Source organism: Rahnella inusitata (genome assembly GCF_003263515.1).
Lineage (GTDB): Bacteria > Pseudomonadota > Gammaproteobacteria > Enterobacterales > Enterobacteriaceae > Rahnella > Rahnella inusitata.
The window spans coordinates 1-115,343 of record NZ_JYDE01000004.1; the positions used below are offsets into that span (position 1 = coordinate 1).

103 protein-coding genes, 1 tRNA gene, 1 pseudogene and 1 other annotated feature are annotated in these 115,343 nt (G+C 51.9%); of the genes and pseudogenes, 44 read left to right on the plus strand and 61 right to left on the minus strand.

The genetic code is table 11. The annotated features are described in order from the left end of the window. Positions 1–265: 265 nt before the first annotated feature. Positions 266–874: a thymidine kinase gene (locus TU92_RS02225; protein WP_112164345.1), complete on the minus strand. Its 609-nt coding sequence runs from the start codon at positions 872–874 to the stop codon at positions 266–268. A gap of 620 nt (positions 875–1,494) precedes the next feature. Here TU92_RS02225 and hns point away from each other — a divergent pair. Continuing rightward, positions 1,495–1,902 (plus strand): histone-like nucleoid-structuring protein H-NS, encoded by a 408-nt coding sequence (gene hns, locus TU92_RS02230; RefSeq protein WP_056780802.1) that lies wholly within the window; start codon positions 1,495–1,497, stop codon positions 1,900–1,902. A 197-nt stretch (positions 1,903–2,099) separates the two neighbouring features. On the opposite strand, the gene TU92_RS02235 is transcribed toward hns, so the two are convergent. The 4 genes from TU92_RS02235 to rssA all read right to left on the minus strand — a co-directional run bounded on the left by TU92_RS02235 (position 2,100) and on the right by rssA (position 6,708). Continuing rightward, the gene (locus TU92_RS02235; RefSeq protein ID WP_112164346.1) at positions 2,100–3,107 is read right to left on the minus strand and encodes an NAD-dependent epimerase; all 1,008 of its coding nucleotides are present in this window, start codon (positions 3,105–3,107) and stop codon (positions 2,100–2,102) included. A 9-nt stretch (positions 3,108–3,116) separates the two neighbouring features. Then, positions 3,117–4,460 carry a UDP-glucose dehydrogenase family protein gene (locus TU92_RS02240; protein WP_112164347.1) on the minus strand — a complete coding sequence of 448 codons (1,344 nt, stop codon included), beginning with the start codon at positions 4,458–4,460 and terminating at the stop codon, positions 3,117–3,119. A 226-nt stretch (positions 4,461–4,686) separates the two neighbouring features. Continuing rightward, positions 4,687–5,700 carry a two-component system response regulator RssB gene (gene rssB, locus TU92_RS02245; protein ID WP_112164348.1) on the minus strand — a complete coding sequence of 338 codons (1,014 nt, stop codon included), beginning with the start codon at positions 5,698–5,700 and terminating at the stop codon, positions 4,687–4,689. 96 nt (positions 5,701–5,796) lie between these two features. Then, entirely contained in the window at positions 5,797–6,708 is a 912-nt protein-coding gene (rssA, locus tag TU92_RS02250) for a patatin-like phospholipase RssA (protein ID WP_112164349.1), read from the minus strand. A 147-nt stretch (positions 6,709–6,855) separates the two neighbouring features. Between rssA and TU92_RS02255 the strand changes: the two genes are divergently transcribed. The 3 genes from TU92_RS02255 (at position 6,856) to TU92_RS02265 (ending at position 8,523) form a co-directional block, all read left to right on the plus strand. After that, positions 6,856–7,320, plus strand: coding sequence for a YchJ family protein (locus TU92_RS02255; protein WP_112164350.1), 465 nt, complete (start codon positions 6,856–6,858; stop codon positions 7,318–7,320). 54 nt (positions 7,321–7,374) lie between these two features. Then, positions 7,375–8,223, plus strand: coding sequence for a formyltetrahydrofolate deformylase (gene purU / locus TU92_RS02260; protein WP_112164351.1), 849 nt, complete (start codon positions 7,375–7,377; stop codon positions 8,221–8,223). A gap of 215 nt (positions 8,224–8,438) precedes the next feature. Then, a tRNA-Tyr gene (locus TU92_RS02265) sits at positions 8,439–8,523 on the plus strand. A gap of 58 nt (positions 8,524–8,581) precedes the next feature. Here the strand turns inward: TU92_RS02265 and TU92_RS02270 are convergent. The 3 genes and pseudogenes from TU92_RS02270 to TU92_RS02280 form a co-directional block, all read right to left on the minus strand. Further along, positions 8,582–10,402 (minus strand): ABC transporter ATP-binding protein, encoded by a 1,821-nt coding sequence (locus TU92_RS02270; RefSeq protein ID WP_112164352.1) that lies wholly within the window; start codon positions 10,400–10,402, stop codon positions 8,582–8,584. Position 10,403: 1 nt separating this feature from the next. Further along, a pseudogene (locus TU92_RS02275) lies at positions 10,404–11,836 on the minus strand (M81 family metallopeptidase). A 12-nt stretch (positions 11,837–11,848) separates the two neighbouring features. After that, entirely contained in the window at positions 11,849–12,988 is a 1,140-nt protein-coding gene (locus TU92_RS02280; RefSeq protein WP_112164353.1) for an ROK family transcriptional regulator, read from the minus strand. Positions 12,989–13,211: 223 nt separating this feature from the next. On the opposite strand from TU92_RS02280, the gene TU92_RS02285 reads away from it, so the two are divergent. The 12 genes from TU92_RS02285 (at position 13,212) to TU92_RS02340 (ending at position 25,801) form a co-directional block, all read left to right on the plus strand. Then, a complete protein-coding gene (locus TU92_RS02285; RefSeq protein WP_112164354.1) occupies positions 13,212–14,756 on the plus strand; it encodes an ABC transporter substrate-binding protein in 1,545 nt (514 codons plus the stop codon). Between the two features lie 27 nt (positions 14,757–14,783). After that, positions 14,784–15,704: an ABC transporter permease gene (locus TU92_RS02290; RefSeq protein WP_112164355.1), complete on the plus strand. Its 921-nt coding sequence runs from the start codon at positions 14,784–14,786 to the stop codon at positions 15,702–15,704. Further along, entirely contained in the window at positions 15,704–16,570 is an 867-nt protein-coding gene (locus TU92_RS02295) for an ABC transporter permease (protein WP_112164356.1), read from the plus strand. The genes TU92_RS02290 and TU92_RS02295 overlap by 1 nt, the downstream gene beginning before the upstream one ends. After that, positions 16,567–17,496 carry an ROK family protein gene (locus TU92_RS02300; protein WP_112164357.1) on the plus strand — a complete coding sequence of 310 codons (930 nt, stop codon included), beginning with the start codon at positions 16,567–16,569 and terminating at the stop codon, positions 17,494–17,496. Before TU92_RS02295 ends, TU92_RS02300 begins: the two co-directional genes overlap by 4 nt. 225 nt (positions 17,497–17,721) lie before the next feature. After that, entirely contained in the window at positions 17,722–18,732 is a 1,011-nt protein-coding gene (locus TU92_RS02305) for a 3-oxoacyl-[acyl-carrier-protein] synthase III C-terminal domain-containing protein (RefSeq protein WP_244207747.1), read from the plus strand. Then, positions 18,729–19,745 carry an NAD-dependent epimerase/dehydratase family protein gene (locus tag TU92_RS02310; RefSeq protein WP_112164358.1) on the plus strand — a complete coding sequence of 339 codons (1,017 nt, stop codon included), beginning with the start codon at positions 18,729–18,731 and terminating at the stop codon, positions 19,743–19,745. The genes TU92_RS02305 and TU92_RS02310 overlap by 4 nt, the downstream gene beginning before the upstream one ends. Beyond that, positions 19,738–20,541, plus strand: coding sequence for an MBL fold metallo-hydrolase (locus tag TU92_RS02315; RefSeq protein ID WP_112164359.1), 804 nt, complete (start codon positions 19,738–19,740; stop codon positions 20,539–20,541). The genes TU92_RS02310 and TU92_RS02315 overlap by 8 nt, the downstream gene beginning before the upstream one ends. Then, positions 20,538–21,830, plus strand: a complete 1,293-nt coding sequence (locus tag TU92_RS02320) for a F390 synthetase-related protein (protein ID WP_112164360.1) — start codon at positions 20,538–20,540, stop codon at positions 21,828–21,830. Before TU92_RS02315 ends, TU92_RS02320 begins: the two co-directional genes overlap by 4 nt. Beyond that, positions 21,814–22,428, plus strand: coding sequence for a phosphatase PAP2 family protein (locus TU92_RS02325; protein ID WP_112164361.1), 615 nt, complete (start codon positions 21,814–21,816; stop codon positions 22,426–22,428). The genes TU92_RS02320 and TU92_RS02325 overlap by 17 nt, the downstream gene beginning before the upstream one ends. Beyond that, positions 22,421–23,545 (plus strand): sterol desaturase family protein, encoded by a 1,125-nt coding sequence (locus TU92_RS02330; protein WP_112164362.1) that lies wholly within the window; start codon positions 22,421–22,423, stop codon positions 23,543–23,545. The genes TU92_RS02325 and TU92_RS02330 overlap by 8 nt, the downstream gene beginning before the upstream one ends. A 10-nt stretch (positions 23,546–23,555) precedes the next feature. Next, on the plus strand, positions 23,556–24,671 hold the full coding sequence (locus TU92_RS02335; protein ID WP_112164502.1) for a fatty acid desaturase family protein: 1,116 nt from the start codon (positions 23,556–23,558) through the stop codon (positions 24,669–24,671). Continuing rightward, the gene (locus TU92_RS02340; protein WP_112164363.1) at positions 24,668–25,801 is read left to right on the plus strand and encodes a fatty acid desaturase family protein; all 1,134 of its coding nucleotides are present in this window, start codon (positions 24,668–24,670) and stop codon (positions 25,799–25,801) included. Before TU92_RS02335 ends, TU92_RS02340 begins: the two co-directional genes overlap by 4 nt. Here TU92_RS02340 and TU92_RS02345 read toward each other — a convergent pair. From TU92_RS02345 to TU92_RS02395, 11 genes are all read right to left on the minus strand, one after another. Next, positions 25,770–26,186: a flagellar protein FlhE gene (locus TU92_RS02345; RefSeq protein ID WP_112164364.1), complete on the minus strand. Its 417-nt coding sequence runs from the start codon at positions 26,184–26,186 to the stop codon at positions 25,770–25,772. The two genes, TU92_RS02340 and TU92_RS02345, sit on opposite strands and share 32 nt — an antisense overlap. 4 nt (positions 26,187–26,190) lie before the next feature. After that, positions 26,191–28,272, minus strand: coding sequence for a flagellar biosynthesis protein FlhA (gene flhA / locus TU92_RS02350; RefSeq protein ID WP_112164365.1), 2,082 nt, complete (start codon positions 28,270–28,272; stop codon positions 26,191–26,193). After that, positions 28,265–29,416: a flagellar biosynthesis protein FlhB gene (gene flhB / locus TU92_RS02355; RefSeq protein ID WP_112164366.1), complete on the minus strand. Its 1,152-nt coding sequence runs from the start codon at positions 29,414–29,416 to the stop codon at positions 28,265–28,267. The genes flhA and flhB overlap by 8 nt, the downstream gene beginning before the upstream one ends. 334 nt (positions 29,417–29,750) lie before the next feature. After that, on the minus strand, positions 29,751–30,395 hold the full coding sequence (cheZ, locus tag TU92_RS02360) for a protein phosphatase CheZ (protein ID WP_112164367.1): 645 nt from the start codon (positions 30,393–30,395) through the stop codon (positions 29,751–29,753). Positions 30,396–30,403: 8 nt separating this feature from the next. Further along, entirely contained in the window at positions 30,404–30,793 is a 390-nt protein-coding gene (gene cheY, locus TU92_RS02365) for a chemotaxis response regulator CheY (RefSeq protein ID WP_056769710.1), read from the minus strand. A 46-nt stretch (positions 30,794–30,839) separates the two neighbouring features. Continuing rightward, on the minus strand, positions 30,840–31,889 hold the full coding sequence (locus tag TU92_RS02370) for a protein-glutamate methylesterase/protein-glutamine glutaminase (RefSeq protein WP_112164368.1): 1,050 nt from the start codon (positions 31,887–31,889) through the stop codon (positions 30,840–30,842). Continuing rightward, positions 31,889–32,761 (minus strand): protein-glutamate O-methyltransferase CheR, encoded by an 873-nt coding sequence (cheR, locus tag TU92_RS02375; RefSeq protein ID WP_112164369.1) that lies wholly within the window; start codon positions 32,759–32,761, stop codon positions 31,889–31,891. Before cheR ends, TU92_RS02370 begins: the two co-directional genes overlap by 1 nt. A gap of 69 nt (positions 32,762–32,830) precedes the next feature. After that, positions 32,831–34,501 (minus strand): methyl-accepting chemotaxis protein, encoded by a 1,671-nt coding sequence (locus TU92_RS02380; protein WP_112164370.1) that lies wholly within the window; start codon positions 34,499–34,501, stop codon positions 32,831–32,833. A 68-nt stretch (positions 34,502–34,569) separates the two neighbouring features. Then, positions 34,570–36,264: a methyl-accepting chemotaxis protein gene (locus tag TU92_RS02385; RefSeq protein WP_112164371.1), complete on the minus strand. Its 1,695-nt coding sequence runs from the start codon at positions 36,262–36,264 to the stop codon at positions 34,570–34,572. A gap of 276 nt (positions 36,265–36,540) precedes the next feature. After that, positions 36,541–36,933 carry a hypothetical protein gene (locus TU92_RS22415; RefSeq protein WP_244207736.1) on the minus strand — a complete coding sequence of 131 codons (393 nt, stop codon included), beginning with the start codon at positions 36,931–36,933 and terminating at the stop codon, positions 36,541–36,543. Between the two features lie 461 nt (positions 36,934–37,394). Next, positions 37,395–38,879 (minus strand): MFS transporter, encoded by a 1,485-nt coding sequence (locus TU92_RS02395; RefSeq protein ID WP_112164372.1) that lies wholly within the window; start codon positions 38,877–38,879, stop codon positions 37,395–37,397. Between the two features lie 117 nt (positions 38,880–38,996). Between TU92_RS02395 and ftrA the strand changes: the two genes are divergently transcribed. After that, the gene (gene ftrA / locus TU92_RS02400; RefSeq protein WP_112164504.1) at positions 38,997–39,998 is read left to right on the plus strand and encodes a transcriptional regulator FtrA; all 1,002 of its coding nucleotides are present in this window, start codon (positions 38,997–38,999) and stop codon (positions 39,996–39,998) included. A gap of 98 nt (positions 39,999–40,096) precedes the next feature. Here ftrA and cheW read toward each other — a convergent pair whose 3' ends face one another. The 7 genes from cheW to TU92_RS02435 all read right to left on the minus strand — a co-directional run bounded on the left by cheW (position 40,097) and on the right by TU92_RS02435 (position 48,075). Next, on the minus strand, positions 40,097–40,594 hold the full coding sequence (cheW, locus tag TU92_RS02405; protein ID WP_112164373.1) for a chemotaxis protein CheW: 498 nt from the start codon (positions 40,592–40,594) through the stop codon (positions 40,097–40,099). Between the two features lie 99 nt (positions 40,595–40,693). Beyond that, entirely contained in the window at positions 40,694–42,718 is a 2,025-nt protein-coding gene (cheA, locus tag TU92_RS02410) for a chemotaxis protein CheA (RefSeq protein ID WP_112164374.1), read from the minus strand. 4 nt (positions 42,719–42,722) lie between these two features. After that, on the minus strand, positions 42,723–43,928 hold the full coding sequence (gene motB, locus TU92_RS02415) for a flagellar motor protein MotB (protein WP_112164375.1): 1,206 nt from the start codon (positions 43,926–43,928) through the stop codon (positions 42,723–42,725). Next, positions 43,925–44,812, minus strand: coding sequence for a flagellar motor stator protein MotA (motA, locus tag TU92_RS02420; RefSeq protein WP_112164376.1), 888 nt, complete (start codon positions 44,810–44,812; stop codon positions 43,925–43,927). The genes motB and motA overlap by 4 nt, the downstream gene beginning before the upstream one ends. Positions 44,813–44,992: 180 nt before the next feature. Further along, on the minus strand, positions 44,993–45,601 hold the full coding sequence (flhC, locus tag TU92_RS02425) for a flagellar transcriptional regulator FlhC (RefSeq protein WP_112164377.1): 609 nt from the start codon (positions 45,599–45,601) through the stop codon (positions 44,993–44,995). A 22-nt stretch (positions 45,602–45,623) separates the two neighbouring features. Continuing rightward, positions 45,624–45,968: a flagellar transcriptional regulator FlhD gene (gene flhD, locus TU92_RS02430; RefSeq protein WP_056769592.1), complete on the minus strand. Its 345-nt coding sequence runs from the start codon at positions 45,966–45,968 to the stop codon at positions 45,624–45,626. Between the two features lie 1,282 nt (positions 45,969–47,250). Continuing rightward, positions 47,251–48,075 (minus strand): SDR family oxidoreductase, encoded by an 825-nt coding sequence (locus tag TU92_RS02435; protein WP_112164378.1) that lies wholly within the window; start codon positions 48,073–48,075, stop codon positions 47,251–47,253. 327 nt (positions 48,076–48,402) lie between these two features. Continuing rightward, positions 48,403–48,524 (plus strand) — a sequence feature (His leader region). 92 nt (positions 48,525–48,616) lie between these two features. On the opposite strand from TU92_RS02435, the gene hisG reads away from it, so the two are divergent. Genes hisG through hisIE form a run of 8 tightly spaced genes read left to right on the plus strand, consistent with a single transcriptional unit; the run spans position 48,617 to position 55,766 of the window. After that, complete coding sequence (hisG, locus tag TU92_RS02440) at positions 48,617–49,516, plus strand: ATP phosphoribosyltransferase (protein WP_056769589.1); 900 nt, start codon at positions 48,617–48,619, stop codon at positions 49,514–49,516. A gap of 4 nt (positions 49,517–49,520) precedes the next feature. Continuing rightward, positions 49,521–50,837, plus strand: a complete 1,317-nt coding sequence (gene hisD, locus TU92_RS02445; RefSeq protein WP_112164379.1) for a histidinol dehydrogenase — start codon at positions 49,521–49,523, stop codon at positions 50,835–50,837. Further along, a complete protein-coding gene (gene hisC / locus TU92_RS02450; RefSeq protein WP_112164380.1) occupies positions 50,834–51,961 on the plus strand; it encodes a histidinol-phosphate transaminase in 1,128 nt (375 codons plus the stop codon). Before hisD ends, hisC begins: the two co-directional genes overlap by 4 nt. A gap of 11 nt (positions 51,962–51,972) precedes the next feature. Next, positions 51,973–53,040, plus strand: a complete 1,068-nt coding sequence (gene hisB / locus TU92_RS02455; RefSeq protein WP_112164505.1) for a bifunctional histidinol-phosphatase/imidazoleglycerol-phosphate dehydratase HisB — start codon at positions 51,973–51,975, stop codon at positions 53,038–53,040. Beyond that, the gene (gene hisH, locus TU92_RS02460) at positions 53,040–53,630 is read left to right on the plus strand and encodes an imidazole glycerol phosphate synthase subunit HisH (protein ID WP_112164381.1); all 591 of its coding nucleotides are present in this window, start codon (positions 53,040–53,042) and stop codon (positions 53,628–53,630) included. The genes hisB and hisH overlap by 1 nt, the downstream gene beginning before the upstream one ends. A 5-nt stretch (positions 53,631–53,635) precedes the next feature. Then, on the plus strand, positions 53,636–54,373 hold the full coding sequence (gene hisA / locus TU92_RS02465) for a 1-(5-phosphoribosyl)-5-[(5-phosphoribosylamino)methylideneamino]imidazole-4-carboxamide isomerase (protein WP_112164382.1): 738 nt from the start codon (positions 53,636–53,638) through the stop codon (positions 54,371–54,373). Next, positions 54,355–55,128: an imidazole glycerol phosphate synthase subunit HisF gene (gene hisF / locus TU92_RS02470; RefSeq protein ID WP_112164383.1), complete on the plus strand. Its 774-nt coding sequence runs from the start codon at positions 54,355–54,357 to the stop codon at positions 55,126–55,128. Before hisA ends, hisF begins: the two co-directional genes overlap by 19 nt. Positions 55,129–55,151: 23 nt before the next feature. Beyond that, positions 55,152–55,766 (plus strand): bifunctional phosphoribosyl-AMP cyclohydrolase/phosphoribosyl-ATP diphosphatase HisIE, encoded by a 615-nt coding sequence (hisIE, locus tag TU92_RS02475; RefSeq protein WP_112164506.1) that lies wholly within the window; start codon positions 55,152–55,154, stop codon positions 55,764–55,766. A gap of 77 nt (positions 55,767–55,843) precedes the next feature. On the opposite strand, the gene wzzB is transcribed toward hisIE, so the two are convergent. From wzzB to galU, 15 genes are all read right to left on the minus strand, one after another. Then, a complete protein-coding gene (gene wzzB / locus TU92_RS02480) occupies positions 55,844–56,833 on the minus strand; it encodes an LPS O-antigen chain length determinant protein WzzB (protein WP_112164384.1) in 990 nt (329 codons plus the stop codon). A gap of 238 nt (positions 56,834–57,071) precedes the next feature. Continuing rightward, positions 57,072–58,481: an NADP-dependent phosphogluconate dehydrogenase gene (gene gndA, locus TU92_RS02485; protein ID WP_112164385.1), complete on the minus strand. Its 1,410-nt coding sequence runs from the start codon at positions 58,479–58,481 to the stop codon at positions 57,072–57,074. A 187-nt stretch (positions 58,482–58,668) separates the two neighbouring features. Beyond that, on the minus strand, positions 58,669–60,288 hold the full coding sequence (locus tag TU92_RS02490; protein WP_112164386.1) for an LTA synthase family protein: 1,620 nt from the start codon (positions 60,286–60,288) through the stop codon (positions 58,669–58,671). Positions 60,289–60,333: 45 nt separating this feature from the next. Beyond that, positions 60,334–61,425 carry a glycosyltransferase family 4 protein gene (locus tag TU92_RS02495; protein ID WP_112164387.1) on the minus strand — a complete coding sequence of 364 codons (1,092 nt, stop codon included), beginning with the start codon at positions 61,423–61,425 and terminating at the stop codon, positions 60,334–60,336. Positions 61,426–61,455: 30 nt separating this feature from the next. Beyond that, positions 61,456–62,196 (minus strand): glycosyltransferase, encoded by a 741-nt coding sequence (locus tag TU92_RS02500; protein ID WP_112164388.1) that lies wholly within the window; start codon positions 62,194–62,196, stop codon positions 61,456–61,458. Beyond that, positions 62,193–63,044, minus strand: coding sequence for a glycosyltransferase (locus TU92_RS02505; protein ID WP_112164389.1), 852 nt, complete (start codon positions 63,042–63,044; stop codon positions 62,193–62,195). The genes TU92_RS02500 and TU92_RS02505 overlap by 4 nt, the downstream gene beginning before the upstream one ends. Continuing rightward, the gene (locus TU92_RS02510) at positions 63,045–64,082 is read right to left on the minus strand and encodes an EpsG family protein (protein ID WP_112164390.1); all 1,038 of its coding nucleotides are present in this window, start codon (positions 64,080–64,082) and stop codon (positions 63,045–63,047) included. Between the two features lie 10 nt (positions 64,083–64,092). Further along, entirely contained in the window at positions 64,093–64,956 is an 864-nt protein-coding gene (locus tag TU92_RS02515) for a glycosyltransferase (protein ID WP_112164391.1), read from the minus strand. Between the two features lies 1 nt (position 64,957). Next, positions 64,958–66,466 carry an MATE family efflux transporter gene (locus tag TU92_RS02520; protein WP_112164392.1) on the minus strand — a complete coding sequence of 503 codons (1,509 nt, stop codon included), beginning with the start codon at positions 66,464–66,466 and terminating at the stop codon, positions 64,958–64,960. 97 nt (positions 66,467–66,563) lie between these two features. After that, positions 66,564–67,103, minus strand: a complete 540-nt coding sequence (gene rfbC, locus TU92_RS02525) for a dTDP-4-dehydrorhamnose 3,5-epimerase (RefSeq protein WP_112164393.1) — start codon at positions 67,101–67,103, stop codon at positions 66,564–66,566. 5 nt (positions 67,104–67,108) lie between these two features. Continuing rightward, a complete protein-coding gene (rfbA, locus tag TU92_RS02530) occupies positions 67,109–67,987 on the minus strand; it encodes a glucose-1-phosphate thymidylyltransferase RfbA (RefSeq protein WP_112164394.1) in 879 nt (292 codons plus the stop codon). Between the two features lie 60 nt (positions 67,988–68,047). Next, positions 68,048–68,947, minus strand: a complete 900-nt coding sequence (gene rfbD, locus TU92_RS02535) for a dTDP-4-dehydrorhamnose reductase (protein WP_112164395.1) — start codon at positions 68,945–68,947, stop codon at positions 68,048–68,050. Further along, positions 68,947–70,032 (minus strand): dTDP-glucose 4,6-dehydratase, encoded by a 1,086-nt coding sequence (gene rfbB / locus TU92_RS02540; protein ID WP_112164396.1) that lies wholly within the window; start codon positions 70,030–70,032, stop codon positions 68,947–68,949. Before rfbB ends, rfbD begins: the two co-directional genes overlap by 1 nt. Positions 70,033–70,086: 54 nt before the next feature. Next, complete coding sequence (gene wecA / locus TU92_RS02545) at positions 70,087–71,124, minus strand: UDP-N-acetylglucosamine--undecaprenyl-phosphate N-acetylglucosaminephosphotransferase (protein WP_112164397.1); 1,038 nt, start codon at positions 71,122–71,124, stop codon at positions 70,087–70,089. Between the two features lie 950 nt (positions 71,125–72,074). Beyond that, entirely contained in the window at positions 72,075–72,962 is an 888-nt protein-coding gene (galU, locus tag TU92_RS02550) for a UTP--glucose-1-phosphate uridylyltransferase GalU (protein ID WP_112164398.1), read from the minus strand. Between the two features lie 464 nt (positions 72,963–73,426). On the opposite strand from galU, the gene TU92_RS02555 reads away from it, so the two are divergent. Then, positions 73,427–75,016: a TerC family protein gene (locus TU92_RS02555; RefSeq protein ID WP_112164399.1), complete on the plus strand. Its 1,590-nt coding sequence runs from the start codon at positions 73,427–73,429 to the stop codon at positions 75,014–75,016. A gap of 71 nt (positions 75,017–75,087) precedes the next feature. On the opposite strand, the gene asmA is transcribed toward TU92_RS02555, so the two are convergent. From asmA to apbC, 4 genes are all read right to left on the minus strand, one after another. Next, complete coding sequence (gene asmA / locus TU92_RS02560; RefSeq protein ID WP_112164400.1) at positions 75,088–76,938, minus strand: outer membrane assembly protein AsmA; 1,851 nt, start codon at positions 76,936–76,938, stop codon at positions 75,088–75,090. Positions 76,939–76,982: 44 nt separating this feature from the next. Then, the gene (gene dcd / locus TU92_RS02565) at positions 76,983–77,564 is read right to left on the minus strand and encodes a dCTP deaminase (RefSeq protein WP_056769537.1); all 582 of its coding nucleotides are present in this window, start codon (positions 77,562–77,564) and stop codon (positions 76,983–76,985) included. 33 nt (positions 77,565–77,597) lie between these two features. Beyond that, positions 77,598–78,239, minus strand: coding sequence for a uridine kinase (udk, locus tag TU92_RS02570; RefSeq protein WP_056769536.1), 642 nt, complete (start codon positions 78,237–78,239; stop codon positions 77,598–77,600). Between the two features lie 146 nt (positions 78,240–78,385). Continuing rightward, entirely contained in the window at positions 78,386–79,498 is a 1,113-nt protein-coding gene (apbC, locus tag TU92_RS02575) for an iron-sulfur cluster carrier protein ApbC (protein WP_112164401.1), read from the minus strand. Positions 79,499–79,661: 163 nt separating this feature from the next. Here apbC and metG point away from each other — a divergent pair, with 163 nt between their 5' ends. Continuing rightward, the gene (metG, locus tag TU92_RS02580; protein ID WP_112164402.1) at positions 79,662–81,695 is read left to right on the plus strand and encodes a methionine--tRNA ligase; all 2,034 of its coding nucleotides are present in this window, start codon (positions 79,662–79,664) and stop codon (positions 81,693–81,695) included. Positions 81,696–81,740: 45 nt separating this feature from the next. Here metG and TU92_RS02585 read toward each other — a convergent pair whose 3' ends face one another. Then, positions 81,741–82,028: a DUF1127 domain-containing protein gene (locus TU92_RS02585; protein ID WP_112164403.1), complete on the minus strand. Its 288-nt coding sequence runs from the start codon at positions 82,026–82,028 to the stop codon at positions 81,741–81,743. Between the two features lie 168 nt (positions 82,029–82,196). Here TU92_RS02585 and TU92_RS02590 point away from each other — a divergent pair, with 168 nt between their 5' ends. Then, on the plus strand, positions 82,197–83,615 hold the full coding sequence (locus TU92_RS02590) for an aminotransferase-like domain-containing protein (RefSeq protein ID WP_112164404.1): 1,419 nt from the start codon (positions 82,197–82,199) through the stop codon (positions 83,613–83,615). 24 nt (positions 83,616–83,639) lie between these two features. Further along, a complete protein-coding gene (locus tag TU92_RS02595; protein ID WP_112164405.1) occupies positions 83,640–84,530 on the plus strand; it encodes a LysR substrate-binding domain-containing protein in 891 nt (296 codons plus the stop codon). Positions 84,531–84,589: 59 nt separating this feature from the next. On the opposite strand, the gene TU92_RS02600 is transcribed toward TU92_RS02595, so the two are convergent. After that, entirely contained in the window at positions 84,590–84,865 is a 276-nt protein-coding gene (locus TU92_RS02600) for a CBU_0592 family membrane protein (RefSeq protein WP_112164507.1), read from the minus strand. A 218-nt stretch (positions 84,866–85,083) separates the two neighbouring features. Between TU92_RS02600 and TU92_RS02605 the strand changes: the two genes are divergently transcribed. The 6 genes from TU92_RS02605 to TU92_RS02630 all read left to right on the plus strand — a co-directional run bounded on the left by TU92_RS02605 (position 85,084) and on the right by TU92_RS02630 (position 93,193). Further along, entirely contained in the window at positions 85,084–86,667 is a 1,584-nt protein-coding gene (locus TU92_RS02605) for an ABC transporter substrate-binding protein (RefSeq protein WP_112164406.1), read from the plus strand. Continuing rightward, entirely contained in the window at positions 86,667–87,614 is a 948-nt protein-coding gene (locus tag TU92_RS02610; RefSeq protein ID WP_112164407.1) for an ABC transporter permease, read from the plus strand. Before TU92_RS02605 ends, TU92_RS02610 begins: the two co-directional genes overlap by 1 nt. Positions 87,615–87,627: 13 nt before the next feature. After that, the gene (locus TU92_RS02615; RefSeq protein ID WP_112164408.1) at positions 87,628–88,455 is read left to right on the plus strand and encodes an ABC transporter permease; all 828 of its coding nucleotides are present in this window, start codon (positions 87,628–87,630) and stop codon (positions 88,453–88,455) included. Continuing rightward, complete coding sequence (locus TU92_RS02620; RefSeq protein ID WP_112164409.1) at positions 88,452–90,095, plus strand: ABC transporter ATP-binding protein; 1,644 nt, start codon at positions 88,452–88,454, stop codon at positions 90,093–90,095. The genes TU92_RS02615 and TU92_RS02620 overlap by 4 nt, the downstream gene beginning before the upstream one ends. Then, complete coding sequence (locus TU92_RS02625) at positions 90,092–92,119, plus strand: CocE/NonD family hydrolase (protein WP_112164410.1); 2,028 nt, start codon at positions 90,092–90,094, stop codon at positions 92,117–92,119. The genes TU92_RS02620 and TU92_RS02625 overlap by 4 nt, the downstream gene beginning before the upstream one ends. Before the next feature lie 126 nt (positions 92,120–92,245). Continuing rightward, entirely contained in the window at positions 92,246–93,193 is a 948-nt protein-coding gene (locus TU92_RS02630; protein ID WP_112164411.1) for a hypothetical protein, read from the plus strand. 69 nt (positions 93,194–93,262) lie between these two features. Here the strand turns inward: TU92_RS02630 and TU92_RS02635 are convergent, their stop codons facing one another. Further along, positions 93,263–93,709: a winged helix-turn-helix transcriptional regulator gene (locus TU92_RS02635; RefSeq protein ID WP_112164508.1), complete on the minus strand. Its 447-nt coding sequence runs from the start codon at positions 93,707–93,709 to the stop codon at positions 93,263–93,265. A gap of 112 nt (positions 93,710–93,821) precedes the next feature. Here TU92_RS02635 and TU92_RS02640 point away from each other — a divergent pair, with 112 nt between their 5' ends. Continuing rightward, positions 93,822–94,616 carry an SDR family NAD(P)-dependent oxidoreductase gene (locus TU92_RS02640; RefSeq protein WP_112164412.1) on the plus strand — a complete coding sequence of 265 codons (795 nt, stop codon included), beginning with the start codon at positions 93,822–93,824 and terminating at the stop codon, positions 94,614–94,616. 92 nt (positions 94,617–94,708) lie between these two features. Further along, positions 94,709–95,398 carry a fumarylacetoacetate hydrolase family protein gene (locus TU92_RS02645; protein WP_112164413.1) on the plus strand — a complete coding sequence of 230 codons (690 nt, stop codon included), beginning with the start codon at positions 94,709–94,711 and terminating at the stop codon, positions 95,396–95,398. Between the two features lie 22 nt (positions 95,399–95,420). On the opposite strand, the gene TU92_RS02650 is transcribed toward TU92_RS02645, so the two are convergent. The 7 genes from TU92_RS02650 to bglF all read right to left on the minus strand — a co-directional run bounded on the left by TU92_RS02650 (position 95,421) and on the right by bglF (position 104,203). Then, complete coding sequence (locus TU92_RS02650; protein WP_112164414.1) at positions 95,421–96,227, minus strand: hypothetical protein; 807 nt, start codon at positions 96,225–96,227, stop codon at positions 95,421–95,423. After that, on the minus strand, positions 96,227–96,424 hold the full coding sequence (locus TU92_RS02655; RefSeq protein ID WP_112164415.1) for a hypothetical protein: 198 nt from the start codon (positions 96,422–96,424) through the stop codon (positions 96,227–96,229). The genes TU92_RS02650 and TU92_RS02655 overlap by 1 nt, the downstream gene beginning before the upstream one ends. 166 nt (positions 96,425–96,590) lie before the next feature. Next, on the minus strand, positions 96,591–98,072 hold the full coding sequence (gene ansP, locus TU92_RS02660; protein WP_112164416.1) for an L-asparagine permease: 1,482 nt from the start codon (positions 98,070–98,072) through the stop codon (positions 96,591–96,593). Between the two features lie 231 nt (positions 98,073–98,303). Then, complete coding sequence (gene bglG / locus TU92_RS02665) at positions 98,304–99,152, minus strand: transcriptional antiterminator BglG (RefSeq protein ID WP_112164417.1); 849 nt, start codon at positions 99,150–99,152, stop codon at positions 98,304–98,306. Between the two features lie 168 nt (positions 99,153–99,320). Then, positions 99,321–100,676 carry a carbohydrate porin gene (locus tag TU92_RS02670; RefSeq protein WP_425272532.1) on the minus strand — a complete coding sequence of 452 codons (1,356 nt, stop codon included), beginning with the start codon at positions 100,674–100,676 and terminating at the stop codon, positions 99,321–99,323. Positions 100,677–100,908: 232 nt separating this feature from the next. Next, entirely contained in the window at positions 100,909–102,306 is a 1,398-nt protein-coding gene (locus TU92_RS02675; protein WP_112164418.1) for a glycoside hydrolase family 1 protein, read from the minus strand. Positions 102,307–102,328: 22 nt separating this feature from the next. After that, on the minus strand, positions 102,329–104,203 hold the full coding sequence (gene bglF / locus TU92_RS02680; RefSeq protein ID WP_112164419.1) for a PTS beta-glucoside transporter subunit IIABC: 1,875 nt from the start codon (positions 104,201–104,203) through the stop codon (positions 102,329–102,331). A 739-nt stretch (positions 104,204–104,942) separates the two neighbouring features. Between bglF and TU92_RS02685 the strand changes: the two genes are divergently transcribed. Beyond that, positions 104,943–105,209, plus strand: coding sequence for a helix-turn-helix domain-containing protein (locus tag TU92_RS02685; protein ID WP_112164420.1), 267 nt, complete (start codon positions 104,943–104,945; stop codon positions 105,207–105,209). 130 nt (positions 105,210–105,339) lie between these two features. Here TU92_RS02685 and ruvB read toward each other — a convergent pair whose 3' ends face one another. From ruvB to aspS, 6 genes are all read right to left on the minus strand, one after another. Continuing rightward, positions 105,340–106,350 carry a Holliday junction branch migration DNA helicase RuvB gene (gene ruvB / locus TU92_RS02690; RefSeq protein ID WP_112164421.1) on the minus strand — a complete coding sequence of 337 codons (1,011 nt, stop codon included), beginning with the start codon at positions 106,348–106,350 and terminating at the stop codon, positions 105,340–105,342. An 8-nt stretch (positions 106,351–106,358) separates the two neighbouring features. Further along, positions 106,359–106,973, minus strand: a complete 615-nt coding sequence (ruvA, locus tag TU92_RS02695; RefSeq protein WP_112164510.1) for a Holliday junction branch migration protein RuvA — start codon at positions 106,971–106,973, stop codon at positions 106,359–106,361. A gap of 87 nt (positions 106,974–107,060) precedes the next feature. Beyond that, the gene (gene ruvC / locus TU92_RS02700; protein WP_056769506.1) at positions 107,061–107,582 is read right to left on the minus strand and encodes a crossover junction endodeoxyribonuclease RuvC; all 522 of its coding nucleotides are present in this window, start codon (positions 107,580–107,582) and stop codon (positions 107,061–107,063) included. Positions 107,583–107,690: 108 nt separating this feature from the next. Further along, positions 107,691–108,434, minus strand: a complete 744-nt coding sequence (locus TU92_RS02705; RefSeq protein ID WP_112164422.1) for a YebC/PmpR family DNA-binding transcriptional regulator — start codon at positions 108,432–108,434, stop codon at positions 107,691–107,693. Between the two features lie 26 nt (positions 108,435–108,460). Then, positions 108,461–108,907: a dihydroneopterin triphosphate diphosphatase gene (gene nudB / locus TU92_RS02710; protein WP_112164423.1), complete on the minus strand. Its 447-nt coding sequence runs from the start codon at positions 108,905–108,907 to the stop codon at positions 108,461–108,463. Beyond that, a complete protein-coding gene (aspS, locus tag TU92_RS02715) occupies positions 108,907–110,703 on the minus strand; it encodes an aspartate--tRNA ligase (RefSeq protein ID WP_112164424.1) in 1,797 nt (598 codons plus the stop codon). The genes nudB and aspS overlap by 1 nt, the downstream gene beginning before the upstream one ends. Positions 110,704–111,052: 349 nt before the next feature. Between aspS and TU92_RS02720 the strand changes: the two genes are divergently transcribed. The 6 genes from TU92_RS02720 (at position 111,053) to TU92_RS02745 (ending at position 115,239) form a co-directional block, all read left to right on the plus strand. Continuing rightward, entirely contained in the window at positions 111,053–111,628 is a 576-nt protein-coding gene (locus tag TU92_RS02720) for a hydrolase (RefSeq protein ID WP_112164425.1), read from the plus strand. 88 nt (positions 111,629–111,716) lie between these two features. Next, the gene (locus TU92_RS02725) at positions 111,717–112,535 is read left to right on the plus strand and encodes a DUF72 domain-containing protein (protein WP_112164426.1); all 819 of its coding nucleotides are present in this window, start codon (positions 111,717–111,719) and stop codon (positions 112,533–112,535) included. A 109-nt stretch (positions 112,536–112,644) separates the two neighbouring features. Continuing rightward, positions 112,645–113,040, plus strand: a complete 396-nt coding sequence (locus tag TU92_RS02730) for an MAPEG family protein (RefSeq protein ID WP_112164427.1) — start codon at positions 112,645–112,647, stop codon at positions 113,038–113,040. A gap of 122 nt (positions 113,041–113,162) precedes the next feature. After that, positions 113,163–113,906 (plus strand): carboxy-S-adenosyl-L-methionine synthase CmoA, encoded by a 744-nt coding sequence (gene cmoA / locus TU92_RS02735; protein WP_112164428.1) that lies wholly within the window; start codon positions 113,163–113,165, stop codon positions 113,904–113,906. Further along, positions 113,903–114,874: a tRNA 5-methoxyuridine(34)/uridine 5-oxyacetic acid(34) synthase CmoB gene (gene cmoB, locus TU92_RS02740; protein WP_112164429.1), complete on the plus strand. Its 972-nt coding sequence runs from the start codon at positions 113,903–113,905 to the stop codon at positions 114,872–114,874. Before cmoA ends, cmoB begins: the two co-directional genes overlap by 4 nt. Positions 114,875–115,035: 161 nt before the next feature. Then, a complete protein-coding gene (locus TU92_RS02745) occupies positions 115,036–115,239 on the plus strand; it encodes a hypothetical protein (protein WP_112164430.1) in 204 nt (67 codons plus the stop codon). Positions 115,240–115,343: the final 104 nt, after the last annotated feature.

Here is a 115,343-nt window from a genome sequence, read left to right on the forward strand (position 1 = left end):
TTGCTGAGCTGAAACAAATTCTGATGGATACCTTCTACGGCCGCGAATATAACGAAGACGTTGCTGATGAAGTTGCAGTTGCTGCACCAGTACCAAAAGCTGATAAAAAAACCAGCAAAAAATAACGTGCTGAGTTTCCTGTAAGCAAAAAACCCGCCAATTGGCGGGTTTTTTTATTTGCGTCTCACTAAGCGTGGAGGGCTCTTACGCTAAAATCTGAGGGTGTCGCATGCGCGGATGGCGCGTTTCCTAACCTTGACGTAGCTTACTGAGCTTTTATTGCATCGTTATCATCGATAGCAGCCATCGCTTCTTTGTAATGCTTACGACAGACCGACACATAGCTCTCGTCTCCGCCTATTACGACCTGTGCGCCATCGTGCAGCGCGTGCCCTTTCTCATCCAACCTGAGGTTACGATTGGCTTTACGACCGCAGTGACAGATGGTTTTCAACTCCACCAATTTATCCGCCCACGCCAGAAGGTATTCACTGCCCTCAAAAAGCTCGCCACGGAAGTCCGTACGCAATCCATAACACAGGACAGGCACATCAAGGTCATCTACGACGTCTGTGAGCTGCGACACCTGCGCCTTCGTCAGGAACTGACACTCATCAATCAGAACGCAGTTAAGGCGCTGTGGGCCGCTCTCCTGAGCAATAAGAGTAAACAGGTCAGTCTCATTATTATAAAGCTCTGCAGGCGACGACAGCCCGATACGTGAGCTGACTTTCCCGACACCAAACCGGTGATCCAACTCAGCGGTTAACACCAGCGTGCGCATGCCACGTTCTTGATAATTATATGAAGACTGCAACAGAGACGTAGACTTACCGGCATTCATAGCCGAATAATAAAAATAAAGCTGAGCCATGAAGCGGCGACCCCGTAACGTATTGGAAGGCGGAATTTTTCGGCTGAGATTGTACCACAAACCCTCTCACTGATAACAACGCGTTACGGATATCCATATGATCCCGGAATAACCATTCCGGACATTTTGAAAATCACAGAAACTTACAATCAGAAATTATAATCCTGCGTGAGAGTAAGAGTTATGGTTACGGCTTATTACCTTACGTGGCGGGCAGTTATATGTAATTTTAGGGATGATATTGGTTTGTCTATACATTAAAGAACCGATCAGCGGAGTCCTAAAAAGGCAGCAATGATGCGGCTTATTGTGGCGTTAATGCCCTGCCTGGCCATATCCTTACAATTGATCCTAAGGTTAAAGGTTTAATTGTCCGGACGCGCATACGGTTATACTGCACAGAGTTCAACATGAGAATACACCTGCGGAATGTATTGGAAATAGGGTTATAACCGCCCGGTAAATAGCGGTGCCAGACTCAACTATATTTTAACAGCGTCATCAATATTTGCTTTAAATGCGTAAATTAGAGTCAGTAATACAAATTGTCTATTGCAGAACAGGGAAGAGCAATCTATTATTACACAAACGCCCCCCACCATATAATTGAGACTAGTATAATGAGCGAAGCATTAAAGATTCTGAACAACATCCGTACTCTGCGTGCGCAAGCAAGAGAATGCACTCTGGAAACTCTGGAAGAGATGCTGGAAAAATTAGAAGTTGTTGTTAACGAACGTCGCGAAGAAGATTCTCAGGCGGCTGCTGAAATTGAAGAACGCACCCGTAAACTGCAACAATACCGTGAAATGCTGATTGCTGACGGTATTGATCCTAACGAATTGCTGCAAACGATGGCTGCCACCAAATCTGCTGGTAAAGCTAAACGTGCTGCACGCCCTGCTAAATACAAATACATCGACGAAAACGGCGAAAACAAAACCTGGACCGGCCAGGGTCGTACTCCGGCTGTGATCAAAAAAGCAATCGAAGAGCAAGGCAAATCACTGGACGATTTCCTGCTGTAATTGCCCTTATTGACACAAGTATGAGTCATGATAAAACCCATCCATCGCGATGGGTTTTTTGTTTTGGTATTTCAATTGAACTTAACCGTCTGCGTCGATAAATGAAAATTTCATTTATGGATAAACGACTATAAGATTTAACTGAATAATCAGAAACAAAAAAGGCTGCCTGAGCAGCCTTTGTTCACCACGCCAGTTTATACATGGTAGAAATCGCGATACCAGTCCACGAAGTTTTGTACGCCCTGCTCCACTGTCGTTTCAGGCTTAAAGTTGATGGCCTCATAAAGCGGCTGTGTATCAGCACTGGTTTCATGCACGTCACCAGGCTGCATAGGCAGCAGGTTCTTGCTGGCTTCAGTCCCCAGCGCCTTCTCAAGCGCACTGATGTAGGCCGTCAGTTTCACCGGGCTGTTATTACCAATATTATAAACACTGTAAGGTGCAGAGCTGCTGGCAGGTGAACCATTCTCCACCGTCCAGTCCGGCTGCGCCTGCGGAATAACATCCTGTAAACGTACAATGGCTTCCGCAATATCATCAATATAGGTAAAGTCGCGACGCATTTCCCCACGGTTATAAACATCAATACTCTGGCCCGCGATGATGGCTTTTGTAAATTTAAACAATGCCATATCAGGACGCCCCCACGGACCGTAGACGGTAAAGAAACGCAATCCGGTGGTAGGGAGGCTATAAAGATGTGAATAAGTGTGAGCCATTAATTCATTGGCTTTTTTGGTCGCGGCATACAGTGAAACAGGATGATCAACAGAATCATCCGTCGAGAAAGGTTGTTTCTTGTTCAGGCCATAAACCGAACTGGAAGAAGCATAAAGCAAGTGGCCAACTTTATTATAACGACACCCTTCCAGAACATTAACGAATCCTATGAGATTAGAATCTGCATATGCCAAAGGATTTTCGATGGAATACCGGACACCGGCTTGCGCAGCCAAATGAATAACACGGTCAAAACGCTGCTCCGCAAACAATGCGGCCATACCCTCGCGATCGGCTAAATCCAGCTTAATGAACGAAAAGCCGTCTTTATTTTCGAGCTGCGCCAGACGCGCGAGTTTCAGATTGACGTCGTAATAATCATTCAGATTATCAATCCCGACAACGGTATGACCTGCCGCCAGCAAACGTTGGGATACGTAAAAACCAATAAAACCCGCAGCGCCGGTAACCAGATATTTCATGAATACTCCTTACAGAACCGGATTGACTGATGCACCACGGCCAATGCCGTAGTAAGTAAACCCGCGTTTTTCCAAACGTTCAGGATCGAATAAATTACGACCATCAAAGATGACCGGCTCTTTTAATGCATTTTTGATGACATCGAAATCTGGCGCACGGAAATTCTGCCATTCGGTACAAATAATCAGCGCATCGGCGTTCTGTAATGCGGATTCTTTGGTACCCATCAGTTCAAGATCTTCGCGATGACCGTAGATCCGCTGAGTTTCATTCATCGCTTCAGGATCGTAGGCTTTGATTTTCGCACCTGCGGCCCAGAGTTGCTCCATTAATACACGGCTGGAGGCTTCACGCATGTCATCGGTATTAGGTTTGAATGAAAGGCCCCACAGCGCAAAGGTTTTGCCTTTGAGGTCTTCACCGAAATGACGCTGAATAAATGTCGGCAATTTATATTTTTGCTGATAATTCACCTGTTCAACGGCCTGTAATAATTTCGGCTGATAACCAATATGTTCTGCTGTACGGATCAGCGCCTGTACGTCTTTCGGGAAGCACGAACCGCCGTAGCCGCAGCCTGGATAGATAAAGTGATAACCGATACGGGAGTCTGAGCCGATACCCTGACGAACTTTCTCGATATCTGCACCCAGCATTTCAGCCAGATTAGACATCTCATTCATAAAGCTGATTTTGGTGGCCAGCATGCAGTTCGCCGCGTATTTGGTCAGCTCTGCGCTGCGGATATCCATCAGGATCATGCGGTCGTGATTACGGTTGAAGGGTTCGTACAGTTCACGGATTGGGTCGATAGCGTCAGGATTGTCGGTACCAATGACGATGCGTTCAGGACGCATACAGTCGGCGACAGCAGCCCCTTCTTTAAGGAATTCAGGGTTTGAAACCACATTGAAATCGATATCCACACCGCGCTTTTTCAGCACTTCGGTCATCACTGCACGGACTTTATCCGCCGTGCCGACGGGAACGGTAGACTTATCAATCACGACTTTAGGTTCAGTCATGTGTTCGGCGATGGTACGGGCTACGGCAGTCACATATTTCAGATCTGCGGAGCCATCTTCATCCGGCGGTGTCCCCACTGCAATAAACTGGACAGTTGCATGCGCCACGCCTTCAGCCGCATCGGTGCTGAACAACAGACGCCCTGCTTCATAGTTCTGTTTAACTAACGGGGTTAAACCCGGTTCAAAAATGGGTATCTGTCCATTTTTCAGATTTTCTACTTTTTTTGCATCCACATCGATGCACAGTACTTCATGCCCGACTTCAGCAAGAACCGCCGCCTGAACAAGTCCGACGTAACCGATACCAAAAACTGTTACTTTCATCAGCGAATTCCTATTATATATTTTTAAACATCATTTTTAGACTACGTGAAATTGAGACCTAAAATTCTGGGCGCATTATACCAGTTTCAAACGTAAGTGCCTCTGCAATGGCATATTTTGCATAAGATAGGTCTTAGAATAATGTGATGAATCATGAAGACGAAAAGTCGTGCGGAAGAAATGCTCAATATTATTAAGGCATTATTCTACGCGATAAGAAATGTGCTCACTCAGTAGACAACATTAATCTCAGACGCCCACCCGATCCCCACACCTGACATTGCCACGCCTCGCAGCGCTGGCTTATCTGATTGGAATAGGTTGCGCCTGTCGTGCCCAGCGGCACGCCGTTACTCAGCTGAATGGTATTGGTGCCGGTATTGAGATTGGCGTGCAGACCTGCCGAGACCAGGATGAGATTTTTTTGCTCGGCATGATAATAACCGAGTAAAAGCGGAAACTGGCCTTTCAGGTTTGCTTGTTTGAATAAATGATTCACCTGCTTAAGCAGCGTCGACATCTGCGGTAACCGCTGATGCTGGTCGCTCAAATGCTCGTGCAGCAGGCTGTTAAAAATGGCGCGCAGCAACAACGCAGCCAGTACGCCATTTTCATTAGCGCGGGTCACATCCAGACAATAGAAACCCAAATCTTTCGATGACAGCGCCGCAATATCCAGCACCAGTCCCGGATGATCCGTCGTCGTCAGCTGCCGGTAGTTAATGCGGCAATTAGCCAGCGTTTGCTGTACCGGTGGTTGTAATTCCTTGAGCAGCCGTTGCGCTTCATTCGGATTACGGCACAACGCCTCCCAGTCCTGCACCAGCGAACTTTCCTCCATCGCCTGAGAAGAAAACAGCTTCGGATAGAGGCAGGTCAGCAGCGCGTCGCGTAACCGCTGGAGATCGTTTATCGGTTTAAGCAGCACATCCTCGACACCAAGGCGCAGCATCGTCGCGACATCGGTCATCTTATCTGTGGCAGAAATCACCAGAACGGGAATTTTGTTCCCCTGCAGCCGCAAGTTTTCGACAAACTCGATACCGCCCATTTCGGGCATCGCTAAATCGCAGAGGATCAAATCAGGAGGAAAGTCTTCGATCAGAGATAAGGCCTGCAGACCGTTTTCTGCTTCTGTGAAGGTGGCGCCGAGAGAACTCACATAGCCAGCGAGCACAGATCGGAAAACGGCTTCGTCTTCAACGATAAGTATGTGCTTACTTGTAAGTGGTTTATCCATTACGGCCCCCAGATTTTCTTATTCTAATAGTGGCTCATAAAGCCTGTTTTTGCTTGTCAGAATTTTCAGATTCCGCCAATACACACATTAAGCCACTCAGAACTGCTTGTTTTTTATCAGGGGTAACAATTGTTCTCTTTGCTTTTCGACGGCCAGACGCCCCGCTTCAATCGCCTCCGCTGCGCGATGAAAATCCAGCGTCGAGATTTGCGGGCAATAAGGCTGGATAACCACGTCCGGGGGATCGCCCGCCATACGATTACGCTTAAGCCGGTTCTCCAAAACCTGGATGGAAGTCGACATGATTTCCATCGCCGAAGGGCTCACATTCGGCTTGCGGGCGTTCGGGCGGGTTAAGCGCTGGCGGATTCTGTCACGCCAGCTCAGGTCTTTCTCAGTAATGAGTGCTTCGCCCGTCGGTTGTACGGTCAGTAAATCTTGCTGCATCAGGTGCGCGTCATGCTGAAGATCGACCGCTATCACAATATCAGCCCCTAAGGCACGGGTCAGAGAGACCGGGACGGGGTTCACCACCGCACCATCCACCAGCCAGTACCCGTTATGCCAGACCGGTGCCAGCAGGCCGGGCATGCTGCAGGAGGCGCGAATGGCTTCATGCAAATCCCCTTTGGTCAGCCACAGCTCGCGGCCGGTACTCAGGTTCGTTGCCACGGCGCCGAATTTTTTCGAGCACTCCTCAATCTCGTTGATGCGGATAATCTGTCCGACGGCGTTGAACACCCGCTCCCCGCGCAGCAATCCCCCGCGTTTCCACGAGAAATCCATCAGGCGCAGCACGTCCCAATAACTGAACGAACGCACCCAGCTCTCCATCGCCGGCAACCGATTGCTCACATACGCCGCGCCGACCAGCGCACCAACTGAACATCCGGCGACCACATCCACCTCGATATCCATATCTTTCAGGGCATTAATCACGCCGATATGCGCCCAGCCTTTTGCTGCTCCCGAGCCAAGGGCCAGACCGATGGTGACTTTTCTGCTCATGTAAAACCTTAATGCTATCTGTAGATAAGAGTGAACCGGGAAGCGCGTTGCCACACGACGAGGATGTTAGGTAACATAACACTTTGATGCATTCAATAGCGCAACCTGCGTGCAACATATGCAAGACAGGCTGATTCAGGAGTTTACGTGTCCCTACTTTGCCCTTGCGGCAGCAACATTTTGTTCGACGAGTGCTGCCAACCATACATCGCCGGAGATAAACCGGCACCGACACCGTCTGCGCTGATGCGGTCCCGCTATACCGCCTATACATTGAAAAATGCGAGTTATCTGATCAGCACCTGGCACCCTGACTGTCAACCCGAGGACTGGCGCGAAAGTTTACAGGAAGGTTTTGCGACCACGCACTGGCAGGGATTGCAGGTGATCTCCCAGCAGGGCGGTCGCGACCAGGATGAAGGATTCGTGGAATTCGCCGCGCGTTTTACCGAAGCCGGTCAGGAGCAAATTCATCTGATCCACGAGCGTTCGCGATTTCTTCGTTTGAAAGAACGCTGGTACTATATAGACGGAATTAAACCGCAGACAGGCCGCAATGATGCCTGCCCGTGCGGATCGGGTAAAAAATATAAGAAGTGCTGCGGTAAATAATTCAATCGCATTGTTAATTTGTTATTACCAGTCTTGGACAGGATCCACACCCTCATGTCGCAACAGAATGTACAAACCAAGGTATTACGCACCATTTGCCCTGATGCAAAAGGTCTGATCGCCAAAATTACGAATATTTGCTACAAGCACGAACTGAATATCGTGCAGAACAATGAATTCGTGGATCACCGCACCGGACGCTTCTTTATGCGTACCGAACTCGAAGGGATCTTCAACGACACCACGCTGCTCGCCGATCTGGACAGCGCGCTGCCTGCCGGTTCCGTACGCGAATTGCACAGCACAGGCCGTCGTCGCATCGTCATTCTGGTGACCAAAGAAGCACATTGCCTTGGCGACCTGCTGATGAAAGCCGTTTACGGCGGTTTAGATGTGGAAATCGCCGCCGTCATCGGTAACCACGACACGCTGCAGACGCTGGTGGAACGCTTCGACATCCCGTTCCATCTGGTCAGCCACGAAGGCCTGACCCGCGAACAGCATGACAGCGCGATGATTGCCCAGATTGACCAGTATCAGCCGGATTACGTCGTTCTGGCCAAATACATGCGCGTTCTGACGCCGGGCTTCGTGCAGCATTATCCGCACCAGGTCATCAACATTCACCACTCGTTTCTTCCGGCCTTTATCGGCGCACGCCCGTATCATCAGGCGTACGAACGTGGCGTGAAGCTGATTGGTGCCACGGCGCACTACGTCAATGACAGTTTAGACGAAGGCCCGATCATCATGCAGGACGTGATTAACGTCGATCACACCTATACCGCTGAAGATATGATGCGTGCCGGTCGTGACGTCGAGAAAAACGTGCTCAGCCGTGCGCTGTATCGTGTTCTGGCACAGCGCGTATTCGTTTACGGAAACCGCACGGTTATCCTGTAAAAGGCTCTTCTGACGATGCTTTTCGCGCAGAGAAGCATCGTTAAGAACAAAAAAACCGCAAACGAACTTTATTACCGCTTTCAGCGCTTTACACATTCGTTTCATTTGGTATTATGCGCCCCGTTCGCAGCGTTAACCGCTGTAACGTGAAATCATCCATGTAGCGCATGATGATTTAAGGCCAAGAAGTATGTAGTAAATGCCACAAAAGTTGTGGTGGGGTTCCCGAGCGGCCAAAGGGAGCAGACTGTAAATCTGCCGTCATCGACTTCGAAGGTTCGAATCCTTCCCCCACCACCATCTTCCTGACTCTTCCGCTGAGTCGCTGCTACAGAAATCCCCCCCTTCAAGTTAGCTATCAAACCTGTACAAAATGTCCTGATGATACTTCCTGATACTGCCTGACTGGCGGTACAAAGCCGTTCTCACGCACCGGACTTTTCAGCTCATCGACCTGCATCTGACGCTTGAGCATTCTGCGTGACGGATCAGGCACCGGCACTGAGGCCATCAGTTTTCGAGTGTACGCATGCTGCGGATTATCGAATATCGCCGCGCGCGGGCCGATCTCCACAATTTCCCCCAGATACATCACTGCCACGCGGTGACTCACCCGCTCGACCACTGCCATATCGTGCGAAATAAACAGATACGACAAATTCATGCTTTCCTGCAAATCGAGCAGCAGATTCACCACCTGCGCTTTCACCGACACATCCAGCGCGGACACCGACTCATCGGCAACGATGACTTTCGGGTCGAGCGTCAGTGCGCGGGCGATGCAGATTCGCTGACGCTGACCGCCGGAAAACTCATGCGGGAAACGGCGTAACATGTCCGGCGACAACCCAACTTTTTGCAACAGCGACGCGGCTTTCTCTTTAGCATCTCTGCGGTTATGCAGTTTGTGTTGCAGCATCGGTTCGATCAGCGCGTCGCCGATGCGCATACGCGGATTCAGGCTGGCAAACGGATCCTGAAATATCATCTGGATGCGCTGACGCATTTGCAAAATGTCGCGCTTGCCCAAATTCATGACGTCAAATCCGTCAAAGTCGATTGCGCCACTGTGCGGTTTCAGTAATCGCGTCACCGCGCGGCCTGTGGTGGATTTACCACAGCCGGATTCGCCGACCAGCGAGAGCGTTTCACCCTGGAATAAATCAAAGCTGATATTTTCCACTGCATGCACCGCCCCTACCTGGCGGCTGAACACACCGCCGTAGACCGGAAAACGGGCGCTGAGATTCTTCACTGAAAGCAACGGCGTCAGGCCATTATCCACCGTCCCCGCGACTTCCGCTGGCGTACTGGCTTCACCGGTTTGCAGATTGATCTGCGGGAAACGCAACGGCCATTCGCGCCCCTGCATCGACCCTAATTTCGGCACCGCCGCCAGCAGTGCGCGCGTGTAAGGATGCTGCGGGCGATGAAAAATATCTTCCGTCGCGCCGCTTTCCACTGCTTCACCGCGATACATCACCAGCGTGCGGTCAGCAATTTCTGCCACCACCCCCATATCATGGGTGATGAACAGCACCGCCATCCCCTCTTCTTCCTGTAACGTCTTGATCAAATCCAGAATCTGGCCCTGAATGGTCACATCCAGGGCCGTTGTCGGTTCGTCAGCGATCAGCAGTTTCGGTTTCAGCGCCAGCGCCATGGCAATCATCACCCGCTGACGCATACCGCCGGAAAACTGGTGCGGATATTCATCAAAGCGCGCGCTGGCGTTGGGAATGCGTACTTTCTCCAGCAGCTTCAGCGTTTCTGCCCGCGCTTCGGCGGACGACATCCCCCGGTGGCGCTTAAGGCTTTCGGCGATTTGTCTGCCGATGCTGAACGTCGGGTTCAGCGACGTCATCGGCTCCTGAAAAATCATTGCCATTTCATTGCCGCGAATATCGCGCATTTGCTTATCGGAGAGCCCGAGTAAACTGCGCTGGTTCAGCCGGATTTCACCTTCAATTTTGCTGCTTTGCGCTTTCAGCAGACGCATTACCGACAGCGACGTCACACTTTTACCCGAACCGGATTCCCCGACGATTGCCAGGGTTTCGCCCGGATAGACATCAAACGACAAATCCCGCACCACCGGCAGCCAGTCGTCTTCACCGCGAAATGAGGTGGTGAGATGTTTTACGCTCAGCACCGGCTGACGGTTTTGCGGTTCGCTCATCTTATTTGCTCCTTGCCGACAATTGCACCTGCGGCACATAGCTGAAATCACGGTCAAACGGGAAGGTTTTGCGCGCCTTACGGTTGCGCGGCAGACGTTCGACGAACTGGTCGACCACGCCGTTCGACAGCGCCATCAGATTCGGGCTGGCAATCGGGGCCAGCTCAGGCGAGAGATAACCAGATTTTACTACCACAATATCGGCGGTGAGCGGATCGAGTTGCAGCACGGTGAAGTCGCTGATGTTGTGATACGGACGACGGCGCGCGAGACCACCACGTCAATGCCGCCGGTGCGTAACACCGCCTGACGATCGGCAGCCGTCAGCGCATCGAGCAGGAAGACGACCTCAAACTCGCCTTTCACCTGCGGGCTGGAGTGATCCAACGACGCACCGAGCGTCAGCGTCAGTTGAGAACCGACACCGGCGTTAAAGGCCGCGTCCGTCGCCGCTGCATCGGTGATGCCCGCCACAATCACATTTTCAGCATACTGTTTGATAAGTTCTTCCAGCACGTCCGCGCGGTCTCCGACGCCGCCGCCGGTCGGATTATCCCCGGAATCTGCCAGCACCACAGGCCGGGTTTCAGAGTGAATCGCCTTGCGCACGCAGGCTTCCACGGTATCGGTCTCACAGCCGAAGACGAAATCCTCACGCGCGTCCCAGTAGGCCTGGGCCAGCTGCGTCGCCTGCTGTTCGAGCGCAGGGCGATCGGTGCCGGTCATGATCACCGCAGCCGTCGCCCGGGGTTCGTCCGCCCACACGTAACCGACCATCAGCGAGCTGTCCCACACGCCTTCCACCTCGTCCATTTCCGGCAGACGGGCGTACAAACTTTTTGCAGGTTCATCCTCGGTGCTGGTGCGCTCCCCCGGAAGCACTACCGGCACCGGCACCCACAGCAGCATTGGCTTCACACCGGTTTGCAGATGTTTCACCAGCATCGCCACTGAACGGCGCATAGTTTCTTCGACATCTATATGCGGCGCGGTGCGGTAAGTGGAAAACATATCGATGGCGTCAATGATCCGCTGCGAGACATTGCCGTGCAGATCGTAACTGACGCTGATCGGACAATCCGGCCCGACGACTTTACGCGCAGCGGCGATCCAGTCACCTTCAGCATCTTCCAGTCCTTCGACGTACATTGCGCCGTGCATCGCCAGATACAGGCCATCGAACGGTTTTTGCGCCTCCAGCCCGGCGATCATTTCCGCTTTAAATTTATCGTACGTTGTGCGGGCAACGGGCCCTCCGGCAATCGCACGGGCGTGGATAGTGGGTAAAAACGTCGCCGGATAATCTTGTAAAAAACGAAAACGCGGCGAGGCCAGAAGCTGCCCGTCGCGCACCACGGTGAAATCTTTCTCTTCGTTCAGTACCGGGTTGTAGGTACTGCATTCAATATGGATACCGCTGACCCCTATACGCATGTTGATGATTCCTCAGACTGGCTTCAGACCGACAAGAAAGCGATGTGCAGCAATACTTGCCGCCGCGCGCGCCCAGGTGTCGTCGTTTAGTGTAAAAGTGCGAACCGGCGTTTTACCGGCATTGCCCGGCAGCACGTTGGCTTCGATAGACTGATGTACCACGGTGCCGAATAGCCCGGAAAAATCCGCGTCCTGATGCGCAATGAGGATCAGATCCGGGTCGTTAATTTGAATGAGAAGTGAAACTGCCAGCCCCAGTGCAGAACCGGCGCGATGCAAAATGCGGATCGCCGCTGTCTGCCCCTGCATCGCCTGTTGCTCCAGCGCGCCGATGGTGGTCGCCTCCAGCCCTTCGGCTTTGGCCATTTCCGCGATGGCATTCAGTGAGGCCAGCGTATCCAGACAGCCGCGCTTACCGCAGCGGCACGGAGAACCATTGAGCTCCAGCGTACAATGGGCGATTTCCCCGGCACCGCCGTGCAAACCACGATGCAGCTGCCCGGCGATAAAGTGTGCGCTGCCGATCCCTGCGCCGTGGCTGACCAGCGTAAAGCTGCTCAGATCCCGCGCCTGTCCGAAACTCTTCTCGCTCACCGCCAGCGCTTTGGCATCGTTTTCAATCGCCACATCCATGCCGGTGGCCTGCGAAATCAGCTTCGCCAGCGGCACGTCGCGCCAGCCGAGCAGCGCCGACTGCACGCAAGTGGACTGGTGTTCGTCAATCAGACCGGACAATGTCACGCCCATCCCGACCAGTTTCTTCGCCGCTTCAGGATGCGGTTCGAGCAACGCCGGTAATGCTCTGGCGATATTTTCCGCCAGCCGCTGTGGATCAGAGTCTGCCGCAAAAGAGACGCGCGAGAGGATTTCGCCGTGCAGGTTGATAAGCACCATCTGCGCCGGATTTTGCAGCAGCGAGACACCGGCAAACCATGCACCGTCCGGATGTACCACCAGCCGCACCGACGGTCGCCCCTGTCCGTTCCCCTGCACCGTTTCCGCCTCGTGCAGGAATCCGGCCTCAAGCATTTCGCGCACCACACCGCCGATTGCCGCTTTGCTCATCCCGACCAACTGAGCCAATTCCGTCCGGCTTAAACCGCCTGACGCATTAATCGCACCTAATATCTGACGCTGCAAAATTGTTAACATATTCGTTCAGGCGCTCTCAGTTTTCGTTCATCTGCATTGACATTAAACGGAAGAAATGGATATATCAATGCCAATTAGTTCACAAATTAAACTAAATATCGCGACATAAGTATTTCATATGAACTATTTGTTAAAAAATGTCATGTAATGAATACCGCTGTTTTATTCATCAGGCTGACATCACCAGAGCCACTTAATCCGATTTCCACGCAGAGGGCAGAACATGAAGATTACCCGTTACATCCGGCGTCCCGTGCAGTTATCGTTGCTGAGCAGCGCCCTTCTCGCCGCGTTTTCGCTGCCGGTTTTCGCCGCCACGCTGAACGTGATGCAAAACGAAGCGCCGCGCAGCATGGATCCGGGCAACCAAACCGCCACCTTCACCGGCACGGTATTGGATCCGATGTACGAAGGCCTGCTGCGCATGTCGCCGCAACTGAAACCGGAAGCGGCGCTGGCGACCTCATGGAGCAGCGATGAAAGCGGTCTGGTGTGGACATTCAAATTGCGCAGCGGCGTCACCTTCCATGATGGCACCCCGTTTAACGCCGACGCCGTGGTCGCCAACTTTGCCCGCCACCTCGATACCAAACGTGGTCTGGCGGCCAGCGGACGTCTGCGAACTTTCCTGGAGAGCGTCACCAAAACCGACGACTCGACCGTCGTCTTCAAATTAAAAAAACCGTACCCGGCCTTCCTGAATTTACTCACTACCGGCGCTTGTCTGATGGTCAGCCCGGCGGCGGATAAAACCGGCACGCTCGACAGCAAGGCGGTCGGCACCGGTCCTTACAAAATGGTGCAGTACAAAACCGGCGAATTCGTGTTGGAACAAAAATATCCGGGCTACTGGGGCGATAAAGCCGCCGGGCCGGATGACATCAAATGGACGTGGAGCGCCGAACCTTCGGTCATGAACATGGCGCTTCAGGCCGGTGAAACCGACGTGATCAACCCGGTGCCGCCACAATTTGCCAAAGTGCTGAAAAACAATCCGAAGTTTGCCCTGCATGAAAGTCCGGGAGCCTCCGTCTTCTGGGTGGCGCTGAATGCCGATCTCAAACCGCTTAGCGACGTCCGTGTCCGTCAGGCGCTGAACTATGCCACCGACCGCGACGGGCTGGTACGCGCCATCATGTCCGGCTTCGCGCAACCTGCCAACTCCCCTCTGGCGCCGGTCACCGCAGGCTATGACAAAACGCTGAACCCGTATCCGCTGGATCTGGCCAAAGCCAAAGCATTACTGAAAGAAGCGGGTGTGGCCGATGGGTTTACGATGTCGATTGCCGTGCAGGGGCAGGACGCGCGCATCGGCCAGGTACTGCAAAGTATGTGGGCGAAAATCGGCGTGAAACTGGACGTGCGCATCATGGAAAGTGGCGTGTGGACCAAAGCCGCCTTCGCCGATCAGGCCGGGAAAAAAGCGGATAACACCGGCGCGGTACTGGCGTCCTGGTCATCCGGTGCAAACGGCGCGGATCTCCAGCTGCGTCCGCTGTATTACAGCAAAAGCTTTGCACCGGGCGGTGCCAATCTGGGCTTCTTCAGCGATCCGAAGCTGGATGAAATGTTAGACAAAGCTGCTTCGACGCTGGATGAAAAGGCCCGCAACGCCATTTATGTTGAGGCGCAGAAAGAGATTAACCAGCAGGCGCCGCAAGTGCTGCTGTATTACCAGAATGATTTGTACGCCACCGGCACCAATATTTCTGGCGTCACCATGATCCCGGGTGGTCAGATTGTGGTGAAAGATGCACAGAAAAAATAACAGCGGCATTTACACTGGAAAAGCGCCATGAAAGCCTATCTTGCCAAAAAACTCATCGCCTTCCCGATCATTCTGATCGGGGTATCGATGCTGATTTTTGTGTCCATCCGCGCGCTGCCCGGTGATCCGGCACGTCTGATGGCCGGGCCCGAAGCAACGCAGGAAGCGGTCGATGCCATGCGCGTCCGCCTCGGGCTGGACCAGCCGATAGTGACACAATACCTGCACTTTGCCGGTGACGTGTTGCACGGCAATCTCGGCGTATCGTTGCAGTCGCAGCAACCGGTCACACAGGAAATCGGCGAACGTCTGCCGTATACGCTGATGCTGGCAGTGCTGGCCTATTTTCTGGCGGTGGCGGTGGGTGTTCCAGCAGGCATGATAGGCGCGGTTTACCGTAACCGCTGGCCGGATTTTGGCGTGATGTTACTGGCGATAGCCGGTGCATCCATCGCCAACTTCTGGCTGGGGCTGATGGCGATGAACACCTTCTCGGTCAATCTTGGCTGGCTGCCACTGCTCGGAGCGACGTCGTGGAAAAGTTACATTCTGCCCTCGGTCACGCTGGCGGTTTTACCGATGGCGGTGATGGCGCGCATGACGCGTTCGAGCATGCTCGATGTGCTCTCGGAAGATTACATTCGCACCGCACGTGCCAAGGGACTGTCTGCCACCACCGTCTATTGCAGCCACGCCTTTCGCAACGCGCTGATCCCGATTGTCACTATCGTCGCACTAAATTTCGGCAGCCTGATTGGCGGCGCGGTGGTTACCGAATCGGTCTTTAACTGGCCGGGCATTGGCCGCCTGCTGGTGGATTCCGTGCGCTATCGTGATTACCCGGTCATTCAGGGCGTCGCACTGGTGGCGGTCTGCGGCGTGGTGGTGATGAACCTGCTGGGCGAATTACTGATTGCCTTCCTGAATCCAAAAATAAGGTTCGATTAATGTCAGCCATTATCACGCAATTACCCCGTCGCAAACCGCGCACGCTGCGGTTGTTCCGCTGGTTCTGGCGTCATCCTGCGGTGACGCTCGGCGGGCTTATTGTCAGCCTGATCGTGCTGGCGGGACTCTTCGCGCCGCTGATAACCCGTCATGATCCCTACGCGCAGGATCTCATCGATACCCTGCTCGCCCCGGATGCCAGCCACTGGTTCGGCACCGACGATTATGGCCGCGATATTTTCGCCCGCGTGATTTACGGCGCGAGGATCTCGATTATCGAAGTGGTGCTCAGCGTCGGGCTGGCGATGATTGTCGGTATTCCGCTGGGGATTATTGCCGGAATGGCGGGACGCTATACCGACATGATTATTATGTGGTTTATGGATATGCTGTTCGCGTTTCCGGGCATCGTGCTGGCCATTCTGGTGGTCAGTATCCTTGGCGGCGGGCTGGTGAATCTGCTGATCGCCATTTCCCTGTTTGCCATTCCGGTTTATGCGCGCCTGAGCCGTAATCTGACGCTCGGTTTAAAGCAAATGGAGTATGTCGAAGCCGCGCAGGCGCTGGGTTTATCGAACTATCGCATCATCGTCCATTACATTTTGCGCAACGCCATTGGCCCGATTATCGTGCAATCGACGCTGACCGCCGGCACCGTTATTCTCGCCGCTGCCAGCTTGTCGTTTCTCGGTCTGGGTGTGCAACCGCCGATGCCGGAATGGGGTACCATGATGAGCGATGGCCGAAACTTTCTCGGCATCAATATTTACCTTTCGCTGTTCCCCGGTCTGGCCATTATGCTGACCGTGCTTGGTTTTAACGTACTGGGCGACGGACTGCGAGATTTACTGGACACACGCTCATGAGCTCTGCGGTTTTTTGTGCCGATATCGGCGGTTCTTTTATTAAATTTGGTGTTTCACGTGCTTCAGGCGAGGTGGAAGAGTGCGGCAAAGTTCCGACGCCCGTCGCCTCGTGGGATGCGTTCGTTGCCGCCATGCAAAATTTTATTACCCTGTATGGCGCGGATTTACCTTCCTCTACCCCGCTGGCGATTTCCACTGCCGGGCTGGTGTCTCCGCAAACCGGTGAACTGCTGGCAACCAATATTCCGGCGTTCACTGGCCGCTCGCTGGCAAAAGATTTAAGTACGGCGCTGAACCGTCCGGTGACCGCCGCCAACGACGCCGACTGTTTTGCTTTGGCGGAAGCGCACGCCGGAAATGCGCAACATCAGCCGATCGTCGTCGCAATTATTCTCGGCACCGGTGTCGGTGGCGGTCTGGTCATCAACGGCCAGTTAGTCCGCGGCCACGGCGGCGTCACCGGCGAGTGGGGACACGGTGCCATCACCCGCACGGAACTGAATATTGAAGGGAAAACCTACCTCGTTCCGCGCCTGAAATGCGCCTGCGGTCAGACCGGCTGTCTCGATAAGCTCGGCGCTGCACGCGGTATGGAACGGCTGCATCAGCATTTTCACCAGCGCGCAGCATCGAGTCTGGAGATCGTCACCGGCTGGCAGGCGGGTGACAGCACATGCGGGCTCACCGTCCGCGCCTGGCTCCAGCTGGTCGCAGAACCGCTGGCCCTGCTGGTGAATATTCTCGGCCCTTCAAAGATTATTGCTGGCGGGGGACTGGCGTCAGCGACAGAACTGATCGCGGCATTAGACCTCGCGTTGCGCGAGCGGGTATTACACCGTTACGCTGCACCGCTGTTAATACCGGGAAAATTCCTCACGGAAGGCGGGTTGGTGGGTGCATCGGTGATGGGCAGAATAGAAGGATAAATCCCTTCCGCCCTTCATCGTGAGCTGCCGCTTACACGGGCCAGGGATCAAATCAGCATGGTTTGTCCCTGCCTGAACTTCAGTTTGATTTCTTAAACAACTCTTTAAGTGTCCTCAACTCCCCCCGCATTGCTAAAACAGGTAATATATCCAATACATCCGCCCGGTGAGACGCACCCTTTCCCCGGACAAAAAATTAAAAAATGCATAAGGATATATGTGGATATTGTCAGGACTTCACCTGTTTCACCATTGCTGGTACCACTGAAAATTATCTCCTCGGGTGCGGCGTTACCACCGCTGAAAATCACCTCGGCAGAGCTGGATATACGTCTCGGTAAATCCGCCGGTTATGTGGAACAGCGTTCGGGCGTTGAACACCGTTTCCACGGTGACGATCGCGCCTCGCAGGTTGAGCTTGCGGCGGAAGCCATCACCGACGCACTGCGCCGCGGCAATATCCCGGCGGACTCGGTCGATTTACTGATTTTCGCCTCAGCCATTCCAGTGCAGGCGCTGCCATACAGTGCGGCGCACGTGCTGAAAGCGTCGCCACTTCGCGAGGGCATCAGCACCTTTGATGTCAACGCCAGCTGCGTCAGCTTTATCTCGGCGTTACAGGTCGCGGCGGGCTTACTCAATACCGGTGCCTATCGTCGCATCGCCATTGTCAGTGCGGAACTTGCTTCGCGCGGTATCAACTGGGCGCATGAAGAATCGTCGATTATTCTCGGTGACGGCGCGGCATGCGCTATCGTAGAAAAGGGAGACGGCCGCAGCGGCATTCTCTCCTGCCTGATGGAAACCTACCCCGCCGGAATTGACCTTTGCCACATCCGCGCAGGCGGCACTCGTCGTAATCCTCGTGCGGGGATCGACGACAAAGATTTCTTATTCCACATGGATGGCAAACGCCTGTTCCGGCTGGCAGCCTCCCTTATCGAAGAGTACTGGGCCAGATTATTGACCGCGGCAGATTGCGAAATGGCTGATCTCGCGACCATTGTCCCGCACCAGGCCAGTCAGGTTTCCCTTGAGCACATGCGCCGTCGTCTCAAGGTGCCTGAAGACGTGCTGGTCGATATCTACCGGCATCACGGAAATCAGGTGTCAGCTTCCATTCCTACCGCTTTGCATTACGCCATCACCCATCAACGCTTTACGCCGGGTAAACCGGTGGCGCTGGTGGGCACTGCGGCCGGATTAACCCTCGGCGGTATGGTGTTACTCCCATGAAAATTTTAGTCACGGGATCCACCAGCGGACTGGGGCGAAATGCCGTTGAATGGCTACTGAGCCAGGGGCATGAGGTGGTGGCAGCGGGTCGCGATCTGGTGACCGGTAAACTGCTGAGCGTCGCAGGGGCGAATTTCCGCTTCTTCGATCTCGACCATGCCACCCTGGCAGAATTGACTTCATTGGTGCGGGGATGCGACGCCGTTTGGCATTGTGCGGCAAAGTCTTCGCCGTGGGGTAATGCGGCAGCCTTTATGCGTACCAATGTGGATGTCACCGACCGGCTGGCGCTCGCCGCCGGACAAGCCGGTGTGCCGCGCTTCGTGCATATTTCCACCCCGGCCATCTATTTTGATTTCAAACATCACGCGGATATCGACGAAAGCTATAGCGCCAAACGCTTCGCCAATCATTACGCCCGCAGTAAGTTCCTGGCCGAAGGCTGCATCACGCAGCGCCAGCAGCAATTCCCTGCCACCCGCTTTACTGTTTTACGGCCACGCGGTTTATTTGGCGCTCATGACCGGGTGATCATCCCCCGCGTTATTGGGCAAATCCGCATGAACAAAGGTGTGCTGCGCCTGCCGCGCGGTGGTGAAACGCTGCTGGATCTGACGTTTACGCTCAATGTGGTGGAGGCGATGTGGCAGGCAACGACACAAGAGAATCTTCCTCTGGCGGCGGCTTATAACATTACCAATCAGCAGCCGGAGCAGCTCAAAGAGATGCTGCATCAGCTGTTGCGCGAACAGCTGAATATCCGCTTCACCATTAAACCGGTGTCTTATCCGCTGCTTTACGGCGTGGCGGCAGGGATGGAGCTGCTGGCGAAAGTGCGACACATTGAACCGCTACTGACCCGCTACAGCGTAGGTGCGGTAAATTTTGATATGACACTCAGCCAGACCCGTGCGATAAATGAACTGAATTATCGGCCGGTGTATTCCATGGAACAGGGCATCGCGCTGACGGCTCAGGCAATGCGGCAAAATAAGGGACTGCACCTTGGCTAAACTCACCGCTTTTGAAGTCGGCTACTGCCTTCACCCCGGCTGCATGGCGCTAAAAGGTGCCGGGTGGCGGGTGTGTAAATTTCCTGCCCGTGCATGGTTGTTAGAAGCCAGGGGCAAGCGCTGGCTATGGGATACCGGCTATGCCGATCATTTCGAGCACTACACCAAAGGAATTCTCAGCCTGTACCGCGCCACCACGCCGGTGCATTTCGACTCAAAGGATGCGCTGTTCCGCCAGCTGGCGAGTCAGGGGATTTTGCCCGCCGATATCACGGCGCTGATTATCTCGCATTTCCACGGCGACCACATCGCCGGGCTGCGTGATTTCAGCGGTGTACCGTCAATAAGCAGCATGGACGGGTGGATCCGCTCGCGTAAACTGCGCGGTGTTGCTGCCCTGAGAAACGCCTTTGTGCCGGGGTTAATCCCGGACGATTTCGAAACCGGTTTGCAGTGGATGGAGGCTTTCGAGGAAACCGCCCTGCCCGCTGAGCTCGCACCTTTTGAGCGCGGCTACCGACTTCCGGGCAGCGGTGATGAAATTATTCTGGTGCCTTTGCCAGGCCACGCCGCCGGACATATCGGCGCGTTTGTGCTCACTGATTCCGGCTGGGAACTGCTGGCCAGTGACGCCGCGTGGTCGCCGAAAAGTTATGAATCTCTGCGCGGCCCGTCGCGCATGGCGCATCTGGTGATGGACAACAGCGTGGCGTATTACCAGACTCTTAACCGCCTGCATCAGCTGCATCTCGGTGGCAACGTGAAGATCCACCTGTGTCACGAAGGCGATTTATGATCCCGCTGAAAACCCTCTGGCACTATCTGCGCACCCGCAGGCTCAGGTTTCACAGCCGCGAAAAACTGCTCGCGTGGCAACAAAAGAAACTGCGTCAGTTCGCCCGTAAAACGCTCTCACAGAGTCCGTGGTTCTCAGCCTGTGCCACGCTGCCGTTCAGTCAGTGGCCGCAAATGAACAAAGCGCTGATGATGGCAAATTTCGATCAGATGAACACGGCGGGTCTGAAGAAAGACACTTTACTCGCCTGCGCACAGCGGGCGGAACGTGACCGGTATTTTACGCCGCAAATTGAAGGATTCAGCGTCGGGCTCTCTTCGGGGACGTCGGGACAGCGCGGAATTTTTGTCGTCAGCCCGCACGAACAGCAGGTCTGGGCCGGTGGTATGCTGGCAAAAATGTTGCCACAGGGATTACGCCGCGGTGAGCGCGTCGCGATGTTTTTACGCGCGGACAATAATCTTTATCACAGCGTCAATAACCGCTGGCTGAGCCTGGAATTCTTCGATTTATTCTCCTCTTTTCATCCGCAAATGCTGCGGCTGGAAAAGTTCACGCCGACCATTATTGTCGCCCCGGCACAGGTCCTGCGACAGTTAGCGCTGGCGGTGCTGAATGAGGAACTCAGGCTCAATGTCAGCAAAGTCATCTCGGTCGCCGAAGTGTTAACGGCTCAGGATCGCCAGCTGCTGGAGCAGGTTTTCCCGCAGGTCGGTGAGGTGTATCAGGCGACTGAAGGCTTTCTTGCCGCCACCTGCGAGCAGGGAACGCTGCACCTGAACGAGGAATTTATTCACATTGAACCGGAGTGGATCGACGATAATCGTTTCATCCCGGTGATTACCGATTTTACCCGCCATACTCAACCCATCGTGCGTTATCGGCTGGATGATGTGCTGGTCAAACGCGGGCAGCCGTGCGGATGTGGTCGCGTCACGATGTCGCTTGAACGCATCGAAGGCCGCTGCGATGACGGGCTGGCGTTGCCCGGCAATGACGCGAAGCCAAAGACGATTTTTGCCGACGTCTGCAACCGGGTTATCGCCAATGCCCTGCCGCTGACCGCAGATTACCGGCTGACGCAGCGTGGCAGCGTCTCGCTGTTGTTGCAGGGCGAATGCAGTCAGGCCGAACTTGAGGAATGCAAAACGCAGCTGGAGCGGCATTTCAGTCTACAGGCCGTGGATGTTTCACAGCTACGGTGGACACTGCAGGCGGGCGATATTCCTGCGGATTTTATGCACAAAAAGCGCCGCATCATGCGCCGGGAGGATGCCGCTCATGGTTAACCGTTTGTGGCACATGCTGGTTGGCTGGGGCACCGTCGGCGTGGTGTATCAGCTGACCGACACTTTTCAGCAACCCGGTATAATACTGATGCCCTCCTTCATTGACCGGGCGATCCCATTCAGCCCGGCCGGTATCTGGCTGTATCTGTCATTCTTTCTGATCATTCCTCTGGCCTATCTGACCTGCCCGGCTCACCGGCTGCGCTGGTTGCGTAATTCGATGATGGTTACCGCGCTGTTAGCGGGCGTTGTCTATATGCTCTGGCCGACGACAATGGCTTATCCCGCGTTTACGCAGAATACCCTTAGCGGGCGGCTGCTTACCCGGTTAGCGGACGCGGATTCGACCCAGAACTGTTTGCCCTCGCTGCATATGGCGCTGACGGTGCTGGCTGTCTGGGCCGTCAGCAGCACCCGGTGGAAAACCTGCGCTTACGTGCTGTGGTCTCTGGCTATCGCCTTCTCCATTTTGCAACTACGTCGTCATCTGTTTGTCGATTTGCTCAGCGGCACAGCCCTGGCGCTCAGCGTCGGCGCACTGCTCTGGCGGTTAATGTTTGTCTCCCGTTCCGGTCAAAAGGAAAGCGCTCATGGTTGATTTAATCATTCCGATCGTTTTTATGCTGGCGGTCGTGCTGGGCGAAGCATGCCTGTTGCAGTACTTGCGTAAAGAGCCGGTGAACTGGCGGGACGTCATGTTTAATCTTAACTCCGGGCATGTGGTGCTTTGGCTGTTTCGCGGGCTGGAGATTTTTTGTTACGGGCTGGTGGTCACCCATTTCAGCCTGAACTGGGTGAGCAGCTGGCCGGCGCCGCTGGTGTGGATTTTCGCCCTTCTGGCCTGGGATTTCGGCTTCTACTGGCTGCACCGTCTGCACCACAAGTTCGGCCCGCTGTGGGCGGTTCACGTGGTGCATCATCAGGGGGAGCACTTTAACCTGTCGCTCGGCGTGCGCAATTCCTGGTATTCGTCGCTGACCTCAATTCCGTTCTTTATGGTGCTGGCGATCGTCGGTGTCCCGCTGTCGGTTTTTATCGCCGTATCGCTATTGCATTACTCTGTGCAGCTGTTTAACCACAACGCCCTGACCGGCAATCTCGGGTTCCTCGAAAAGATTTTTGTTACGCCTTCGCACCACCGTGTTCATCACGTGAATGACCGTTTCTATGCGGATAAAAACTGCGGCGGCACCTTTATTTTCTGGGACAAGATGTTCGGCACGTTCTGGCCGGGACTGCCGGAGGAAGATTTCAGCTACGGTTCCGGCAAGCAGCCGCATCCGCAGAATCCCTTCTGGGCCAGCAATCAGCCGTTCTTTCAGTATCTGAAATTACCTTTCCGCTATCAGCCCAAACCACCGCAGTTCCGCTGCGCCACTGCCAGCCTGCTGACAGGCGCCATGCTGCTGTTCTCACTGGTTGTCGGCTACGTTTGGCAATATGGTTACGGCTATCACGGCACCACATGGCCGCAGATTACATTATTCCTGTTACTGATGGCCGGAACGCTGGCGCTGGGCGGTATCGCCGAAGGCCGCAAGTGGGGCGTAACGGCGTGGCTGCTGATAACCGTAGCGCTCTCCGCGATTTTCCTGATTGGCCTGCGCTGGCACGAAACGTTTTGGATCTGGCTGATGCCGTTCATCACCCTCCACGGCATCAGTCTGGCGCTTGGGTTCGGACGCCGTCAGGCGCAGGTGCCCGCCTGTGAATAAATTACCCGCAATGCCGCTGTTTATGCCCGATGGAGAACAGGCGTTTCACCGCGCGCTGAACATTCAGGCGCAGGCATATCTGAAAGATCACGGCGACCACCGCTACGCCGACGGAGTCAGCCTGGTGAAAGCCCTCGCACTGTCGTTGTGGTGCGTGGCGGGCTACATCATTTGCCTCACGCAGCACACCGGCTGGGGATTCTTCGGCGGATATCTGCTGTTCGTGCTGATGGGTATGCTGCTGAACGTCAACGTCAATCACGATGCCTCGCACAATGTCTTTTTACGCAGCACGCGCGCCAACCGAATCATCAGCCGTCTGGTCACGTTGCCGCTGGGTGTCGACCCGGATTACTGGCGGGTCCGCCACGTAGAGTTCCACCACCGCTACGCCAACGTCGAACATTACGATCTGGATACGCAGGAAAACGGTATCTTCCGCCAGAGCCCGTACCAGCAACATCGCCCGCACATGCGCTTTCAGCATCTATACTGGCCACTGATTGCCGCGTTGTCCCTGCCTTATATCGCGTGGATTTTTGACTGGTCGGACCGAATGGGCAAAACCCCTTTAAAGCTGACTGATGCGCTGCCCGGCAGACGCGGCTGGGTGATTTTCGCCGGGTTTAAGCTTCTGCATTTATTACTGGTGCTGGTCGTTCCACTGTTCGTCGCCCATGCCCACGGCATCGGCACAGGCGTGGTGATTGCCAGCTATCTGGTCAGCCAGATGATCGCCTCCACCTTCGTGGTATTTCTGCTGCTGGGGACACACTGGGCGCAGGCGGAATTTTATGAAGCGCCCGCCGCAGGCAAAATGCCGCAGGGCTGGTATAAGCATAATTTCGCCACCGCCTGCGACTGGCACCCTTCGCCGCTGTGGCTGGAAAAATGGTTCGGGATGCTCAACCTGCATCTGACGCACCATCTGTTTCCGGGCTGGCATCACCGGCATTATCCGGCGCTGGCGAAGATCATTGCCGCGCTTGCCACTGAACACGGGCTGAATTATCGCTGTATCGGCTATCGCCAGTTGCTGCGCGAACAGCAGGATTTTCTGCGCAAAATGGGCAACGGTGAGGATTTGCGCACAGCCGAAAGTTCAGGCCCGTGGAGTCAGAAATGACCGCGCCGACCTATCAGCAACGCGACGATCTGGCGCTGCATCGCGACCTGACCAAAGCGGCAAATCAGTATCTGCTGCAACGTCACGATCACCGGTTTGCCGATGGCTGGATGATCGGCAAACTGCTGTGCCTGATCGCGCTGTGCGGGCTGTTTTACACCACAGCCCTGTTGAGCGGTGAACCCGTCATTTTTGCCTGCGGTTATTTTGCGTTTATTTTTACTGCCATGTTGCTGGCCATCAATGCCGTGCACGATGCCTCGCACAACGCGTTTTTCCGTCAGGCATGGGCGAACCGCGCGCTGAACTTTGTGATTTGTATTCCGCTGGGGCTGGACGCCGACTGCTGGCGGGTGCGCCATGTGGAATGTCATCACGCGCACCTGAATGTGCAGGGTTACGATCTCGATATCGAGGAAAACGGCGTGCTGCGCCAGACGCCTTTCCAGCGGATTAAAAGTTTTATGCAGGCGCAGCAATATTACTGGCCTTTTGTCGCGGCGCTGACATTTCCTTGCATCATCTGGTTTTTTGACTGGATCGACCGCGCTGGTAAAACCCGCGTGCAGCCAAAAATGCGCCATCAGGGCATGCGCGGCTGGGGGCTGTTTCTGACGGCCAAAACGCTGCATCTGCTGCTGGCACTGGCGCTCCCCTACTGGATTTTGCGCCAGCAGGGTATCGGCGGCGACAAGCTGCTATGGTGTTATTTAGCCGGACAGATGCTCTCTTCGCTGATTTTTGTTGTGCTGATTTTAGGCTCGCACTGGGCGATGGGGACGTTTTATGAAGTCCCTGAAGACGGGCATTTCCAACACGGCCGCTATCGCCACGTTTTCGCGACCACCATCGACTGGGTGCCTTCTCCGCGCTGGCTGTCATACTGGATGGGCGAACTCAACCGTCACCTGACACACCACATTTTCCCCAACTGGAACCACCGGCATTATCCGGCTCTTTCGGACATTATCGCTCAAGTCACACAGCACCACGGCGTGACCTATCACTGCGTTTCATTGAAAGAGATTTTGATTGCCCAGCAGCGATTCCTGCGGGCGATGGGGAAAGGAGAGACAGCGACAGGATTGATGGATAAACCTACTGATAATTCACAATCACCTGATTGCTGAGAACGCGTAACGGCGGATTCATCGCCCCTTTGCCAGGCACGAAGTAAATAAGCCGCATCGGCGAACTGGCCGCCTGACCGTAAAAAGAACGTGTCTGGCCGCTGTCGCCGTCGAGCGCCACGCAGCGGTTCATCGTGTTACACAATTGGACCTGAAGCCCCGCCGGACGTGGCCCCATCAGTTCATATTTCCAACTGACAGTAGTGATGGTCGCCGAGGCACGCTGCCGTACGGGGGAACTCTCGCCCGCCGCCAGCGCCGCCGACAAGGCCATCACGCCACGGTTTTGCAGCGTTACGCCGCGCTGTGTGTCCGACCAGGAGCCGGACGCCGCCAGCCCTTGTCCGCTGACGCACAGCAGCAGCCACAACGCCGCCTTTTTCATCGTCTTATTCCCCACCGATGGTCGCGGTCATGCGGATCTGGCGGCTGTCGCTCATTTCCAGATTCGACATCACCACAATCTGCGGCAGTGAACGGCGCAGGAAACGTGACAACAGCGGACGCAGCGCGTGGTTCACCAGCAGAACCGGCGGCGCACCGAGCATATCCTGACGCTGTAATGCCGCTTCGGACTGCGTCAGCAGACGATCGGCCAGACCCGGCTCGAGCCCGCCGCCGCTTTGCAATGCCTGTAACAGCAGGCGCTCCAGCGCGGTATCGAGCCCGATAACCTGCACTTCGCCGGTGCCAGGGAACCATTGCTGAGTAATCGCACGGCCCAGGGCCACGCGTACGACCGAGGTCAGCTCGTTCGGATCCGGCTGGGTCGGCGCGTATTCTGCCAGCGTTTCAATAATGGTGCGCATGTCGCGGATCGAGACGCGCTCGGACAGCAGGTTTTGCAGCACTTTGTGCATGTTGGTCAGCGAAATCACGCCCGGTATAAAGTCTTCGGTCAGTTTCGGCATTTCTTTGCTGACGCGATCCATCAGCTCCTGCGTTTCCTGACGGCCAAACAGCTCACGGGCGTGGAGGCTTATCAGGTGATTGAGGTGTGTTGCCACCACGGTGCTGGCCTCCACCACAGTGTAGCCCTGAATCTGCGCCTGTTCGCGCATCGCCGGTTCAATCCACACGGCGGCCAGACCAAAGGCCGGATCGACCGTCGGCTCACCCGGCAGCTCGCCAATCGCGCTGCCAGGATTGATCGCCATCCAGCGGCCCGGATGCGCCGTGCCGGTGCCAATTTCGACGCCTTTCATCAGAATACGGTAGCCCGCAGGCGGCAGTTCGAGGTTATCGCGGATATGGATAACCGGCGGCAGATAGCCCATTTCCTGCGCGAATTTCTTACGGATACTACGGATACGCCCCAGCAGTTCGCCGTTTTGCGCGAAATCCACCATCGGGATCAGTCGGTAACCGACTTCCATCCCCAGCGGATCTTCCAGCTGAACGTCCTGCCAGCTGGCTTCCACCAGCTGTTTGTTTTCGCCTTCGACCGGCGCGGCGACTTTCACCACCGGTTCTTTTTGTTCCTGACCACGGATCCACCAGGCCAGCGCCAGCAACCCGGTAGTGAACAGCAGGAAGACCAGATTCGGCATGCCCGGCACCATACCGAGTAATCCGAGCACACCGGCACTGAGCATCATGACGCGCGGATTGCGGAACAGCTGGGTGACCATCTGCTCGCCGACGTCCTGATTGGTGCCGACGCGGGTCACTATCACACCCGCTGCGGTGGAGATCACCAGCGCGGGGATCTGCGCGACCAGACCGTCACCGATGGTCAGCAAGGTGTAGCTTTCCGCCGCGTGACCGAAATCCATGTCATGTTGCAGAACGCCGACCAGCAGGCCGCCGACAACGTTAATGATCATGATCATCAGACCGGCGACGGCGTCACCGCGCACGAACTTACTCGCACCGTCCATCGAACCGTAGAAGTCGGCTTCCTGCGTCACGTCGCTGCGGCGCTGTTTGGCTTCGTCTTCACCAATCAGACCGGCGTTGAGATCGGCGTCAATCGCCATCTGTTTGCCGGGCATGCCGTCGAGCACGAAACGCGCGCCCACTTCGGCGATACGCCCCGCACCCTTGGTGATAACCATAAAGTTAATCAGGACGAGGATGATAAAGACCACGATACCGATGGCGAAATTACCGCCGACCAGAAAGTGGCCGAAGGCTTCGATCACCCGCCCTGCCGCCGCGCCGCCGGTGTGACCTTCCAGTAAAATCACACGGGTCGAGGCCACGTTGAGCGACAAGCGCAGCAACGTGGAGAACAGCAGAATGGTTGGGAATGCGGCAAAATCCAGGGTCCGCTGGGTGAACATCGCCACCAGCAGCACCATGATGGACAGCGCGATATTAAAGGTAAACAGCAAGTCGAGCAGGAACGGCGGCAGCGGCAGCACCATCATCGACAGGATCATCAGAATCAGGATAGGGCCAGCCAGCACCTGCCATTGTCCGGACTTAAAGTTGGCGGGTAAACGCAGCATCGCGGCCAGATTAGCCATGGGTATCAGTCTCTCCTGCAAAATCCAATGCTTCAGGCACCGGTAAATGTTGAGGTTTTTTAGGGATCAGTCCGCCTTCACGCTTCCAGCGTTTCAGCTGATAAACCCAGGCCAGAACTTCGGCGACCGCAGCGTAAAGCGCGGCCGGGATTTGCTGACCAATGTCGCTGTGCCGGTAAAGCGCACGCGCCAGCGGCGGCGCTTCCAGCATCGGAATTTTGTGTTCGGCACCCAGCTCTTTAATGCGCAACGCCACGTTGCCCGCACCTTTCGCCAGCACCTTCGGCGCGCTCATTTTGTCTTCACTGTATTGCAGCGCCACGGCGTAATGCGTCGGGTTGGTGACAATCACGTCGGCCTTCGGCACATCGGCCATCATGCGGCGTCGGGCCATTGCACGTTGCTGCTGGCGGATACGCCCTTTGACGTGCGGATCACCCTCCTGACTTTTATGTTCGTCGCGGATGTCCTGCTTGCTCATACGCAGTTTTTTCAGGTTGCTCCAGATTTGCCAGAACACGTCGAACGCCACCATCGGCGTTAACCCGAAGACGACCAGCAGCCCGCAAAAAACCACCATATGCAGCGCTTCAGCGAGCGCCGGAATGGTCGGCTGGGCGATAAGCCGCAGCATCTCCGGCCATTTGTGCCACAGGTACATCCCCGCTACGCTGCCGACCAACGACGCTTTTAATATCGCCTTCAGCAGCTCCGCCAGCACCTGACCGGAAAACAGCCGCTTGAACCCGGCAATCGGATCCATGCGGCTGGCCTTAAATTCGAAAGATTTCGCGCTGAACATCAGCCCGCCCAGCAGCAGCGGCGCGGCGAGTGCGATCAAAATCAGCCCGCCGATCACCGGTATCAGCGCCATTACTGCGCGCCCGAGCAGCGAGGCCATTTGCTGCAACATCTGCCGGTCATTACCGATGACGTTGTGATCGAAATTCAGCCCCTGCGCAATCATCACGCCGAGCTGACGCGACATGGATTCGCCGGACATCCACAGCAGCGTCAGACCGCCGCCGAGCATCAGCATCGAGGTCAGCTCACGCGAGCGCGGGATCTGGCCTTCTTCACGGGCTTTTTCTAACCGGTGCGCCGTGGGGGCTTCACTTTTTTCGAGATCGCTTTCTTCAGCCACCGGCGGTTCCTGTCAGGGTTTACCCGGCTTTAAAAAGCGACGGGCACAATTTTGCAAAACTCCCAAAGACATTGGAGTTGCAGCAAGGCAGCGAGTGAAAGAATCCCGATGAGCTGACATAAAGTCAGTGATTCGGGTGATTGAGCGACGCTAACGCCGCTGCAGCTTCAATGACGCAGGGATAGCATGACAAAAGCGGCTAAGTCTGATGGATGGAACAGCGGGGATAAAAGTGGGTTATTCAACTGATGAATGTATTTATAGAAAATTGCGGATAAGAAAAACACCCCTCAGTGTGGCACTAAGAGGTGTTCTTTGGAGAAAAACAGACGCATCAGAAACCTAATGAATCCAGCAGATCATCGACCTGTTCCTGCGATGCCACGACGCCGACACCGTTGGTATCGAGCTGCGGGCCGTTGAGCAGGCTGTCGTTTTCACGTTTCGCTCTGGCCTGTTGTTCAGGAATGTTTTCCATCAGCACCATCAGCAGCTGATTTTCAATTTCCTGCACCACGGTCATCATGCGTTTGATCACCTGACCAGTCAGATCCTGGAAGTCCTGCGCCATCATGATTTCCATCAACTGTGCGTTGGTGAAACCGGTGTGCTCTGGCACTTCTTTCAGGTAGCCGCGGGTATCGGAGACCAGTTCGCGTGCATCCGACAGTTCGATCGGATTCTCAAACCATTCATCCCAACGCTTATCGAGCTTTTTCGCGCCGGATTCCAGTTTGTTCTGAACAGGCTGCGCCGCTTCAACACAGTTGAGCGCACGTTCGGCCGCCTGTGCGGTCATGGTGACGACGTAATCGAGACGATCGCGCGCATCAGGAATCGCTTCAGCCGCCTGAGCAATGGCCTGATCCAGGCCAAGTTCACGCATACTGTCACGTAACATACGAGTCAGTTGCCCAATGCGGGCGATGATATCGCCCGCGGTTGCTGCATCATTTGCAGGCATTGGTATCTCTGCCATAAGTACTCCTACATGCCCAGTTTTTCGAAGATTTTGCCCAGCTTTTCTTCCAGCGTGGCGGCGGTAAATGGCTTCACGACATAACCACTGGCACCAGCCTGCGCGGCGGCCACGATGTTTTCTTTTTTCGCTTCGGCGGTGACCATCAGTACCGGCAGTTTTGCCAGTGCGGCATCAGCGCGGATCGTTTTGAGTAAATCCAGACCGTCCATGTTAGGCATGTTCCAGTCGGATACCACGAAGTCAAAACCCCCGGCGCGCAGTTTGTTCAGCGCATCAACGCCATCTTCTGCTTCTTCCACGTTCTGGAAGCCCAGCTCTTTCAACAGGTTGCGAACAATACGACGCATGGTAGAGAAATCGTCTACTACCAGGAATCTCAGATTTGGATCGGCCATGTTTTATCTACTCCTAAGGTTTGCTACCCAGCGCAAGGCTGAAAAATTAAATACGTAATGCCTGACCGGCTGATATTTGTGCCAGCATTCGCTGACTGATTTGGCTGAGATCCACCACTTCATTGACGCCACCGGTGGCGATAGCCTCACGAGGCATACCGAAAACCACACAACTGGCTTCATTTTGTGCCAGGGTATACGCCCCTGCGCGATGCATCTCCAGCATGCCGGCGGCGCCGTCATTGCCCATTCCTGTCAGGATCACCCCGACAGCATTGCGTCCGGCGAACTGCGCCACCGAACGAAATAACACGTCAACCGACGGACGATGGCGGTTCACCGCCGGGCCGTCGTTCAACTTAACCTGATAGTTAGCACCACTACGCGTCAGCTCCATATGCCTGTCACCCGGCGCGATGTACGCGTGTCCCGGTAAAACGCGCTCGCCGTCTTCGGCCTCTTTCACCGTTATCTGACACAGCTTGTTCAGACGTTCGGCAAATGAGCGCGTGAACCCCGGCGGCATGTGCTGGGTGATCATCAGCGCCGGACAGGTCGGCGGCAGCGGCTGCAACACGTGGCGTATCGCCTCGGTGCCGCCGGTGGAAGATCCGATCGCGATCAGCTTTTCACTGCTGAGCAGCGGCGTATGACTGAGCATGCGCGGCTGGTCGAGATTGACGCTTTTGTTCAGTCGCGCTTTCGACGCGGTGCGGATCTTGTCGGCAATCATTTCGCTGTACGCCAGCATCCCTTCGCGGATGCCCAGCTGAGGTTTGGTCACGAAATCAATTGCTCCCAGCTCCAGCGCCCGTAGCGTGATTTCCGAGCCTTTACCGGTCAGCGATGACACCATAACCACCGGCATCGGGCGCAGACGCATCAGTTTTTCCAGAAAATCCAGCCCGTCCATGCGCGGCATTTCGACATCCAGCGTCAGCACATCCGGGTTAAATTTCTTGATCAGATCGCGTGCGACCAGCGGATCCGGCGCGGTGGCCACCATTTCCATATCGGGATGGCTGTTAATGATTTCTGTCATCAGCTGACGCATTAACGCCGAGTCATCGACGCTCAATACTCTGATTTTATTCATTACCTCTCCTTGGCGAGGCCATAGACGGTCTGGCCGCGCAAATAAAATTCCCGGCTGATCTGGCTGAAGTTTTCAGAGTGTCCGGCGAACATCAGGCCACCCGGCTTAAGTAACGGAACGAATCGACGTAAAATTTTCTCCTGTGTTTCTTTATCGAAATAAATCATCACATTACGGCAGAAAATTGCATCGAATGGCCCGTTCAGCTGCCACTGGTTCGCCAGTAAATTCAGTTGCTGGAACGCCACCATCTGCGTCAGTTCCGGACGGGCGCGCACCAGACCACTGTGCGGGCCGGTGCCTTTAAGAAAGAACTTCTGCAACTGCTGCGGACTGAGCGTGCGTAATTCTTCCTGGCGATAGACGCCCGCCGTGGCTTTTTCCAGCACCTGAGTATCAATGTCGCTGGCCTGGATGCGACAGTTGGCCATCCGCGGCCCCAGCGCTTCGCTCAGGGTCATGGCGATGGAGTACGGCTCTTCGCCCGTTGAGGCGGCCGTGCTCCAGACGCTGTAGTTATTTGGTCGCGAACGCGCATGCTCGGCAAGGATCGGGAAGTGGTGCGCTTCACGGAAAAATGCCGTCAGGTTGGTGGTCAGCGCATTAATAAACGCCTGCCACTCCGCGCTGCTGGTATCACTTTCCAGCATGGCCAGATAGCTGCCGAAATCGTTCAGCCCGAGGATCCGCAACCGACGGACCAGCCGGTTGTAGACCATCTCCCGTTTGTGGTCCGCCAGCACGATACCCGCGCGCTGGTAGATGAGTTCGCTTATCCGACGGAAATGGATATCTGACAGCGGTAAACGCTGGATCATCTGTGCCATGATCGAGGTGTTATCAGTACTCATTGGCGAGCCTGGTTGATTCATGGTGCAGCTCCAGTAACGAACAGGTGGTACTTCTAAACCTTTTGTGACGCTTCATCGCAACCCGGTCTGTCAGAAGGTTTCCCAGTTATCTGCCGATCCCGCACGCGCGGTCGCAGGGAGTAACGCAGGTTGTGTCACCTGACGCGGTGTAAAGCCGGAGACCTGACCGTTGCGCGGTTGTAACACGCCATCGGAAGTCGCTAAGCGGAACACCGAGACCGCACGGGTCAGATTCTCAGACTCCACTTCCAGCGCATGGGTGGAAGACGCGGCCTGCTGAACCAGCGTGGCGTTCTGCTGGGTTACCTGATCCATCTGCGTGACGGCAATCGAGACCTGCTCGATACCGCGACTCTGCTCGTCCGACGCCGAGGCGATTTCGCCCATGATGTCGGTGACGCGGGTCACGGCGCGCACGATGTCATCCATCGTGTTACCGGCGGATTCCACCAGTGCCGACCCCTGACTGACACGGCTGACGGATTCATCAATCAGCGCTTTAATCTCTTTCGCAGCCTGCGCGCTGCGCTGCGCCAGACTGCGCACTTCACCGGCGACTACGGCAAATCCGCGACCTTGTTCACCCGCACGGGCGGCTTCTACGGCGGCATTCAGCGCCAGAATGTTGGTCTGGAATGCAATGCCGTCGATGACGCTGGTGATGGCACTGATTTTCTTCGAGCTGCCGGCGATGTCATTCATGGTTTTCACCACGTTGCCGGTCAGTTCGCCGCCCTTCTCCGCGGTGTTTGACGCATCGCGTGCCAGCTGCGTTGCCTGACGGGCGTTTTCCGCATTCTGTTTCACGGTCGCGGTCAGTTGCTCCATGCTGGCGGCGGTTTCTTCCAGTGCTGAAGCCTGCTGTTCAGTACGCGCAGATAAATCTGTGTTACCGACAGCGATACCTTTCAGGCCGGAAAACATGGTGTCTGCGCCATGACGCACGGTGCGCACGGTGTTGGCCAGCGACTGTTGCATCTGTTGCAGGCTGTCGAGCATGACTTTGATTTCGTAGCGGCCTTCAACAGCGATCGGTGCCGAAATATCGCCCGCGCCGATGCGGTCAAAATGCCCGCGCATGACGGTCAGCGGCGTAAACAGGATCCGACGGGTGATGATCAACGCCAGCGCGGTTAACAGCACCAGCAGAACAATAATCACCGACGTATTTACCATCACGTTCTGATAAGACTCGACCGTTTGCTGCTGCGCCTGCTGGAAACGTCCGCCGACATACTCGGTGTAATTGCCGACGTCTTTCTGGAACTGATCCTGATATTTCTGTGCCGGGCCGTTAAGAAAGCCCTGCATGTCGCCCGCTGAAAGCATATCGTTCAGCGATTGCAACATATCGTGCAGTTGCTGGTAGCTGGCTTTGTTCACCGCCGTCAGTTCCGCTGCTTTCTCGGTTCTGCGTGGTAGCGCCAAAAATGCCGCATAAGCGTCTTCGGCTTTTTTCAGGCTGGCTTTGGCATCGGCCATCAGCTGCGTGATGTTGTCCTGTGGCTGTTTGAGTGCCAGACGCGTTGCCGCGCGGTTGAGCGTATTACGGGTTTGCAGCAGATATGACCAACTCTGGCTCAGCGCATCGCGTTGCTGAGTCGTATTTGAAATCTGTTCGAAGTTTGTTTTATCCGTGTGGGCGGCGTACAGCGATAAACCGCTGTTAACCAGTTGCATCACAAAAAACACTAACAACAGTAAAAACATGCAGGTGGACACACGGATGTGCTTAAACATGGGTAGCCTCTTTATGTGCCGGCCCTGACCGGCACAGTATTTCTTATAATTATTGCGATGTACGTGGCTTAAAAAGTTTCCCAGTTTTCAGTCAGATTGCTCTCAGACGCGCCACCTGTACCGGCTTTAGAACCTGACAGGTTTGGCGTCAATAAAGGCAGTCTTGACGAAGACGAAGTTACCGGGCGCACGCTGTTTGTTACGGACTGACTCAGGGTAAACACCGCCACCGATTGCGTCAGCAGGCTCGCCTGCTCTTCCAGCGCCGCCGAGGCGGACGCGGATTCTTCAACCAGTGAGGCGTTCTGCTGGGTCACCCGATCCATTTCGGTAATCGCCTGTGCGACCTGCTCAATCCCGCGGCTTTGTTCATCCGATGCCGAGGTGATTTCGCCCATGATGTCAGTGACGCGGGTTACCGCATTCACCATGTCATTCATGGTTTCACCGGCACTTTCTGCCAGTACCGAACCGGTATTAATGCGGCTGACGGAGTCGTCTATCAGACCTTTAATTTCTTTTGCTGCCTGTGCGCTGCGCTGCGCCAGGCTGCGGACTTCACCGGCCACCACCGCAAATCCGCGACCCTGTTCACCGGCACGCGCGGCTTCCACCGCGGCATTCAGTGCCAGAATGTTAGTCTGGAAGGCGATGCCGTCGATCACACCGGTAATATCGGTGATTTTCTTCGAGCTGCTGGCAATGTCGTTCATGGTTTCGACCACGTTCGCCACCACTTTGCCGCCTTTAAGCGCCGTTTCCGACGCGCTCAGTGCCAGCTGGCTGGCCTGACGGGCGTTTTCGGCGTTCTGTTTCACAGTGGCAGTCAGCTGCTCCATGCTGGCGGCGGTTTCTTCCAACGCCGACGCCTGTTCTTCAGTACGGGAAGAGAGATCGCTGTTACCGGCAGAGATTTCGCTCGCGCCGCTGTAAATCGCGTCTGCGCCATGGCGCACGCCGGATACCGTACGAATCAATTCTTCCTGCATGTACTTGAGACTATCGGCAAGCTGGCCGATTTCATTACGGCTTTTCACCACTATTTCGTGCGTCAGATCACCGGTCGCGATTTTGCGGATGGTAATGACGATATTTTTCAGCGGATGAATCAAAATGCGCTGCACGCCGACCCACGCCAGAACGATGATAATCGCCAATACAATCAGTACGGTGCCCAGCATCCACAACGCGTGGCTGAAGGAGTTCTCGCTGACTTTCACGGCCTCGTCATACAGATGGTCGTTTTGATCGATATAGGACACGAACGCTTTTTCGAAGTTATCCTGATACTTCTGCGTCGGCTGTTCGAAGAAATCATTGATGCGCCCGAGACCAATCAGCTCAATCAGTTCCGCCAGAGCGTCATGCAGCACCTGATATTGTTTTTTAGCTTCTGCCGCTAACGCCGGGTTCTGGCTGGCATCTACCGGAATTTTTTGATAGTTGGCAAAGTGCTGATCGGCAATTTTCAGATCCTGAGTCGCCGTGTCGACAAGCTCTTTAACAGTCGCGCCGCTGCCCATCTGGTTCGCGTCGAGCATAAAACGAATACCCGCGCGGTTAAGCGTGTTACGGGTTTGCAGCAAGTAGATCCAGCTGGCGTTAAATTCCGCCTGCTGTAAACGGATCTGTTGCGACGTGGTGAAATTGTCTTTGTCCGTCTTCAGTGATTTGAAGAACAGGCCACCGGATACCAACTGTAAAGCACCGAAGACCACCAGTAAGATCACGATGCCCGTGACCACTTTCATACGGTTGAACATGTTGTACCTTTTTAAATGAGAATTATCTGGAAGGGTTATCGGCAGGATCGGGGGGAACTTTATGTGATGGGGATCGAAAAATTTTGCGGATTAGGTGGAGGGTTTAAATCAAAACCGTGGGCGTCGGCCTGTCGCCGCCGCCCGATTTGCCCGCCAGGCTTTAAACTGCGCGCTGACGCTGGAACGAGGGGCTTGTTCTGTGACTACGGCGTTTGGTGAGGGTTGTTCGCTTCATTTCAGTGGCATCAACATTCTCTGCCTGATGCCAGTCCTGTTTCATGCGGCTTCCTCGCAGGTCGTATACAGCGAACTGCGCAGCATCTCGAAACGCTCCCAGAGAATAAATGCGAGGATCTCTTTTATCTTTCTGTCGTGCAGCGTCATCAGTGCGTAATTCAGCGCCATGCACTGATCGCATAGCTCAGAAGGTTCCAGTTCGGTGTAATCGAACAGGCCATCGTCGGCGGGCATTTCAGGATGCTTACGATGCTCGGGAACCGGCTGCATCAGCGCCGCTTCCAGGTTTTCCAGCTGATGCTGTAGCATCAGCGAAAGAATATTCTGCGCCCCGCTGTTCTGCGGATTGATCATCGCATTCGCGATTAAGCGGCAGCTGTCGGTGATTGACCATGAATCGTGAACTGTGTCGGATGTTTCATTGGTATTCATTTAAATGGCTTCCAGAAAAGCTTATTACGCTGCCTCCTAAGATCCTACACTTTGGAGGTAACCCAGGCGGGGGTAGGAATCGATGTACTGGAATTGTCGATCAGCCCTGGAGCTGCCCCACCTGAGTCACCATTGATATATTACAGAAGTATCTGAAAATCCACTGCAATAATGAGTGATACAAAGCGACAACGCATGCAAACCGCAATGCGCTGAATAGTACAAACAGGTTCCTACACCCGGCTGTGGATTTTGCCGCAGCGGGGACACTTTAGCCAGATACCCATACAGATAAAATGGGTAAATAATGACAATGGGATATTGCTTCCAGGGAAACTTTTACCGTTTGCAGTCAGTTGCATGGAGCACGATTTACTACTCCACAGTAAACAGTTTGAGATGCCCGACGTTAACCTGAAAGCTGCGCGCCCGGCTCACTCCCGGCCAAGGGGAACGTAGCTTTATTCTCTCTCTGGCCGGTGTGGGCAGATACACACCGTCTGGACCTTATTTTTGAGCCTGAAGTTAAATAACAACCAGCTCGCCAGTGCCAACACCCATACGCCCAGAGCGCCGTAGAGCAAGACGCCCGAAAAGCCGTCAACCAGCACCTGTCGTGCCACCCCGGATATTTCACCGCCACCGGCGATGCGCTCCGCCAGCGCGCCTAAATCCCCGACCCCTGGCATCATCTCCCGAAGCCCTGCTTCAATTCCGGCGACCAGTAAGCTGCCCATCAGCGCGATGTTGATCGAAAGCGTAATCAGCCTCGCACTGATATCAATTCCGGACGCCATCCCCGCGCGGTTACCCGGTACGGAGCCGGTCGTGGTGTTGGTTACCGGCGTGTTGGTCAGCCCCAGCGCGGCACCGGCCAGCAGCGCGCCCGGCAGCAGGCTCATGTGGTATGCGGCAGCGAATTTCATCAGCATAAAGCCCGCACCAATCGTAAATAACCCCAGCGGGATCACCCGCCTCGCCCCAAACCTTACCACCAGTTTTTCGCCCAGCGGCGGCATCAGAAGAGTGGGTAAAGTGTATGCCAGCAGCGCCAGTCCGGTTGCCATGCTGCTGTAGCCCAGCCCGCTCTGATAATAAACCGGCAGATAGATTATCAGCGGCCAGAAACTGAAGTTCATGCCTATCGAGCCCATCAGGGCACCGGAAAATGCCCGGATGCGGAAGACGGAGAAATCAAACATCGGATGAGGATGGCGTTTTTCAATCCAGACAAACAGCGCCGCGCTGAGCAAAGTTGCCAGCAGGATCACACGCGCGGTGACGCTGCTCCAGCCGAGACTGCTGCCTTGGGTGATGAGATACGTAGTGCCCATCACCGCAGCCGAAAGCGTTACCAGCCCGCCGAGATCGAGTTTTCTGGCTTGTGTGTCACGCGATTCAACCACGTTTTTCAGCGCCAGAACCAGCGTCAGCAACGCGATAAAACCGTGCACCAGAAACACCCATTGCCAGCTGAACCAGGCGACGAGCATCCCGCCGATGATCGGGCCAAAACCCAGCCCGAAACCGAACGTGATGCCCCATGCCGCAAACGCACGACTGCGCGCTTTACCCTGCGGGAACTGGAACGACAGTATCGCAATCAGGCACGTCAGCATTGCGCCGCCGCTCAGCCCCTGCAGGAAACGCCCGACGATCAGCCACAATGCGCTTTCTGCCAGCCCACACATCAGCGACGTCAGCCCGAATGCGATGATGCTAATAATGAAAACCCGTTTGCGCCCGTATCTGTCCGCCAGCGTTCCGGTCGCCATCAGTACGGTTGTGCAGGCCAGCGTGTAGGCATTCATGATCCACTGTAACTCCCTGAAACTGGCGTGCATCTCTTGCTCGAGCACCGGCAAAATCACCGGCACGCTGGAGATCTCCAGCCCTGACATCAGCGCGGCGAGACATACCGCCATCAGTGCCAACATGTTCTTCATACTCAATCCCTGCAAAACGTTAAGAGAGTGCCAGCATGGAGGATTGGCACGACGGTGGAAATCCACCCTGATGCCATGTATCGTCAAGATCATGCCAACATTACCGGTAACCCTTTTATGCACATTACGTCCCCACTCTCTGCCCGTTCGCCCGCGCCGATAAACCGTCGGCTGGTGCTGCTGGCGTACGAATGCCTGTGTACGTTTGAATTCGGGATTGCGGTTGAGGCATTTGGTCGCGCCGACGATGTCTCCGGCCAACCTTTATATGAATTGTGTGTCGCGTCGGTAGATGAAGGCTCGTTCGGCGCACAGGGCGGCGTACGACTGGTGGTCGATGGTGGGCTTGAGCTGCTTGAAAATGCGGGCACGATTGTGATCCCCGGCTGGCGAAGTGTCCACGAACCGGCCCCGGACAAGCTTATCGCTGCGCTGCAAAAAGCACATAGAAATGGCACCAGGATCGTCTCGATCTGCGCGGGAAGTTTTGTGCTGGGTGAAGCCGGTCTGCTCGACGGCAAACGCGCCACCGCCCACTGGAACAGCACAGAGATTCTGGCGCAGAGGTTCCCGAAAGTGCAGGTAGAACACGGTATGATTTATGTCGATGAAGGCAGCATCATCACCTCTGCCGGAGGCGCAGCCGGTGTCGATTTATGTCTGCATCTGATCCGCCGGGATTACGGCATCGAAGTCGCCAACCGTACCGCGCGCAGAATGGTGACACCGCCGCTGCGCGAAGGTAATCAGGCGCAGCTGATCCAGCAGCCTGTGCCGCGGCGTCAGGCAAAAAACCTCGCTCCGCTGCTCGACGATTTACGCAGTCATCTGAATACGCCGCTGGTGATCGAGCAGCTTGCGACCCAGGCCGGTATGAGCCGCCGCACTTTTTTGCGTCGTTTTCATGATGCAACGGGCACAACGCCGGGCGAATGGATGCTCAGCGTGAGGCTGGAGAAAGCCTGCGCCCTGCTGGAAAATGGAAGACTCAGTATCGAACGGGTGGCCGAACAGGCTGGATTTGGATCGCCGGAAACGTTGCGCCATCACTTCCGGCAACGCCTTGGGACGACGCCAACGAAATGGCGGAAAGGGTTTGAGGTTCGCCCGCTCAGCTAAACGACAGGACAGCCCGGCATCCTCCCTCTTCGCAGGGGGAGGATGCGGTTCGGTATGAGCCGACGCCCACGACCTTGACCTTATAGCTGAAACAGTTCTTAGATTTTACTCACAGAGTCAATCAACGCCATTTCTTCACTGCTCAGTAACTTCTCAATATCCACCAAAATCAACATCCTGTCTCCCAGTGACCCTAACCCGGTCAGGTATTCGGTAGACATGGTCACCGCAAATTCCGGCGCAGGACGGATCTGATCTTGTGTCAGCGACAGCACATCGGATACGCCGTCAACCACTATTCCGACCACGCGGTTTACGAAGTTGAGGACGATAACGACGGTGTTTTCATTGTAAATCACGTTTTCCTGCGCGAACTTCACACGCAGGTCGAGAATAGGCACGATCACGCCGCGCAGGTTGGTGACGCCTTTAATGAATGCTGGCGTATTCGCAATGCGGGTTACCTGATCGTAACCACGGATTTCCTGTACTTTCAGGATATCGATACCGTATTCTTCATCGCCCAGGGTAAAGATCAGGAATTCCTGTCCTACCGTTTCGCCCGCAATTTTTGCCACAGTTGCAAGTCCTGCCATGTTATTCACCCTTAAATCAGCCTGAGTTTTTACGCCCGATGGCCGTCACCTGACGGGACAGCCACCGGAGGTTTTGCATGCTTTTATTGTTTAATCACATCACGCGGCAGATGCGCCCGTCGCACGTTTGTCACGGTTCAGCGCCTGCAATGCCGACACGTCCACAATCAGCGCCACGCTGCCGTCACCGAGAATGGTGGCGGCGGAAATACCCGGCACTTTGCGATAGTTGCTTTCCAGATTCTTCACCACCACCTGATGCTGACCAATCAGCTGATCGACCAGTAAGGCGTAGCGGCGCCCTGCACTTTGCAGTATCACCACAATGCCCTGCGTGGCCTCGGTCTTCGCGGCTTCAACCTCAAACACGTTGTACAACTCGACCAGCGGCAGATATTCGCCGCGCACTTGCAGAACGCGCTCGCCACCGGCCAGCGGGTGTAAATCTTCTGCCAGCGGTTGCAACGATTCCATCACCGCATTCAATGGCAGAATGAAGACTTCTTTGCCGACTTTGACTGACATGCCATCGAGGATAGCCAGCGTCAGTGGCAGCAGGATACGGATCGTGGTGCCTTTGCCCTGCTGGGAATGGATTTCGACGTGACCGCCCATTTCCTGAATGTTTCGTTTCACCACGTCCATGCCCACGCCGCGGCCTGACACATCGGTGACTTTCTCCGCCGTCGAGAAACCCGGTGCGAAAATCAGCATACCGACGTCTTCGTCGCTCATGCTTTCGCTGACGTTCATGCCCTGCGACAGCGCTTTGGCAATGATACGTTCGCGGTTCAGACCGGCACCGTCATCAACCACTTCGATGCAGATGTTGCCGCCCTGATGTTCCGCTGACAGCGTCAGGTTGCCGGTTGCCGGTTTGCCATTGGCGATACGCACGTCCGGAGTCTCAACGCCGTGATCGAGACTGTTACGCACCAGGTGCGTCAGCGGATCGATAATGCGTTCAATAAGACTTTTATCCAGTTCGGTGGAACTGCCGAGCAATGTGAGTTCGATTTGCTTATTCAGCTTGCTCGCCAGATCACGTACCAGACGCGGGAAGCGGCTGAAAACGTATTCCATCGGCATCATACGAATCGACATTACCGATTCCTGCAGGTCGCGGGCATTACGCTCCAGCTGACCCATGCTGTTCAGCAGGTCGCTGTGCGCCACCGGATCCAGCAGGTCAGAGCGCTGTGCCAGCATCGACTGAGTGATCACCAGTTCGCCGACGAGGTTGATCAGCTGATCGACCTTTTCAACCGCAACACGGATGCTGGTTGATTCCGGCGCTTTTGGCGCACGGGGTTTCGGCGGTTCGCTGTCAGGCACGGCGGTCAATACCGGCGCCGGACGCGGTGCGGCCGGTACGACAGGTGCTGCGACAGCGACGGGCGCGGCGGCAACTGGCTCAGCGGCAGCCGGAGCCGTCGCCTGAGTGAAGCTGATTTGTTCCGGTTCGAGCACGAAACACAGTACCGCGATAATGTCGTCCTCGGTGACCGTAGTGACCAGCGTAGCTTCCACGCTGTCTTCGGTTTGCACCGGATCGAGGATGTCACCCAGATTGCCCAGTTCTTCAAGCATCACCGGTACTTCCTGCGGCTTAAGGCCGGACAAGCGCACGCGCATCCCGCCTTTGCCTGCGACAGGTGCCGCAGGGGCAGCCGCCGTTTGTGCAGATTCATCGGTGACAACGTGAAGATCGGCAGCCGGTTCACGCGCTTGCTGCACGTCGAGCGCCAGTTGTCTCAGGGCCGCACAGATGTATTCGAAACTGTCTGCATCGGGATCCCGCGAAGATTTATAGGCGTCCAGTTGCTCCTGCATAATATCTTTCGTTTCCAAAAACAGGTTGATAATGTCGGTGCTCAGGCTCATTTCTGCGCGTCGCGCACCGTCGAGCAGGTTTTCCAGTAAATGGGTGGTTTCCTGCAGAACCGTAAATCCAAAGGTCGCTGCTCCACCTTTAATTGAGTGCGCCGCGCGGAAAATCGCGTTGAGCTGCTCAACGTCGGGCGCATCGGGATCAAGTAACAACAGATGTTGCTCCATGTCCGCCAGCAGCTCGTCGGCTTCATCAAAAAACGTCTGATAAAAATCAGTTATATCCATGCTCACGTGATCACCTCTGCTGTGAATCGCGGCTTGTTGATGTGGTCGCAGGTGCCGTGCCTGCTGCGACAGCCGGAGCTGCCGTCGCTGCCTGAGCGTCTGCCGATGGTGTGGCTGGCGCCTGCGTCTCAATCCTGGTTGTGGTTACTGTGGTTACCGCTGTTGCTGATTCTGATGACACTGCTGGTGCTGAAGGTTCGGGGGCAGCAGCGGCAGATGCCGGACTCATCGTCGGTGCCACGGACGGCGCTGACTGAGCTTGCGGAACCTCACTTTGTGTTGCCTGAACTTTCGGAGCCAGCGCAGGCGCGGTACTGCGGCCTGGGACTTGTCTTTGCAGCTCGCCCGCGTCACTGATAGTGATCGCTTCGCCCTCGCTGTTTTCCCGTTCAATAGCTTCCTCAGCGTGTTTGTTGAGGACCAAAATACTGATACGACGATTGATCGCGTCGCCTGCCGGATGATTTTTGAGCTGCATGGTCGATCCCATGCCCATCACCCGCAGCACTTTTCCTTCGCTCAGCCCACCGATGATCATTTCGCGACGTGACGCATTGGCACGGTCGGTCGATAATTCCCAGTTGCTGTAGCCGCGTTCGCCCTGCGCATAAGGCATGTCATCGGTATGACCGGCCAGACTGATTTTGTTCGGAAAATCATCCAAAACAGGGCCAATCGCGCGCAGAATGTCGCGCATGTACGGCTCAACGATGGCACTGCCCAGCTGGAACATCGGGCGGTTCTTGCTGTCGATGATCTGAATGCGTAACCCCTGTTCGGTCAGGTTAATCATCAGATGCGGACGCAGTCCTTTTAAGCGCGGATCCGAGGCCAGCATCTCTTCGAGTTTTTCCTGCAACTTCTTCAGGTCGCCGGTTTCACGAATTTCGCGGGCATCGCCCTGCGACTGGATCATTTTATGCACTTCGCCGTCCTGCACGGTCGGATCTTCCCCGCCGCCAGGGATCGGGCTGGTCGCATCGCTGCTGCGCGGGCCGCCGGTAATGGCCACCGCCAGCGGCGTACGGAAGTATTCGGCAATCTGCACCAATTCTTTAGGGCTGGAGATCGAAATCAGCCACATCACCAGAAAGAAGGCCATCATCGCCGTCATAAAGTCAGCGTAAGCAATCTTCCATGAACCGCCGTGATGCCCGCCGCCGTGTTTACTCTTTTTCTTACGTACAACAACGATGGGATGGCTTTGATGCTTCATACGTTTTCTTCTTCAGCTTGTTTCTGTGGTGATTTAACCTGGCGAACGTGCTCCTCCAGTTCGATAAAGGAAGGGCGTTCTGTGGTGTAAAGCGTCTTACGGCCAAACTCGACGGCGATTTGTGGTGCATAGCCGTTGAGGCTCGAGAGCAATGTCACTTTGATGCACTGCATCATTTTTGTGTTTTCAGCACTCTTCTGGCGCAGCAGGCTGGCAAGTGGAGATACGAATCCGTACGCCAGCAAAATGCCGAGGAAGGTACCGACCATCGCATGCGCGATCAGTGCGCCAAGCTCTGCCGCCGGACGGTCTGCTGCGGCCAGGGTGTGGACGATCCCCATGACAGCGGCGACGATACCGAACGCCGGAAGTGAATCCCCCACCAGCGCCAGGCTGTTGGCCGGCACTTCACTTTCGTGCTCGTGGGCTTCGATCTCTTCATCCATCAGCGCTTCAATCTCAAACGCATTCATGTTGCCGCTGACCATCAGACGTAAATAGTCAGTCAGATATTCCACTAAATGTTTATCGGCAAGGATGCGCGGATAATTAGCGAAAATGTCACTTTCTGCAGGATTGTCGATGTCATTTTCCAGCGACAGCATCCCCTGTTGGCGCGATTTGGCTAATAAGCGGTAAAGCAAGGCCATTAAATCCATGTACAACGCTTTGTTGTATTTGGACGCGCGGAACAGCTGCGGCATCGCGCGCATGGTGGATTTAATCGCTTTACCGTTGTTACCGACGAAGAAGGCACCGATACCGGCACCGCCGATGATCAGTAATTCTGCTGGTTGGTATAACGCGCCCAGTTCCCCGCCGACGAGCATGAAACCGCCAAACACTGAGCCCAGCACCACGATGTAACCTATTATCACTAGCACGATGAATCCTTAATTCGATGTGGTTTTAGGGCGAGGAAAAGCGCATCGCCGTGAGCCTGCCGAAATCTATGCAACGCAAAACAATTGCATAAACGGTGCCAGACAAAGGCAAAGAGATGAGGGGATAAATAGGGAGCGGTGTTACCACCGCCCAGGCATTCTTACTGCGACCCTGACATCTCAGACTGCGCGCTTGACCTTTTCGTCCAGCTCTTGAGATGTTATATCGGCAACCTGCGGGGAAAGTTTACGTTTTTTTACTGCGCGGGATGGGGGTTGGCAAAGACTGCAAACAAACCCGTGGCGGGGCTGGTGTGCATGGGTAATAAATGAGCCGTCACAACAGTTGCAGGCGGAAAGCTGCAACATGCCGCTGTCGACAAAACGTACCAGTGTCCAGGCGCGGGTCAGCGCTAAAATCGGCGCTTCACCCGGCTGTTCAGGGCACTGTTCGAGGTACAAACGATAGGCACTGATCACCGCTTCGACGCCATTACAATGCCCGCTCTTCATCAGAAAAGAGTACGCGTTGTAAAACATCGAAGAGTGAATGTTTTGTTCCCAGGTCATGAACCAGTCCGTTGAGAACGGCAACATGCCCTTCGGTGGCGGGCTGCCACGTAATTCTTTATAAAGTTTTATCAGACGGCCACGGCTTAATTGCGTTTCGCTTTCCAGCATCTGCAATCTCGCGCCCAGTGAAATCAGCTCCATGGCGAGCTGAATATCACGTGCTTCCTGAACAATGCTTTTTTCCGCCGGTTTAACTGGCGTGTCTTTGATTAGCATGTTGCGCCCTTAATCGACATGACTACGCCCTTTTCTTCATGGCGCCGCTGTCTCTCGCCGCCAGACCTTTAAGCAGGTGGCTCGACAACAGGATACCGGTATGGATTTGTTGCAAATCGTCAACGCGGGATTCCTGAGTCAGGCGTTCAATGGTCTTACTGTCATCAAAGCGGAACTGGCAAAGAAGCTGATTCGTTTCAGCTAATTTCACCATTTGTGGCAACGTAAGTTGACCTAAAGCATCTGCCATCACGTCATCTATCCCTAAGCGGAACATCGCGGAGGCTTTTTCGTCGTTAATCAAACGCTGTGCCAAAAGTAAATATGACAGGTTGATATCATATATGTGCTTAAGCAATTCGGACATGCTGTTCTACCCCATTACCGATGCCACATTTTTAATGTGGCTGATTGATAGACATATTCCATGCAGCAAGAGTTTTACCCGGCTTGTCAGGGAGTATTTTTTCACTATCAAAACAATTAGATCATTGGCTGATTAATAAATCTCACGTCGTAAAAATGGATTTATCCCGCGGTATTTACTTCACCGCCAATACAAGGTTGTTCCTGATGTAAACTAAATTAAGTGTGACAATTGCAATGCTAAGTAATCTTCAAACATATCAGTTTTGGTGTACTGGCAGGGTCCGTTGCTGTGATGGCGTGTCGTTCAGTGAAACGCTTTTACATACATTATTAGGAATAATCTTACTACGACGCAACTCTACCCCTCTTTCCTTTATACATACAATCTAACTGATCACGAATTTTGAATAAAGTGTGATGCGCATCACACTATTGAAATTTATTTTATCCTAAAAAGCGCAATTTATCGTAAAAATTTGCGCAGTTTTAACGCAAAAGTAAAAAAGCATCTAAAAACCTGCCTCCAGACTGCTTTTTTGACGGGTTTTGAGATCATTTTGTACAAAGACCGCCTAAAGCCAAATGATAAGAATAATCCTAACTTAAGCATAGACCGAACAGTGAAATGTGCTGGTAATTTATGATAGTGCGATCATTGTGCTAAACGTGCTCAACCCAGTCAGCATGCGGGATGTGGGGGATTTGCGTTAAGGAATTTTGGTTAAAAATGATGCGAAAGGTTTTGAAAACGTGAACAACTACACGATTTGAAAAGTAAAAAGACAATGAGTGTAAGAAAATGTGTTGGGGTACGGGAAGTCATCCGGTGAGCAGACCAGATTGATAAGCAGATGTGATGTTACGTGGGCAGTGTGCCTTCATTCGTTATCGGCAAACTTCACAATAACTTTAGTGATTAGACTTAAAAAAGTGGTTTATACCGGATAATCACAAATAAAAAGATGTCGATTAGGATTTTTATTACCTATACAGCAGCCTTCTCCCCTTTTTAGGAGAAAAAAACGCATGAGGAACATCTCTGACAACCCCATCAGCGCAGTGAGTTAATCAACCAGCGAAATAAAGGGTTATTGAAGAGGGTTTTTTAAATAAAGAAAGTGAAGTTAACTCTGATGATGTGATTATGGAGGAAGAAAACTTTCATTCAAAAGCTGTCAGTTCATTACCCAATGCGTAATTCTGATTGAATGAACCTGCCGCTCATTGCGGCAGGTCATAACTTAATATTATTACTCGCAGAGTAATGGTTGCGACATCGCTTAGAAAGGCATCGTCCGCGGATCGGGATATTGATATTCGAAACCCAGCTCTTTGCAGATGCGCTCGCCGTCCACAGTTTTACCTTTCGATGCTGACGCTTCTTCAGCAAACGTCGGCGCTTCCAGCCCCATCTGACGCGCCAGGGCCGGATAGAATTCGGACTTAGCCGGATGATGCGGTGCACAGAGGTTATAGGTGTGGCCGCCTTTCGGCAGACTCAGCAATAAGGTGATCGCGGCGATCACATCATCCTGATGCACCAGGTTTACGCCATTTTGTCCGCCCTTCACGTCGGTCTTGCCGGCCATGAAACGCCCCGGATGGCGATCGCCCCCCACCAGCCCGGCCAAACGTAAGACATCCACCGAGGTGTGCGGCAGGCTGTGTAACCAGTTTTCCAACTCTTTAAGCACTTTGCCGCTGGAGGTGACAGGCTCAAGCGCTGAACCTTCGCGCACTGTACCTTCTCTTTCACCATAGACCGACGTCGAGCTCGTAAAAATGATGCGCGGAACGTTATGCGCCAGCGCGCTGTCGGTCAGCAACTGTACCGCCTGAAAATAGAGTTCGCTGCCTTCGACAGTTCTGCGTGCCGGTAACGTAACAATCAGAGCATCGACGTTCAGCAGCTTATCCAGATCTTCTGCCTCGCATTCCATATGAGGGGTAAACACTAACGGATAGCAGTCGATGCCAACCATTCTGGCCGCGTCCACGCCATCGGGGGTAGTTTTGCTGCCCACCACGTCATAGCCTCTTGCCGCCAGCGCCATCGCCAGAGGCATTCCCAGCCAGCCTAACCCTATAATCGAAACCTTCTTCATATCTCACTCCCTTTGCTCTGTGACCGATGGTCGCCGGGCGCCATCTGCCGGTCTCTTTATCTCTACCCTTTATACTAGCCCTTCCATCCTTATAGATGCGTAAGCTTTTCTCCGGGACTGTTAACAGATCATTCATTTTATCGATGAAAGAGACCCTGCCGATAAGAAAAACTCATCATCGGAAAAAAAGGTTGCGCTCAAGCCGCCCGATAGTTTAGTTTTATTGGCAACCGAATTTGATTTGTGTGGCGAATGTTTTTAGTTAAAACATCGCGGCACTGAATGAACTTAACGAGATACGAAAATGACAAACGTTCTGATTAACCACCATCATCACCATCACCCTGACTAGTCTTGCAGGCGATTGGTGCTGGAAGACTGTCTAGATCTTCCAGTGGAGCAGAACGCAGAGAAAGCCCCCGGAAGATGACTTCCGGGGGCTTTTTTTTGTCCCAACGAATTGAAGTAAAAGCATTTGTACAAAAACTCTGCACACAACATTTACGATATTAAAACTGAAAATAAAGAAATTGAGGTCATCATGCTGGATAAAACACGTTTACGGATAGCAATGCAGAAATCTGGTCGCCTGAGCGACGAGTCACGCGAACTTCTGGCTCGCTGTGGGATTAAAATCAATCTGCAGGAACAACGCCTGATCGCTTTCGCAGAAAACATGCCGATCGATATTTTGCGCGTACGTGATGACGACATTCCGGGGCTGGTCATGGATGGCGTGGTCGATCTGGGTATCATCGGTGAGAACGTGCTGGAAGAAGAGTTGCTGGCCCGCCGCGCACAGGGTGAAGATCCGCGTTACTTCACTCTGCGTCGTCTGGATTTCGGCGGTTGCCGCCTGTCATTGGCCACTCCGCTCGATGCTGAATACACTGGCCCGCAAAGCCTGCAAAATTCCCGTATCGCCACATCTTATCCTCACCTGCTCAAGCAATATCTCGACAAACAAGGCGTTGATTTCAAATCCTGCCTGCTGAACGGCTCCGTAGAAGTCGCGCCGCGCGCCGGTCTTTCTGATGCCATTTGCGACCTGGTCTCCACCGGCGCAACGCTCGAAGCCAACGGCCTGCGCGAAGTTGAAGTGATTTACCGCTCGAAAGCCTGCCTGATCCAGCGCGATGGCGAAATGCCGGAAGCTAAACAGCAACTGATCGACAAAATGATGACCCGTATTCAGGGCGTGATTCAGGCGCGCGAATCCAAATACATTATGTTGCACGCGCCAAGTGAGCGTCTGGACGAGATCGTTGCCCTGCTGCCGGGCGCGGAACGTCCGACCATTTTGCCGCTGGCCGGCGATCAGCAGCGTGTGGCGATGCACATGGTCAGCAGCGAAACGCTGTTCTGGGAAACCATGGAGAAACTGAAAGCGCTGGGCGCCAGTTCGATTCTGGTTCTGCCAATCGAAAAAATGATGGAGTAATGCCATGCAGCCAAACGCGTTCACTACACCGATTGACTGGCAGCAATGCGACGAACAACAGCGTCGCAGCCTGCTGACCCGTCCGGCAATTTCGGCATCCGACCGTATTACCGAATCTGTCAGCGAGATCCTGCGTCGCGTGCGCAGCGAAGGTGACAGTGCGTTGCGCGAGTTTTGCGCCCGCTTTGATAAGACTGAAGTGCAAGACCTGCGCGTGACTGCGGCACAGATCGAGGCAGCATCGGCGCGTTTAGGTGATGACGTGAAACAGGCGATGGCACACGCCGTTCGCAACATTAATACGTTCCATCAGGCGCAGAAGCTGGCGGTGGTGGATATCGAAACTCAGCCAGGCGTGCGTTGCCAGCAGCTGACCCGACCGATCCAGTCGGTAGGTTTGTATATTCCGGGCGGTTCTGCACCGCTGGTATCAACCGTATTAATGTTAGCGACCCCGGCGCGTATCGCCGGGTGCCAAAAGGTCGTGCTGTGTTCTCCGCCGCCGATTGCTGATGAAATTCTGTATGCCGCGCAACTGTGTGGCGTGGAAGAGGTGTACCAGCTGGGCGGCGCGCAGGCGATTGCCGCGCTGGCATTTGGCACCGAGAGCGTTCCACGTGTGGCGAAAATCTTCGGTCCGGGCAATGCTTATGTGACCGAAGCAAAACGTCAGGTGAGCCAGAGTCTGGATGGTGCGGCGATCGATATGCCTGCCGGTCCGTCCGAAGTGCTGGTGATCGCCGACAGTGGCGCAACGCCGGATTTCGTGGCCTCTGATTTGCTGTCTCAGGCCGAACATGGCCCGGATTCGCAGGTGATTTTACTGACGCCTGACATGAAAATGGCGCAGGCCGTTGGCGAAGCGGTAGAACGCCAGCTGCAAACCCTGTCGCGCAGCGAAATTGCCCGTCAGGCGCTGGCCAGTAGCCGTCTGATCGTCGCAAAAGATATCGCGCAATGTATCGAAATCAGTAATGCCTACGGTCCTGAGCATTTAATCCTGCAAACCCGTGAGCCGGAACAGCTGGTGGACAGCATCACCAGCGCCGGTTCAGTGTTCCTCGGCGACTGGTCACCGGAATCGGCGGGCGATTATGCCTCCGGCACCAACCACGTTTTGCCGACTTACGGTTACACGGCCACCTGTTCCAGCCTCGGTCTGGCAGATTTCCAGAAACGGATGACCGTTCAGCAGTTAACGCCCGAAGGTTTATTGGGTCTGGCCACGACTATCGAAACGCTGGCGCAGGCGGAGCAACTGACCGCGCACAAAAATGCCGTGACGCTGCGGGTGAACGCGCTGAAGGAGCAAGGATTATGAGCGATGAAAATACGCTGAGCATTCAGGCTCTGGCACGCCAGAACGTGCGCGAGCTGACGCCTTATCAGTCTGCCCGCCGTCTGGGTGGCAACGGCGATGTGTGGCTGAACGCCAACGAATACGCCATTGCGCCGCAGTTCGAACTCACCGCGCAGACGTTTAACCGTTACCCCGAATGTCAGCCCGCGCTGGTCATTAATCGCTACGCTGCTTACGCCGGTGTCGATCCTGAACAGGTGCTGGTCAGCCGTGGGGCTGACGAAGGCATCGAACTCTTGATCCGCGCTTTCTGCGAGCCAGGCAAAGACGCTATCCTTTATTGCCCGCCTACGTATGGCATGTACAGCGTCAGCGCGGAGACCATTGGTGTGCAAGCCCGCACCGTCGCCGCGAAAGCCGACTGGTCGCTGGATCTCCCGGCCATCGAAGCCGCGCTGGACGGCGTGAAGCTGGTGTATGTGTGCAGCCCGAACAATCCGACCGGAAATCTCATCGATCCGGCAGAGCTTCGCGCCGTGTTAGAGATGACGCGTGGCCGCGCTATCGTGGCCATCGACGAAGCCTATATAGAGTTTTGTCCGCAGGCGACGGTCACCGGCTGGTTGCAGGAATATCCGCATCTGGCGGTGCTGCGCACGCTGTCAAAAGCGTTCGCGCTGGCTGGCCTGCGTTGCGGATTCACTCTCGGAAACAGTGAACTTATCGCTCTGTTAATGAAAGTCATTGCACCTTATCCGTTATCCACGCCGGTCGCCGATATCGCGGCACAGGCACTGGCCCCGGAAGGTCTGGCGATTATGCGTCAGCGTGTGGCTGAAGTGAGTGAAAACCGCGCCTGGCTGATGGCCGAACTGAACCAATGCGACTGTGTGGAACAGGTCTTCCAAAGTGAAACCAACTACGTGCTCGCGCGTTTCACCGCCTCGAGCGCCGTGTTTAAAAATCTCTGGGATCAGGGCATTATCCTTCGTGATCAGAACAAGCAACCGGGGCTTTCCGGCTGCTTACGTATTACCATCGGTACACGACAGGAACTTCAGCGGGTGATTGACGCCCTGCAACCGTTACCGGGCGCTAATCCCCCCCTTATTGAACAGAACAGCCCCCGCAAGGAGCACATGTGAGCCAGAGTCCTATATTGCAGAAAACGCTTTTTATTGACCGCGACGGCACCCTGATTTCAGAGCCGCCGGAGGATTTCCAGGTCGATCGTCTGGATAAACTGGCACTGGAGCCGGGCGTGATCCCTGCCCTGCTGTCGCTGCAAAATGCGGGCTTTAAGCTGGTGATGATCACCAATCAGGACGGTCTCGGAACCGACAGTTTCCCGCAGGAAACCTTCGATCCGCCGCACAACCTGATGATGCAGATCCTGACCTCGCAGGGCATCGTATTTGATGAAGTGCTCATCTGCCCGCATCTGCCAGCCGATCATTGCGACTGTCGTAAACCGAAAACTAAACTGGTACAGGGTTATCTGGAAAGTGGCCTGCTTGATACAGCCAACAGTTATGTCATCGGCGATCGTGATACCGATATTCAGCTGGCCGCCAACATGGGCATCGCCGGTCTGCGTTATCAGCGCGATACCCTGAACTGGGGGGCGATTGCCGATCAGCTCACCAAACGCGATCGTCACGCTAAAGTTAACCGCGTTACACGCGAAACGGCTATCGATGTGGATGTCTGGCTGGATCGCGAAGGCGACAGCAAAATCCGTACCGGAGTGGGTTTCTTCGACCACATGCTGGATCAGATTGCCACCCACGGCGGTTTCCGCATGAACATCGAAGTGAAAGGTGATTTGTATATCGACGATCACCACACCGTTGAAGATACCGCGCTGGCACTGGGCGAAGCCCTGAACAAAGCGCTGGGCGATAAACGCGGCATCGGCCGTTTCGGCTTTGTGCTGCCAATGGATGAATGTCTGGCGCGATGCGCACTGGATATTTCCGGGCGTCCGCATCTGGAATATAAAGCCGAGTTTAACTACCAGCGCGTCGGGGATCTGAGCACCGAGATGGTCGAGCACTTCTTCCGCTCCCTGTCTTACGCGATGGCCTGTACCCTGCACCTGCGCACCAAAGGTAAGAACGATCACCACCGTGTAGAAAGCCTGTTTAAGGCGTTTGGCCGCACGTTACGCCAGGCGATCCGCGTTGATGGCAACACCCTGCCGAGCTCTAAAGGAGTGCTGTGATGAATGTCGTTATCCTTGATACCGGCTGCGCCAACCTCTCTTCCGTGAAGTATGCGGTTCAGCGTCTGGGCTACGAGCCGACGGTGAGCCGTGAAGCAGAGATTGTATTGCAGGCAGATAAGCTGTTTTTACCGGGCGTGGGCACCGCGCAGGCGGCGATGGAACAGCTTGAGCAACGCGAGCTGATTGAGCTGATAAAAGCTTGTACTCAGCCAGTGCTCGGCATCTGTCTGGGTATGCAGTTGCTGGCATCCTCCAGCGAAGAAAATGGCGGTATCGATACGCTGGGCATCATCGAGACACCGGTGATGCGGATGCAGGATCATGGCCTGCCATTACCTCACATGGGCTGGAATCAGGTTATCGCCAACGCCGACAGCCATTTATTCCGCGGCATTGATGAAAATGCTTACTTCTATTTCGTCCACGGATTTGCCATGCCGGTATGCAAAAACACCGTTGCCCAAACCCTTTACGGCGAGCCGTTCAGCGCCGCCGTACAAAAAGACAACTTCTTCGGCGTGCAGTTTCATCCCGAACGTTCCGGTGCCGCGGGCGCGCAGTTGCTGAAAAACTTTCTGGAGATGTAAACAGCATGATTATTCCCGCTTTGGATTTGATCGAAGGCAGCGTGGTGCGTTTGCATCAGGGCGATTACGGTCAGCAGCGTGACTACGGTAACGATCCTCTGCCACGTTTGCAGGATTACCAGCAGCAAGGCGCGCAGGTTTTACATCTGGTAGATTTGACCGGTGCGAAAGATCCGGCAGCACGCCAGATCCCTTTGCTGAAAAAGTTATTAGCCGGAGTTTCCGTGCCGGTTCAGGTTGGTGGCGGTATCCGCAATGAGCAGGACGTCGAAGCCTTATTAAGCGCCGGCGCCACTCGCGTGGTGGTGGGTTCAACGGCGGTAAAAGATCCGGCAACCGTACAAGGCTGGTTCAGCCGTTTTGGCGCGGATGCACTGGTGCTGGCGCTGGACGTGCGTATTGATGCGAACGGCACGAAAAATGTCGCCATCAGCGGCTGGCAGGAAAACTCCAATGCCACACTCGAGCAGATTGTTGAACAATACCTGCCGTTTGGCCTTAAACACGTGCTGTGCACGGATATCTCCCGCGACGGCACGCTCGCCGGATCCAACGTTGAACTTTATCGCGAAGTGACAGCGCGCTATCCGCAAGTGGCATTCCAGGCTTCCGGCGGTATCGGTTCTCTGGACGACATCGCGCAGCTGCGAGACAGCGGCGTCGAAGGCGTAATCGTCGGACGAGCGTTGCTCGATGGCAAATTTAATGTGACGGAGGCAATCTCATGCTGGCAAAACGGATAATCCCCTGCCTTGATGTGAAAGACGGTCAGGTAGTGAAAGGCGTGCAGTTCCGCAATCACGAAATCATCGGCGACATCGTGCCATTAGCGCAGCGTTATGCGCAGGAAGGCGCTGACGAACTGGTGTTCTACGATATCACAGCCTCCAGTGATGGCCGCGTAGTGGATAAAAGCTGGGTGTCACGCGTGGCGGAAGTCATCGACATTCCTTTTTGTGTCGCAGGTGGCATTAAAACGCTGGAAGATGCCGGTCGCATTTTGCAGTTCGGCGCTGACAAAATTTCCATCAACTCCCCTGCACTGGCCGACCCGACGCTTATCAGCCGTCTTGCAGACAGATATGGTGTACAGTGCATCGTCGTGGGTATTGATACCTGGCACGACGCCGCGACAGGCACCTATCAAGTGCATCAGTTCACCGGCGACGAAGCGCGCACCAAAATCACCACCTGGCAAACCATCGACTGGGTGAAGGAAGTGCAGGAGCGCGGCGCCGGAGAAATTGTGCTGAACATGATGAATCAGGACGGCGTGCGTAACGGCTACGATCTTGAACAACTGAAAATGATCCGCGAAGTGTGTCACGTACCGCTCATCGCCTCCGGCGGAGCAGGCACCATGCCGCACTTCCTGGAAGCGTTCGCAGAAGCACGCGTTGATGGCGCACTGGCAGCGTCGGTGTTCCACAAACAAATTATTAATATTGGCGAGCTGAAAAGCTACTTAGCCGAAAATGGCGTGGAGATCCGCTTGTGAGTAATCAAGAATCAAAAACCAGTCTGCTGACCGGTGAACAAATAAGCCAGCTCGACTGGGTGAAAGTCGATAACCTGATGCCAGCGATTATCCAGCATGCTGTTTCCGGCGAAGTTCTGATGCTCGGATATATGAACCAGGAAGCGCTAAACGTCACACAATCTTCTGGCAAAGTAACCTTTTGGTCACGCACTAAAGAACGTTTGTGGACTAAGGGTGAAACCTCTGAAAACTATCTCAACGTAGTCAGCATCACCCCGGATTGCGATAACGATACGTTGCTGGTACTGGTAAATCCTGTCGGCCCGACCTGCCATAAAGGCAACAACAGTTGCTTCCATCCTGCCGAAACCGACTGGGCGTTCCTGTATCAGCTCGAAGAACTGCTGGCCTCGCGTAAAACAGCCGATCCTGAAAGCTCTTACACCGCAAAGCTTTACGCCAGCGGCACCAAGCGTATTGCGCAGAAAGTCGGAGAAGAAGGTGTAGAAGTTGCGCTGGCGGCTACCGTCAATGACCGCTTTGAACTGAAAAACGAAGCCTCAGATTTGGTATATCATCTGCTGGTACTGCTGCAGGATCAGGATCTGAACCTGAGCGCAGTGATCGAGAATCTGCGTCAGCGTCATAAGAAGTAACGCTAACCGACAGATATAAAAAAGCCGCCTTTGCGTAAGCATTGGCGGCTTTTTATTTCTCAGACCGGACTAATTGATCAGCGGGAATAATTTCTGATAGCGTTGCGACCTAACACAACACCCGATCCCAGAATTAAGCCGATCAGGGTTGCCAATACTAAGATGACCCCCTTCTTCGGGCTGTCACGATGGATAGGCAGATTGGGTTTCATCACATAGCGTAAAGAATAAGTTGAATCAGGTTTAGACTTCAATGCACTGATCGCCAGGAGTGTCTGGCGTGTATTGTAGTAGGCTTCATCCAGAGGTAACGGACGCGTAGCTTCATTCTTGATGATGGAAGTAAGTGCATCACTCCCCAGAACAAATAACGTATCTTCTGACAGCGTCTCTGCCTGCTGCACAACCGTATTTTTAATATTGGATTGTTGTGCAACGACTAAAGCCTGATTGAGAATTTCCAAGCGTTTATCTTTTTTCTCCTGAGCAACTTTTTCTTTAGTCGCTAAATCCCCTTTCAGATCCTCGACTTTCGAGCTAATACTAATTTGTAAGTCGTTATCAAGTTCAGTTACAGAACGTTTATTGATTTGCTGAATATAAGTAGTGAGCGTTTTTTGCGCCTCTCCCGCTGTTGCTGCGGTATAACTAATTTTGAGCGGCACAGGCTGGTCTTTCACTGCTGGGGCAATAGTCAACTTTTCAGGATTAGCCTGATTAGCGAGTTGCTCGGACAAAGCCGAAATAGCGGAGTTAAAACGACCAAAAAAACGCTGTTGAACATCAACAACCGTTGGCGCATTAGAGGGATTCTGGCCATATAAAACACTCATCGCATTGTTATAGTCAGCGATTTGCCCTGAGTCGGGGTAGGTCACTATCGCTTCAGAAGTCCATTTCTCTTTGGCAACAAAGATATAAATAATTGCGATGATGATGGCGGCTACGGCAAAAGATAAAACCAGCCATTTCCCACGCCACAACTGTACAACCAGATCCATTAAATCAATTTCATCAGATGATTTATTGAGCTGATTTTTAGTCATACTATTATTGTTTTGATTCATAATTGCCCTAGAAATTTCCACTTACTTACATTCAATTTATGTATGCATTATAAACAAGTTAGAGATAAAAACTCATCCGCAATGTGGGTTTTTTATGAGATTAGCCCGAAAAATGAAACTAATTAAACAGATTTTTGGAAAGTAGTAACTGCCAGTGCAGGTTTCCAAAACAAAGTTATGTCGAAAAAAAACGGCCCCGTAAAGGGCCGTCAGTTTTAATGATCAGTAAAAGAAGAACTTAACCCAACCATTCGGTGTGGAATACGCCTTCTTTGTCAGTGCGTTTGTAAGTATGTGCACCGAAGTAATCACGCTGTGCCTGGATCAGGTTAGCTGGCAGAACTGCTGAACGGTAGCTGTCATAGTAGTTGATAGCAGCGGAGAAGGTTGGCGTAGGAATACCGTTTTGAACAGCATAAGACACCACGTCACGCAGCGCTTGCTGATATTCGTCAGCAATATTTTTGAAATACGGAGCCAGCAGCAGGTTAGCGATAGATGCGTTTTCCGCATAAGCATCGGTAATTTTCTGCAGGAACTGAGCGCGGATGATACAACCGGCACGGAAAATCTTCGCGATTTCGCCGTAGTTCAGATCCCAGTTGTTCTCGTCAGAAGACGCTTTCAACTGTGAGAAGCCCTGAGCATAGGAAACGATTTTGCCCAGATAAAGAGCGCGACGTACTTTCTCGATGAACTCTGCTTTATCGCCTTCGAAAGTTTTAACAGCCGGGCCAGAAAGCACCTTAGATGCTGCGACACGTTGATCTTTCAAAGAAGACAGGTAACGGGCAAAGACAGACTCGGTGATAAGCGTCAGTGGCTCGCCAAGATCCAAAGAGCTCTGGCTGGTCCATTTACCAGTACCTTTGTTCGCTGCTTCATCCAGAATCACATCTACCAGATATTTACCTTCTTCATCTTTCTTGGTGAAGATATCTTTGGTGATGTCGATCAGATAGCTGTTCAGCTCGCCTTTGTTCCAATCTGCGAAGGTGGACGCCAGCTCTTCGTTGTTCAGGTTCAGAGACTGTTTCAGCAATGAATAGGCTTCAGCAATCAGCTGCATGTCACCGTATTCGATGCCATTGTGAACCATCTTAACGTAGTGACCTGCACCATCAGCACCGATGTAAGCAACACAAGCATCGCCATCATCAGCACGGGCTGCGATTTTTTCAAGAATCGGAGCAACGAGCGCATACGCTTCTTTCTGTCCGCCAGGCATAATGGATGGGCCTTTCAGTGCGCCCTCTTCACCGCCGGATACACCGGTACCAATGAAGTTAAAGCCCTGCTCGGACAGTTCGCGGTTACGGCGAATAGTGTCTTTATAATAGGTATTGCCGCCATCGATGAGGATGTCGCCTTTATCCAAGTGCGGAGTCAGGGATGCGATGGTTTTGTCAGTTGCTTCACCGGCTTTCACCATCAGCAAGATACGACGTGGTTTTTCCAGCGAGTCAACAAACTCTTCAACGGTGTAGTGCGGTACAAGATTTTTACCCGGGTTTTCTGCGATGACTTCATCAGTCTTGTCGCCAGAACGGTTAAAAATGGAAACGGAATAACCACGGCTTTCGATGTTAAGCGCGAGGTTACGGCCCATGACCGCCATACCGACAACGCCGATCTGTTGTTTGGACATTAGCAACTCCTGTCTGAAAGTGACACCTGTGAGGACTCTCCCCACAGCACAAGTGTAGTAACCATGTTAACTCACCTTATGATTCCCGAGATAGCGATTGATGCGATAGAGACTCTGTATGTCTGAATTTCAGACTGAAATTGAGTTCCTTTAACGGAAATTAATCCTAAGTTGGTGGAGATATAAATTAGCCACTGACATTGTAAAAATCGGCAACATCAGGAACACTATCTATTTGATCAGCTCTATAATGGGAATCGCTAGATAGATTAATTCGGTAATACGAATCACCAATTACTGAGAGGTTAGAAAATTTACTCGAGCATTTCAAGTCGAATAATGAACAGCCCAAAAAATAGTTAGGTGAATTATTAATATTAAGAATTTGTAAAATAGTTGGAGCCAACGATAGACTGTTTTTTCCTGTGGCATTAACTATTTTTGGCACTATCCCCCCACCTATCATAACGAGCGGTATAGTATCGACAAAAAAATCAGTTGAAGTATTAAAACTTTTTTTAAACTCCGGAACGGGGAATGTTGAATGATCAGCCGTTATAATCAGAACTGTATCATCGAAGTACTGACTTTTTTTAAACCATGAGACAAATTCGCCCAATTGAAAATCATAGTTATAGAATTTGTTGTAAAAGGGGTTGGTTCCCTTTTGATATTTCTCATCAGGGCTATCCATGCCGTGATGTGTACCTGAAGAGTACATACCAATGAAGAACGGTTTTAGAGATTGCGCTGAAACAACGGTTTTTAATGCAGAGAATATTTTCTTATCTGACATTCTATCATTTATGTGCCAATCAAAGTCCTCCATACCATAAACTTTTTTAAATGGCATAGAACTAACCAAAGCATTTAAGTTACTTTTAGTTTCGGTGCTGGCTATGAAATAAGTGCTAAATCCATTTGCATTTAGAATTTCAGGCAATGAAATTAAACGATGATCATAGATTTCAGAAATTTTCTCACTTTTAATTTGGAAAAAACCCTCGCCCTTGCTATCGACACCATCTTTATATTGATATGCAGAACTGAGTTGCCCCCTTAATCCACGAAATGTGGCAGCGGTATGATTAAAATAATTCTCAAAAACCAAACCCTCTTTATAATATGAGTCAATGTTTGGTGTTACATTCAGTCCGAGTCCATTTTCTTTATCGATTACTTTTGAGGACATTCCCTCTGTAAATATAACGATAACGTTTTTAGGCTTACCTTTAGGAAAAAATGAAGATAAATCACTGCGATTATATACATCAAATTTCAGATATTTTTTTGCAACTTCAGGATAATTGTAATTGGGTTTGTAGGTGAGTTGTTTGTAATACTCATATCCAGAAAAGATAAATTTATGTATTGGGCCAGGAGTAAAAATAAAAACAAAAACACAGAAATACCAACGTCTGAATGATAAGCCACCTCTTAAAAAGAATAAAGGAACTGTCGCGAGTATATATAATAGTACGATAGCCCCCACTTGAAATTGCACACTATGACCTACAGCTCTAAATTCAGATAAATTCGACAGCGTTAATGGAATTATGTATCCACCAGTGTTTATTATTGAACTGATTTGTATTGCAACGACTACACAATACAATACCCATAGTGATGATCTGATGAAACCATCTTTCAATAGTATAATTGAAAAGTAGAAGAAAGTTATTTCCAAGAATATAATAAATGACAATTCAAAATTAGTAGAGTGGAATATAAGCAATGATATTGTTAGCGCAAGAACTGGTAGTAATGGGAAAATAAAAGGCACGCATTCCCGTTTAAAATAATTCATAGGTCAGCCCAAGTGATTTATTAACTTACACAAAACTTGATGAGATTATTTAAAATACACTGCAGAGTATTCATTTAACATTTTTTCTTTGCTAAAATTTTCAGTTACATATCCTTTCGCATTCTCTCCGTGCTGAGCTATGAGCGCAGGTGATTCTATATATTTTATCATACAGTTCGCCAACTGCTCCGCGCCACATTGGTATAGAATTCCTGTATGTCCATCTAAAACAACCTCCGGGATACCCTCAACACTTGTGGCAATAGATGGAATAGAATAATATGCAGCCTCAACAAATACGAGCCCAAATGCTTCCCATTTAGAGGGTTGACAAAGTACATCGACATCATTAAAAAAATTATCTTTATTTTTAACCCAACCGGGCATTTGTAAATATTCTGCCAATGCTAATTTGCTAATCATTAATTCGCAATCATTTCGAAGATCACCATCACCTGCAAGACTGAAACGCAGTTTTTTTTCTCCAGTGTATTTTTTTAAAACAATATCAACTGCTTGAATAAATTCGAGAGGGTTTTTTTGTTCATCTAAACGGCCAAGAAATGCGAAATGTATTTCACCATTTTTGTCAGTATTTATAGGATTTAACTTCTCGAAATCGACACCATTATATATAACAACACTTTTCACCAGCGGATAGTATTTTGTATATTTTTTATTAACGGTGATATTTATATCTCCGAAAAGTGTCGCTATATTTTCTAGAATATAGTAAAAAATCCTTATGAGTATATGGGTGTGTGCATGAAACGCTATACCATGAACTGTATGTATGATTTTTTTTATACCAGCACATTTCGCAGCAATTCTAGCAATAATCCCTGGTTTAGTCGAATTAGTATGAACTATGTCGAATTTATTTTTTTTAAATAATTTATATAAATCAATAAAGCACTTTATGTCATGAAAGCCAATACTTCTTTTTATCGAAGGTATTGATATTATTTCAATACCCTCTTTAACAAAAGCTTCTACAAACTCATTCTCAATTAATTCACCACAAATTACTATTTTTTCAATAGGATTCTGTATATCATTTAGACCGGAAAGTATGTCAAGTGTGATTTGTTGAACTCCTGACAATTTAGGAATAACTTGAACATGCGCAATTTTCACAAAACAACCTTTTCTTCAAAAGAAAATTTATTACTTCAGGATAATACCCTTGAAGATTGAAAGTAAAATTAATAATCGATATTTGACTTTGTCACAAAAGGATCTTTTACTGTCAAATCCTGTAGTCGTCACGGTTGAGCTATGCCGTCTGTATAATACTAACGGTCTATTAACGAAATGCACTTGACCATAGTAAGACCCAACAACACCAAGCCAGAGATCGTGACCGACAGCATATTTTGGGAAGGGTGATGCTTTGCTAATAACAAATCTATTGAATGCCATACAACAGCCGTGGAATGAACTTTTATGGAGAGTCCGTATAATACTCGCACTAGGTTTAATATATGAAAAATAAGAGTCTATAAGTGTCTTATTATTTTCATCAACAACTCTGCAGTTGCATACTACAACAGTAGCCTTATCATCTTTCAATAAAGGCATAGTCTCACTTACACGCCCTTCAAGCCAAATGTCATCTTGATCTGAAAGAAACAAATAGTCACCAGTAGCTTTTTCTAAAGCATTTTGCACATTGAGGGAGACCTTTGTTAAGGTATTTATTTTCGATTGCAATTTTTCCTCAGGACGGAATAGATATACTTTAATTCTATTGTCATTAATTTCTTTAATCACTTCCAGAGTATTATCTGTGGAATAATTATCTGATATTATTATTTCATCAGTTAATGAAAGTTGAGGAAGTATACTGTTGATTTGTTCTTTTATATATTTCTCGCCATTATAAGTTGGGATACAAACAGAAATCATTTTATTCCTCTCACATATTTTTTATAAAAAACTGGCAAGAATTTTAATTTTTTGGTTCTAATAGTCAATTTGATAGCTCTTATGAAAACCATCATAAAATAGATAAAGTCATCATAAACAGTTAATCTTTCACAATTGCGAGCACATTCACAATAAATAGCATATCTATTTAAGAGATTTTTGTGATTTTCATCTTCGTTAGATAAATCCTGTTTTAATGTCAACGGCATTAAGTAAAATTCTTTAGACTTATCCTTGAGTCGCTCAATAAACTGGAAATCGCTGAAATCCAAATATACTGCTTTGTTATATCCTCCAACTGAAATAGCCATCTTCACATCTAAAAGCATTCCGCTATTGATGGGAGAGTATTTATCAAGCGAATAAACTCCAGGGTCTAATTCATTTGTAACAAAACCACGATGCATTGCATATCTTAGAGGTGAACAAAATTCACCGTTCAACGTAAGCAATTTTGGAGCATGGAGATTAATACCAGGATTATCTTTAATTGATTGAAAATAAACACCCATAGCATCCACTGGGAAGATAGTATCTTGGTCTAATAGCAATACATATTTAAAACCTAAACATTTAGCTTTATGCATGCCTGAATTATATGCCGCACTCACTCCAGAGTTTTTAGGATCATGAATGTATATTACATTTCTATTTTTATAAATCCCACTAACAGGCGCTGCATTTGAATGTTGTTTGGGAGAGTTATCATAAACAAAAATATCAGTAATGCACCCATCAACATCACCTTCTAAGAGTGAGTTAATACTATCGGCATACTGAAGTTCTTTTTTATATAAAACAACTATTGGCAATATTTTTTCGTTCATTTATATACTGTAACCTTTTACAATTTCATTGTGATATAAATTCATAAAAAACACCAAAACGGCTAATAAAACAACTGCAAATCTAGCAATTTTCCTTTGCTTACAATAGAGTGCAAGAATAGGTAAAACAATAATATCAGCTACTGAAAAAAGCTCGCTAATACGTATTGCAAATGCAGGTAATGAAGAAAGTAAAGCTAAGCTAATAGGTGATAAAGAATATAATTTGCACAACAGGACCATTGATGGATTGTCATCAAATTTATTAGCATTACAGAAAACAACTATCAACACCCCTATATGGATCACCTGTAATGCAGAAAATACATTAACCGCCTCAACCATTCCATTAGCAGTTTGGTATTTATAAATGGTTAACTTCTCTTGTAACACTGAAATAGGAATATATCTTAATATTTCTAAAGGATTAAAGTTTAATATTATAATGCTATAGCTAATAATGATTAACAGAAAAGAACTGAATATGAATTTATTGCTAATCCTTTTGGTGTCGAACATCAATGAAACCAGAAGTATTATCATAGAAAAATGGAAAAGTGTTGCAACTAATACAAACGCAATAAATTTATTCTTTCTTCCATCAATTATATACTTCAATGAATAGAAACCGATCGCACTAGCAACCCCTATCCTTATTTGCGTCAACTCATGAACAAAATAAAAGTTCGAGTAATATATTAGCAACGACAAACAAATATAAGGAGAGAAATATCTGATGTATTTGGATTTATAATGTAATGCTAACGCTGCATAAATTACAAATATAAAAAAATAAGAACCTGTAATTACATGCGAAATATAAGTTAACAATATGAATGTTGGCTCTATTGTATAAGAATCCCCATTAATCAAGTACTCATATATGCTAATGTATGTTTTATAATCTCGATCAACATCATCACTTCTCAATGCAGCCACAATGAAAAGAATAAAAATTGAAAAATTAAACAGTTTCTTATTGTTCTCAAAGCAACAATTTACAACTAACACTAATAACAAGATAATATAAATTAACATTTAATTCCTACTAGTGGTTATCAAATTTTCTCATCCCTTTACGGAGAATATATTTAAGCAAAAAATAACGCCTCCGCGCCCCCCAAAATAACTTCATAGGCCTTGCTAAAAGTTTATTATAAACTCTTATTTTATTGCTAACTCTGTTCAATTGAGTAGCTTTCATATCTGCCCCCATGAGGGTAAAGCATTTTATTTTCTCTTCGACTTTTGATGCTTCAGATTGAAGTTTATAATTTATCCAACCATGATGTTCAGCTGTAAATGTCCTTGGTGTTCGACATGAATAAAGTTCAGGACGAAGATATCTTATATGATCTGGATAAAATTCATAGCCTGTTATCGACCAATCCCATCGATAAATTGCGGCAGTTGTATCTACAGGCGATATATATAGCGGCCCAATTTTTTTATCTTCATTATACAATTTACGCTCTTGCTCATAGATCTCCTTATAGAAAGGGTCTTCAGCAATTAAATCCCAATTCAGTGAAATGCCAATTTTACCAAGGCATCTAAATTGTTCCATATAACTTATTAAATCTAGTAACCAGCAGGTTGTATCATTATTATTTTTAAACTCAACGTCCCCATCGGTCATGACAAAATACTCAGAATTACTGAGATTCTTAATATTCCTTAAGTGATTATTCAACCCAAGAACCCATAGGTTATTATTATTTTTAATAACTGTTATATTTTCATGCGTAGAATATTCGTTGAGCAAACCAATTTGCTCTTGCTCATTAGAGTTATTATCTATTATGTATATATGAAATGAGCATGTAATGGTTTGTAATAGTGAGTCTATACACTTTCTCAACAATCCGTTTTCATTTCTTGTCATAATAACAATAGGAATTTGTTTGTTCATTTCAAGTCCTGTTGAAGAAATGCTGTTTTAATAATTCACGAAGTGCTTTACTACCTGCAAGAAAGACTCCTCCTGATATAATAGAGGCTGAAACCCCTAATATTATACAATTAATAATAAAATCAAACAAATTACCTGTGTGGAATTTATCTAAGACATTCAACTGATTGATTAAAACCAAATAAAGCGTAACAATTGATATCAAAGATAATGACCAGACTAATATATGATGTTTTACAAATTCAGAAGTCGTTTTTCCAAAAGCTTTTTTATACAAATAGTATGGTCTCGCCGCCATTACAATGCATATATTTGAAATTATCGTACCAATAACCACACCTTTGATACCAAAAAAATGTACCAAGATTAAGGAAAATATCAGATTAAGCAATCCCTCCATAATTGGCAGATGCGTATCAGACATATATCCGTATGCAACTTTAAAAATATCAACCGATGTTCTGGCTATGAGGCAAAAACAGTTTAGTGCCAAGAGCGAGACTACTGTTTGAGGCAATACAACATCTTCACCTAACCAAAGTGTTATTAAATTACTAGAGACGGTGAAATAACAAAAGGAGAATATTGATGCCCAGCACATGAATATTACGTTTATTTGTACAAATTTCTCATAGGTAGCATCACTTCCTTTCTCATGAAGATAGTTACCTAGTGCAGAGTTAAGTGGCACACTCAGCGTAGTTATTATGAATGACATCGCTTGCGCAAGCATTATATATGAGGAGTATGAAGTTACCGAAGACAACCCAAGAAAAATAGAAATGATAATGTAATCAGTGTTGAAAATGAGAACGCCGGATATTTTATGTATAAACGTTTTTTTTATTTCAGCAAAAATATTTTTCTTTATTATAACATTTACATTCTTTTCAATCTCTGAGTTCAATGTATATTGTTGTTTTACAATTTTTTTGAAAAAATACATTTGAACACTTACTGACATCACTTCCAACATACTAAAAACAATAAAACCATAATTGAGTTTCAAAGCAGCAATTTGTAATAAAAAACAGGTAACTCTAGCAACACCATTTATTAACCTTAAGTAATATACTTTTTGGTCAGCAGTTAACAGAATTGATTCAGCGCTATAACTATATGATAATGAGGTGCTAAAAACGAAAAGTATCCACGGCAGATAAAGGTTATAAAAATCGATACTTGATTTGACTATATATGGCAACAGAAAGCATAGTATCAACCCAATACCGAGTATAACCTTTTGGATCACATTATAAATACTCCTTACTGCAATAAATGTGCTGGATAAAACACTATTGTTATTATCATTTAATGGTTTGAAGAGTAAATATGTAGATGCTGTGCCTAATCCTAATTCTGCTAAATTCAAAAAACCTAACATTTGGTTTATAAGAAGATAATAACCAGTTAACTCTGTACCTAATGAGTCAAAAAACACTTTCCTGACCCAGAATGTCATAGCCATTATTAGAATTGAAAAAACGAAGCCATATTTAAATGACTTCATCACATTTTTTTTTCTCATATAGTCATCATCAGTTCTAATATTCACTACAGATAAATTTATAGCTGAGTAATATAATATTATATGACTCAGCTATGCGTTATAATGTCTTAAGCTTTGTAGCACTTAGATCTTTATCAGAGAGTAAAAACTCTCGATTTATATTTGGCCAAGATATATTAATATCTTCGTCACACCAAAGAATACTACGATCATGTGTTGGAGAATAATAATTCGTTGTCTTATAAACGAATTCTGCAGTTTCACTCAATACCAGGAAACCATGAGCAAAACCTTCTGGGATCCAAAGCTGACGTTTGTTCTCAGCAGAAAGATGTACACCAACCCATTGACCAAATGTTGGTGAACTCTTGCGGATATCGACAGCAACATCAAACACTTCCCCCACTACGCAGCGGACTAATTTAGCTTGCGCAAATGGTGGGAGTTGAAAGTGAAGTCCGCGAAGGACGCCTTCAGTCGATTTGGAATGATTGTCTTGAATGAAATCAACTTTGTAACCCACGGCATCTTCAAAAACTTTTTGATTAAAGCTCTCAAAGAAAAAACCACGGTCATCACCAAATACTTTAGGTTCTAAAATCAATACATCTGGAATTTCAGTTTTAATAATTTGCATGAGTTTTAATAACCTTTAATCATCTTCAACAAATATTTGCCGTAATCATTTTTAATTAATGGGGCAGCCAATTTCTTAACCTGCTCTACATCGATAAAACCTTTGCGGAAGGCGATCTCTTCAGGGCACGCAACTTTTAACCCCTGACGAAGTTCAATAGTCTGAATAAAATTACTCGCTTCGATTAAACTCTGATGCGTGCCGGTATCCAGCCATGCGTATCCACGTCCCATCATGGCAACCGATAAACGCCCCTCTTCGAGATATAATCTGTTTATGTCAGTGATCTCATATTCACCACGTGGTGATGGCTTCAATCCTTTAGCCATTTTGACAACACTGTTATCGTAGAAGTAAAGCCCCGTAACCGCATAATTGCTTTTTGGTTCTAATGGCTTTTCTTCGAGAGAGATAGCTTTACCTTCTTTATCAAACTCCACCACGCCGTAACGTTCCGGATCATGGACATGATAAGCAAACACGGTAGCACCAGACTCTTTGGCTACAGCAGCCTCTAACTGTTTCTGTAAATCATGCCCGTAGAAAATGTTGTCACCGAGTACCAGTGCACAATCATCATCACCAATAAACTCTTCGCCAATAACAAAAGCCTGAGCAAGACCATCAGGGCTTTCTTGAATTTTATACTGCAGGTTTAATCCCCACTGACTACCGTCGCCCAGCAGTTGCTCAAAACGTGGTGTGTCTTGGGGTGTACTGATAATGAGAATATCGCGGATACCGGCCAGCATAAGGGTGCTGATCGGGTAATAGATCATCGGCTTATCATAAATAGGTAACAGTTGTTTACTGACTGCCATTGTCACCGGGTACAGGCGCGTGCCTGATCCGCCAGCGAGAATAATACCTTTACGTGTGGTCATTTTAAGCTCTCAATTTTGTCGCTGCCCTTTAACGGGCAATAATTATTTAACTAGTGACTATTACAGACCCGAAGGTGTGAACAATTCAGCGAGCATGCGTTTAACCCCGACATCCCAGCGTGGCAGTGTTAAATCAAAGGTCTGTTGAAACTTACTATTATCAAGACGTGAATTATTTGGGCGTCGGGCGGGCGTAGGATATGCGCTCGTTGCAACCGGATGAGTTTGCTTTAACGCGAGTTCATAACCCGCACTTTGCGCTTCAGTGAAGACCACATTTGCAAAATCAAACCAGGTCGTTATGCCAGAGGCAACAAGATGATACAGACCGGCTACTTCAGGCTTGCGCATTGCGGTTGTTATAGCATGCGCGGTACAGTCGGCGAGAAGTTCAGCACCGGTTGGCGCACCAAACTGGTCATTGATAATTGAAAGCTCTTCCCGGTCTTTTGCAAGACGAAGCATGGTTTTTGCAAAGTTATTCCCTTTGCCAGCATATACCCAGCTTGTGCGAAAAATCAGGTGCTTAGGGCAATGCTTCTGAACAGCAATTTCACCGGCAAGCTTGGTTTCACCGTAGGTATTCAATGGTCCGGTTGCATCATCTTCTGACCAGGGTTTATCACCGTCGCCTGGGAACACGTAATCAGTAGAATAATGGACTAACCATGCACCGATTAAGGCAGCCTCTTTTGCAATCGCTTCAACACTCGTCGCATTCAGCAATTGGGCGAAATCAGGTTCTGATTCTGCTTTATCAACTGCGGTATGTGCAGCAGCATTCACGATAACATCAGGTTTAATACGGCGAACTGTTTCAGCTATCCCTTCTGGATTGCTGAAATCACCGCAGTATTCTTTTGAATGCACGTCAAGGGCAATCACATTTCCTAAAGGAGCCAGAGCGCGCTGTAATTCCCAACCTACCTGGCCTGTTTTGCCAAACAGAAGAATATCCATTATTTGCGATCTCCATAATTCTGCTCAACCCAAGATTTATAAGCACCGCTTTTGATGTTATCAACCCACTTCTTATTATCTAAATACCATTGAACTGTTTTACGAATACCACTTTCAAACGTTTCAAGTGGCTTCCAGTTTAATTCCTGATTAATTTTATCTGCATCAATGGCATAACGACGGTCATGACCAGGGCGATCGGCGACGTAAGTGATTTGTTCGCGATAGGAAACGTCTTTTGGGACAATTTCATCAAGCAAACCGCAAATGGTCAGCACTACGTCGATATTTTTCTTCTCATTGTGCCCACCGATGTTATAGGTCTCACCAATTACACCCTCGGTGACGACGGTATAAAGCGCGCGCGCATGATCCTCAACGTACAACCAGTCACGGATCTGATCGCCCTTACCGTAAATCGGCAGATTTTTGCCTTCCAGTGCGTTAAGGATGACTAATGGAATGAGTTTTTCAGGAAAGTGATATGGACCGTAGTTGTTTGAACAGTTAGTCACAATACATGGCAGGCCATAGGTACGCTGCCATGCACGAACAAGATGGTCGCTTGAGGCTTTAGATGCGGAGTAAGGGCTACTTGGCGCGTAAGGCGTCTTTTCGGTGAACAGAGGCAGTGCCTCCTGGCTTTGCCACTCATCAGGATGGGGTAAATCACCATAGACTTCATCTGTAGAAATATGATGGAAGCGGAAAACGTCTTTTCTTTCCTGAGTCAGCTGCGACCAATATGCGCGAGTTGCTTCAAGCAGGGTATAAGTCCCTACGATGTTAGTCTCGATGAAATCAGCTGGGCCGGTGATAGACCGATCAACGTGACTTTCTGCAGCGAGATGCATTACCGCATCAGGTTGATGTGTTACAAAAATCTGATCAAGAGCGATCTTATCGCAAATATCTGCCTGAACAAAAGTGTAGCGTTCGTTATCAGATACCTTCTCAACTGATTCAAGATTCCCAGCGTATGTGAGTTTATCAACGTTGATAACGCTGTCATTGGTATTATTTATTATATGACGAACAACTGCAGAACCAATAAAACCGGCACCACCAGTAACTAAAATTTTCATTTATAGTCTCTCTTTAACAAATAACATCTTTATTTTAAATAGGTTAGCTTTGGCTTAGCAGTTATTCTCTTTGAGCGCGCCTGTTCTGGCAAGTTTATTAATGAACAATACGAACGCCACAAAACAGAGAATAAAGAAAACCAGAACGGCAAGCTGATTGTAGTTTTTATAATCGGCAAAAATACCCACTACCGAAAATGAAATAGATATCGCTAACACTATTATCAATGCAGTAGAATGCCTGAAACCGTATTTCAAAAGAATATGATGTAAATGCTCACGGTCCGGTTTAAAAGGGCTGTCTCCCCTGCGTACTCTCGCAACCATCACACGGATCATATCCATCAGTGGCACTGCGATGATCCATAGTGCAGTAACCGGATGTAATATTGCTGTAGTCCCCTGCGTTGCCAGAATAATTAACCAGATAACGGTAAATCCAATCAAAGTACTTCCGGCATCCCCCATGAAGACTTTAAATTTACGTCCCCACGGGATGCCTAAGTTCAGCAGTATGTAAGGGATACAGGCTATTGTCAGACAAATACACCACTGCGCCAGTTCAAAGTTATTATGTAGTGAAAAGGCTACACCTAACGAGGCAAAACTGACGCAAGATAAAGCACCAAGCAATCCGTCAATTCCATCCACCATATTGAAGGCATTAATTGCACACATAACGGCGAATATTGTCACTACATATCCCAAAATACCTAAACCAACCGGGTAACCCAGGAAAATATCACCGAGTGAAGCAAGATGTAATCCACTAAACATCATGACTATGGCCACAAATGCTTGCAAAGCTATACGGGGTGTAACAGGCAAATCGTAACGATCATCCAGGACGCCGACAAGTAATAGTAAGCTGGTACAAATGATGTAATAGCTAAAATTTGGGAACCAATCAGGCTGCAAGAAAAACAATACCCAAATAGATATGTATATTGAAACGCCCCCGACCAGAGGAATATGCCCATTGTGATGTTTCCTCGCATTAGGTTTGTCTACCAACCCAACACGACGCGCAATTTTACGGGCAACAAATAATGAAGCTAACGCACTGAAAAATATTATAATATATTCTTGCATGACCGCACCATGTTCAATCGATTAATGTTTTAAATTACTTCAAGCTTTATTAATAACGCTAACTAAGCGGTGTTTTTTAAGAATTTAGTATTTTAATCAATTTTTAAATTTATTATTTAGGTTATGTACTTAACTTATCTGAATGTGTTATCCATATAGTTTCGGAAAACATATCCACTTTGTCGCTTGCGTACAGCCGGAAATGGTTAAAAACCACGCTACCGCCCTTGGCTCACAAGCTACCAATGCACTTATCCTACATACCTAGTTGAAACAAACCTTAAACCATGTACAACACCAGGCAGCTATCTCGATAAACCTGTCTGACAAAACTCAACTGGCAATTTTTAACCTAATTATGTTTGATAGCAACATGTAATCATCTTAAAAATCCGTCTGCGCGTTGATACTGACACGTCAATTACGATGGTAAGCGTTGAAGATGTCTGGTCCTGATAACACAAAAATTTCAACATCAGGCTTTTATATAAGATATTCAATAGCCTATATGAAATAACATCGTAGATGATTCAAAGCAATATCAGAGAGCCTGCGTATCTTTCCACAACAATTACTTGATCAGCTGCTTAAAATTGTCAATCAAGAGTATAATTTTTAAACACATCGCCCGGCATGAAAATTACTGATATAGCCTAGCTCAATACTTCGCAGAACGCAGCCTTAATCCTATCTTTTCGTTGGTAAATGTATGTTTTAACGACATCATTGCTTAGATAACGTACAAGGCATTTATGAATTCGATTTAAATGCAATAAACATAATTACTTATAAACTGGGTGACCGGTTATTTATTATTCCTGCGCATCATTCGATATTCATAAAGCTGCCTAGGGGGCATTCTGGGCAGGTGTATTAATTGCATAACCACTAATTTCAGCTATAAAAAAGCACCATCAAGATGGTGCTTTCCATACAGGTCTTGAGCGCTATTACTCGCCTGTAAACTCTTTCAGCCATGCTTTAAAAGCATCACCCTGTGAGTTATGACGTACGCCGTACTCAACAAAGGCTTTCATGTAACCGAGTTTGTCACCACAGTCGTGTGAACGGCCAGTCATGGTAAAGGCTTCAACGGTTTTCTTCTTCATCAACAGGGCAATAGCATCTGTCAGCTGAATTTCGTTGCCTGCACCATAAGGAGTAATTGCCAGCAGTGGCCAGATATCTTCGGAGAAGACATAGCGCCCTACTACCGCCAGGTTAGACGGTGCATCTTTACGCTCAGGTTTTTCAACGATTGCGGTCATTGGTGTACTTTTACCAGGTTCACCTTCAACCCCATTACAGTCGACAACACCGTATTTAGACACGTCTTCTTCCGGCACTTCTTCAACCATAACCTGGCTGTTACCTGTTTCTTTGAAACGGGTCAACATAGCGGCAAGGTTATCCTTGCGCAGATCGCTGGTGGAATCATCCATCAGGACGTCAGGCAGAATAACCGCAAAAGGTGAATTGCCAATCAATGGCTTAGCGCAAAGAACTGCGTGACCCAGGCCTTTTGACTGCCCCTGACGCACGTTCATTATCGTCACACCCTTAGGACAGATGGACTGAACTTCTTCAAGCAGCTGGCGCTTAACGCGTGTTTCCAACATGCTTTCCAATTCAAATGAGGTATCGAAGTGGTTTTCGATGGCATTTTTTGAGGAATGCGTAACCAGAATGATTTCTTTGATGCCCGCCGCAGCACATTCGTTAACGATGTACTGGATCAGAGGCTTATCGACGATTGGCAGCATTTCTTTCGGAATTGCTTTCGTCGCTGGCAACATACGTGTGCCCAGACCGGCAACAGGGATAACAGCTTTTAACATTGTAAAGGATACTCCTTGAAACCTATTGTGTGTAAATCCAGTCGGTTAACGTGAGTAATCACAATGAGTTCACCAGACTGAAATTGAAAATACAAACTTATTGCCCAGCACGATATTTTTCTTTACCGAGTATAGTCCCTGTCGTTTCGTTTAGGAAAACCATACTGCGAACTTCAGAACATCAAGTACATAGCCTGTCTATGTGATTACGATACCAGTAAGCAGCACCAAACGGTAAGCTAAAGACTCAAATTTAGGAATGTTGAACCTGTTCGACGATTTTATCATCACAAATTGCTGCTTTCCAAATCAGATCGATAACTCATATTTATCGAGTCCCCCTAAGCCTACTTTGCTCCACTTTTCTTAAGGTACCCTGCTGTTTTAGATTTGAATTTTCCGCGCCTGACGCCCATTATTCACCGTGCGGCAACCGCCGTGTAACTAAAGGTGAAAAACGCAATATGGAATGGATCGCCGATCCGTCGATTTGGGCCGGGCTGGCTACCCTGGTAGTACTCGAAATTGTTCTGGGCATAGACAATCTTATTTTTATCGCCATTTTGGCTGAAAAACTTCCGCGCCAGCAGCGTGACAAGGCCCGTGTTACCGGGCTTTTACTCGCATTAGTGATGCGCTTATTGCTGCTGGCCTGTATTTCGTGGCTATCTACGCTCACTCGCCCCCTGCTTACTGTGCTCGGGCATGCGTTCAGTGCCAGAGATATGATCATGCTAACCGGCGGGGTGTTCCTGCTCTTTAAAGCCACCATGGAATTGAATGAACGGCTTGAAGGGAAGGATGAGGAACAAACGCAACAGCATACGGGAGCCAAATTCTGGGCGGTAGTCGCGCAAATTGTGGTTCTGGATGCCGTCTTCTCCTTGGACTCCGTCATTACTGCTGTCGGGATGGTCGATCATTTAGCCGTCATGATGGTCGCGGTTTGTATCGCCATCGGGCTGATGTTGCTGGCAAGCCGCCCGCTTACGCGCTTTGTGAATGCACACCCGACGATTGTGATTTTGTGTCTCAGTTTCCTGCTGATGATCGGCTTCAGTCTGGTCGCTGAGGCCTTTGGTTATGCGATCCCGAAAGGTTATCTGTACGCGGCCATTGGTTTCTCGGTAATTATCGAAGCACTGAACCAGCTGGCACAGTTCAACCGCCGACGCTTTTTATCTTCACGCCGTTCATTGCGTGAACGTACTGCAGAAACGGTACTTCGCGTTCTTCGCGGTAAACATGAAGAAGCCGAGCTGGATGCCCATTCCTCCAGCATGATCGCTGACAGCGCTAATGAAGAGGATGCGATTTTCAATCAGCAGGAACGCCATATGATTGAACGTGTTCTCGGGCTCGGGCAGCGCACCGTCAGCAGTGTCATGACCTCGCGGCATGATGTCGATAATCTTGAACTGAATGACCCGGTTGACGTGCTGACGCAGCAAATTGCCAATAATCAGCACACCCGCATGCTGGTGACTGAAGACAGTTCGACTGATGAACCGCTGGGCGTTGTGCACGTTGTGGACTTGCTCAAACAGCAACTGCTGGAAAATGAGTTAGATCTTAAAGCGCTGATCCGTCAGCCGCTGATTTTCCCGGAGCAGCTTTCCCTGTTGATGGCGCTGGAACAGTTCCGTCAGGCGAAAACGCATTTTGCGTTTGTGGTGGATGAGTTCGGTTCAGTTGAAGGGATCGTGACGCTGACGGATGTCATGGAAACGATCGCCGGTAACCTGCCTGAATCTGATGAAACGCCGGATGCGCGCCATGACATACAGCAGTTGGAAGATGGCACCTGGATTGCTAACGGCTACATGCCGCTTGAGGATTTGGTGATGTACATTCCCCTGCCGGTTGATGAGAAACGTGAATACCACACGCTCGCCGGGCTGCTGATGGAGCATACGCAGAGCATCCCACAGGTGGGCGCGCAGATTACCATTCACGACTATCTGTTCGAACCGCTGGATGTCAGCAGCCATCGTATTTTGAAAGTGAAAATTACTCCTCTCAAAACAGCTGAGGATAACGACTACGAAGTCTGAAGCTGAATTAAAAAAAACGGGTGCCTGATTCAGGCACCCGTTTTTTATATTCGAAAGACGTGGGTAACGCGTTACTTATTCAGAAACTTCTGCACATCTTCGTTTTCTTTACTGTCTTTACGCTTATCAATCCAGTTTTGAATCGCGCTGCGGGCGCTTTGTTCCAGCGTGCGCCTCAGCACCTGATCAACCTGCAACTGATAACCCATCTGCGACCACGGACCGTAAACGCGCAAAGGAATGTCAGTCGTTTTGAGCGTATTGATCAGATTGCTGTCACCTTTCCAGCCACCTGTGACGCGGATCAGTAAGTTCATATCTACCTGCTGATCGGCCATGTCGATGCTACCGTTCCCTTTCGCATTCACCATCGGCGACTGACCTTGAAGATTAGTGAGCGTCAGTGTGCCATCGGCAAGCTTGCCTTCAGCTTTGAGCGTATCAATCTGGCTATAGTGATCGTAGCGCTCGAGCCCCTGCACCTTGTCGCTGCTGCGTGCAACGGCCTGCTGAATAAGCTGCTGAATATTAATGCCATTGAGGTGAGCATTATCCATTGAAAGCTGCCCTTCCCCCTGCCAGCGTCGTGCGAAATCCGCGGCAGAAAGCCCTTTGCCGTTAACATCGCCTTTCATCGAGAAACTGCCGGTCAGCGCTTTCGGCAGACCATAGGCCGCCAGCAAATCACCCAGCTCGATTTTGTCCACATCCGGCATCAGGTGCACCTGAATCTGTTTACCGGTCACGTCCATATCACCGGGCAGTGAAAATTTCCCGCTGCCCATAATGCCGCTAAAGGTAGATAACTTAACCTGACCCTGCTGATTGTCTGCATTCAGCGCCAGATTTTGGATCTTCATACCACGATAGGTTAAATCAGCGACTTTCAAGGCCAGCCTGGCATTAAAGTTCTGCAAACTGCTCAACCCGTTCGGCTGGTCGTCAACATCTCGGGCAATCACCGGCGCGGATGTCACGGAGGGCGCGTTTTCCGTTGTCTGTTCATCGGTTTTAGGCTGCCATCCGCTGAGCGCATCAAGGTCGAGTTTGTTAGCGGTTAAATCCAGCTGATAATTAGTGCTGCCTCCGAGTGTGGCCGAGGCAGTGCCAGAGACCTGATTATCGTTGGCGGTTAAATCCAGCTGGCTCAGCGTGACAGTGTCGGTATCGCGCTGATAGCTGGCCTGCATTGCACCGTTACCCTGCACGCCCTTAACCGGAATATCTGCGCCGTTTAGCTGATAGCTAAACTTGCTGATATTCGCCGCAAAGGCCTGCGGATAATGCTGCATATCCAGTTCAGCTTTCATCGTGAAAGCGAGATCGCGCTGATTACGACTGATGCGGCTGGAAAGCTGAAGAGTTGCCTGTCGGTTGGCATCTTTCTCCATCTGCATATTGATATCGCGAACGTTGATGACATCATCATTGCCGCGTTGCCAGATAAGCAGACTGTCGACAACGCTTAATTTATCGATATCAAATTTCCAGCCCGCCTCGAGGGTCGGCGTTACCGGCGCAACAGGCGTTGGTGTGGAAGGCGCGACAGGAGCGTCAGGCTGATTCTCTTCACTATCCGGCGTAAGACGAACGACTGCATTTTTTAGCAGGACCTGCTTCACCGCGAGCTGATGAGAAAGCAGCGGCCAGAGTTTGACATCCAGCCGCATGTTTTCGGCGCTGACCACCGGCGCTTTCGCTCCGGGCGCGGTCAGCGTTGTTTGTCCGGCGATAATGCTCAGCTGAGGCCAGACATGCCAGCGCAGTGAGCCGTTGATCGCCAGCTGATAGCCGCTTTTCATCTCAACCCTTTCCACCATATATTGGCGGAAGTCGTTCGGGTTAATCAGAAACACCAGCGAAGTCATGCCGGCAATGATAACCACCAGTAAAATCACCAGTGTCGTCAGTAGTCTTCTCATGCCTTCCTCACGTTTTTATCCGGCTTGCAGATAAAAAAGCTGTATCAGTCTTCATCAATACGGCTGGCAACCGCACTTTGCTGGTCGCGATATTTCGCATCCTGACGGCTGTTATAAGGACGCGCTGCCGGGCCAGATAACGGCTCGAAACTGAGTGCGCCAATCAGCATGCCGGGACGAAGTGCTAAGGGTAATTTGCCGGAATTATAGAATTCCAGCACGATACGCCCCTGCCAGCCGGGATCGATGCGGTGCGCAGTGACGTGAACCATTAAACCCAGACGCGCCAGCGATGAGCGCCCGTCCAGCCAGCCGACCAGATCATCGGGTATAGAAACCGTTTCAAACGTCACGGCAAGCGCCAGTTCACCTGGATGCAGGAAGAACGCTTCACCTTCCGGCAAAACAATTTCATCACTCATCACTTTATCGAGAGAGGCGCTGACTTCGTCCTTCGGACCACTCAGATCGATAAAACCGGCGTTGTGCCCGAGAAATACGCGAAAGCCATTGCCCAGACGCACATCTACTGTAGCACCGTTAATACGTTCAACGGGCGGACGCGGTGAAATCCCTAATTTGCCACTGTCCAGCCAGGCTTCTATATCTCGATCGCAAAGTCTCATCGTTTCTCCGGTATGTTTTCTACAGCATGGCGATTAATTGAAAAACTGGCTGATTTTTGCCTTTAAGATATCAATCGCAATCCGGTTTTTTCCGCCACGCGGCACAATGATGTCTGCGTATTGTTTGGAAGGTTCGATAAATTGCAGGAACATTGGGCGGACGGTCTTCTGATACTGCGCCATCACGGAATCCATCGAACGGCCACGTTCGTTGACATCACGCTTCATGCGGCGCATCAGGCAGATATCAAGAGGTGTATCGACGAAGATAGAGAAGTTCATTTCCTGGCGCAGACGCACGTCAGTCAGCAGCAGGATCCCTTCAAGAATGATGACTTTTTTCGGTTTCAGCGTCACCGTTTCGGCAAGCCGGGTGTGTTCAATAAAGCTGTAGCTCGGCAGTTCAATTGCCTGACCTGATTTCAGCGCCTGTAAGTGCTGAAACAGCAAATTGTGATCCATCGCACTCGGATGGTCGTAGTTGGTTTTGACCCGCTCTTCCATGGTCATATGGCTTTGGTCTTTATAGTAGCAATCTTCGGGGATCACCCCGATGTGCTCATCGCCTACCTGATCACGAAGTTCACGGTATAACGTACTGGCGATAAGGCTTTTTCCCGAAGCAGATGCGCCAGCGATACCTACGATGACACACTGATGGAATTTGTCAGACATAAAATTAAAGACCTGATTTGGAAGTTGGAAGGCAAACACAGATATGTGCTTTGAACGCGGCAATTATAAGTTCAAGACACTGCCTGATGCCAGCGTTAAGGCTGTGTAATCGCTGACATCGGGCAATAAATCGCTGAGTTGAGAGATTAAACTGCGCGGAAAGCGATTTCTGTCGGAATTGCATCGCCCTTCCAGAACAGTTGTGACGCCACTTTTGATGCCAGTTCACGATAAATCGTTGTAAATTCGCTCTCAGGATTCGAAACGACCGTCGGCTCGCCGCGATCTAAATCTTCCCGTAGTGAGATGTGCAGCGGTAATTGCGCCAGCAGCTCACAGCGATATTTCTCTGCCAGACGCTGGGCGCCACCGGTGCCAAATATCGGTTCGTGATGGCCACAGTTGCTACACACGTGCATGCTCATGTTTTCGATAATGCCCAACACCGGCACATGCACTTTCTCAAACATCACGATCCCTTTCATGGCATCAAGCAACGCGATGTCCTGCGGCGTGGTGACAACCACTGCCCCGGTCACCGGAATGTTTTGCGAGAGCGTCAGTTGAATATCACCGGTACCCGGCGGCAGGTCGATCACCAGATAATCCAGATCCGGCCACAGCGTATCCTGCAACATCTGCATCAGTGCCTTACTGGCCATCGGACCACGCCAGACCATGGCATTTTCATCAGTAACCAAATAACCAATCGAGTTGGTCGCCAGACCATGCGCCATAATCGGCGACATGTGTACGCCATCCGGTGACGTCGGGCGTTCATCTTCAGTACCCAACATATTTGGCACCGACGGTCCGTAAATATCCGCATCAAGAATCCCGACTTTGCCGCCCTCAGCCGCCAGCGCCAGCGCCAGATTCACCGCAGTGGTCGATTTCCCGACGCCGCCTTTTCCCGAACTGACCGCCAGAATATTGCGCACCCCTTTAATACCCGGCTGATCATTGGCTCGTTTCAGGGTGGCGATGTCGTGACGCAGGGTCCACTGGATTGCCGATGCACCGGTTACCCGCAGCAGTTCGCCGCTGGTTTCCTCTTTCAAAATCTCAAAACCGCTTTTCCAGGCGAAGGGCAGCGTCAGGTCGATATGTAAAACGTCGTCCATTAACACGCAATGATGCAATGCCTTAATGGCGTTGAGATCTTTTTGCAGGGTTGAATGACGAAAGGTGGCCAGTACGCCGGTCACTAGTGCGCGCAGCCCCGCGGGGGTGGTCTGCTGTGGGGATTGAGATGTCATCCCGGCTCCTTGAAACTGGTTATCAGACTATTTATTAAACGACTTATTCTTTAAATAGCATAACAGAAGGTTCATGCAGAGATCCCCCGTTTGTTTACGAGGGGCGGCGCTTTCGGTTAACATCAATCCCCCTGATTTCAACAACAGAAAGCAAGCTCTTACTATGGCTCAAGTCGCGAAAAAAATTTTGGTAACCTGTGCACTTCCGTACGCCAACGGATCCATCCATCTCGGTCACATGCTCGAGCACATCCAGGCTGACGTCTGGGTTCGTTTCCAGCGAATGCGCGGCCATGAGGTGCACTTCATCTGTGCGGACGATGCGCACGGCACGCCGATTATGCTGAAAGCTCAGCAACTCGGTATTAAGCCGGAAGAGATGATTGCCGAAATGAGCCAGGAGCATCAGAAAGATTTCGCCGGCTTTGGCATCAGCTACGACAACTATCACTCCACGCACAGCGACGAAAACCGTGAGCTGTCCGAGCTGATTTATGGTCGTCTGAAAGAAAATGGCTTCATCAAGAATCGCACCATTTCTCAGCTGTACGATCCGGAGAAAGGCATGTTCCTGCCTGACCGCTTCGTCAAAGGCACCTGCCCGAAATGTAAATCACCGGATCAGTACGGCGATAACTGCGAAGTTTGCGGCGCGACTTACAGCCCGACTGAACTGATCGAGCCGAAATCCGTGGTGTCCGGCGCGACGCCGGTCATGCGTGAGTCCGAGCACTACTTCTTCGACCTTCCAGAATTTAGCGCCATGTTGCAGGCGTGGACCCGTTCCGGCGCATTGCAGGAGCAGGTCGCCAATAAAATGCAGGAATGGTTTGAATCCGGCTTGCAACAGTGGGATATCTCCCGTGATGCGCCTTACTTCGGTTTCGAAATTCCGGATGCGCCGGGCAAATTTTTCTACGTCTGGCTGGATGCGCCAATCGGCTACATGGGTTCATTCAAAAACCTGTGCGACCGTCGCGGCGATCTGAACTTCGACGAGTTCTGGAAAAAAGATTCCACCACCGAGCTGTATCACTTCATCGGTAAAGACATCGTTTATTTCCACAGCCTGTTCTGGCCGGCGATGCTTGAGGGCAGTAATTTCCGTAAACCGACCAATCTGTTCGTTCATGGTTACGTCACGGTTAACGGTGCGAAGATGTCTAAATCGCGCGGCACGTTTATCAAGGCCAGCACCTATCTGAACCATCTGGATGCGGACTGCCTGCGTTATTACTACACCGCCAAACTGTCTTCGCGTATCGACGATATCGACCTGAATCTGGAAGATTTCGTGCAGCGCGTGAATGCCGATATCGTCAACAAAGTGGTGAATCTGGCGTCCCGTAATGCCGGTTTTATCGCCAAACGCTTTGACGGCAAACTGGCAGATAAGCTGGCTGACGAAGCGCTGTACAAAACCTTCACCGATGCGGCGGAAAGCATCGCGCAGGCCTACGACAGCCGCGAGTCTGGTCGCGCCATCCGTGAAATCATGGCGCTGGCCGATCTGGCTAACCGTTATGTGGATGAGCAGGCACCGTGGGTAGTGGCAAAACAGGATGGCCGCGACGCTGACTTGCAGGCGATTTGCTCAATGGGCATTAACCTGTTCCGTGTGCTGATGACCTACCTGAAACCGGTTCTGCCCTCGCTGGCCGAACGGACCGAAGCATTCCTTAACAACGAACTGAGCTGGGATTCCATTGCTCAGCCGTTGCTGTCGCACCAGGTCAATCCATTCAAAGCACTGTTTAACCGCATTGAGCTGGATAAAGTGGCAGCGATGGTCGATGCCTCAAAAGAAGATATTGCGGCGGCGAACGCGACCGTAGTGACAGGTCCGCTGGCGGATGACCCGATTCAGGAAACCATCACCTTTGATGATTTCGCTAAAGTCGACATGCGGATCGCGCTGATTAAAAGTGCTGATTTCGTGGAAGGTTCGGACAAACTGCTGCGGCTGCAACTCGATTTGGGCGGCGAAACGCGCCAGATTTTCTCCGGCATTCGCTCTGCATATCCTGATCCAAAACTGCTGGAAGGCCGCCTGACCATCATGGTCGCAAACCTTGCACCGCGTAAAATGCGTTTTGGTATCTCCGAAGGGATGGTGATGGCAGCGGGTCCTGGTGGGAAAGACATCTTCCTGCTCAGCCCGGATTCCGGCGCACAGCCGGGGATGCAAGTGAAGTAAAAGCTCATAACTGCACCTCCCCCTGCGAAGGGGGAGGAAGCAAAATCATTTAGGCCAGTTCGGCCATACGCTGCGTGGATACTCCCTGTCGATATCCGATTTCGCAAGCCCAATATCCTTCAACTGATCCGTACTCAGCGAATGCAAAATCTTGCGGCTGACCCGGCGCTCATTCCAGCTGTAAATAGCGGCATACACTTGCCCGGCTAGCCCCGCTTTTTTGACCGGCGTCTGTACGGTATGTAACGGCGCAACGGTATCTGTTGCAATAACTCGTTCACAAACAACAATTTCACACGCTGCAAACTGACGTTCTTCAATGATATTTTTCATATTCTGCCCCTGTTAACGACCTGACAACAGGATCGGATAAACGGCCAAAACATTACAGATTCAGATTTTTAGTATTTCAACCATACAGATCTGGATTAGATGACAGATACAGGGTTAGATTGATTGCATCTGTACTGTTTTCTTTGCGCAGGAGTTGAGAAAAAGATAATGAACCGTTATGAAAATCTGGCAAACGTATTGAGCGACCGCATCGAGCAAGGTTTGTATCCCGCCGGTATCCGCCTGCCGTCGGTGCGCGTACTGAGCAGTGAACACGGCGTCAGCGTGAGTACGGTGCAGCAGGCTTACCGCGTGCTGGAGGAAAAACAACTGGTCGAAGCTCGCCCAAAATCCGGTTATTTTGTGAAAGGTGCACGCCTCCAGGCCGCCCTGCCCTCCGGCTGTCGCCCTGCGCAGCGCCCGGTGGAGATCTCCCAGTGGGAACAGGTGCTGGATCTCATCACTTCGCCACACCGGCCAGGCGTCGTGCAGCTGGGTCGCGGCTCGCCGGACGTTACCGCGCCCACCCTCAAACCGCTCAGCCGCCTGATGGGTCGCGCTGGTCAGCATCAGAATCTCAACGCGTTTCATTACGACAGCATCTACGGTTCGGAAGATTTACGGGAACAAATTGCCCGTCTGCTGATCGACAGCGGCAGCCACATGGATGCCAGCAATATTCTGATCACCACCGGCTGTCACGAAGCGCTGTCGATAGCCATCCGGTCGGTGTGCGAGCATGGCGATATTGTGGCGGTGGATTCGCCGAGTTTTCACGGTGCGATGCAAACTCTGAAAGGCTTCGGCATGAAAGCGCTGGAAATCCCTACCGATCCGGTCACGGGCATCAGTCTGGAAGCACTGGAAATGGCGCTGGAACAGTGGCCAATCAAAGCTATTCAGCTGACGCCCAACTGCAACAATCCGCTTGGCTACAACATGCCGGACGAACGTAAAAAAGGTCTGCTGCGTCTGGCACAGCGCTACGATATCGCCATTATCGAAGACGATGTCTATGGCGAACTGGCGTATCAGTATCCCCGCCCGGCCACCATTACCTCATTTGATGAGGACGGTCGCGTGCTGCTGTGCAGTTCTTTTTCCAAAACGCTGGCACCCGGCCTGCGCGTCGGCTGGATTGCACCGGGGCGTTATCACGACCGCGCGATCCATATGAAATACATCACCACCGGCGCGTCCGCCACGCTGCCGCAAATTGCTATTGCCGACTTCATCAAGCAGGGGCATTACCTGGTGCATTTACGCCGTATGCGCAATCAGTACCAGCGCAACCTGTGTACCATGACCGACTGGGTGATGAAGTATTTCCCGTGCGGTACACGCGTCAGCCGCCCTCAGGGCGGTTTTCTGCTGTGGATCGAACTTGATGAACGCGTCGATACGCTGCGGTTAAATCGCTTGCTGGAAGAACATAGCGTGCAGATCGCCATCGGCTCGATATTCTCCGCGTCGGGAAAATACCGTAATTGCCTGCGAATGAATTACGCCCAGACCCTGACTGCCAAAACCGAGCGCGCGGTACAGCGTGTGGGAATATTAGCGTCACAAATGCTGGAAAGTTGCTAAACGCCACCCGGAGAAATTGTCATCGTGCAGATAGAACCGTTACCGCCCCTGAACACGCTGGTGGCGTTTGAATGTGTGGCGCGCTATTGCAGTTTTTCCCGCGCCGCCGAAGAGCTGAACCTGACGCAAAGCGCCATCAGCCGCCAGATTATCCAGCTGGAAGAGATGCTCGGCTGTAAACTATTCCAGCGCGCTCAGCGCAAAACTACGCTGACGCCGCGCGGAGAGATCTATGCACAACAGGTGCGTAAACTGCTTGGCGACATTTCGCAGTCAACCGCCGAAGTCATGGGCTGGAACGGCCTGCCGCAGGTGACGCTGGCCTGCACCAGCGCGATGAGCGGGCTGTGGCTTTCGTCGCGGCTATCCACGCTGCGCCAGCTGATGCCGGATTTACAAATTCGCATGAAAATCTCCGACAGTTTTTCCGACCTGAAATCCTCAGAATTCGATCTGGCGATTTTCTACCTGCGCGAACCCCCTGCAGGCTATCACGTCGAGGCACTGTTCGATGAAGTCTGCTATCCCATGTGCTCACCGGAATTCCTCACCCGCCTTCCCCCACAGGCCAGCGCGGCAGATTTACTGGAGCAAACATTGCTGATTCAGGACGACCCGCAACGTGAGTGGACCGGCTGGCGAGACTGGTTTGCCTCGCAGGATATCGGCCACGTCTCGCCCCGCCGCACCTGGCGTGCCAACAACTACCCGTTTCTGGTGCAGTCAGCGGTGCTGGGGGATGGCATTTTACTGGGCTGGGAAGGGCTGGTGCAGGATTACGTCAACAGCGGGCAACTGGTCGCCGCGCATCCCGGTAAGCTGACCGCCGCCGGAAAATGCTACATGCTTACGCCGCAGGACAGATTCCTCAAACCAGTGGTGCATAAGGTGATTAACTGGCTGAAAAAGCCATGAAATGTAGCGCCTCCCCTTTAGCAGGTGAGGCGTTAAATAATAAAACTCTGATGTGTTAATTAAATATCCATCGGCGGTATTTTATTTTTCTCCAGATAACGGCGCTTTCTCGCAGAATTCATGCCAATTAATGTGAACAACAGCCAGCATGACTGCGAAATACAGGAGGCAAGGTTAAAATCATGGCTCAAAGAATACAGCCCGAACACACCGCCGATAATATTAAGATATGCGTAAGTATTAGCATCAACCGCTAGTCTGCGCATCTGGACCAACGCATAAGCCAGAAGATAACAAAACACACCAATTAACCCGACCACCGTATGCAGTTCCACCGGCCCTTTCCCTTTGCGAACGTTCATTACCCAGAAAAATAAAGCTTTTCAGGGTGTTCTGCCGCGCATTTTTCGCATACCCTCATGATAAATTCTCATGCCAGTAACGCAGAGTGTTTTGATATAAATCAGGCAGGCAAACCATTGCGCCCATTTGATACACCAGGGATATTTCACTTGCACCTATAAAATTTCAGCACGCCACCATGGAGAAAATAATGAAAGATAATAATTCCCCTTTGACGAAATTAATGCAGGATGCACAACTTAGCCGACGCGGCTTTATTACCAGCGCTTCCGCTGTGGGTATTACTACTGCATGGGGATTATCGCCTTTCTCCGCGTTTGCAGCCGAGCCTAAAAAAGGCGGCGTATTAAAACTGGGTATGTCAGGCGGAAATACCAGCGATACGCTTGACCCGACATTATTCAGCGACTGGGTGCCCTTAAATCAGGCATATATGCTGATGAACGGCCTGATCGAAATTGATGAAAATAACCAGGCCACGCCGGAACTGTTCTCTAAGTGGGAAGCCAAACCGGGTGCAGCAGAGTGGATTTTTACCGTCCGTGAGGGCGTCACTTTTCACAACGGTAAGAAGCTGGACGCCGACGATATTCTTTACTCCATCAACCTGCACCGCGGTGACAAATCTAAAAGTGCCATCAAAACCCAGCTTGCGCCCATTACCGGCCTGACCAAACAGGGTGACAACCAGATCCTTATAACTCTCGACGGTGGCAATGCCGACCTGCCCTACCTGCTGGCGGATTACCATCTGGTGGTGGTACCGAACGGTTTTACCGACTGGTCCCACCCGATTGGCACCGGCGGTTTCATTTTTGATCAGTACGAGCCGGGCGTACGCTCGCTGTTCAAACGTAACCCGAACTACTGGAAGCCGGATCGCGCATTTGTCGATGCTGTGGAAGTGCTGGTGATCAACGACCCGACGGCGCGCACCAACGCCCTGATTTCCGGGCAGGTTCACGCCATTAACCGTGTTGATTTCAAAACCGTCGATTTTCTCAAACGCAGCCCGGCGCTCAATATCATTCGTTCTGCCGGCGGCCAGCACTTTACCTTCCTGATGGATTGCAGCGTCGCACCGTACAACAACAACGACGTGCGCATGGCGATAAAATACGGCATCGACCGGCAGAAAATCCTCGATACCGTGCTGCGCGGCTACGGCTCGCTGGGTAACGATCACCCGATCCCGAAAACCGACCGCTTCTTCAATCACAACCTTGAGCAGCGCGCTTACGATCCAGACAAATCAGCGTTCTATCTGAAAAAAGCCGGTCTGACGGATCTCAAAATAGAGCTTTCCTCCTCCGATGCCGCCTTTGCCGGGGCGTTAGACGCTGCGGCCCTGTTCCAGGGACAAGCGCAAAAAGGTGGGATTCAGGTCAACATCAAACGACAGCCCGCCGACAGTTACTGGGACGACGTGTGGATGAAAGCGCCGTTCAGCATGGGCTATTGGGGTGGCCGTCCGACGGCGGATCAGATGTTCTCTACCGCCTATCAGTCCACCGCCAAATGGAACGATACCCACTGGAAAGATGAGAAGTTCGACGCCCTGCTCCTTCAGGCGCGTTCACTGCTCGATGAAAGCAAACGTGCCGAAATCTACGGCGAGTTGCAAAGTATTGTGCGTGACAACGGCGGTGCGATGATCCCGCTGTTTGGCGATTATCTCGATGCGGCGAGTAAAAAAGTCGGCGGTATCAAACCGCACCCGATGTTTAACTTCATGGGTGGTCGTCTGGCCGAGCGCGTCTGGCTGGAGGCATGATGAAGAAGAGGATTTTACAGCGTGTGCTGCTCGGTATTATCACGCTGTGGCTGGTGTCGGTGCTGATTTTTATCGGCACCGAAATGTTGCCCGGTGACGTGGCGACGGCCATTTTAGGCCAGAGCGCCACGCCGGAAACCGTGGCGGCGCTGCGCCTGCAACTGGGGCTAGATGAGCCGTCAGTGCTGCGTTATCTGCACTGGCTGGCGGGCATTATGCACGGCGATTTAGGACATTCGCTGGCCAACGGTCGTCAGATCAGCGACGAGCTGCTGCCGCGTCTGGGCAACACGCTGTTTCTGGCGGGTTATGCCGCAGTGATCGCCATTCCGCTGGCGGTAGGTTTAGGCATCGCCTCGGCTATCTGGCGCGGTTCGGTCTTTGACAGGCTGGCGAATACCCTGACGCTCATCAGCATTTCCGTGCCGGAGTTTTTCGTCGGTTACATTCTGGTGATTGCCTTCGCCATCCGTCTGACCTGGTTTCCCAGTCTGGCGATGGTGGACAGTTCTTCGACCCTGGCCGACCGGCTGTATGTCTGCACCCTGCCGATGCTCACCCTGACGCTGGTGGTCCTTGCGCATATGTTGCGCATGACCCGCGCCTCAGTCACGGCGGTGATGTCCAGCCCGTACATTGAAAGCGCGGTACTCAAGGGCATTCCGCGCTGGCGCATTGTGGTCTCACACGCCTTGCCCAACGCCCTCGCACCGATCATTAACGTTGTGGCGTTCAACCTCGCGTATCTGGTGGTCGGGGTGATCCTGGTGGAAGTGGTGTTTGTCTATCCGGGTATCGGTCAGTACATGGTCGATGCCGTGACCAAGCGCGATCTGCCGGTGGTTCAGGCCTGTGGCCTGCTGTTCGGTGGCACCTATATTTTCCTCAACACCACCGCCGATTTACTGGCGATCTGGTGCAATCCACGCCTGCGCCATGCGCGCTAAAAAGAGGGACATCATGAACCGTTATTTCATTAATATCCCGCTGTCGGCCTGGATTGGCATTGTGATTATTGCGGTAAATTTGCTGGCGGCAGTATTTGCGCCGTGGCTTGCGCCGCATAGCGAAACCGAACAGGTCGGCGATATCTGGCTGCTGCCTTCTGCCGCCACGCCGTTTGGCACTGACAGCCTCGGTCGAGATATGCTCTCACGCATCCTGTTTGGCGCACGTACCACCATTGCCATCGCGCTGACCATCACCTTCAGCTCCTTCATCATTGGTATCGTCACCGGCTTTACCGCCGCGATTTACGGCAAATGGGTGGACGTTGTGCTGTCGCGCATCGTCGATACCGTGATGTCAATTCCGGTGCTGATTTTCGCCCTGATCGTCCTTTCGGTGATGGGCACCTCGATCCCGGTGCTGGTGCTGACCATCGCCCTGCTCGACGCCACCCGCGTGTTTCGTCTGGCGCGGCTGGTGGCGCAGGCGATTGTCTGTCAGGAATATGTGGAAGCAGCTCGTCTGCGCGGTGAAGGCCTGCGCTGGGTGCTGTTTAACGAGATCCTGCCCAACGCCCTGCCGCCACTGCTGGCAGAATTCGGGATGCGTTTCTGCTTTACCTTCCTGTTTATCGCGGGCTTAAGTTTCTTAGGATTGGGCATCCAGCCGCCGTATGCCGACTGGGGCAGCATGGTGCGCGACAACGCGCAGGCGATTAACTTCGGCCAGTTCGCCCCGCTGTATCCGGCGGCGGCAATTGCCCTGCTGACCATTGGCGTTAATCTGGTGGTCGACTGGCTGCTGGCACGCAACAGCCTGCCGCATGGAGATGAAGCATGACCCGTACAATTTTGGAGATGCGCGGACTGCGCATCGAAACCCTCGATGGCTCCCCGCTGGTGCAGGATATTTCGCTGAAACTGGCGGCGGGCGAAGTACTGGGGCTTATCGGCGAATCCGGTGCCGGTAAATCGACTATCGGACTGGCGGCGCTGGGTTATGCGCGTCAGGGCTGCCGGATTGCCGGAGGAGAAGTGTTTCTCGACGGCACCGACATCGTTTCGCAACCTTCCCGCGTTAAACAGGAATGGCGCGGACGCCGCGTGGCATATGTCGCACAAAGCGCAGCCGCCGCATTTAATCCGGCGCTCACTATCGGAAAACAGGTCTGCGAGGGCCCGATTCGTCACGGCCTGATGAACAAAGAAGAGAGCCGCCAGTGGGCGATTTCTCTGTTCCGCTCGCTGGATTTGCCGGATCCGGAAAACATCGGCAAACGCTATCCGCATCAGCTTTCCGGCGGACAACTGCAACGGGCGATGGCCGCGATGGCGATGTCCTGCAAGCCTGATTTGCTGATCATGGACGAACCCACGACCGCGCTGGATGTCACCACGCAGATTGAAGTGCTGGTGATGCTGCGCAAACTGGTGCGCGAGTTCAACACCGCTGCGCTGTACATCACTCACGATCTGGCCGTGGTTGCCCAGCTCGCCGACCGTATTATGGTGTTGCGTCACGGCAAAGAAGTGGAAACCGGTGATACGCAAACTATCCTGGAAAATCCGCAGCAGGAATACACCCGCAGGCTGGTGGCCGAACGCGAACATGCGCTCACGCCACTGGCAGACGGCCATGCGTCCTCCGGCCAGCCGCTGCTGTCCATGCAAAAAATCAGTACCGGTTACAATGGTCAGCGCGTGGTGCATGACGTGAGTTTGCAACTACTGCGCGGAAAAACGCTGGCGATCATCGGCGAATCCGGCAGCGGAAAAAGCACGCTGGCGCGCGCGCTGGTCGGGCTGTTGCCGGACACCGAGGGCACGACAGATTTCGACGGCATGTCGCTTTCGCACAATTATCAGAAGCGCGACAAAGAGACGCTGCGCCGGATGCAAATGATTTATCAGCTTCCCGACGTGGCGCTGAACCCGCGCCAGACATTGCTGGACATCATCGGCCGCCCGCTTAATTTCTATTTTGGCATGAACAAAAAGCAGGTTCGTGAACGCGTGGAAGAGTTGCTGCGCCTGACCGAGTTGCCGGTGAAGCTGGTCGACCGTCGCCCCAGCGAACTCTCCGGCGGGCAGAAGCAGCGCGTGTGTATCGCACGTGCACTGGCCGCGCAGCCGGAGCTGATTATCTGCGATGAAGCGACGTCGGCGCTCGACCCGCTGGTCGCCGAAGAAGTGCTGAATCTGCTGCGGCGACTGCAGCAACAACTGGGGCTGTCTTACCTGTTCATCACTCATGATCTGGGTACAGTCAAACGCATCGCCCATCAGGTCGCGGTGATGTATCAGGGCAAAGTGGTCGCCAGCGGGGATACCGACGTGGTCTTCCGCGCGCCAATGCACAGCTATACCGAAAAACTGCTGACCTCCGTACCGGAAATGCGCACAAGCTGGCTGGACGACGTACTCGCCCTGCGCAACGTTCCGCTTGCGGCGTCAGCCCTGCCTTCGACAGGAGTCTTATGAGCACCAAACGCATCGTGACCCAATTCCCTCACGCCGTCACCGTGACCGAACACCTGTGGATCCCGCTCGGTGACGGCACGCGCCTCGCCGCCCGCCTCTGGCTGCCGGATGACGCCGCACGCCAGCCGGTTCCGGCGATCCTCGAATACATTCCTTACCGCAAACGCGACGGCACCCGTACCCGCGACGAACCGATGCATGGTTTCTTTGCCGGCAACGGCTACGCGGTACTGCGCGTAGACATGCGCGGCAGCGGCGAATCCGACGGCCTGCTGGCCGACGAATATCTGTTGCAGGAACAGGACGACGCACTGGAAGTGATTGACTGGATCACGCAGCAAAGCTGGTGCAGCGGCAACGTCGGCATGATGGGTAAATCCTGGGGCGGCTTTAACGGTTTGCAGGTCGCCGCGCGCCGCCCTCCTGCGCTGAAAGCCGTCATCACCGTCTGTTCCACCGATGACCGTTACGCCGACGATATTCACTACAAAGGCGGTTGTTTGCTCAACGATAACCTTTGGTGGGGCGGCATTATGCTGGCGTACCAGAGCCGTCCGGCAGACCCGGCGCTGGTGGGTGACAGCTGGTATAAAGACTGGATCAACCGTCTGGAAAATATGCCGTTCTTCCCCGCATTGTGGATGGAGCATCCGCTGCGCGATGCCTACTGGCAGCACGGTTCGGTATGCGAAGACTGGTCAGCCATTCAATGTCCGGTGATGGCCATCGGTGGCTGGGCGGATGCGTACAGTAACGCCGTGTTCCGTCTGATGGATAATTTACAGGTACCGCGTCGCGCCATTCTTGGCCCGTGGGCGCATATCTATCCGCAGGACGGCACTCCTGAACCGGCAATCGGATTCCTGCAGGAAGCGGTTCGCTGGTGGGATCACTGGCTGAAAGACGAAGACAACGGCGCGATGGACGGCCCGATGATCCAGACCTGGTTGCAGGACAGCCAGCCGCCGTCGGCCATGCGGCCGGTCAGTCGTGGCGAGTGGGTTGGATTTGATCGCGGTACCGCCAGCAATGTGCATCACAGCCCCCGCTGGCTGACGCGCGGCCAGCTGAATACCCAACCTGACGCCGACGCGGGCGTCATCAACCTGTGTTCACCGCAGAACCACGGCCTGATGGCCGGTGAATGGATGGGCGCAGGCGTACCCGGCGAAATGCCGCCGGATCAGCGCGTCGATGACGGCATGGCCGAGTTTTTCGACGGCGAACCGCTGGCAGAACCGCTGACGATTTTCGGTTTCCCGCAGTTCACCGTCGAGCTGAGCAGCGATAAACCTGCTGCGATGCTTTACGTTCGTCTTTCCGACGTCGCCCCCGACGGCTCGGTCAACCGCGTCACCCACGGCTGGCTGAACCTGTCGCATCTTCAGGGTCATGATAAATCGGTCCCGCTGATCCCCGGTCAAAAGGTGAAAGTTCCGGTGCAACTGGACGGCATCGCCCACCGCTTTGCTGCCGGAAACCGGATGCGGATTTCGCTGGCCACCACGTTCTGGCCGATGATCTGGCCCATGGCGGAAGCAGCGACGCTCACCGTTGACCTGCACAGCGCGCAGCTTATTCTGCCGGTGTGTGCTCAGCCGGTCAGCATCACCGGGCCGATTGCCGAACCTCAAAGCGCCGTCCCGACGCCGCAAACCCTGCTGTCGCCGGGTCGCGTTGATCGCAACATCACCTATGATTTCCTCACCGATAGCTGGACCAGCGTCACTCACGGCGTTGGCGGCGTGTTCGGCGAAGGTGTCTATCGTTTCGATGATATCGACACCACGGTGGATCATAACCTGCGCCGCGAACTGACGGTCAGTAACGACGATCCGCTTTCTGCGCGCTATCTGCTGACACAGACCATGAAAATGGGCCGCGAAGGCTGGTGGATGGAAGCCGTCATCACGCTGGAGATGCGCAGCGACCTGACGCACTTTATCGTCAGCGGGGATATGGTGGTGAGTCTGAATGGCGAGGAAGAGGTGAGCCGCTACTGGCATGAGAAAGTGAGGCGTTAAATGCCTGTTTCGATCAAACTTTCATCTCCTGGCTAAGGAAGCCCTTCGCTCCACGGATGACGATCGCGTATAGTGGCGTCCGCCCTGCTGAGGCTCACATTGCAAAATCTTCCAAAGGAACTGGATATGAAAAAACTTGCCGGACTCTTGTTATGGGTGGCGTTCAGCGCCACCGCTTCACAACCTTCCGTTACGCCGCAAAGCTTGCAGGCTTCAATAGATAAAATCGGCGCGGCGGAGACTATTCGCGGCCTTGATGAAAAAGGGATCAATACTCTCAGTGAAGGGATCCTCAACGCTGATACGCAGTGGATCGCGTTAGTGCCTAAACTGGCGCCGGGACTTGAGGGCGGAAACGCCACGACGGTTGCGGAGGCGCTGGCTAACGCACTCCCTAAAAATGCCCCGGCGGTCATTGACGCTATCTCAGTGAAGAAAAACACGGATTTCCCAGGCCGTAACACCGTGTGTACCATGCCTTTCAGTGGCAAAGATGACAACTGGCTTGCGCGCTACTACAAGCAGAGTCACGCGGCGCTGAAAAAACTGGGCACCGCAGGAAAACCCTGTAATGACCAGCTGGAGCAGGCTATCAGCGGGCTTAAGAATACTTCGACGCAACAACAGCATTCTCGTTTGAATCGTCAAAAACTGACCCCCGAACTGATTCTACAAGCCATTGATCGCGATGGCGTCGATGATGTTATCAGCCAGCTGTCGGCAAAACAGCGTGCCAATATCGGCGAGGCTATCGCGCAAGGTAAACGTGAGTGGTTGCTGGTCGCCGATTCACTGGCAGAAAGTAAAGATGCACCGATGCACTCGATGCTTCTTACTGCGCTGGCGAAAGCATTATCGCAAAATCCGGGGGATGTGCTGACCGTCGCGAAAGGTCATGTTGACGCCGATCTCCTGTGCGGCATGCCCTTTCCCGAAGCCAGTAAAAGTGAGCTGATGCAGTATTATCAGGCCACCCGCAAAGCCTTGCTAAAAATTCGCAGGCGCGGCGAAGCCTGTCTGGCAGTTCTCGACCAGGAGCAGAGTACCCTGGTGAACTCACCGGGCGATCGGTAAGATTCTCTCAAAAACTGCGCCATCTTTCGTCACCGGATGGCGCAACGAAACAGATGAACGTACATCCCCTCACACCTCAGGAATGATCGCCGTAATGTCCCGGCTTTGCAGAATACGGCCATCCTGCGCCTGTAACTCGATTTGGCGCAGCGGCTGACGGCTTTGGGTGTCGATCAGACGCGTGCAGGCCTCGCCTTCTTCGAACAAATATTCGCTGCCCCACTGCCCTAATGCCACGAGGATCGGCTGGAGCGCCAGACCTTTTTCAGTCAGCACATAATCCTGATACGCCGAACCATCGGCGGCCGGTTCCACTTTCAAAATGCCTTCTGCCACCAGCGTTTTCAGCCGCGTGCTGAGGATGTTTTTCGCCGCACCGAGGCTGCGCTGAAACTCACTGAAACGCGTCATGCCGCGCATTGCGTCGCGGACAATCAGCAGCGTCCACCAGTCACCGATCAAATCCAGCGCCCGGGCGGTCGGGCAAGGCGTATTTTCCAGACGGGTACGTTTCAAGGGCACCTCCTGCTTAAATAATCTGGTTGCATTATAAAACCACTGGTGATAAAAATCATCTGGTTTCATAATTAAACCACTTAGCCTATCCCTTTACTTTGAGGTTCTGCCCATGTCTCATTCAAATTCCGCTTCCTCCGTTGCTCTCATCACCGGCGCATCCAGCGGTATCGGTGCCACTTACGCCGACCGTCTGGCAAAACGCGGTTACGATCTGGTGCTGGTCGCGCGCGATGCCGCCCGTCTGGATTCTCTGGCGCAACGCCTGCAGCAAGAAACCGGTGTCAACGTCACCGTGCTGCCCGCCGATCTGACCCGCAGCGAAGATCTGGCGCGAGTTGAAACCTTTATCCGCGCCAATCCGCAAATCTCTTTGCTGGTGAATAATGCGGGCGCCTCGCTGCCGGGCGGTTTTGAGAACAGCGACGCCGATGCCATCGAGAATCTGATTACCCTGAACGTCACCTCGGTTGCCCGCCTCTCCCGCGTGGCGTTCGAAGGTTTGCTGAAACACAAAGAAGGCGCGATCATTAATATCGCTTCTGTGATGGCACTGGCGCCCGAGCTGCAATCGGCCGTCTATTCCGCCACTAAAGCCTTTGTTCTGACTTTCAGCCAGACGCTGCAATTTGAGATGGCAGAGCGCGGTTTGTACGTTCAGGCGGTGCTGCCTGCCGCGACGCGCACTGAAATCTGGGCGCGCTCAGGTAAGAATATCGACGAAGTACCGGGCGTGATGGAAGTCGGTGAGCTGGTGGATGCGGCGCTGCTGGGCTTTGATCGCAAAGAAAAAATCACTATCCCGCCGCTGCATGATGAAAAACAGTGGAATGATTTCGACGCCCTGCGCGGGGCAATGCTGCCGAACTTCCTACAATCCCAGGCGGCGCCGCGTTACAAATCCTGACCGTCTCACATTGACCAGTAACAACAATTTGCTGGTCAACCGATGTTCGCTTTGCAAATATAACAATACGTTAACTTTGTGAAGTGAATACGATGACCGAATTTGTAATTGCCGTACCCAAAACGCCTTCTCTGGCCGTTGAAGGCCAGAGTGCACGTTTCCCCTTACGCCGCGTTTACTGCGTAGGCCGCAACTATTCCGAGCACGCCCGCGAAATGGGCCACGACCCCGATCGCGAGCCGCCGTTCTTCTTCTCCAAGCCTGCCGACGCCGTGGTTCCGGCCAGTGGCAGCGTGCCTTATCCGACCCTGACTGAAGATTTGCATTACGAAGTCGAGTTGGTCGTGGCCATCGCTCAGGGCGGTAAAAATATCGCTGTCGCCGATGCGCTGTCGCATGTCTGGGGTTATACCGTAGGTGTTGACCTGACCCGCCGCGACCTGCAGGCACAGGCAAAAAAAATGGGCCGTCCGTGGGATTTCGCCAAAGGGTTTGATGCCTCCGCACCCGCCAGTCCGCTGCTGCCGGTCAGTCAGACCGGTCATCCTGCAACAGGGAAAATCTGGCTGGATGTGAATGGTGAGCAGCGGCAGCGCGGCGATTTAAGCGATCAGATCTGGCAGGTGGCGGACGTCATCAGTTATTTGTCACAGGCGGTAGAATTGCAGCCCGGTGATTTGATTTACACCGGCACGCCTGCGGGCGTGGGTGCGGTGCAGCGCGGTGATGTGATCACCGGCGGCATCGAAGGCCTGAGCGATTTCAGCTTTACGCTGGCCTGACCGTCTTACCGGACGCCTGATGTCAGGCGTCCGTCTCTCCAATTTTCTTCTTCATGTCTTCTTCGATAAGTGGGATCAGTTTTTCAAACGCGCATGCGCTGGCCGGGTCAAACAGTGACAGCGTCTCAATCTGGCTGAGTAAAATCACCTTGCGGAAATTCAACACGTTCACCGGTTCCGACACCGGCGTAATGCCGTGATCGCGGTAATAGCGGGCATAGTTATGCTCAACGCGCAGCTCCAGGGTGTCTTTGTCGCAATAGCCGCTGACCATCGGGATCACCACCACGTTGTCTGATGACGACGTTTCACAACGCGCGGTATGGACCATGCCGATGTAGACGCGGCGCGACTGGAGCGTGATAAACACCATGTCTCCCTGCTCCATGCACTGATACAAAATGCCTTCCACGCCGTTGGCGCGCGTCAGCTGCTTATAAAGCTTTCTGCGCCCGGCAGTGTTGAGCCGCAGGCCGGCTGACCAGGTGGTGCGCACCAGACAAAGCATCACCGACACCGCCAGCATAATGACCACCGGAGCCTGAATGCCGAGGAAACTCCAGTTAATGAAATCGCGGTGATAATGCACGTCCTGATGCAAATGTGGCAACGCGGGCAGCCAGTTGATCACCCCGGAAATGCCCCACAACGCCATGTAGACCAGCGCAATAACCAGCACGCCCTGTAACACGAAGATGCAGCCGTAGAGCGCGACCAGAAAATAGACGTCCCAGCCGAAGGTGCGTTTAAGTTTGAAACGCGATGAGATGTCGCGGGTGGTGTACCAGTACCCGCAGACCATTAACACCATGAAGACCGCCGTCGCCATTACAGCACGCTCATGCGTTTGACGTGACGGGCGAAGTCTTTCTGCATGTCCTCATTGGCGGGATTTACTGAAGCGGTACCGTTTTCATCAATTAAAATGCGTTCGCCTTCTTCCAGCGTATTTTCAATATCAGCGGCGCTGAACAACCCAAGAAATTGCTCGGGGCTGGAAAAAATTTGTAGCAGGATCCTAAACATGCGTCTCTCTTGTCTTTGCAAAGACCTAAGACTAGCCAACTCAGAAAGAAATGGGGGAAAGACCGGGCAGTTTCGGAGTATTTACTTTTGCAACGCTGACGTCGCAACATAAAAAAGGGCCGCCTTGCGGCAGCCCTGAGTCTTCATCGTCATATGACGGGAAGAATTACTTCACTTCTGCGCCGTCGTGATGCGCATCTTCATGGGCAATCTGAGCTTCTTTAACTTCAGCCGCGCGTTTACGCAGACCAATCCAACCCAGCACCAGCAGAATGATCAGCACCGGAATGGTCGCGATAGTATAGGTGCCGTTCGGGTAGTCAAACGCCATCAGTACCAGCACGCTGGCCAGGAACGCCAGCGTCAGCCAGGAAGTCACGGGTGCCCACGGCATTTTGAAGGACACGTCTTTGGCACGGCCTTCTTTGATAGCAGTACGCAGCTTCATCTGGCAGACAATGATAAATGCCCATGAACTGAGGATGCCCAATGATGCGACGTTCAGAACAATTTCAAATACCTGCGATGGCACGTAGTAGTTCAGCACCACGCCGATGATGTAAATCCCGACGGTCACCAGAATGCCCGCGTAAGGCACCTGCTGCGCACTCATCTTCGACATGAATTTCGGCGCAGATCCGCCCATCGACAGCGAACGCAGAATACGACCGGTGGAGTACAGGCCAGAGTTCAGGCTCGACAGTGCGGCAGTCAGCACCACGATGTTCATGATTGTCCCGATATACGGCACGCCCAGCTTACTGAAGAAGGTCACGAACGGACTCTGACCCGCCTGATAAGCATTCCACGGCAGCAGCAGAACCAACAACACCACTGAACCAACGTAGAACAAGGCGATACGCCAGATCACGCTGTTAATGGCTTTCGGCAGCACTTTCTCAGGATCTTTAGTTTCGCCCGCCGCAGTACCGACCAGTTCGATCGCCGCGAAGGCAAAGACCACGCCCTGCACAAGCACCAGCGCAGGTAACAGGCCGTGCGGGAATATCCCGCCATTATCGGTGATCAGATGCAAACCGGTGGCGTTGCCCGCAAGCTCTTTGCCGGTGCCGAGAAACACCACGCCGACCACCAGGAAAATGGCAATCGCCGCGACTTTAATCAGCGCAAACCAGAACTCCATTTCGGCAAACCACTTCACGCCGATCATATTCATGGTTGCGACAATCGCCAGCGCACCAAGCGCAAACATCCATTGCGGAACATCACCGAAGGTTCCCCAATAGTGCATATACAGAGCCACTGCGGTGATATCGACAATCCCGGTCATCGCCCAGTTGAGGAAGTACATCCAACCGGCCACGTAAGAGGCTTTTTCGCCAAGAAACTCACGCGCGTAGGAAACAAAGCTGCCGCTGGTCGGACGGTGTAACACCAGTTCGCCAAGCGCACGCAGGATGAAGAATGAGAAAATACCGCACACTGCGTAGACGATGGCCAGTGCCGGACCGGCCATCTGCAAGCGTGCACCTGCACCGAGGAACAAGCCGGTGCCGATAGAACCCCCGATAGCAATCATCTGAACCTGACGATTGCCCATACTTTTGTGATACCCGTCGTCGTGCGAATCCAACCAGCGTCTTTTGGCAGCGCGTTTTGCCTCTGCCGACTTTTTATGAGACTTCATTCGATCTTGTTCTCCAAAAAATGACCTTCGCCTGACGTCTGAGGCTGCAAGCAACCGATTGCAAGCCTCGACGTTTACGTGGTTTATCCACTGTATTTTTTTAAGCCGGAACTGTTTTCAAGCAATAACGGCGAAGGATGCTACCTTTTCTCACTAACCGAGGCAAAAAAAACGTAATTAAAAATTGTTATCACTCATATTTCGCAGGACGAATTTTGTGTTTCCGTGCGGTCATGACGGCGCCTTTGGCTGGCTCTCTTTACGCACCCGCTCAATGTTGATGGACAGGTACATCACCTCTTCGGTGGTCAGCTCTCGCTGATACTGCGCGGTCAGGTATTCGCCGATTTTCTCCGCACAGGCCCAGGCCTGCGGATAGTTATCTTTCACCGCAACGTGCAGCGTCATGTCGTCGTCGGCGACCACAGTGCGGTTGAGCATCCGCTGGGCAAAAAACTTAAGATGGGTAACAAACCGCTGATAGCTCAGCGCTTCTTCGTCGTATTCCAGACGCAGCTGGTATTTCACCAGATTGAGGATTTCCTGCATGACGCGGGTGATTTGCGCCACTTCCGGCATTTCGCCGTTAAGCTGCGCGTTGACCAGATGCAGCGCAATGAAGCCAGCTTCGTCCACCGGCAGCCGCACGCCAAGACGCGTGTCGATGATGTCCAGCGCTTCCACTCCCAGCGCATATTCTTTCGGATACAAGCGGCGGGTTTCCCACAGCAGCGCATTGCTGATTGGCACGCCCAGCTTCTGACGCTCAATGGCAAAGTTACAGTGATCGGTCAGGGCAATGTACAAATTCTCCTGCAATTTCCCCAGACGACTGCGCGCCAGCGAAATAATCAGATCACAGGTGGTCATCACTTCCATCGGAATGTGCGACAGCAGTTCAGTCAGATGCGCGATCAGTTCGTCATTTTGTAAGGCGAAGATTTTCTCGATTTTACTGTCATCGAGCTCATCCCCCGCTTTCTTCATAAACGCCAGCCCGCGGCCCATGACGACCTGCTCGCGCTGTTGCTCGTTTATGACAACCACCACATTATTATTGAGTATTTTGGCGATTTTCATGCTTATTCCCTGAAAAGAAAAACCCAACCGTCCGCGAAGAAGGTCAGGTTCATTCTGTTGTAATCGTTCGTATCTGCCTGATAATTCTATCAGATCAGGTCATTCACCTTGCAGGCAACACCTTAAAAGCGTGATGACGATCGCTGCGGTCTGAGAGCAGATAAAATATCAGAAAGTGACAATCGCTTTCAGACCTGTAACCCAGGCATCCTGAGTTTCGGCTACGCCTCCCGGACGGTGCCAGTACTGCAAATCCGGTTGCAAGATGAGCCATGAGCGCACTTTAATCTGATAGTACAAATCAGCGTTTACCGAATGCCCGGCCAGCGGCGTATAGAGCGGATTGCCGTAATCATCCACCTGATAATAGTCGTTCAGGTTTTCCTGATTTTTTCGGTAATGATCGCTCATTTTAATGTAGGTCACACCAAAACCCAGCCAGTCGTCAGGGCGGGCATCAAACAGACCGCGATAGCGCATGGACGCGGCCTGCGTATGGTGAATGTAGTTGCTGCGCTGATCGCCAAGACCCAGACTGTATGACACGCTCATGCCGCGGTTTGCATCGTCGCCTCGCGTGGTCACCTGCTGGTTGAAACCGGTGTACATAAACCAGGTGTCGCTGTGCGTACGGTAGCCTTGAGGATCCGTCGCGCCCACGCTCTGTGATTTACCTTCCGAGAGATCCTGCTGCTTCGAGTTGGTGTACAGCAGCCCGAAATTATAAATCCCCGGCAGGCCGTTGACTTTGGTTTTCAGCTCCGCTTCCATCGGCAGCAGGATACCGCGCGCTCCTTTCAGCGAGCCGCTCCAAGCGTATTTACGATCGGAGGCATCCGGGTTTTGCTCCATGATACCGGTTTTGAGCGTCAGCTCCGGCGTCAGTTTGTACTGGAAAGTGGTGCCCCAGTAATGTTTATTCCAGTTGAACCAGGTCATCGAGTTGGCCGATTTACCGCCGCACTGGCTGAGTAACTGGAAATCGCACGGGATTATCTGATCGAAATCCTGATTCTTGTTCATCATACCGATGCGCCAGTGCAGCTTACGATCGTCAAAGCTGCGTCCAAAGGTCAGCCAGCCCAGACGGGTAATCGATTGTCCGCCCCAGCTTTCCTGCGCTATATCGTTGAAACCCACACGCGGATCCTGTGTCCGTTCTGAGGTCAGGTTATCGTTATGGTTACGGTTGACGATGTTCCCTTCAATAGCCGCATCAGGAATGCCGGTGTACATCTCCAGATCCTGAGTAAACGTCAGCGAAAACTGATCGATATACGCCAGCTTCTTATCATGATTGTAACCGCCACCTGCGTTGTAGGCCGATTCGCTGAGATAACCGAGCTGATAGTGAAAACCGTGGTTTTCCAGAATAGGGCGAATACCCAACATATCGCCGAGCATTCCCTCGCCCGGCGCTTCAAACCCCAACACGGTGCCGTTCCAGTTATTTTCGGCCAGCGCAGGACTGATAATTGAACCGAACAGACAAAGTGTCAGAGCGGCGCGCCTTAATAGATGAATCTTATTAACTGGGCCGTGATTATGTGACGGATTGATTGTAGGTGCAGCAAAGGTCAAAAAGGGTTTCATCATTATATTCCCATCAAATTACTTATTTAAACGCGATAATATTTTTATTGGTTTTTATCAACTCACAGAAACAGACAGCCCTGCGATTTATTCGCATTATTATTGACTGACTGAACAAGCGGCCTGCGTTATTTCAGACCGCCAATTTTTCACTAAGACTGGATTATGATTTTAAGGCAGCACCGTTAGATTTAATGACATCGGTATACCAGAAGAAGCTTTTCTTACGGCGACGTTCCAGCGTACCGTTGCCCTGATCGTCACGGTCCACGTAAATGTAGCCGTAGCGTTTTGAGAACTCCGCTTTCGATGCGCTGACCAGGTCTATCGGCCCCCAGCTGGTGTAGCCCATGACTTCAACGCCGTCTTCAATCGCTTCGCGAACCTGAACCAGATGATCGTTGATGTACTGTATGCGGTAGTCATCATTGATGCTGCCGTCGGCTTCCACTTTATCGCGGGCACCCAGACCGTTCTCTACAATAAATAACGGTTTCTGGTAGCGGTCATATAATTCATTCATCAGGAAGCGCAAACCTTCGGGATCAATCTGCCAGCCCCACTCGGAACTTTTCAGATGCGGATTCGGCACCATGTTTAATATATTGGCGCGCGCTTTAATATTTAATTCTTCGTCGGTGGTCACACAACCTGTCATGTAATAACTGAAAGAAATAAAGTCGACCGTTTCTTTCAGCGCCTGTTTATCTTCAGCAGTGATATTTATTTCCATACCACGGTCTTTAAAGAAGCGCTGCATATAAGCGGGATACGCACCGCGCACCTGCACATCGCCAAAGAATAACCAGTCACGGTTTTGTTGCAGCGTTTCCATCATGTCAGCCGGTTTGCAGGTCAGCGGATACAGCATCCCGCCGAGCAACATGTTGCCGATTTTAGCGTCGGGAATTATCTCGTGGCAGGCTTTTACCGCTTTAGCGCTGGCCACCAGCTGATGGTGGATCGCCTGATAGATTTCCTGTTTGCTGCTGTCTTCCGGCAAGCCGACACCGGTGAACGGTGCGTGCAGCGACATATTGATTTCATTGAAGGTCAGCCAGTATTTGACCTTGTCTTTATAGCGGCTGAACACTGTACGGGCATAATTTTCAAAGAACCCGATGGTATCGCGGCTGCCCCAACCACCGTGTTTTTTCACCAGACCGTAGGGCATTTCGTAGTGGGAAAGCGTCACCAGTGGCGTAATACCGTATTTCGCCATTTCATCGAACAGTCTGTCGTAGAAAGCCAGACCGGCTTCATTCGGCTGCGTTTCATCGCCCTGCGGGAAAATTCGCGTCCAGGCAATCGACGTACGCAGAACCGTAAAGCCCATTTCAGCGAACAGTTTCATGTCTTGCGGATAACGGTGATAGAAATCGATCGCCACGTCTTTGACACCGAAATCGCCTTCAACACGTTCCTGCACCGGACCGAAAACGCCCTGCGGTTGCAGATCTGACGTGGACAATCCTTTACCGTCTGTCAGGTATGCGCCTTCTACCTGATTGGCAGCCACTGCGCCGCCCCATAAAAAACCGTTTGGGAATTGCTTGTTCATATGAACCTCCTGGCTCTGGTCGTTAACGTAATAAAGTTAATAAAGGCGTTTGTTCGCTGACGTCCTGCCCGACACCGGCCGGAATGACGTCGAGATAATCGTCGCTGTTGGTAATCAGCACCGGCGTCGTCAGGTCATAGCCTGCGTCGGTAATGCCCTGTATATCGAACTCGAGCAGTAAATCGCCCTGCTTAACCACCGCGTCCACTGCGACGTGCGGCGTGAAGAATTTGCCGTCGAGCTTCACCGTATCAATGCCGACGTGGATCAGGATTTCCGCGCCGTCCTCGGATTCAATTCCGATGGCGTGATGCGTTTTAAACAAAGAGGCGATGGTGCCGTTGACCGGTGAAACGACACGCCCGAGGGTTGGCACGACAGCCACGCCTTTACCCAGCAAACCGCTGGCAAACGTCGGGTCATTGACCTCTTCGAGCGCCACGCACGCGCCGGTCATCGGGCTGCCCATCAGCGTCTTACCGCGCGGTGCCTGTACCGATTCGGCGTCCACTTTCGCATCGGCGGGTTTCTCAGCCGCTTCTTCTTTTATGCTGAAGAAATAGGTTGTCAGAGCGGCAAAGAGAAGCGCAACAACGGTGCCGACAATCGCGGCAGTCACGCTCTGGTCAAAGCCGGTTGGCGGAATCACCTGGGTGAACGTGAAAATACTGGCAAAACCAAAGGAGTAGGCGGTGGTCTGGAAATACCCGAGGATCGCCCCGCCCAGCGCGCCGCCGACGCAGCCAAAGATAAACGGGCGACGACGCGGCAGGTTGATGCCGTACACCGCCGGTTCGGTGATACCGAAAATCCCGGCGCTGATGGCAGAACCCGCCAGTGCTTTAGTACGGGCGTCTTTAACGCGCAGCATCACGCCGATGACTGCGCCAACCTGCCCCATCACAGCAGGCAGTAAAAGTGGCAGCATGGTGTCATGGCCGAGAATACTGAAGTTGTTGATCATCAATGGCACCAGCCCCCAGTGCAGGCCGAAGATCACACAGACCTGCCACAGCGCGCCCATAAAGCCACCGGCCACCAGCGGACTGATGTGATAGACGAACTGATAGCCGTTCGCCAGCTGCTGGCTGGCCCACGTCGCGACAGGGCCGATCACCAGGAAGGTCAGCGGGACAATCACCATCAGACAAATCAGCGGGGTGATAAAATTACGTAGTGCGCCGGGCAGGATTTTCATCGCCCGTTTTTCCAGCCAGCTGGAAGCCCAGGCCGCGAGGATCACCGGGATAACCGATGAGGCATAGTTAATGAAGACCAGCGGAATACCGAAGAAATGCTCGTTATGTGCGCTGGCCTGCTGCGCGTCGAAGGCGGCAATCATCAGCGGATGGACCATCGCACCGCCGATCATCATCGTGACAAAAGGATTACCACCGAATTTTTTACCGGCAGTAAAACCAATCACTAATGGGAAGAAATAGAACATGGCATCGCTGGCAGCAAACCAGACTTTGTACGTCCCGCTCTCCGGCACCAGCCAGCCACAGGCCAGCGACAGCGCCAGAAAACCTTTGAGAATACCCGATGCGGCCATAATGCCGATAAACGGGGTGAAGATACCGGAGATGATATCAATCGCCCTGGCGAACAAACTGCCCTTATCACCCGAATCTTCTCCACCGTCTTCAGAAAGCGGGCTGCTTTTTACCAACGCTTCGTACACTGCGCCAACATGATTGCCAATCACGACCTGAAACTGACCGCCGCTTTCCACGACCATGATCACGCCGGGATTTTTTTTCAGGCCTTCTGCATCGGCCTTATTCGTATCTTTTAGTTTGAAACGTAAACGGGTAGCGCAATGAACCACACTGTTAACGTTCTCTTTTCCGCCGACACCGCGGAGAATTTCTTCGGCTAAGGTTTTATATTCCATGGTGTTATCTCATCAGAGTAAGGGCGTCGTGCACGACATTGCCGGTATTTTTAACGGGGCGGCCGGCCCCTGAATTCAGGCCAAAAAAAAACCTAAACGTCCGGTCTCTCCGCGTTAGGCGAAGAGACAAGAAGTTTAGGTTTTGCCTGTCAGACAGTAACAATCCTGCTTTCTGATAGTGATTCTCAATCGAATCGTTAACAGAAACAAGCCGTAATAGCCGCTAAAACATGAAAATGTGACCGGCTTCAGGTTTTGCGTGGAAGTGTGATGGGGCGCGGTGTCCGACAGGTGCAGCGACAGACTGAGGACGCTAAATAGCTCATTTAACGTTGCAAATTTAGTGAGCCGGATATCACGGCCTTGGTAACCGTTTACCCGTTACGCTATAATTCCTTGTCGCGGCAAAATCCGCGACCGGGATTCTCAACCTGAATGTTCACTGGCGACATGGAATGTGCACTCGCATTTCACGTCTGAGTCTGCGCACACCTATTGCCTGTACAAACAACAAGCAATATCTCAATGGTGGCTCAGGCGGGGCTGACTTAGGTCAGGCCGGTATCCAGTAGAACCGGTGTTGAGAACCCCGTCAGGGCTACCACCAGCGAGATTCTCAACTCCAGTGGTCGCCACACAACTAATCTACTGGACAATGTGATATGAAAGACAAGCCAAGGCAGGCACTCCCCCCTCTCCTGTTTATTCTGCGCCCCTGTTCTCCGGAGGTGGCCGTATTATGATAAATACCAGAGAAGACTGGCATCCCGCCGATATCATCGCAGCAATCCGCAAGAAAGGTTCAACGTTGACGGCACTCTCCCGTGAGTCCGGACTGGGTTCTTCCACACTTTCTAACACCCTGTCACGACGATGGCCTAAAGGCGAAATGATCATCGCGCAAATGATTGGCGTTCCGGCCTGGGAAATCTGGCCAAGCCGTTATTACAATGCCAAGGGTGAGTTAGTTGTGCCGAAGTTGCGTACCCCTAAAGCGGTAGTGTAATCCGTGACGCGGTGGGAGCCTGTCTTTCACCGCAATTTGTCCGGTCGTGTTGATTACTTTGTTGTGAACTACAAAAACCAAAACGGACGCAAAAGCGCCCGTTGGGAATTCTATTGTCTGACGACCGGTTTTATTCTTCCGCGCGCGAAAGCCCAAAGTGTTTATAGGCATGATTGGTCGCCATGCGGCCACGCGGCGTCCGCTGAATAAAGCCCTGCTGGATAAGGAAAGGTTCGATGACATCTTCAATCGTTTCCCGTTCTTCACCAATCGCTGCCGCTAAGTTATCCAGACCTACCGGCCCGCCGGAAAATTTATCAATGATAGCCAGCAATAGTTTGCGGTCCATGTAATCAAAACCTTCCGCATCGACGTCAAGCATATCCAGCGCACCGTTGGCAACGTCACCGTTGATCGTCCCGTCACCTTTGACCTCCGCGAAGTCGCGCACACGGCGCAGCAGACGGTTGGCAATACGCGGCGTACCGCGCGAACGGCGGGCAATCTGATGTGCGCCCTCTTCTGACAACTCCAGCCCCAAACACAGTGCGCTGCGTCCGACGATGTGTTGCAAATCCGCCACCTGATAGAACTCAAGACGCTGCACGATCCCGAAACGGTCACGTAGCGGTGACGTCAGCGAACCGGCGCGGGTAGTGGCACCAATCAGGGTAAACGGAGGTAAATCGAGCTTGATGGAACGCGCGGCAGGCCCTTCGCCGATCATGATATCCAGCTGATAGTCTTCCATCGCCGGATACAGAATCTCTTCGACTACCGGGGACAGACGATGGATTTCATCAATGAACAGCACGTCGTGTGGTTCAAGGTTCGTTAGCATAGCCGCCAGATCGCCGGCTTTTTCCAGCACCGGGCCAGAGGTGGTGCGCAAATTCACGCCCATTTCATTGGCCACAATATTGGCGAGCGTGGTTTTACCCAGCCCCGGCGGCCCGAAAATCAGTAAGTGATCGAGCGCATCTTTACGTTGCTTAGCCGCCTGAATAAAGATTTCCATTTGCGAACGGACGTGCGGCTGGCCGACATACTCTGACAGCAGCTTCGGGCGGATCGCACGGTCAATGACTTCTTCTTCCGTAGTGAAGACTTCGGACGAAATCAGGCGGTCAGCTTCGATCATCTCTTACCTCACAGCGCAGCGCGCAGCGCCTCTCTAATCAACGTTTCGGATTCAGCACCCGGTTTGGCAACTTTGCTGATCATTCGGCTGGCTTCCGGTGGTTTGTAACCCAGTGAAATCAGGGCTGCAACGGCTTCGCCTTCGGCATCAGATTCTTTTGTTTTCGACGCCGATGCAGGTAACGTGATATCAGTATGATTGTTAAATAGATCACCGTTTAATCCTTTAAACCGGTCTTTCATCTCGACAACCAGGCGCTCTGCGGTTTTCTTACCTACACCCGGTAACTTAATTAACGCGGTGATTTCTTCCTTTTCCACCGCACTGACAAACTGCTGCGCCGACATGCCTGACAAGATAGCCAGCGCCAGTTTTGGTCCGACGCCGTTGACTTTAATCAGCTCGCGAAACAGCGCACGTTCCTGCTTGTCATTAAATCCGTAAAGCAGTTGTGCATCTTCGCGGACGATAAACTGTGTGAAGATGATAGCTTCCTGACCCAGGTCCGGCAATTCGTAAAAACAGGTCATTGGCAACTGCACTTCATAGCCAACGCCGTTGGTTTCCAGCAGCACCAAAGGGGGCTGTTTTTCCAGAATGATGCCTCGTAGTCTGCCTATCACGTTCATTTTCCTTATCGGGTCAAAAACTGCGATGTTTATATCATAAAAAAAGCTGGATGGATATCCAGCCTAATGGACTTGCGGCGTCTATCGCATCCGCCCTCGCGCCATCTGTAATTTGTCCGTACTCAGACGGATTGCGTTCTGGCTCATGTGGCAATGTGTGATAGCAATCGCCAGTGCATCGGCAGCATCCGCCTGCGGATTGGCGGGTAATTTCAGCAACGATCGCACCATATGCTGAACCTGTGATTTCTCAGCGGCACCCGTGCCCACAACGGTCTGTTTGACCTGCCGTGCGGCATATTCAAAGACCGGTAAATCCTGATTCACGGCTGCCACAATCGCCGCACCGCGCGCCTGGCCGAGTTTTAATGCGGAATCGGCGTTCTTCGCCATAAATACAGATTCGATGGCAAAAAAGTCAGGCTGAAATTGGGTAATGATTTCCGACACACCGGCGTAAATCAGTTTCAAACGTCCAGGCATATCGTCCACCACGGTGCGGATACAGCCGCTGCCGAGATAGCTCAGCTGACGCCCTGTCTGGCGGATAATGCCATAGCCGGTAATACGCGAACCGGGGTCGATCCCCAGAATAATAGCCATAGCCGCTCAACGCCTTGTATTGTCGTTTTTATAAGGAAGTGGGGAGAGTATAAACTGCTGCGGGATAACAGGATAGCCAGCCGGTGGAAACCACCGGCGGCACGAAAATCACAGAGTTTCTGCAATCTCGTCTGAGATTTCACCGTTATGGTAAACCTCTTGTACATCGTCACAATCTTCCAGCATGTCGATCAGGCGCAACAGTTTAGGCGCAGTGTCTGCATCCATGTCGGCTTTGGTCGATGGGATCATAGTGACTTCTGCGGAGTCGGCTTTGAAACCGGCCGCTTCCAGCGCGTCTTTCACATCGCCCAGACTTTCCCAGGCCGTGAACACGTCAATCGCGCCATCGTCATAAGAGACGATATCTTCTGCGCCTGCTTCCAGCGCGGCTTCCATCACCACATCTTCATCCAGACCCGGAGCAAAAGAGATCACGCCTTTTTTGGAGAAGAGGTAAGAAACGGAACCGTCAGTGCCCAGATTACCCCCGGTTTTGTTGAAGGCGTGACGCACTTCAGCCACGGTGCGGTTGCGGTTGTCACTCAGGCATTCCACCATGACTGCTGAACCACCAGGACCGTAACCTTCATAAATGATGGTTTCCATGTTGGTATCATCATCGCCGCCCACGCCACGCGCGACGGCGCGGTTCAGGGTGTCGCGGGTCATGTTGTTAGACAGCGCTTTATCGATAGCTGCGCGAAGACGCGGGTTAGCCGCCGGATCGCCGCCACCGAGTTTTGCTGCCGTCACCAGTTCACGAATGATTTTGGTGAAAATTTTGCCACGCTTAGAATCTTGCGCCGCTTTGCGGTGCTTGGTGTTGGCCCACTTACTGTGACCTGCCATAACAAATCTCCAAAAAGTCTAAAGTCTTAACAGACCGAATAGTTTACAAATTCTTCAATCGCCTGCTGGTTGCTCGGGGACACCGTCAGCGCTGCCGCTGCGGTTTTGTCGAGCCAACGGTATGCATGATGCTCGGTAAGTTCCACATCACGCTCCTCGGGTAACGCCAGACAGAACCAGTGTTCTTTGTTGCGGGTCACGCCGGGAGCATAGCGATGGCGCAAATGCGCAAATATTTCAAAATCCACACAGCGATCGCAGTCTTGCAGAGTCAGGTTTTCACCTGCGATGTCGATACCGACCTCTTCCATGACTTCACGCTGCGTGGTGTCTTTCGGGGATTCCCCGTCTTCCAGACTGCCGGTCACCGACTGCCAGAAATTCGGGTCATCCTTTCGTTGTAGCATCAGCACCCTGCCGGTGTTTCTGGCGTAGATGACGCACAGTATCGACTCAGGACGCTTGTCGCTCATTAGTTATTCTCTGTATTTGTGTCTGGCGTCACTTCTTTTTTCGCCACTACCGCAATACCCAGCTCCAGCAGCGACGCCGGATTAGCAAAGCTTGGCGCTTCGGTCATCAGACAGGCCGCTGCGGTAGTTTTCGGGAAGGCAATGACGTCACGGATGTTGTCGGTGCCGGTCAGCAACATCACCAGACGGTCCAGACCAAAGGCCAGACCAGCGTGCGGCGGTGTGCCGTATTTCAGGGCGTCGAGCAGGAAGCCAAATTTCTCGCGCTGTTCGTGCTCGTTAATGCCCAGAATGCTGAACACGGTTTGCTGCATTTCGCTGCGGTGAATACGCACGGAACCGCCGCCGACTTCGTAACCGTTGATCACCATGTCGTAGGCGTTGGCGATCGCGGAAACCGGGTTGGCTGCCAACTCTTCAGCAGTCATCTCTTTCGGTGCGGTGAACGGATGGTGCATCGCACTCAGGCCGCCTTCGTCGGTGTCTTCAAACATCGGGAAGTCGATTACCCACAGCGGTGCCCACACGTCGTCTTGCGTGATTTTTAGGTCGCGGCCAACTTTCAGACGCAGTGCGCCGATGGCATCAGTCACGATTTTCGCGCTGGCTGCGCCGAAGAAGATCATATCGCCGTCTTGTGCGGCGGTGCGCTCGATCAGTGCAGAGAGCAAATCAGCGTTCAGGAACTTAGCAACCGGGCTCTGGATACCTTCCAGACCTTTCGCCACTTCGTTCACTTTGATGTAAGCCAGACCTTTCGCGCCGTAAATTTCGATGAATTTCGCATATTCGTCGATTTGTTTACGGCTCAGGGATGCGCCGCCAGGGACACGCAACGCGGCCACGCGGCCTTTCGGATCGTTGGCCGGATCGGCAAACACTTTGAACTCGATGTCTTTCATCAGGTCCGCAACGTCAACCATTTCCATCGGGTTACGCAGGTCCGGTTTGTCAGAACCGAAACGACGCATCGCTTCTGCATAGGTCATGATCGGGAAATCGCCCAGATCCACGCCTTTGATTTCCTGCCACAGTTCACGCGCCAGTTTCTCCATCACTTCACGCACTTGTTCAGCGCTCATGAAAGAGGTTTCAACATCGATCTGAGTAAATTCTGGCTGACGATCAGCACGTAAATCCTCATCACGGAAGCATTTGACTACCTGATAATAACGGTCGAAACCGGACATCATCAGCAGCTGTTTGAACAGCTGTGGGGATTGTGGCAGCGCGTAGAACTTGCCTTTATGGACACGGCTTGGCACCAGATAATCGCGCGCGCCTTCCGGTGTGGCTTTGGTCAGCATCGGAGTTTCGATGTCGAGGAAGTCATGGCTGTCCATGAAACGGCGTACGAAGCTGGTGATTTTTGCGCGCGCTTTCAGGCGATTGGCCATCTCAGGGCGGCGCAGATCCAGATAGCGGTATTTCAGACGCGCTTCTTCGGAGTTCACGTGATTGGAGTCGAGCGGCAGGGATTCTGAACGGTTGATGATGTTCAGACCGCTGGCGAACACTTCCACTTCACCGGTCGCCATGTCTTTATTGAACTGGCTTTCAGGGCGCGCACGGACGGTGCCGGTCAGCTGGATACAGAATTCATTGCGCAACTCAGAGGCCAGTTTGTAGGCGTCAGCCTGATCCGGATCGAAGAAAACCTGCACGATGCCTTCGCGGTCACGCATATCGATGAAAATCAGACCACCCAAATCGCGTCGACGGTTAACCCAGCCACACAATGTCACTTCCTGGCCCACATTGGACGCATTCAGCTTTCCACAATATACAGTACGCATAACGGTATCCTTTTGATCCCACTACCCGGCCTCATGGCGCACAGGTACAGAAACGGTTATTCACTCTGGTCGCCCGCCCGCAAAACGCTGCGGCGCGCGGAATAGGTTTGCTTATGTTCTAAATCTAAGCTTCTAAAAAAGGCGGCTATTATAAAGGAATTTCCTTCGCAGGATAAGTGCGAACACGTCAAGGCTGGCGCGGAAATTCACTCATGTTGCCTGCTACACATAATTTAACAAAATTATCCCCAAATTGACCCACGCGTTAGCATAGACTCGCGCAATCCCCTTTGTACACGCTGTTCATTATTCCTTTCGCTATTAATGAGATAACCGGGAGCTTTACGCCATGAAACTTGACCCTAAAACCACCGCACTGGTACTGATCGATTTACAGAAAGGGATCCTGCCGTTCGCCGGTGGCCCCCACACCGCGCAGCAGGTGCTGGATAACGCGACAGAACTGGCAAACCGCTTTCGTGAACTGGGCGCACCGGTGGTCATGGTTCGCGTGGGCTGGTCCGATTCCTTTGACGAAGCGCTGAAACAACCGGTTGATATTCCGGCGGCTGCGCCGGAAGGCGGTTTGCCTGCCAGCTGGTGGGAATTCCCGGAGCAACTGGCGGTGACCGACAAAGATTTACTGGTGGTGAAACGCCAGTGGGGCGCGTTCTACGGCACCGATCTGGATCTCCAGCTGCGCCGTCGTGGCATTAAAAGCATCGTGCTGGCGGGTATCTCTACTAACATCGGCGTAGAGTCCACCGCGCGTAACGCGTGGGAACACGGCTACGAGCTGGTGATTGCCGAAGATGCCTGCAGCGCGCACAACAACGAACATCATCAGTCCAGCGTGCAGTTTATTTTCCCTCGCATCAGCCGCGTGCGCTCCACCGCCGAAGTGCTTGCCGCTCTGCCACAGTAACGTTACCCTGCCTCAAGGCATTGTTTTTGTTATCCAGACGCGCCCACCGGGGCGGCGTTTTCGTAAGGAAAAACGGGAGAGTACCGACATGTATATTGGTTTACCGCAATGGCATCACAGCGCCTGGGCATCCATCGGGCTGCGCGATTTGGCGGATTACGCGCGGTATTTCAACTGTGTCGAAGGCAACACCACGTTTTATGCCCTGCCAAAACAGGAAGTGGTGATGCGCTGGCGCGATATGACGCCGGAAACTTTCCGTTTCTGTTTCAAATTCCCCTCGGCCATCAGCCATAAAGCGGCGCTGGCGAACTGTCAGGAAGATGTCGATACGTTTTATCGCACACTCGCCCCCCTTGGCGAACGCATCGGACAGCTGTGGTTGCAACTGCCCGCGACCTTCGCGCCGCAGCATCTTGAGCGTTTGTGGCGATTCCTTGATGCCCTGCCCGCCGGTTTTGATTACGGTGTGGAAGTGCGGCACCCGGATTTCTTTGCCAAAGGTGATGCCGAGCGCTGGCTTAATCAAGGTTTATGTCAACGCGGCGTTAACCGTGCCATTCTCGACAGCCGCCCGGTGCACAGTTCGAGCTCAGTAACCGAGGCCGTACTCGAAGCCAAACGCAAAAAACCTGTTCTGCCGCTGCACGCATTAGCCACCGCCTCACGCCCCATCGTCCGTTTCATCGGCGGCGACCAGCTGGAAGCAAACCGCCCTTTGTTCGCGCAGTGGATCAACAAACTTCAGGCGTGGGAAACTGAAGGGCTTACGCCGTATTTATTCATCCATACGCCCGATTGCACCGATGCCCCTCAGCAGGCGCGCAGCCTGTGGCAACAATTGCGCCAGCAGATGCCGTCAGTGCAGCCGGAGCCCGACTGGCCGTTGCAGGATACGCTGTTCTAAAAAATTCACTTTTTCATGACGACAGGTTTTAGTCAGACCGCTATCATAGCCGGGCAGCGGAGAAGAAAAATATTCCGCCGGATTACCTGGAATAACCAAGGAAGTCATCATGATTAGCGCGTTATACGTCGTGCTTGCCGCCATACTGTTGATCAAACTCTCTTTCGATGTTGTACGTTTGCGCATGGAATACCGTATTGCCACCGGCGACGGCGGATCCTACGAATTGCAGACCGCCATCCGCGTACACGGCAACGCCGTCGAATATCTGCCGATTGGCTGTTTATTACTGCTGTTTATGGAAATGAACGGTGCCGCCGTCTGGATGGTGCACGCCTGCGGGCTGCTCCTGATTGTCGGGCGTTTATTCCACTATTATGGTCTGAAAAATCGCGAATTTACCTGGCGTCGCAACGGTATGGCCGCAACCTACATTTCGCTGGTGCTGATGGTGGTCGTCAATATTATCTATCTGCCGTGGTCGCAGTTCCTCGCCTTCAACTGACTTCGGCCATTTTCCGGGCAGTTTGCAGTGAACGCCGGTGCGCAGGTATCTGCCTGCGCCAGTATCTGCTAAAATCTGCCCTCACTTTTTACCCACACTCTTTTCTGGCCTGACTCACCACTATGGCAAACCACGATACGCTTTTTTCTGCACCTATAGATAAGCTCGGCGACTGGACGTTCGATGAACGCGTGGCCGAAGTTTTCCCCGATATGATCCAACGTTCCGTACCGGGTTATTCCAACATTATTTCGATGATTGGCATGCTCGCCGAACGTTTCGTCCAGCCGGATTCCAATGTCTACGATCTCGGTTGTTCGCTGGGTGCCGCCACGCTTTCGATGCGGCGCAATATCAAGGTACCGGGCTGCGAAATTATTGCTGTCGATAACTCCCCTGCCATGGTGGAACGCTGCCGTCGCCATATTGATGCCTTCCGCGCCGAAACGCCGGTTACGGTCATCGAATCCGATATTCTTGACATCGAGCTGAAAAACGCCTCGATGGTGGTGCTGAACTTCACGCTGCAATTCCTTGAGCCTGACGATCGTCAGCGCCTGCTCAATCAGGTTTATCAGGGAATGCGCCCGGGCGCTGCGCTGGTGCTGTCGGAAAAATTCAGCTTCGAAGATAAAGATGTCGGAGAATTGCTGTTCAACATGCATCATGATTTCAAGCGCGCTAACGGCTACAGCGAACTGGAAATCAGCCAAAAACGCAGCATGTTAGAAAATGTCATGCTGACCGACTCGGTCGAAACTCACAAAACCCGCCTGCGTCAGGCCGGTTTCCAGCACACGGAAGTCTGGTTCCAGTGCTTTAACTTCGGCTCACTGATTGCGCTGAAAGCCGGAGAACCCGCATGATCGATTTTGGTGATTTTTACCGCGTCATCGCCAAAGGCCCGTTAAGCCCGTGGCTAAACACCCTGCCGTCTCAGCTGACCGCGTGGCAGAAAGAATCCCTGCATGGAAAATTTAAACTGTGGTTTAACTCGGTTGACCGCCTGCCGCTGATTAAGCCGGAACGCCTGGATTTGTTGCACAGCGTTACCGCCAATATGGAAACGCCGCTGCCCGCCGGTCAGCGCGAAGGGATCGAAAACCTGCTGCGTAATATGATGCCCTGGCGCAAAGGGCCGTTCTCGCTGTACGACGTTGAAATTAATACCGAATGGCGTTCTGACTGGAAATGGGATCGCGTTCTGCCGCATATTTCTCCCCTCACCGGGCGCACCATTCTGGACGTCGGCTGCGGCAGCGGGTATCACATGTGGCGCATGATTGGCGCAGGTGCGCATCTGGCGGTCGGTATCGACCCGATGCAGCTCTTCCTCTGCCAGTTCGAAGCCGTGCGTAAATTACTGGGTGGCGATCAGCGTGCGCATTTACTGCCGCTGGGCATCGAGCAGTTACCGGAGCTTAACGCGTTCGACACCGTCTTTTCTATGGGCGTGTTGTATCACCGCCGTTCGCCGCTGGATCATCTCTACCAGCTGAAAAATCAGCTGGTCAGCGGTGGAGAACTGGTGTTAGAAACTCTGGTCGTCGAAGGTGACAGCCAGCAGGTGCTGGTGCCGGGTGACCGTTATGCACAGATGGGCAATATCTACTTCATTCCTTCTGCCGATGCGCTTAAGGACTGGCTGATCAAATGTGGCTTTGTGGACGTACGCATCGCGGACGTCAGCGTCACCACGGTGGAAGAACAGCGCCGCACAGACTGGATGACCAGCGAATCGCTGGCCGAATTCCTCGATCCGAACGATACGACAAAAACAATCGAAGGCTACCCGGCACCGCGCCGCGCACTGCTTATCGCACGCAAACCGTAATTCTGCTTTTACTCCCGTCGCCTGGCGGGAGTTTTCTTCCGACATTTGACTACACGTTCTGTAACACCCTCAGCAACATCTTCAGTGAAAAAGGTCTAACCTTTTATTATTGCTATCCGTTTGTTGTGCAAGAGATCGTTGTTAACGTTTTGGGAGGAGATATGAAATTCCCTAAAGGCAGTATCGTTAAACACAGATCCGGTGATATCAAAGGTGCTGTTATGAATGCGTTTGAGTCAGAAAAGGGAAATGTGTCGTACTACGTGACATGGGAAGACGGCACCAGCAGCATGCATCAGGAAAATGAGCTGCATTGGGCCAATATTGACGTCGCCATCCGTATTAAAAACTTTTACGAGAAGTAGCCTGATTGCCCGTACCGCAACATAAGTGGCGATAGACCCGCCGGAATGACTGCGCTTTTTTAACAATAACGCGCTCTGCGTTACAGGCCTTTGTAAAACTTCTG

Bases quoted from the DNA above. Each gene is read 5' to 3' on its own strand.
- TU92_RS02395 (WP_112164372.1), bottom strand. From the start codon at position 38,879: ATGAAGAACATGTTGGCACTGATGGCGGTATGTCTCGCCGCGCTGATG.
- asmA (WP_112164400.1), bottom strand. From the start codon at position 76,938: ATGAGAAGACTACTGACGACACTGGTGATTTTACTGGTGGTTATCATT.
- TU92_RS02505 (WP_112164389.1), bottom strand. From the start codon at position 63,044: ATGAACGAAAAAATATTGCCAATAGTTGTTTTATATAAAAAAGAACTT.
- rssB (WP_112164348.1), bottom strand. From the start codon at position 5,700: ATGGATAAACCACTTACAAGTAAGCACATACTTATCGTTGAAGACGAA.
- galU (WP_112164398.1), bottom strand. From the start codon at position 72,962: ATGTTAAAAGCTGTTATCCCTGTTGCCGGTCTGGGCACACGTATGTTG.
- TU92_RS02745 (WP_112164430.1), top strand. From the start codon at position 115,036: ATGAAATTCCCTAAAGGCAGTATCGTTAAACACAGATCCGGTGATATC.
- TU92_RS02650 (WP_112164414.1), bottom strand. From the start codon at position 96,227: ATGGCGACGGCGGTCTTCATGGTGTTAATGGTCTGCGGGTACTGGTAC.
- wecA (WP_112164397.1), bottom strand. From the start codon at position 71,124: ATGCAAGAATATATTATAATATTTTTCAGTGCGTTAGCTTCATTATTT.
- TU92_RS02510 (WP_112164390.1), bottom strand. From the start codon at position 64,082: ATGTTAATTTATATTATCTTGTTATTAGTGTTAGTTGTAAATTGTTGC.
- ftrA (WP_112164504.1), top strand. From the start codon at position 38,997: ATGCACATTACGTCCCCACTCTCTGCCCGTTCGCCCGCGCCGATAAAC.
- bglG (WP_112164417.1), bottom strand. From the start codon at position 99,152: ATGAAAATCGCCAAAATACTCAATAATAATGTGGTGGTTGTCATAAAC.
- TU92_RS02235 (WP_112164346.1), bottom strand. From the start codon at position 3,107: ATGAAATATCTGGTTACCGGCGCTGCGGGTTTTATTGGTTTTTACGTA.
- TU92_RS02620 (WP_112164409.1), top strand. From the start codon at position 88,452: ATGACCCGTACAATTTTGGAGATGCGCGGACTGCGCATCGAAACCCTC.
- TU92_RS02520 (WP_112164392.1), bottom strand. From the start codon at position 66,466: ATGAAGTCATTTAAATATGGCTTCGTTTTTTCAATTCTAATAATGGCT.
- TU92_RS02380 (WP_112164370.1), bottom strand. From the start codon at position 34,501: ATGTTTAAGCACATCCGTGTGTCCACCTGCATGTTTTTACTGTTGTTA.
- nudB (WP_112164423.1), bottom strand. From the start codon at position 108,907: ATGAGCGACAAGCGTCCTGAGTCGATACTGTGCGTCATCTACGCCAGA.
- hisC (WP_112164380.1), top strand. From the start codon at position 50,834: ATGAGCGATGAAAATACGCTGAGCATTCAGGCTCTGGCACGCCAGAAC.
- cheY (WP_056769710.1), bottom strand. From the start codon at position 30,793: ATGGCCGATCCAAATCTGAGATTCCTGGTAGTAGACGATTTCTCTACC.
- TU92_RS02435 (WP_112164378.1), bottom strand. From the start codon at position 48,075: ATGAAGAAGGTTTCGATTATAGGGTTAGGCTGGCTGGGAATGCCTCTG.
- TU92_RS02640 (WP_112164412.1), top strand. From the start codon at position 93,822: ATGTCTCATTCAAATTCCGCTTCCTCCGTTGCTCTCATCACCGGCGCA.
- TU92_RS02240 (WP_112164347.1), bottom strand. From the start codon at position 4,460: ATGAAAGTAACAGTTTTTGGTATCGGTTACGTCGGACTTGTTCAGGCG.
- TU92_RS22415 (WP_244207736.1), bottom strand. From the start codon at position 36,933: ATGAATACCAATGAAACATCCGACACAGTTCACGATTCATGGTCAATC.
- ansP (WP_112164416.1), bottom strand. From the start codon at position 98,072: ATGAAGTCTCATAAAAAGTCGGCAGAGGCAAAACGCGCTGCCAAAAGA.
- TU92_RS02500 (WP_112164388.1), bottom strand. From the start codon at position 62,196: ATGATTTCTGTTTGTATCCCAACTTATAATGGCGAGAAATATATAAAA.
- wzzB (WP_112164384.1), bottom strand. From the start codon at position 56,833: ATGAATCAAAACAATAATAGTATGACTAAAAATCAGCTCAATAAATCA.
- TU92_RS02625 (WP_112164410.1), top strand. From the start codon at position 90,092: ATGAGCACCAAACGCATCGTGACCCAATTCCCTCACGCCGTCACCGTG.
- TU92_RS02645 (WP_112164413.1), top strand. From the start codon at position 94,709: ATGACCGAATTTGTAATTGCCGTACCCAAAACGCCTTCTCTGGCCGTT.
- TU92_RS02280 (WP_112164353.1), bottom strand. From the start codon at position 12,988: ATGTTAACAATTTTGCAGCGTCAGATATTAGGTGCGATTAATGCGTCA.
- TU92_RS02585 (WP_112164403.1), bottom strand. From the start codon at position 82,028: ATGAAAAATATCATTGAAGAACGTCAGTTTGCAGCGTGTGAAATTGTT.
- TU92_RS02300 (WP_112164357.1), top strand. From the start codon at position 16,567: ATGAGCTCTGCGGTTTTTTGTGCCGATATCGGCGGTTCTTTTATTAAA.
- TU92_RS02340 (WP_112164363.1), top strand. From the start codon at position 24,668: ATGACCGCGCCGACCTATCAGCAACGCGACGATCTGGCGCTGCATCGC.
- TU92_RS02385 (WP_112164371.1), bottom strand. From the start codon at position 36,264: ATGTTCAACCGTATGAAAGTGGTCACGGGCATCGTGATCTTACTGGTG.
- hns (WP_056780802.1), top strand. From the start codon at position 1,495: ATGAGCGAAGCATTAAAGATTCTGAACAACATCCGTACTCTGCGTGCG.
- rfbB (WP_112164396.1), bottom strand. From the start codon at position 70,032: ATGAAAATTTTAGTTACTGGTGGTGCCGGTTTTATTGGTTCTGCAGTT.
- flhD (WP_056769592.1), bottom strand. From the start codon at position 45,968: ATGTCCGAATTGCTTAAGCACATATATGATATCAACCTGTCATATTTA.
- TU92_RS02320 (WP_112164360.1), top strand. From the start codon at position 20,538: ATGATCCCGCTGAAAACCCTCTGGCACTATCTGCGCACCCGCAGGCTC.
- TU92_RS02270 (WP_112164352.1), bottom strand. From the start codon at position 10,402: ATGAGCGAACCGCAAAACCGTCAGCCGGTGCTGAGCGTAAAACATCTC.
- TU92_RS02725 (WP_112164426.1), top strand. From the start codon at position 111,717: ATGTATATTGGTTTACCGCAATGGCATCACAGCGCCTGGGCATCCATC.
- TU92_RS02490 (WP_112164386.1), bottom strand. From the start codon at position 60,288: ATGAATTATTTTAAACGGGAATGCGTGCCTTTTATTTTCCCATTACTA.
- TU92_RS02720 (WP_112164425.1), top strand. From the start codon at position 111,053: ATGAAACTTGACCCTAAAACCACCGCACTGGTACTGATCGATTTACAG.
- TU92_RS02555 (WP_112164399.1), top strand. From the start codon at position 73,427: ATGGAATGGATCGCCGATCCGTCGATTTGGGCCGGGCTGGCTACCCTG.
- cheW (WP_112164373.1), bottom strand. From the start codon at position 40,594: ATGGCAGGACTTGCAACTGTGGCAAAAATTGCGGGCGAAACGGTAGGA.
- ruvB (WP_112164421.1), bottom strand. From the start codon at position 106,350: ATGATCGAAGCTGACCGCCTGATTTCGTCCGAAGTCTTCACTACGGAA.
- TU92_RS02615 (WP_112164408.1), top strand. From the start codon at position 87,628: ATGAACCGTTATTTCATTAATATCCCGCTGTCGGCCTGGATTGGCATT.
- dcd (WP_056769537.1), bottom strand. From the start codon at position 77,564: ATGAGACTTTGCGATCGAGATATAGAAGCCTGGCTGGACAGTGGCAAA.
- rfbC (WP_112164393.1), bottom strand. From the start codon at position 67,103: ATGCAAATTATTAAAACTGAAATTCCAGATGTATTGATTTTAGAACCT.
- ruvC (WP_056769506.1), bottom strand. From the start codon at position 107,582: ATGGCTATTATTCTGGGGATCGACCCCGGTTCGCGTATTACCGGCTAT.
- aspS (WP_112164424.1), bottom strand. From the start codon at position 110,703: ATGCGTACTGTATATTGTGGAAAGCTGAATGCGTCCAATGTGGGCCAG.
- TU92_RS02705 (WP_112164422.1), bottom strand. From the start codon at position 108,434: ATGGCAGGTCACAGTAAGTGGGCCAACACCAAGCACCGCAAAGCGGCG.
- TU92_RS02655 (WP_112164415.1), bottom strand. From the start codon at position 96,424: ATGTTTAGGATCCTGCTACAAATTTTTTCCAGCCCCGAGCAATTTCTT.
- TU92_RS02675 (WP_112164418.1), bottom strand. From the start codon at position 102,306: ATGAACAAGCAATTCCCAAACGGTTTTTTATGGGGCGGCGCAGTGGCT.
- TU92_RS02325 (WP_112164361.1), top strand. From the start codon at position 21,814: ATGCCGCTCATGGTTAACCGTTTGTGGCACATGCTGGTTGGCTGGGGC.
- rssA (WP_112164349.1), bottom strand. From the start codon at position 6,708: ATGAGCAGAAAAGTCACCATCGGTCTGGCCCTTGGCTCGGGAGCAGCA.
- purU (WP_112164351.1), top strand. From the start codon at position 7,375: ATGTCGCAACAGAATGTACAAACCAAGGTATTACGCACCATTTGCCCT.
- TU92_RS02685 (WP_112164420.1), top strand. From the start codon at position 104,943: ATGATAAATACCAGAGAAGACTGGCATCCCGCCGATATCATCGCAGCA.
- TU92_RS02295 (WP_112164356.1), top strand. From the start codon at position 15,704: ATGTCAGCCATTATCACGCAATTACCCCGTCGCAAACCGCGCACGCTG.
- TU92_RS02370 (WP_112164368.1), bottom strand. From the start codon at position 31,889: ATGAATAAAATCAGAGTATTGAGCGTCGATGACTCGGCGTTAATGCGT.
- TU92_RS02335 (WP_112164502.1), top strand. From the start codon at position 23,556: ATGCCGCTGTTTATGCCCGATGGAGAACAGGCGTTTCACCGCGCGCTG.
- TU92_RS02605 (WP_112164406.1), top strand. From the start codon at position 85,084: ATGAAAGATAATAATTCCCCTTTGACGAAATTAATGCAGGATGCACAA.
- cheZ (WP_112164367.1), bottom strand. From the start codon at position 30,395: ATGGCAGAGATACCAATGCCTGCAAATGATGCAGCAACCGCGGGCGAT.
- hisF (WP_112164383.1), top strand. From the start codon at position 54,355: ATGCTGGCAAAACGGATAATCCCCTGCCTTGATGTGAAAGACGGTCAG.
- cmoB (WP_112164429.1), top strand. From the start codon at position 113,903: ATGATCGATTTTGGTGATTTTTACCGCGTCATCGCCAAAGGCCCGTTA.
- cmoA (WP_112164428.1), top strand. From the start codon at position 113,163: ATGGCAAACCACGATACGCTTTTTTCTGCACCTATAGATAAGCTCGGC.
- apbC (WP_112164401.1), bottom strand. From the start codon at position 79,498: ATGACATCTCAATCCCCACAGCAGACCACCCCCGCGGGGCTGCGCGCA.
- TU92_RS02730 (WP_112164427.1), top strand. From the start codon at position 112,645: ATGATTAGCGCGTTATACGTCGTGCTTGCCGCCATACTGTTGATCAAA.
- TU92_RS02345 (WP_112164364.1), bottom strand. From the start codon at position 26,186: ATGAAAAAGGCGGCGTTGTGGCTGCTGCTGTGCGTCAGCGGACAAGGG.
- rfbD (WP_112164395.1), bottom strand. From the start codon at position 68,947: ATGGATATTCTTCTGTTTGGCAAAACAGGCCAGGTAGGTTGGGAATTA.
- cheR (WP_112164369.1), bottom strand. From the start codon at position 32,761: ATGAATCAACCAGGCTCGCCAATGAGTACTGATAACACCTCGATCATG.
- motB (WP_112164375.1), bottom strand. From the start codon at position 43,928: ATGAAGCATCAAAGCCATCCCATCGTTGTTGTACGTAAGAAAAAGAGT.
- rfbA (WP_112164394.1), bottom strand. From the start codon at position 67,987: ATGACCACACGTAAAGGTATTATTCTCGCTGGCGGATCAGGCACGCGC.
- TU92_RS02225 (WP_112164345.1), bottom strand. From the start codon at position 874: ATGGCTCAGCTTTATTTTTATTATTCGGCTATGAATGCCGGTAAGTCT.
- metG (WP_112164402.1), top strand. From the start codon at position 79,662: ATGGCTCAAGTCGCGAAAAAAATTTTGGTAACCTGTGCACTTCCGTAC.
- hisH (WP_112164381.1), top strand. From the start codon at position 53,040: ATGAATGTCGTTATCCTTGATACCGGCTGCGCCAACCTCTCTTCCGTG.
- flhC (WP_112164377.1), bottom strand. From the start codon at position 45,601: ATGCTAATCAAAGACACGCCAGTTAAACCGGCGGAAAAAAGCATTGTT.
- TU92_RS02290 (WP_112164355.1), top strand. From the start codon at position 14,784: ATGAAAGCCTATCTTGCCAAAAAACTCATCGCCTTCCCGATCATTCTG.
- TU92_RS02310 (WP_112164358.1), top strand. From the start codon at position 18,729: ATGAAAATTTTAGTCACGGGATCCACCAGCGGACTGGGGCGAAATGCC.
- flhA (WP_112164365.1), bottom strand. From the start codon at position 28,272: ATGGCTAATCTGGCCGCGATGCTGCGTTTACCCGCCAACTTTAAGTCC.
- TU92_RS02630 (WP_112164411.1), top strand. From the start codon at position 92,246: ATGAAAAAACTTGCCGGACTCTTGTTATGGGTGGCGTTCAGCGCCACC.
- TU92_RS02590 (WP_112164404.1), top strand. From the start codon at position 82,197: ATGAACCGTTATGAAAATCTGGCAAACGTATTGAGCGACCGCATCGAG.
- TU92_RS02285 (WP_112164354.1), top strand. From the start codon at position 13,212: ATGAAGATTACCCGTTACATCCGGCGTCCCGTGCAGTTATCGTTGCTG.
- TU92_RS02610 (WP_112164407.1), top strand. From the start codon at position 86,667: ATGAAGAAGAGGATTTTACAGCGTGTGCTGCTCGGTATTATCACGCTG.
- hisD (WP_112164379.1), top strand. From the start codon at position 49,521: ATGCAGCCAAACGCGTTCACTACACCGATTGACTGGCAGCAATGCGAC.
- udk (WP_056769536.1), bottom strand. From the start codon at position 78,239: ATGTCTGACAAATTCCATCAGTGTGTCATCGTAGGTATCGCTGGCGCA.
- TU92_RS02515 (WP_112164391.1), bottom strand. From the start codon at position 64,956: ATGAACAAACAAATTCCTATTGTTATTATGACAAGAAATGAAAACGGA.
- TU92_RS02330 (WP_112164362.1), top strand. From the start codon at position 22,421: ATGGTTGATTTAATCATTCCGATCGTTTTTATGCTGGCGGTCGTGCTG.
- hisA (WP_112164382.1), top strand. From the start codon at position 53,636: ATGATTATTCCCGCTTTGGATTTGATCGAAGGCAGCGTGGTGCGTTTG.
- bglF (WP_112164419.1), bottom strand. From the start codon at position 104,203: ATGGAATATAAAACCTTAGCCGAAGAAATTCTCCGCGGTGTCGGCGGA.
- hisG (WP_056769589.1), top strand. From the start codon at position 48,617: ATGCTGGATAAAACACGTTTACGGATAGCAATGCAGAAATCTGGTCGC.
- gndA (WP_112164385.1), bottom strand. From the start codon at position 58,481: ATGTCCAAACAACAGATCGGCGTTGTCGGTATGGCGGTCATGGGCCGT.